This is a genomic window from Marisediminitalea aggregata (genome assembly GCF_900129565.1).
GTDB classification, from domain to species: Bacteria; Pseudomonadota; Gammaproteobacteria; order Enterobacterales; family Alteromonadaceae; genus Alteromonas; species Alteromonas aggregata.
This window is the reverse complement of record NZ_FQWD01000001.1, coordinates 1-115,343: the sequence shown is the minus strand read 5'-3', so window position 1 is coordinate 115,343 and position 115,343 is coordinate 1. Positions and strand designations below refer to the sequence as shown.

General features: G+C 48.7%; 104 protein-coding genes, 1 tRNA gene and 1 riboswitch (1 of these 106 running past the window's edge). Of the genes, 73 read left to right on the top strand and 32 right to left on the bottom strand.

Features of this window, described 5'->3' with window-relative positions:
- A protein-coding gene (gene rplI, locus BUB81_RS00515; protein WP_073316737.1) for a 50S ribosomal protein L9 crosses the window boundary here: on the top strand, positions 1-282 show its 3' portion. Its footprint begins 171 nt before the window's first position; only the last 282 of its 453 coding nucleotides appear in the window; its start codon lies beyond the left edge, outside the window; it ends in the stop codon at positions 280-282.
- 92 nt (positions 283-374) lie between these two features.
- Here rplI and BUB81_RS00510 read toward each other — a convergent pair whose 3' ends face one another.
- From BUB81_RS00510 to BUB81_RS00495, 4 genes are all read right to left on the bottom strand, one after another.
- On the bottom strand, positions 375-1,100 hold the full coding sequence (locus BUB81_RS00510; protein WP_073316735.1) for a 3TM-type holin: 726 nt from the start codon (positions 1,098-1,100) through the stop codon (positions 375-377).
- A gap of 10 nt (positions 1,101-1,110) precedes the next feature.
- On the bottom strand, positions 1,111-1,650 hold the full coding sequence (locus tag BUB81_RS00505; protein WP_073316733.1) for a glycoside hydrolase family 108 protein: 540 nt from the start codon (positions 1,648-1,650) through the stop codon (positions 1,111-1,113).
- Between the two features lie 72 nt (positions 1,651-1,722).
- Positions 1,723-2,202, bottom strand: coding sequence for a gamma-glutamylcyclotransferase family protein (locus BUB81_RS00500; protein ID WP_175555751.1), 480 nt, complete (start codon positions 2,200-2,202; stop codon positions 1,723-1,725).
- Positions 2,171-2,812 (bottom strand): MOSC domain-containing protein, encoded by a 642-nt coding sequence (locus BUB81_RS00495; protein ID WP_073316729.1) that lies wholly within the window; start codon positions 2,810-2,812, stop codon positions 2,171-2,173. Before BUB81_RS00495 ends, BUB81_RS00500 begins: the two co-directional genes overlap by 32 nt.
- Positions 2,813-2,958: 146 nt before the next feature.
- On the opposite strand from BUB81_RS00495, the gene BUB81_RS00490 reads away from it, so the two are divergent.
- From BUB81_RS00490 to BUB81_RS00480, 3 genes are read left to right on the top strand one after another with little or no spacing between them, the layout of a single operon-like run.
- Positions 2,959-3,534, top strand: a complete 576-nt coding sequence (locus tag BUB81_RS00490) for an RNA polymerase sigma factor (protein WP_073316726.1) — start codon at positions 2,959-2,961, stop codon at positions 3,532-3,534.
- Entirely contained in the window at positions 3,521-4,027 is a 507-nt protein-coding gene (locus BUB81_RS00485; RefSeq protein ID WP_073316724.1) for a hypothetical protein, read from the top strand. Before BUB81_RS00490 ends, BUB81_RS00485 begins: the two co-directional genes overlap by 14 nt.
- Before the next feature lie 15 nt (positions 4,028-4,042).
- Positions 4,043-5,017, top strand: a complete 975-nt coding sequence (locus tag BUB81_RS00480; protein ID WP_073316722.1) for a DUF4097 family beta strand repeat-containing protein — start codon at positions 4,043-4,045, stop codon at positions 5,015-5,017.
- 277 nt (positions 5,018-5,294) lie between these two features.
- Here BUB81_RS00480 and BUB81_RS00475 read toward each other — a convergent pair whose 3' ends face one another.
- The 3 genes from BUB81_RS00475 to BUB81_RS00460 all read right to left on the bottom strand — a co-directional run bounded on the left by BUB81_RS00475 (position 5,295) and on the right by BUB81_RS00460 (position 14,322).
- Positions 5,295-8,945, bottom strand: coding sequence for a VCBS domain-containing protein (locus tag BUB81_RS00475; RefSeq protein ID WP_073316720.1), 3,651 nt, complete (start codon positions 8,943-8,945; stop codon positions 5,295-5,297).
- Positions 8,946-9,129: 184 nt separating this feature from the next.
- The gene (locus BUB81_RS00470) at positions 9,130-12,162 is read right to left on the bottom strand and encodes a TonB-dependent receptor (RefSeq protein WP_073316718.1); all 3,033 of its coding nucleotides are present in this window, start codon (positions 12,160-12,162) and stop codon (positions 9,130-9,132) included.
- Between the two features lie 1,092 nt (positions 12,163-13,254).
- Entirely contained in the window at positions 13,255-14,322 is a 1,068-nt protein-coding gene (locus BUB81_RS00460; protein ID WP_245819089.1) for an NHL repeat-containing protein, read from the bottom strand.
- A gap of 34 nt (positions 14,323-14,356) precedes the next feature.
- Between BUB81_RS00460 and BUB81_RS22310 the strand changes: the two genes are divergently transcribed.
- The gene (locus BUB81_RS22310) at positions 14,357-14,497 is read left to right on the top strand and encodes a hypothetical protein (protein ID WP_245819088.1); all 141 of its coding nucleotides are present in this window, start codon (positions 14,357-14,359) and stop codon (positions 14,495-14,497) included.
- A 203-nt stretch (positions 14,498-14,700) separates the two neighbouring features.
- The gene (gene dnaB, locus BUB81_RS00455; RefSeq protein ID WP_073316713.1) at positions 14,701-16,089 is read left to right on the top strand and encodes a replicative DNA helicase; all 1,389 of its coding nucleotides are present in this window, start codon (positions 14,701-14,703) and stop codon (positions 16,087-16,089) included.
- A gap of 38 nt (positions 16,090-16,127) precedes the next feature.
- On the opposite strand, the gene BUB81_RS00450 is transcribed toward dnaB, so the two are convergent.
- The 6 genes from BUB81_RS00450 to BUB81_RS00425 form a co-directional block, all read right to left on the bottom strand.
- A complete protein-coding gene (locus BUB81_RS00450) occupies positions 16,128-17,147 on the bottom strand; it encodes an alpha/beta fold hydrolase (protein WP_073316711.1) in 1,020 nt (339 codons plus the stop codon).
- A gap of 161 nt (positions 17,148-17,308) precedes the next feature.
- The gene (locus BUB81_RS00445) at positions 17,309-18,520 is read right to left on the bottom strand and encodes an OmpA family protein (protein ID WP_073316709.1); all 1,212 of its coding nucleotides are present in this window, start codon (positions 18,518-18,520) and stop codon (positions 17,309-17,311) included.
- Positions 18,521-18,609: 89 nt separating this feature from the next.
- Positions 18,610-19,041, bottom strand: a complete 432-nt coding sequence (locus tag BUB81_RS00440; RefSeq protein WP_073316707.1) for a secondary thiamine-phosphate synthase enzyme YjbQ — start codon at positions 19,039-19,041, stop codon at positions 18,610-18,612.
- Positions 19,031-19,495: a chemotaxis protein CheX gene (locus BUB81_RS00435; RefSeq protein WP_073316705.1), complete on the bottom strand. Its 465-nt coding sequence runs from the start codon at positions 19,493-19,495 to the stop codon at positions 19,031-19,033. The genes BUB81_RS00440 and BUB81_RS00435 overlap by 11 nt, the downstream gene beginning before the upstream one ends.
- On the bottom strand, positions 19,485-19,958 hold the full coding sequence (locus BUB81_RS00430; RefSeq protein ID WP_073316703.1) for a transcriptional repressor: 474 nt from the start codon (positions 19,956-19,958) through the stop codon (positions 19,485-19,487). Before BUB81_RS00430 ends, BUB81_RS00435 begins: the two co-directional genes overlap by 11 nt.
- 71 nt (positions 19,959-20,029) lie before the next feature.
- Positions 20,030-20,494, bottom strand: coding sequence for an Rsd/AlgQ family anti-sigma factor (locus BUB81_RS00425; protein ID WP_073316701.1), 465 nt, complete (start codon positions 20,492-20,494; stop codon positions 20,030-20,032).
- A 218-nt stretch (positions 20,495-20,712) separates the two neighbouring features.
- Between BUB81_RS00425 and nudC the strand changes: the two genes are divergently transcribed.
- Entirely contained in the window at positions 20,713-21,543 is an 831-nt protein-coding gene (nudC, locus tag BUB81_RS00420) for an NAD(+) diphosphatase (protein ID WP_073316699.1), read from the top strand.
- A gap of 30 nt (positions 21,544-21,573) precedes the next feature.
- Here the strand turns inward: nudC and BUB81_RS00415 are convergent, their stop codons facing one another.
- Positions 21,574-22,038, bottom strand: a complete 465-nt coding sequence (locus tag BUB81_RS00415; RefSeq protein ID WP_073316697.1) for an Lrp/AsnC family transcriptional regulator — start codon at positions 22,036-22,038, stop codon at positions 21,574-21,576.
- A gap of 142 nt (positions 22,039-22,180) precedes the next feature.
- Here BUB81_RS00415 and BUB81_RS21810 point away from each other — a divergent pair, with 142 nt between their 5' ends.
- The 11 genes from BUB81_RS21810 (at position 22,181) to hemE (ending at position 32,831) form a co-directional block, all read left to right on the top strand.
- Positions 22,181-23,341: a PrnB family protein gene (locus tag BUB81_RS21810; protein WP_084526070.1), complete on the top strand. Its 1,161-nt coding sequence runs from the start codon at positions 22,181-22,183 to the stop codon at positions 23,339-23,341.
- Between the two features lie 3 nt (positions 23,342-23,344).
- Positions 23,345-24,457, top strand: coding sequence for an aminotransferase class V-fold PLP-dependent enzyme (locus tag BUB81_RS21805; protein ID WP_084526068.1), 1,113 nt, complete (start codon positions 23,345-23,347; stop codon positions 24,455-24,457).
- Positions 24,458-24,612: 155 nt separating this feature from the next.
- Positions 24,613-24,722: riboswitch (TPP riboswitch) on the top strand.
- Positions 24,723-24,784: 62 nt separating this feature from the next.
- Positions 24,785-25,606, top strand: coding sequence for a bifunctional hydroxymethylpyrimidine kinase/phosphomethylpyrimidine kinase (gene thiD, locus BUB81_RS00405; RefSeq protein ID WP_073316695.1), 822 nt, complete (start codon positions 24,785-24,787; stop codon positions 25,604-25,606).
- Positions 25,593-26,606: an FAD-dependent oxidoreductase gene (locus tag BUB81_RS00400; protein ID WP_217653435.1), complete on the top strand. Its 1,014-nt coding sequence runs from the start codon at positions 25,593-25,595 to the stop codon at positions 26,604-26,606. The genes thiD and BUB81_RS00400 overlap by 14 nt, the downstream gene beginning before the upstream one ends.
- 7 nt (positions 26,607-26,613) lie before the next feature.
- Entirely contained in the window at positions 26,614-26,814 is a 201-nt protein-coding gene (gene thiS, locus BUB81_RS00395; protein WP_073316693.1) for a sulfur carrier protein ThiS, read from the top strand.
- 4 nt (positions 26,815-26,818) lie between these two features.
- Complete coding sequence (locus BUB81_RS00390) at positions 26,819-27,595, top strand: thiazole synthase (protein WP_073316690.1); 777 nt, start codon at positions 26,819-26,821, stop codon at positions 27,593-27,595.
- Between the two features lie 3 nt (positions 27,596-27,598).
- Complete coding sequence (locus BUB81_RS00385; RefSeq protein ID WP_073316688.1) at positions 27,599-28,201, top strand: thiamine phosphate synthase; 603 nt, start codon at positions 27,599-27,601, stop codon at positions 28,199-28,201.
- Entirely contained in the window at positions 28,198-29,184 is a 987-nt protein-coding gene (locus BUB81_RS00380) for a HesA/MoeB/ThiF family protein (RefSeq protein WP_217653433.1), read from the top strand. The genes BUB81_RS00385 and BUB81_RS00380 overlap by 4 nt, the downstream gene beginning before the upstream one ends.
- 48 nt (positions 29,185-29,232) lie before the next feature.
- Entirely contained in the window at positions 29,233-29,934 is a 702-nt protein-coding gene (gene tenA, locus BUB81_RS00375; RefSeq protein ID WP_073316684.1) for a thiaminase II, read from the top strand.
- Positions 29,935-29,983: 49 nt separating this feature from the next.
- Positions 29,984-31,429, top strand: coding sequence for a sodium:solute symporter family transporter (locus BUB81_RS00370; RefSeq protein ID WP_073316682.1), 1,446 nt, complete (start codon positions 29,984-29,986; stop codon positions 31,427-31,429).
- Between the two features lie 310 nt (positions 31,430-31,739).
- Positions 31,740-32,831: a uroporphyrinogen decarboxylase gene (hemE, locus tag BUB81_RS00365; RefSeq protein WP_073316679.1), complete on the top strand. Its 1,092-nt coding sequence runs from the start codon at positions 31,740-31,742 to the stop codon at positions 32,829-32,831.
- Positions 32,832-32,882: 51 nt separating this feature from the next.
- On the opposite strand, the gene queG is transcribed toward hemE, so the two are convergent.
- Positions 32,883-34,028 carry a tRNA epoxyqueuosine(34) reductase QueG gene (queG, locus tag BUB81_RS00360; protein WP_073316677.1) on the bottom strand — a complete coding sequence of 382 codons (1,146 nt, stop codon included), beginning with the start codon at positions 34,026-34,028 and terminating at the stop codon, positions 32,883-32,885.
- Between the two features lie 6 nt (positions 34,029-34,034).
- Here queG and BUB81_RS00355 point away from each other — a divergent pair, with 6 nt between their 5' ends.
- The 12 genes from BUB81_RS00355 (at position 34,035) to BUB81_RS00300 (ending at position 47,550) form a co-directional block, all read left to right on the top strand.
- Complete coding sequence (locus BUB81_RS00355) at positions 34,035-35,534, top strand: bifunctional ADP-dependent NAD(P)H-hydrate dehydratase/NAD(P)H-hydrate epimerase (RefSeq protein ID WP_073316675.1); 1,500 nt, start codon at positions 34,035-34,037, stop codon at positions 35,532-35,534.
- A gap of 41 nt (positions 35,535-35,575) precedes the next feature.
- Entirely contained in the window at positions 35,576-36,058 is a 483-nt protein-coding gene (tsaE, locus tag BUB81_RS00350; RefSeq protein WP_073316673.1) for a tRNA (adenosine(37)-N6)-threonylcarbamoyltransferase complex ATPase subunit type 1 TsaE, read from the top strand.
- 82 nt (positions 36,059-36,140) lie between these two features.
- Positions 36,141-37,457: an N-acetylmuramoyl-L-alanine amidase gene (locus tag BUB81_RS00345; RefSeq protein ID WP_073316671.1), complete on the top strand. Its 1,317-nt coding sequence runs from the start codon at positions 36,141-36,143 to the stop codon at positions 37,455-37,457.
- 53 nt (positions 37,458-37,510) lie between these two features.
- The gene (mutL, locus tag BUB81_RS00340) at positions 37,511-39,340 is read left to right on the top strand and encodes a DNA mismatch repair endonuclease MutL (RefSeq protein WP_073316669.1); all 1,830 of its coding nucleotides are present in this window, start codon (positions 37,511-37,513) and stop codon (positions 39,338-39,340) included.
- Positions 39,341-39,344: 4 nt separating this feature from the next.
- Positions 39,345-40,271, top strand: a complete 927-nt coding sequence (gene miaA / locus BUB81_RS00335) for a tRNA (adenosine(37)-N6)-dimethylallyltransferase MiaA (protein WP_073316668.1) — start codon at positions 39,345-39,347, stop codon at positions 40,269-40,271.
- Positions 40,272-40,354: 83 nt separating this feature from the next.
- Complete coding sequence (gene hfq / locus BUB81_RS00330) at positions 40,355-40,603, top strand: RNA chaperone Hfq (RefSeq protein ID WP_073316666.1); 249 nt, start codon at positions 40,355-40,357, stop codon at positions 40,601-40,603.
- 17 nt (positions 40,604-40,620) lie between these two features.
- Positions 40,621-41,910: a ribosome rescue GTPase HflX gene (hflX, locus tag BUB81_RS00325; protein WP_073316664.1), complete on the top strand. Its 1,290-nt coding sequence runs from the start codon at positions 40,621-40,623 to the stop codon at positions 41,908-41,910.
- A 142-nt stretch (positions 41,911-42,052) separates the two neighbouring features.
- Entirely contained in the window at positions 42,053-43,222 is a 1,170-nt protein-coding gene (hflK, locus tag BUB81_RS00320) for an FtsH protease activity modulator HflK (protein ID WP_073316662.1), read from the top strand.
- Positions 43,223-43,228: 6 nt separating this feature from the next.
- Entirely contained in the window at positions 43,229-44,119 is an 891-nt protein-coding gene (gene hflC / locus BUB81_RS00315; protein ID WP_073316660.1) for a protease modulator HflC, read from the top strand.
- Positions 44,120-44,391: 272 nt separating this feature from the next.
- Positions 44,392-45,987, top strand: coding sequence for an AbgT family transporter (locus tag BUB81_RS00310; RefSeq protein WP_073316658.1), 1,596 nt, complete (start codon positions 44,392-44,394; stop codon positions 45,985-45,987).
- Positions 45,988-46,054: 67 nt separating this feature from the next.
- A complete protein-coding gene (gene hemH, locus BUB81_RS00305) occupies positions 46,055-47,134 on the top strand; it encodes a ferrochelatase (protein WP_073316656.1) in 1,080 nt (359 codons plus the stop codon).
- Positions 47,131-47,550: a DUF4112 domain-containing protein gene (locus BUB81_RS00300; RefSeq protein WP_073316655.1), complete on the top strand. Its 420-nt coding sequence runs from the start codon at positions 47,131-47,133 to the stop codon at positions 47,548-47,550. Before hemH ends, BUB81_RS00300 begins: the two co-directional genes overlap by 4 nt.
- Before the next feature lie 5 nt (positions 47,551-47,555).
- On the opposite strand, the gene BUB81_RS00295 is transcribed toward BUB81_RS00300, so the two are convergent.
- Positions 47,556-49,007 (bottom strand): GGDEF domain-containing protein, encoded by a 1,452-nt coding sequence (locus BUB81_RS00295; protein WP_073316653.1) that lies wholly within the window; start codon positions 49,005-49,007, stop codon positions 47,556-47,558.
- A 272-nt stretch (positions 49,008-49,279) separates the two neighbouring features.
- Between BUB81_RS00295 and ubiG the strand changes: the two genes are divergently transcribed.
- The 8 genes from ubiG to BUB81_RS00255 all read left to right on the top strand — a co-directional run bounded on the left by ubiG (position 49,280) and on the right by BUB81_RS00255 (position 56,279).
- A complete protein-coding gene (gene ubiG, locus BUB81_RS00290) occupies positions 49,280-50,050 on the top strand; it encodes a bifunctional 2-polyprenyl-6-hydroxyphenol methylase/3-demethylubiquinol 3-O-methyltransferase UbiG (protein WP_073316650.1) in 771 nt (256 codons plus the stop codon).
- A gap of 37 nt (positions 50,051-50,087) precedes the next feature.
- Positions 50,088-50,702, top strand: a complete 615-nt coding sequence (locus tag BUB81_RS00285) for a glutathione S-transferase family protein (protein WP_073316647.1) — start codon at positions 50,088-50,090, stop codon at positions 50,700-50,702.
- Positions 50,703-51,099: 397 nt separating this feature from the next.
- Positions 51,100-52,032, top strand: a complete 933-nt coding sequence (locus BUB81_RS00280) for a lipase family alpha/beta hydrolase (RefSeq protein WP_073316645.1) — start codon at positions 51,100-51,102, stop codon at positions 52,030-52,032.
- A gap of 1 nt (position 52,033) precedes the next feature.
- The gene (locus BUB81_RS00275) at positions 52,034-52,993 is read left to right on the top strand and encodes a lipase secretion chaperone (protein WP_073316644.1); all 960 of its coding nucleotides are present in this window, start codon (positions 52,034-52,036) and stop codon (positions 52,991-52,993) included.
- A 143-nt stretch (positions 52,994-53,136) separates the two neighbouring features.
- Positions 53,137-53,430, top strand: a complete 294-nt coding sequence (locus BUB81_RS00270) for a hypothetical protein (protein ID WP_139241460.1) — start codon at positions 53,137-53,139, stop codon at positions 53,428-53,430.
- Between the two features lie 264 nt (positions 53,431-53,694).
- Positions 53,695-54,723: a serine hydrolase domain-containing protein gene (locus tag BUB81_RS00265; protein WP_175555750.1), complete on the top strand. Its 1,029-nt coding sequence runs from the start codon at positions 53,695-53,697 to the stop codon at positions 54,721-54,723.
- Between the two features lie 169 nt (positions 54,724-54,892).
- On the top strand, positions 54,893-55,399 hold the full coding sequence (locus BUB81_RS00260; protein WP_073316641.1) for a cytochrome b/b6 domain-containing protein: 507 nt from the start codon (positions 54,893-54,895) through the stop codon (positions 55,397-55,399).
- Positions 55,400-55,526: 127 nt separating this feature from the next.
- A complete protein-coding gene (locus BUB81_RS00255) occupies positions 55,527-56,279 on the top strand; it encodes an SDR family oxidoreductase (protein ID WP_073316640.1) in 753 nt (250 codons plus the stop codon).
- Between the two features lie 121 nt (positions 56,280-56,400).
- On the opposite strand, the gene BUB81_RS00250 is transcribed toward BUB81_RS00255, so the two are convergent.
- The 4 genes from BUB81_RS00250 to BUB81_RS00235 form a co-directional block, all read right to left on the bottom strand.
- On the bottom strand, positions 56,401-58,821 hold the full coding sequence (locus BUB81_RS00250; RefSeq protein WP_073316639.1) for a hypothetical protein: 2,421 nt from the start codon (positions 58,819-58,821) through the stop codon (positions 56,401-56,403).
- A 183-nt stretch (positions 58,822-59,004) separates the two neighbouring features.
- Positions 59,005-60,582: a cisplatin damage response ATP-dependent DNA ligase gene (locus BUB81_RS00245; RefSeq protein ID WP_073316638.1), complete on the bottom strand. Its 1,578-nt coding sequence runs from the start codon at positions 60,580-60,582 to the stop codon at positions 59,005-59,007.
- A 2-nt stretch (positions 60,583-60,584) separates the two neighbouring features.
- Complete coding sequence (locus tag BUB81_RS00240) at positions 60,585-61,607, bottom strand: ligase-associated DNA damage response exonuclease (RefSeq protein ID WP_073316637.1); 1,023 nt, start codon at positions 61,605-61,607, stop codon at positions 60,585-60,587.
- Between the two features lie 86 nt (positions 61,608-61,693).
- A complete protein-coding gene (locus tag BUB81_RS00235; protein WP_139241459.1) occupies positions 61,694-61,912 on the bottom strand; it encodes a prefoldin domain-containing protein in 219 nt (72 codons plus the stop codon).
- Between the two features lie 12 nt (positions 61,913-61,924).
- Here BUB81_RS00235 and BUB81_RS21885 point away from each other — a divergent pair, with 12 nt between their 5' ends.
- The 4 genes from BUB81_RS21885 (at position 61,925) to pdeM (ending at position 66,433) form a co-directional block, all read left to right on the top strand.
- Positions 61,925-62,149 carry a hypothetical protein gene (locus BUB81_RS21885; protein ID WP_139241458.1) on the top strand — a complete coding sequence of 75 codons (225 nt, stop codon included), beginning with the start codon at positions 61,925-61,927 and terminating at the stop codon, positions 62,147-62,149.
- 68 nt (positions 62,150-62,217) lie between these two features.
- On the top strand, positions 62,218-63,120 hold the full coding sequence (locus BUB81_RS00230; RefSeq protein WP_084526066.1) for a glycosyltransferase: 903 nt from the start codon (positions 62,218-62,220) through the stop codon (positions 63,118-63,120).
- Between the two features lie 111 nt (positions 63,121-63,231).
- Complete coding sequence (locus tag BUB81_RS00225) at positions 63,232-65,688, top strand: ligase-associated DNA damage response DEXH box helicase (RefSeq protein ID WP_073316634.1); 2,457 nt, start codon at positions 63,232-63,234, stop codon at positions 65,686-65,688.
- Between the two features lie 16 nt (positions 65,689-65,704).
- Positions 65,705-66,433 (top strand): ligase-associated DNA damage response endonuclease PdeM, encoded by a 729-nt coding sequence (gene pdeM / locus BUB81_RS00220; RefSeq protein WP_084526064.1) that lies wholly within the window; start codon positions 65,705-65,707, stop codon positions 66,431-66,433.
- A gap of 3 nt (positions 66,434-66,436) precedes the next feature.
- Here pdeM and BUB81_RS00215 read toward each other — a convergent pair whose 3' ends face one another.
- Genes BUB81_RS00215 through folM form a run of 3 tightly spaced genes read right to left on the bottom strand, consistent with a single transcriptional unit; the run spans position 66,437 to position 69,143 of the window.
- On the bottom strand, positions 66,437-67,330 hold the full coding sequence (locus BUB81_RS00215; protein ID WP_073316633.1) for a carbon-nitrogen hydrolase: 894 nt from the start codon (positions 67,328-67,330) through the stop codon (positions 66,437-66,439).
- Positions 67,323-68,378: an agmatine deiminase family protein gene (locus tag BUB81_RS00210; protein ID WP_084526063.1), complete on the bottom strand. Its 1,056-nt coding sequence runs from the start codon at positions 68,376-68,378 to the stop codon at positions 67,323-67,325. The genes BUB81_RS00215 and BUB81_RS00210 overlap by 8 nt, the downstream gene beginning before the upstream one ends.
- A gap of 57 nt (positions 68,379-68,435) precedes the next feature.
- Positions 68,436-69,143, bottom strand: a complete 708-nt coding sequence (folM, locus tag BUB81_RS00205; RefSeq protein WP_073316629.1) for a dihydromonapterin reductase — start codon at positions 69,141-69,143, stop codon at positions 68,436-68,438.
- A 144-nt stretch (positions 69,144-69,287) separates the two neighbouring features.
- On the opposite strand from folM, the gene folE reads away from it, so the two are divergent.
- Positions 69,288-69,971 carry a GTP cyclohydrolase I FolE gene (folE, locus tag BUB81_RS00200; protein ID WP_073316627.1) on the top strand — a complete coding sequence of 228 codons (684 nt, stop codon included), beginning with the start codon at positions 69,288-69,290 and terminating at the stop codon, positions 69,969-69,971.
- Between the two features lie 71 nt (positions 69,972-70,042).
- Here the strand turns inward: folE and BUB81_RS00195 are convergent, their stop codons facing one another.
- Positions 70,043-70,237 carry a zinc ribbon domain-containing protein gene (locus BUB81_RS00195; RefSeq protein WP_073316625.1) on the bottom strand — a complete coding sequence of 65 codons (195 nt, stop codon included), beginning with the start codon at positions 70,235-70,237 and terminating at the stop codon, positions 70,043-70,045.
- 344 nt (positions 70,238-70,581) lie between these two features.
- Complete coding sequence (locus BUB81_RS00190; protein ID WP_073316623.1) at positions 70,582-72,534, bottom strand: alpha-amylase family glycosyl hydrolase; 1,953 nt, start codon at positions 72,532-72,534, stop codon at positions 70,582-70,584.
- A gap of 372 nt (positions 72,535-72,906) precedes the next feature.
- On the opposite strand from BUB81_RS00190, the gene BUB81_RS00185 reads away from it, so the two are divergent.
- Positions 72,907-74,127, top strand: coding sequence for an MFS transporter (locus BUB81_RS00185; protein ID WP_084526192.1), 1,221 nt, complete (start codon positions 72,907-72,909; stop codon positions 74,125-74,127).
- On the top strand, positions 74,114-74,995 hold the full coding sequence (locus BUB81_RS00180; RefSeq protein WP_073316619.1) for an ROK family protein: 882 nt from the start codon (positions 74,114-74,116) through the stop codon (positions 74,993-74,995). The genes BUB81_RS00185 and BUB81_RS00180 overlap by 14 nt, the downstream gene beginning before the upstream one ends.
- 3 nt (positions 74,996-74,998) lie before the next feature.
- On the opposite strand, the gene gloA2 is transcribed toward BUB81_RS00180, so the two are convergent.
- Positions 74,999-75,382 (bottom strand): SMU1112c/YaeR family gloxylase I-like metalloprotein, encoded by a 384-nt coding sequence (gene gloA2 / locus BUB81_RS00175; protein WP_073316617.1) that lies wholly within the window; start codon positions 75,380-75,382, stop codon positions 74,999-75,001.
- Positions 75,383-75,433: 51 nt separating this feature from the next.
- Entirely contained in the window at positions 75,434-76,375 is a 942-nt protein-coding gene (locus BUB81_RS00170) for an aldo/keto reductase (protein WP_073318545.1), read from the bottom strand.
- Positions 76,376-76,530: 155 nt separating this feature from the next.
- Here BUB81_RS00170 and BUB81_RS00165 point away from each other — a divergent pair, with 155 nt between their 5' ends.
- The 7 genes from BUB81_RS00165 (at position 76,531) to BUB81_RS00135 (ending at position 83,862) form a co-directional block, all read left to right on the top strand.
- Positions 76,531-77,046, top strand: a complete 516-nt coding sequence (locus tag BUB81_RS00165) for a lipocalin family protein (RefSeq protein WP_073316615.1) — start codon at positions 76,531-76,533, stop codon at positions 77,044-77,046.
- Between the two features lie 111 nt (positions 77,047-77,157).
- Positions 77,158-77,721: a PhnA domain-containing protein gene (locus BUB81_RS00160; RefSeq protein WP_073316602.1), complete on the top strand. Its 564-nt coding sequence runs from the start codon at positions 77,158-77,160 to the stop codon at positions 77,719-77,721.
- 182 nt (positions 77,722-77,903) lie between these two features.
- Positions 77,904-78,689, top strand: a complete 786-nt coding sequence (fdhD, locus tag BUB81_RS00155) for a formate dehydrogenase accessory sulfurtransferase FdhD (protein WP_073316600.1) — start codon at positions 77,904-77,906, stop codon at positions 78,687-78,689.
- Complete coding sequence (locus BUB81_RS00150; protein ID WP_073316598.1) at positions 78,679-80,943, top strand: FdhF/YdeP family oxidoreductase; 2,265 nt, start codon at positions 78,679-78,681, stop codon at positions 80,941-80,943. The genes fdhD and BUB81_RS00150 overlap by 11 nt, the downstream gene beginning before the upstream one ends.
- An 85-nt stretch (positions 80,944-81,028) precedes the next feature.
- Complete coding sequence (gene pyrC / locus BUB81_RS00145) at positions 81,029-82,060, top strand: dihydroorotase (RefSeq protein ID WP_073316596.1); 1,032 nt, start codon at positions 81,029-81,031, stop codon at positions 82,058-82,060.
- A gap of 6 nt (positions 82,061-82,066) precedes the next feature.
- On the top strand, positions 82,067-83,440 hold the full coding sequence (dbpA, locus tag BUB81_RS00140) for an ATP-dependent RNA helicase DbpA (RefSeq protein WP_073316594.1): 1,374 nt from the start codon (positions 82,067-82,069) through the stop codon (positions 83,438-83,440).
- A gap of 17 nt (positions 83,441-83,457) precedes the next feature.
- Positions 83,458-83,862, top strand: coding sequence for an ACT domain-containing protein (locus BUB81_RS00135; protein WP_073316592.1), 405 nt, complete (start codon positions 83,458-83,460; stop codon positions 83,860-83,862).
- Between the two features lie 8 nt (positions 83,863-83,870).
- Here the strand turns inward: BUB81_RS00135 and BUB81_RS00130 are convergent, their stop codons facing one another.
- On the bottom strand, positions 83,871-84,587 hold the full coding sequence (locus BUB81_RS00130) for a type 2 periplasmic-binding domain-containing protein (protein ID WP_073316590.1): 717 nt from the start codon (positions 84,585-84,587) through the stop codon (positions 83,871-83,873).
- A gap of 117 nt (positions 84,588-84,704) precedes the next feature.
- Positions 84,705-85,679, bottom strand: a complete 975-nt coding sequence (locus BUB81_RS00125) for an alpha/beta hydrolase family protein (protein WP_073316588.1) — start codon at positions 85,677-85,679, stop codon at positions 84,705-84,707.
- Positions 85,680-85,998: 319 nt separating this feature from the next.
- Here BUB81_RS00125 and BUB81_RS00120 point away from each other — a divergent pair, with 319 nt between their 5' ends.
- The 6 genes from BUB81_RS00120 to BUB81_RS00095 all read left to right on the top strand — a co-directional run bounded on the left by BUB81_RS00120 (position 85,999) and on the right by BUB81_RS00095 (position 92,047).
- Positions 85,999-87,582: a flavin monoamine oxidase family protein gene (locus BUB81_RS00120; RefSeq protein WP_217653432.1), complete on the top strand. Its 1,584-nt coding sequence runs from the start codon at positions 85,999-86,001 to the stop codon at positions 87,580-87,582.
- Between the two features lie 16 nt (positions 87,583-87,598).
- A complete protein-coding gene (locus tag BUB81_RS00115; RefSeq protein WP_073316584.1) occupies positions 87,599-87,997 on the top strand; it encodes a c-type cytochrome in 399 nt (132 codons plus the stop codon).
- Between the two features lie 16 nt (positions 87,998-88,013).
- Positions 88,014-88,538 (top strand): RidA family protein, encoded by a 525-nt coding sequence (locus BUB81_RS00110; RefSeq protein ID WP_139241457.1) that lies wholly within the window; start codon positions 88,014-88,016, stop codon positions 88,536-88,538.
- A 200-nt stretch (positions 88,539-88,738) separates the two neighbouring features.
- Entirely contained in the window at positions 88,739-89,428 is a 690-nt protein-coding gene (locus BUB81_RS00105) for an alpha/beta fold hydrolase (protein WP_073318539.1), read from the top strand.
- Between the two features lie 146 nt (positions 89,429-89,574).
- The gene (locus BUB81_RS00100; RefSeq protein ID WP_073316582.1) at positions 89,575-90,192 is read left to right on the top strand and encodes an RraA family protein; all 618 of its coding nucleotides are present in this window, start codon (positions 89,575-89,577) and stop codon (positions 90,190-90,192) included.
- Between the two features lie 13 nt (positions 90,193-90,205).
- The gene (locus BUB81_RS00095) at positions 90,206-92,047 is read left to right on the top strand and encodes an ABC transporter ATP-binding protein (RefSeq protein WP_073316580.1); all 1,842 of its coding nucleotides are present in this window, start codon (positions 90,206-90,208) and stop codon (positions 92,045-92,047) included.
- Between the two features lie 568 nt (positions 92,048-92,615).
- Here the strand turns inward: BUB81_RS00095 and BUB81_RS00090 are convergent.
- On the bottom strand, positions 92,616-93,206 hold the full coding sequence (locus tag BUB81_RS00090) for a C-type lectin domain-containing protein (protein ID WP_084526059.1): 591 nt from the start codon (positions 93,204-93,206) through the stop codon (positions 92,616-92,618).
- Between the two features lie 626 nt (positions 93,207-93,832).
- Between BUB81_RS00090 and BUB81_RS00085 the strand changes: the two genes are divergently transcribed.
- A complete protein-coding gene (locus tag BUB81_RS00085) occupies positions 93,833-94,177 on the top strand; it encodes a DUF805 domain-containing protein (protein ID WP_073316575.1) in 345 nt (114 codons plus the stop codon).
- Between the two features lie 290 nt (positions 94,178-94,467).
- Here the strand turns inward: BUB81_RS00085 and BUB81_RS00080 are convergent, their stop codons facing one another.
- Complete coding sequence (locus BUB81_RS00080; RefSeq protein ID WP_073316573.1) at positions 94,468-96,273, bottom strand: acyl-CoA dehydrogenase; 1,806 nt, start codon at positions 96,271-96,273, stop codon at positions 94,468-94,470.
- 178 nt (positions 96,274-96,451) lie between these two features.
- Positions 96,452-97,213, bottom strand: coding sequence for a DUF6174 domain-containing protein (locus BUB81_RS00075; protein WP_073316571.1), 762 nt, complete (start codon positions 97,211-97,213; stop codon positions 96,452-96,454).
- Positions 97,214-97,498: 285 nt separating this feature from the next.
- Here BUB81_RS00075 and BUB81_RS00070 point away from each other — a divergent pair, with 285 nt between their 5' ends.
- The 14 genes from BUB81_RS00070 to BUB81_RS00005 all read left to right on the top strand — a co-directional run.
- Positions 97,499-99,043 carry a hypothetical protein gene (locus tag BUB81_RS00070; RefSeq protein ID WP_139241456.1) on the top strand — a complete coding sequence of 515 codons (1,545 nt, stop codon included), beginning with the start codon at positions 97,499-97,501 and terminating at the stop codon, positions 99,041-99,043.
- Between the two features lie 192 nt (positions 99,044-99,235).
- Positions 99,236-99,312 (top strand) — tRNA-Trp (locus BUB81_RS00065).
- 53 nt (positions 99,313-99,365) lie between these two features.
- The gene (gene secE / locus BUB81_RS00060) at positions 99,366-99,743 is read left to right on the top strand and encodes a preprotein translocase subunit SecE (RefSeq protein WP_073316567.1); all 378 of its coding nucleotides are present in this window, start codon (positions 99,366-99,368) and stop codon (positions 99,741-99,743) included.
- 4 nt (positions 99,744-99,747) lie between these two features.
- Positions 99,748-100,296 carry a transcription termination/antitermination protein NusG gene (gene nusG / locus BUB81_RS00055; protein ID WP_073316565.1) on the top strand — a complete coding sequence of 183 codons (549 nt, stop codon included), beginning with the start codon at positions 99,748-99,750 and terminating at the stop codon, positions 100,294-100,296.
- A gap of 210 nt (positions 100,297-100,506) precedes the next feature.
- On the top strand, positions 100,507-100,935 hold the full coding sequence (rplK, locus tag BUB81_RS00050; RefSeq protein ID WP_073316563.1) for a 50S ribosomal protein L11: 429 nt from the start codon (positions 100,507-100,509) through the stop codon (positions 100,933-100,935).
- 4 nt (positions 100,936-100,939) lie between these two features.
- Positions 100,940-101,635: a 50S ribosomal protein L1 gene (gene rplA, locus BUB81_RS00045; RefSeq protein ID WP_073316561.1), complete on the top strand. Its 696-nt coding sequence runs from the start codon at positions 100,940-100,942 to the stop codon at positions 101,633-101,635.
- Positions 101,636-101,960: 325 nt separating this feature from the next.
- Complete coding sequence (rplJ, locus tag BUB81_RS00040; protein ID WP_073316559.1) at positions 101,961-102,479, top strand: 50S ribosomal protein L10; 519 nt, start codon at positions 101,961-101,963, stop codon at positions 102,477-102,479.
- A gap of 56 nt (positions 102,480-102,535) precedes the next feature.
- Positions 102,536-102,913 carry a 50S ribosomal protein L7/L12 gene (gene rplL, locus BUB81_RS00035; protein ID WP_073316557.1) on the top strand — a complete coding sequence of 126 codons (378 nt, stop codon included), beginning with the start codon at positions 102,536-102,538 and terminating at the stop codon, positions 102,911-102,913.
- Positions 102,914-103,197: 284 nt separating this feature from the next.
- A complete protein-coding gene (gene rpoB, locus BUB81_RS00030) occupies positions 103,198-107,226 on the top strand; it encodes a DNA-directed RNA polymerase subunit beta (RefSeq protein WP_073316555.1) in 4,029 nt (1,342 codons plus the stop codon).
- 76 nt (positions 107,227-107,302) lie between these two features.
- The gene (rpoC, locus tag BUB81_RS00025) at positions 107,303-111,484 is read left to right on the top strand and encodes a DNA-directed RNA polymerase subunit beta' (RefSeq protein WP_073316553.1); all 4,182 of its coding nucleotides are present in this window, start codon (positions 107,303-107,305) and stop codon (positions 111,482-111,484) included.
- 291 nt (positions 111,485-111,775) lie between these two features.
- Positions 111,776-112,150, top strand: a complete 375-nt coding sequence (gene rpsL, locus BUB81_RS00020; RefSeq protein ID WP_073316551.1) for a 30S ribosomal protein S12 — start codon at positions 111,776-111,778, stop codon at positions 112,148-112,150.
- A 74-nt stretch (positions 112,151-112,224) separates the two neighbouring features.
- Entirely contained in the window at positions 112,225-112,695 is a 471-nt protein-coding gene (gene rpsG, locus BUB81_RS00015) for a 30S ribosomal protein S7 (protein ID WP_073316548.1), read from the top strand.
- Between the two features lie 26 nt (positions 112,696-112,721).
- Positions 112,722-114,818, top strand: a complete 2,097-nt coding sequence (gene fusA, locus BUB81_RS00010; protein WP_073316546.1) for an elongation factor G — start codon at positions 112,722-112,724, stop codon at positions 114,816-114,818.
- Between the two features lie 61 nt (positions 114,819-114,879).
- The coding region (locus BUB81_RS00005) for a GTP-binding protein (RefSeq protein ID WP_139241455.1) at positions 114,880-115,343 on the top strand (464 nt) is incomplete at its 3' end.

Sequence of the window (115,343 nt, the reverse complement as noted above, 5' to 3'; positions counted from 1 at the left end):
ATTGCTGAGCAATTGGCTGCTGCCGAAGCACGTGCTGCTAAAATTGCTGAACTGGGCGAAGTTACTATTGCTGCACCAGCTGGTGAAGAAGGTAAACTGTTCGGTTCTGTTGGTACTCGTGACATCGCAGATGCAATTACTGCAGCTGGCGTAGAAGTAGCTAAAGCAGAAGTTAAACTGCCTACTGGTACTCTGCGTGAAACTGGTGAATACGACATCGACGTGCAATTGCACTCAGATGTAATGGCAACTGCTAAAGTTGTAATTATCGCTGAAGCATAATTGCTAAACGATTTGAAAAAACCGCGCTCAGGCGCGGTTTTTTTATGTCTGCAGTGCCAAGCACAGGGTTATTAGTACATAGCAATGTAAACCTAGCGCCGGCCTAGTTTTCGAGGACCGAACTTTCGGCGAGCTTTTAAGGTTTCCGGTGTTTCGTTTAGCATTTCAGCAACCTTGTTGCTAAGCGCTTCTTTGTTCGCTGCTTTTTGTCTGTCGTCGCCAGGATCGGTAACCGCATGCTGCAGCGCGGTCTCAACCACTGTGTTAATTTGTGCTGCGCGACTCTTGTCAAAGTCGCTATCCTTTGCCGCGCTGTCGCCTATTAACCGGTCAGGTTCATCATTGTCAATTTCCAGCTTTCTGAATTCAGCCTTGGTTTCAATCAGCGCTTTGACAGCTTGCGCCTGAGTTTCGCTAAACCGGAACTGCTGACTTTTTAACTGCATTCGGCCACCAAAATAAAAAGCAATAATGACACTGAGTAAGGTCCAGTAGCCGTCGGGTATGGCGCTGATGGCGAGGGTTATTTCAGCCAGGTGAGTAGGTGAAATATAAGCAACCACAAAAATAAACAGGATCAGCGATACGATCATAGGACGTATGAGTCGATTAAATCCGTCTGCCAGTGAATCGACCCAATTGCGATTTTCCAGTTTATTAAACTCAGCCTGATAAGCGCGTAACAACGCCATTTGTTCGTCGGCTGAACGCTGAGCGTCCTTTTCCTTATTCGTGGTAAATACACCCGCAACGGTTTCGACGCCTTTTGACACCGATGTGGCAATAGCTGAAACCGGGTCTTCCAATAACTTGCTCATGTTCGCCTCCTTATGCGATGGCCTGATAAGGCAGGAAACTTCTTGCCCGGGCCAGCCAACCCTTCAGAAATGCCTGTTGTGTGTCGTCGTTGGTAACAATTTCTACATAGAACATCTGACGTTCTTCTACCAGTGCAACCAGCATCCATTCATCCAGCGCTTCAAGGCAGGCAAATGCCTGCGCCTTGGTTTTAGGTCCCATTAAGCCATCAACCGATAACGGCCCAAAGCCGGCATCGTTACACACTTCCTGCAGGAACTTTATAGCGCGCCGGGGGCCGTGATTTACCGCGGAGTCAAACAAGAAGGGTTGTAAGGCGTCGGGGAGCTTGTCGATACGGGGTTTTCGGTAGTAGTTAAGCTCGTAGATATCACGGGCGGTTTCGATATCCATGGCTTTTACCATATCCGCGGTCACGACGACTTCCAGATAGCGAGACAAGGTTTTTTGAGTGATCCCAAAGTTGGTAGGGCCACCCCTGTCCGCCGGGTGATTCACATAGCCACCTTCTTTGGCGAGGATGGCATCAATCATTGTTTTTACGTCCATGCTGTATTGTCCTGTGTAATAATTGTTCAAATAATAGACAATAAAAGCGCGTGCGTGAAGCGATTTGCAACGTTAAATAGTGACCGGGCCCGGACTCATGGCAAGAGGATTCGAATTCGTCATAAGGGCTCTATCGGCAATGTTTAGTAATCGGGGAAGCGAATGGCGGGTTAAACCGGATGTTGTGAAAGGTTTGCCTTTTGCGCCTCGTCGGGTGTACGCAAAAACTGTCATTCGGGTATAACCTCGTTTTACCCGAACACACTCCCGGTGGTAGTAAGGCACGTCCTCCCAGTCATCACAAATGGCAAGTTGTGGCGCAGTAAGCCAGAGAATACTGCCTTTAACCCTCGCACTGGAGTGTGGGGTGATAAACCAATAGCCGTCATGGCTGAGTAGGCGTTGCCAGCCGACCAGTGTAGCGGGTCGGGGATGAATATGCTGGTCAAATAACGTTTTCTGTAACGCCGGTAACAGCAAGGTGCCGTAGCAAAACACGGGCACCTTACCGGAAGGGTGTTTATTTAGCGGCTTTTGCGGCAGCCTTTTCACATTTACCCCGCCATTCGTCATCTAATACCGGTATGTCGACAAGCTTTGCGGCGTGACTAAAATACTCAGGGTTATAAACAGTACGCATCAGTTCACCAACGCTAACGGTATTGTCAGCCCGTTCCAGTAACGATACTGCATCACCCACATTAATCACGCCGGTCTGTTTTACGCGGTAGTACCAGCCTGTTACGCCCTGATTTCCCGTAAAACGGTCCAGATTGGGTGTTTCAAAGCGATGATTAATTTTGTTGCATGGCGCTCGAGGCGCGCCTACCTCAACAATGACATTGCCAAAGGCGTACACATCACCAATAAACACATTTTCGTCAGTCATGCCGTCTACTGAGATATTTTCACCAATACTGCCGGGCAGCAGCTTGTCTGCCAGATCAGGGTACTGAGCTTTAATGGTGTCATAGCTTGCCACACTAAACTGATGCAGAACTTTTTCAGGGCCGCCATGTAAACGCAAATTGGCTTGTTGGTCTTCGTCGGTGCGATCAACATGCACAGTGAGTTTGTCCACCGGCTGTTTGCAAATCGCCGATAGTGCCTTTCGGGGGCCAAGTGGAGCAGGTTGCCCCGCATACAAAGCAGAAACAATCACAGCAGCATCCTTTTTTATAGATTAACGGTTATTATGGTAGCGGACTTTTTTATGAAAAAAAATGAAATGCGATTTAAACCTTCGCTAAAAACGTTGCGACTAATGCCCTGTAACAACAAGAAAATAACGAAAGAGAGCCCAATGACATGACAGTCGGCCAGGGAAATGTAGTGGATGCTACCGACGCATTTGCGCAACAACAATTACAGCAGCACTTGCAGGCAGCGATGCAAGGTGATGTGCAAGCTTACCAGCAGCTTTATCAAAAGTATGTGGGGCAAGTGTACGCGCTGAGTTTACGACTGACCGGTGATGCGGCGCTCGCTGAAGATGCTACCCAGGAAGTGTTTGTTCAGGTGTGGCAGAAGCTGGCTAACTTTTCGCAGAAAAGTCAGTTCTCAACCTGGCTGCACAGCGTAACAGCCAACGTAACGATATCGTATATGCGCAAACAGCGAGGCTGGTTTCAGCGTATGTTCGGGCTCGACAGTGCGAATGAGCAACAAATTACCGCGAGTGAGTCGTTAGACTTATCGCAACTCGACAAATGTATTTTGAAATTGCCCGAGCGGGCCCGACAGGTGTTTGTATTACATGCCATAGAGGGGTACCGGCACGAGGACATTGCCGACATGCTGAATATGGCATCAGGTACCAGTAAAGCGCAGTTTCATCGGGCAAGACAGTTATTACAGGAGTGGTTAGGTGATGACGACCAATAAATCACAAGACAGCTTACAGCAACAGCTAGCGTCGCTCCCCCAAGACGTACAGCCTGGTCGCGATTTGTGGCAGGGCATTGAACTGGCGATTACTCAGCAGCCTTCAGCCACGGACAAGGCTAAGCCTAAGTCCTGGGTATACGGCGCAGTAGCGGCAAGTATCTTAGTGCCGGCCGTAGCTGTGTGGATCAGTATTTCAAGTTTATCAGGTCCGGTAGAGCCTGGACTCGACAGCGCAGCGTTAATTGCGCAACTGAGTGAACAATACGAAAGCCAGAAATCGTCACTGTTGGTAACGTACCAGGACAAACCTGCGCTTACGGATAACTGGCAGAGCCAGCTAACGGAACTGGAAGACGCGGCTGCCGCAATAAAGTCGGCGCTTAAACACGACCCGAATAATGTAGCCTTGCTTCGCATGCTACAAACTGTATATCAACAACAAATTGACCTGATTGAGCGAGTGCACGCGCCCAAATGGCAACAAATTTAACTGTGAGGATAGATCATGAATATGACGTTTAATTCATCTTTGCTGCGCCGAGTTGGTGTAGGTGCAATCGTGCTGGCGGTATCAGGAATGGCCTGGGCACAGCAAAAAGTCGATCAGACGCTCGACACCAGCAGTTCGCCAACGGTGGAAATGGAGCACGTGTACGGTAAAGCCGAAATCAAAACCTGGGACAAGGATCAGGTAAGGGTAAGCGGTACCTTGGGCGAGTTAACTGAAGAATTTACCTTTGAAAAACGTGGTAATACCGTGGTCATCGATGTTGAGGTGAAGAACAATCATTATCGCTGGGAAGACAAAGACGACTCAAAAGACGACCTGGTAGTTTATGTACCGGTGAACAGCAAATTGTCTTATGAAACCGTGAATGCCAATGTAAAAGTAAGTGGGGTGAAAGGCGGTACGTCAGTGGAAGTTGTGAACGGCAACATTTTGCTGGAAGACCTTGCTCGCCGCGTGAACGTAGAGTCGGTTAATGGTGATATCGAGGTGATTAACGTATCGGGTAGCCTTGTGATTGAGTCGGTGAACGGCGATATGGAAGTGCAGCACGTTAGTGAAGACAGCCTGGAAGTAACCAGCGTGAACGGCGAGATTGACCTGCAAAGTAACAGCAGAGAGATCTCACTGGAAACAGTGAATGGCAACTCCAAGCTGATGCTGGGCAACGTCAGTGAACTGTCGATGGCGTCGGTAAACGGCAATGCAAAAGTTAATATGACGCTGGCCAAAGGGGGCGAAGTAGAAGTGGACTCGGTAGGCGGTCGTATCGAATTATCCTTCCAGTCTGATGTATCTGCCCGTTTTGAAGTAGAAGCGCATGCAGGTGGCAAGATCATTAATAACCTGAATGACACCGAAGTCAAAAAGTCAAAATATGGCCCGGGCCGTTGGATTGATTTCACCATGGGCAGCGGTGAAGGCAAAGTCAGAGTGTCTACCGTGAATGGCCGGATCACGCTGGACAAGTAATCGCGGATGTTTGTTTTGAACAGGGGGAGCAGTATGCTCCCTTTTTTAATGCGTGCAGGCTAAAAAGGCGTTCTGACATTATCTGTAAAAGGCATCAGTGAGCCGGTTAGTTCTGACTGAAGATAACTTACTATATACGTTAATAGACAGGCGAGGTCGAACTTAGCAATTGGTATGTCATTAGTGGGGAGCAGTTTTAGAAGATAAGACTCCCCTCGATAGAGGGGAGTATTAATTTGAGGAGGTTTCCCGCCTTACTTTCGTTGTTGGACGCTACTTATTCTACGCCTACCACAGCTTCAGAGGTAGAAGAGTTGTAGAGCGATGCTGCATTGTCGGTATCAAGAGAATCACCTTCAAGGTATGATTCAAAATCATCCATAAATACCTGCGTAGAACCATTGGTATCTGAGTAGATTGTGAAATTATCTACCGATACCACGCCTGTGTCTGGTCTTGTTCCACTGTTATCTCCAAAGCGAACGGCAATGTGTGTAACGCCACCTACGGAGTTATTATCTGGTGTGAATCCGTCGGTGGTCATTCTTACGCCATCAACTTCAACGGTAACCAGTGGGTTCACTTCCAGGTTACCTTCAGGGTATTCCCATGTCACAACCACATTCATAAACTGGTCGAGCACGACAGTGGCGGCAGACGTGTCTATATCACTTGGGCTGCGAAGGCCGAAGCTATCGTCTCTGATACGCAGGTCCAGAATAGCACCGTCGTTGTTTGTGGCTGAGTTAAACAGTGTGATAAACGCATCACCGTCACCCAGGTCATCGTCAAGACGTTTAATTGCTACTTCAAATCGACCTTGTGCTAACGGGCCTTCGTCACCCAGCGCATATCTTAGTTCACCCGTATCAGAAGCATCTGTATCGCGGATTTCAGCAAACTTGTTGCCCTCTGTGCCCGGGCCACCGACATCACCAATGGTTTCTACCGTTGCTTCTGAGGTGCTTGAGTTGTACACAGAGGCAGGGTTGTCTGTATCCAGTGAATCGCCATCAAGATAGGATTCGAAATCATCAGAGAAGACTTCAGTCGTACCATCGGTGTCAGAGTAAATAACAAGGTCATCAATGGTAAACGTGCCAGTGTCAGCTCTTACGCCACTGTTGTCACCAAATCTAAAGGCTACATGCGTAACGCCGCCCGTTGCGTTGTTATCTGGGGTGAAGCCTTCAGCAGTGAAACTAACACCATCAATTTCAACAGTAACCAGCGGGGTAGTTTCCAGATTACCTTCCGGGTATTCCCAGGTGATAACCACATCCATGAACTCACCCAAAATGACAGTTGCTGCAGAGGTATCTACATCACTTGGGCTGCGCACACCGAAGCTATCGTCTCTGATACGCAGGTCCAGAATAGCACCGTCGTTGTTTGTTGCTGAGTTAAACAGTGTGATAAAGGCATCGCCGTCACCGAAATCATCATCCAGGCGCATAACAGAAGCCGTTACTCTGCCAGCCGCAAGCGGACCATCATCGCCTAAGGCATAGCGCAATTCACCGGTGTCGCTTGCATCGGTGTCTCTAATCACCGCAACCTTATTAGCACCACCTGTGTCACCACCCACACCCGATATGGTAATTTCAACCTCAGCAGTGGTGCCATCAACAGAAGATATTGTGATGGTATCTGTTACGCGTTCACCACTAACCAGTGCTGCGATGGTGGGGTTGGCTGTATCTACAGTATATGTCCAAGAGCCGTCTTCCATGATGGTAAACATACCGTAAGTACTCACGGTGGAAGCCGGTACAATGAATGCTTCGCCAGCATCTGGGTCGAGCACACTGACCATGCCCGTGGCCGGGTCAACCGCATCGCTTGTTGTGGCGCCTTTTAAGTCAAAGAATACCGCTGGCGTTGGCTCTGCTTCGCCATCACCTACGTCAAATACCACAACTTCAGAGTAGATTGCCAGACTGTATTGACTGGTATCGCCGTCCAGGGTTTCACCGACCGCGTAATTTTCAAAGTTGTCTTCAAATACCGCAGTAGTACCGTCTGTATCTGAATATACCGCAATGTTGTCAACATAGAACGAGCCAAAAGGAATGGTTCTGTCGTTATCTCCAAATCTGAACTGAACAGTTTTTACGCCATCGGCGAACCATTGATCTAAATCTGTAAAGTCAGAATCAACAACGGCTGCTGTCGAGAACGAGCCGCCACCGATGACTTCACCGTTAATGCTCACGGTCAGCTGTTCGGCATTGTCCATGTTCCAGGTAATTTCTACGTCGTAGAACTGCTCTTCAACAAAGGGGGCGGTAACGATTGAACCCGGGTAGGCATCGCTATCCGTATTTCGTACTAAGAAGCGAGGCTCAATAGCTAAGCCTGAGCTATCGGTTTGATTGCCCTGAATGCGCAAGTCGATAAGAGACTCACTTGAACTGCCTGAGCTACCGTAGAGGGTAATATAAGCATCTTTAATGTTACCATCGCTGCCAAGGGCTTCTTCTTTTGAGAAAGAGGCCATTAACTTGCCTTGACGCAGGTTGTCTACGCTAAATCTGATTTCACCAGTGTCACTACCTGTATCTGAGATTTTTACTACTTGCGTCAATGCTGCCACGCGAATGGAAATCTCGGCTGTGGTGCCATCCACAGATTCAATAGTGACGTAATCGCGCACAGAGTTGCCGACTTCCAGGTTGGCCACGGTTTCATTTGCAAGGTCAACGGTATACGACCATTCCCCATTTTCAGCGATGCTGAATGAGCCATAATCAAGCGCTACATCAGTTTGAGCGACGATGGCATCTTCTAAGAAGTTAGGATCATCTACCGTCACAAAGCCAATGAGAGGAGCTGTTGCTGTATTTTCAACCGTACCTGCTAACGTTCCACCAATGATAGCGGCTACCGGCGTGTTGTTGTAACCAATGGCAGCGCCAACAAGGTCGAGAACTGAGGAATCTACATCACCTGCTACAGCCGATGTCGTTTGTAGGCTGATTTGCGCCATTTCGAGTGCATCAAGATTGTCTTGAGAGAATGCCCCATCAACCAAATCAGTAGCAAGTTCAGCCAGTAGTGCAGCCATATCGTTGTCTGGATCGTTGGCATCTAGAGTAGATAAGAGGGCAAGCACTGAACCGTATCTGTCGGCATTTTCAGCGCCTTCAGCCCCCAATGGTGTTACACCGATAGCGGTGGGTGTTACCTCGGAAGCGTCAAAACGAATACCGAAACGCAGGTGATAAGCCGCCGCTACATCAGCATACGTGTTTAAATCTGACGCTGCGCCTTGCACAGCTATTTCAGTTAACGGTGATACCACATAGGTAGGCGCTGGCGTATCTGCATCGCCTTCTACAACGTTCAGTACTGAACGCAATGCTGGAGCGTCTAGCGTGTTGCCCGTGGCTTCATCAAGGTAGGTTCCACCTGTACAAGATACCAGGCCTGTTCCTTCAAAATGCACGTCGGTGAATGTCACACTTCCGGTTTCGTCGGACGTTGCTGATGCCTGAGCTGGCGTTATAGCTACGCCAGTGTCGTCAACGGCAAAAATGTCACAACTAGCACCACTAACCGGACCTTTAACCACATTAGCTGTGACATTCAGCGTAGGATTAACCGTTGATGTTGATGCGCCAACCCCTTCGGTGAAACCTGCTTCATCTGTATAGTTGGCAGAGACAGAAATTACCGTACCTTCGTCAGCCTCTGTAATGGTGTAAGTTGGGCCGGTAGCGCCAGTAGACCAGGCGTATTTCAGTGTATCTTCGATAATGCCATCGGGATCGCTTGCCGTTGCAGTAAGCGTAACGCCAGCAATAAATTCGTCTCCCGATATGGTAATACTTCCTCGGCTATTTTTGTCTAATTCTGCATCATCACTGCCTGAACAGCCCGCTAAGGCAGTTGCGGCTATGACGGGTACAAATAACTTTTTAACCATGCTTTCTACTCCTGAAAGTTCCATTCCCAAGTGTTGTGCTACTTTTTTTGAGAGGGCAAATACGTACACCTGGCAAACTTGAGAGGACATGCCAAACGCGTTTTTGTGGCGTTGACATGTCCCTGATGTTTAAATTGTTTGTTTTAAATTTTGTCGAATTGTAAGAATCCGCTGCTACACATCATTAATATTTGAAGCTAATACCGGCGAACAATCGCGGGCCGTAATCGCTAACCTGACCCGTGTTGCCAAGTACATAGAAGTCATCTGAGCGAGGTTCGCTAAACAAGTTGATGGCTTCTACTTTCACGCGCAGGTTTTTGTTGATTTTGTAAGATGCGCGGGCTTCCCACACACCTACGTCGTTAACAAAACGAAGTCGTGTGCCATTGCTTGTATAAGGCTGGAAGTATTCGCTACGGTATTTGTAGATAAGTGCGGTGTCGAAATCACCAATCTGGTAGTAAACCTGGCCGCTAAATACGTGCTCAGAAAACCCAGGAACAGATCCAGGAGGAACAATGCCTTCTGTAAGTTGTGTAGTAACGCCGTCTAAGTCGGTCTCAAACGTACTACCGTAATTACTGTCTTCAAACTCGAAGTCAGTGTCTGCATAGTTATAGCCAAGTTTAACGCCGATACCACTTTCCCAACGGTAGGCAACAGAGATTTCAATACCTGTCAGACTGCTTGATTCGTCAGTGGTAACCGAGTTGGTGATGGGGAGTGCGATTGCTTCACCATTAACAATGAAATTTTCCAATTGTGTTTGCTGTTGGAAGCCACCATTAAACTGCTTGTGATACAAACCGAAAGCAAAGATTGAATCTTCATTTGGATACCATTCAATAGCTAAATCATAGTTCCAGGACATAAGCGGCTGAAGGTCTGGGTTGCCTGAGCCATTAACGCCTACCAGCAAGTCGCTGATAGTGGTTGGGTCGGCGCCCAGGTCTTCAATAAAGTCTCGGCTATAACCCATATCAGAGGGGTTAGCACGAGACATACCGCGATAAATGCCGGCTCTTAACAAAATATCATCGGTGTAGTCTACAACCAGATTGAAACTGGGTAAGACTTTGGTGTAATCACCGCCGCCTACAACGCGTTCAATGTTGTCCGGGCTTCTGGTGAGCTGGAATATACCGTTTTCATCAGCCGTAATTTCGACAGCCTGTCTAAAGCCGATAGACGTTACCTCTGTGTCTACTACGCGAACGCCGAAATTACCACGAATGAATTTACCGAACATTTCGGTGTCATAGCTTGCCATTAGGTAAGCTGCGGTGGTTTTTTCCGTTACGTCTATTGTGCCGGAATTTTCGTACACCACCTCTGGATAACCAAACTCGGCACCCTCAGATAACGCCACTGCCTGAGAGAAGCATACATTGTCATAGGTTGCCCACGAGGACCCTGTACCACTGCTAACAACGTTGCCTGAACTGTCCACATGCGTAATGAGATCACCGTCAGAGACATTTGATAAGAAGCTGGTTTCAGGGAAGTCTATTTGGCAACTTTCAAGCACATCAATGGCAGAGGTAACACTTTCATCTAAATTGTACTCGTTTCTTGAGCCGTTACCGTTACTTCCGCCAAATTGAACAAAGGAAAGTTCTGACCGTCTGAGGCCCCCTTGAATGCTACTAAAGGTGTCTCCGCCTAATAAGTATTCAAAGTCCAGTCTTGCGCCCATGATTTCGTTATCTCGCACATTTTCGCGATCTAATCGAGTACGCAAGCTATCAGTAAAGTTAGAAATATCCGTTACATCGAAATCAGTCACCGTCAGGTTAGGGATATATTCGCCCATATCCCAAGTGAAAAACGGGCGGCCACTGGTGCGACCCCGGTTAGAGATTTGTAACTCTTCTCTTTTAGTTTGTGAGTAGCTGAAATCGGCACTGACTGATAGCACATCGGAGACGAAGTGCTCGATATTCAAGCCATAGCCGCGATAATTCTCTTCACGAGAGAATTGCTCTCCGGCTGACTCGAAGCGCTCTTCACCTTCCCAGTGAAGAATTCCGCCGACTGAGTTTGTAATCAGGTTTTCACCGGTTACACCAGGGGTGACACGCTTTTGCAAAAAGAGTAAATCGTGACGGGCTTCCGACTGGACGCGATCAGAAATCTGGGCGTCAAAGTTGATATCCCAGCTATCTGAAGGTCTGAATTGCAAGCCGATGAATAGTGCATCCCGTTCGTCTGATGTTTCATTCTGACGGAAACTTCGGCTAGAACCTGTCCACGCGTAAGGTGTTCCTGCGTCCTGGGCTCGTCCGGTGTTTAGATCTATGCTATTTTGATAGCCCTGATTGTTGCTGCCGGCGACCTGATCTTCACAATCACCAGCTGAGCTACGGAAGAAACCTTCGTTGCTATTGGTTGGGTCATTCAAACAGGCCCACAAAGAGGAGCCCGTTGGGCTGGAACTGCGGTATTCAGCTTCCGGTTGACTAATATCCTGCCTTTGAATACCGATTGATAAACCAAGCTCCTGACCACTACTAAATTCGAATTGGTCAACGTAGCTTACGGTACCCCGATAACCTACTTTACTATGTAGTGAGTTATCGACATTAAACTCGTCCGGGTTGGCATTTAGCTTAAATTCAGTCTGAAAACGCTGCTTACCAAAATCCAGTGGCTTTAACGTTTCTAAGGTGATGACACCTGCTACACCACCTTCGATCATTGATGCATCTTGCGTTTTATAGATGCCGACCTTTTTCATTAACTCGGAAGGGAATTGAGAGAAGTTAACAGAGCGGTCACCACTACCGTTCGTTGCTTCCCGACCATTGATATGCGTTGCGCTAAGAAACGGACCTAAACCTCGAATTGTGATTTCAGTCGCACCGCCGTTTTCACGGTGAGAAGAAGCACCGGTGATAGATTCCAATGCTTCACCAATTGACAGCGCTGGAAGGTCGCCAATATCTTCTGCAGATAAACCATCAAGTACCGTTGTAGACTCACGTTTAATGGCAATTTGATCCTGAATCGTTTTTCGTGAGCCGACAACGTCAATAACCTCTACATTGTCTTCAGCATTGGTCTCCGTTTCAGCTTCTTGCGCCGTTGCTGTTAACGCGACTGAACTGGCTACCGAGGCGATAACCGCAGCTTTTACCAACTTGGTAACTGGTGAAAGCCTGAAGGTTTTTTCCTGATGGTTATCGTCCTTGTGTTTCCCTGATTTCACCGACATATGGAGTTCTCCGATGTTAATGTTTCGAGCAACTAAGAACCGTTGCTGTTATTTAATTGTTATTTAATTGTGTCATCAATATATTTGATTGTTACCAAATTGGCAACCAATTGGTCGGTTTTTATTACCAGATTATTTTACCAATGGCGTTTTGGGGAAGGGAGGTTGAGTTGGTCAGTGGTTGAAACATTGCATTGAATGGGTGGTGCTAGGTACACAGGACGTCGACTTTCGAATGCTGAAACTCATCTATCTAATTAAAATTTATCAAAATTTTTTAAGGTGGGATGATCGGTGCGGAAGGGGAGAATCGCTTAAATCTCTTAGAGTGAGTGCAAAGTTGACGCTCCGTATAGGCTTACAAAGCAGCATCCTAACACTTCCATCACTTACCCGTCCATGCCGCAGTATATGCATAAATTGGTATAATTTCAGAATCTAAACCCTGGTTATTCCGTCACGTTGTGTGTTTTCAAAAATTGCAGAGTGTGAAAAAAGACTACCTCGTACTCAATAATGTTAAATTGGTTAACCAATCTGAGCTTTTATAAGTTGATGTACAGTAGCTTTGAATTATAGCGTAATGTTTAAAGTACACACGAATAGGGTCCATATCGAGCCTTCCTTTCAGTCTGATGTGTCTACCGTGAATGGCTTGATCACGTTGAATAGGTAAATTTAGATAAGCGTTTTGAATAAGGGGAGCTCTCAGCTCCCCTTTTTTCGCCCGTCATCCCACTATCGCGTAGCGATATCAGCGATCTAGCTAAAAAGGCTGACTCACCATATTCAAACACCATTGACGCAACACGATGAAGTCGATAAAACTGTGAGGATAGGTGTATTGTTGAAAAAGGATTTTTTATGTTTTATTTAGAACTTATCAGCCTGGTTCTCTTCGTCGTGTTGATCACAATCGGCTACAGAAAGAATAGCCGTAACTTGATGTTAGCAGCGTCTTTGTGCTTGCTGTTGGGGTTAGCTGGCCCCGGATTTATAGAAGGATTTAAAGAAGGGTATAGCGCAACTAAAACATCTTCCTAACGAACACAGCCCCCTGACCCGGGGGCACTATTTCATGAACGCTATTACTTATTTCACTAAAACAAACTTCTGTACCCGTCGTCCGGTAGAAACTTCTGACGTGTACAAATTACCTTTGCTGTCAGCCACAACACTGTGCAACCAGGTAAATTGGCCAGCATAACGGCCGTTACGGCCAAAGCTGCCAAGGACTTCGTAGGTGTCGTGCCAGAGAACCCAGATACGGCCGTTCATCATGTCGGCAACATACAGGTATTTGTTGTCAGGCGAAAACGCCACGTCGGTAGCGGTGCCCAGGCCCATGGTTTCACCTGATATAACCAGGTCTCGAACGAAGGTCATGTTGCCTTCACTGTCGTCTTTAAAAATTTGCAGACGGTTGTTGCGGCGGTCGCACACATAAATACGCCCATCGGGTGACTTAGTCACGCAATGCACAATGTCGCCAAAGTTGCGGGCTGTTAAATTAATGCCATCAGCGCCTGCTGTGGCTTGTGATACGTCAAAGTCACCATCGCGGGTACCGCCGCCCGGCGCAGTGCCGTATGCGCCCCATAGTCTTGAGAATTCATTGCTGTTGGTATCGAAGCCAATGATACGTTTGTTGATGTAGCCATCGGCGATAATGACCTCGCCGGTATGCGTGTCGTGATGAATATCTGCCGGGTTACCCAGTGCCGATTCACTCATGTTGCCATCAGTGTTGTTGCGTTCACCAAACTGACGAATAAATTTACCGTCGGCAGTGTAGTTCAGTACCACGTGATCGCCTTTGCCGTTGCCGCCAACCCAGACTGTATTATTGTCATCCACATACAGGCCATGCACAGTTTGTGGCCACTGATTCACGCCATTTAGCTTAGGTGAAATTGACTCACCGCCCCAGCTGTTAAGCACTTTACCTTCGGGGGAAAGTTGTAATACATGAGGTGCCGCTTCGCAGCACAGTCCGGTTTTAGGGGATTGTTCCAAAGCCAGATCCAGGCCGCTTAATGAGTTTGGGCGATGCAACAGCCATACATTGTCCTGTTTATCTACCGCTAGCCCCGGAACCTGTCCAATCAGCCAGGTGTCGGGCAACGTCGGCCAGGCCGCATCTACTTTAAATGTAGGCATAGGGCGCGACGCCCCCGGTTCTGGATAACTCTCGATGTTTACCAGTGAGTCGGCAAAAGAACTGACTGCTGCGCTACTCGCAAAAATGCCGAAAACGCATTGTTTTATTGTGCGTTTTACCGATGTGCTAAACGTGTTGGATGTCGCTGGCATGGGGGCTCCGATAGGTGGTTAACAATTATCGTGGCAGTACGTTACGGCTAGGGATTCAGATTATCATGCTGGCAGTATTCTCGATATGTTCAAGTCTTTTAGAGACGGGTAACGTAAAGATACGGTCAACGGATTGTTCATCATGTAGTGCGCCATTGTGGTTTCTTCGAGGCATGAAATATCGCATAATACCGGTTTGGTTAATTACGCAGGTAGTCAGGTTACGTGAAAGCCGTTTCTTCCAGTTCCGACAAAAGTGTTGAGAAGCTCAAAATACCGCCGCACAGCATAGAGGCTGAACAAGCGGTATTGGGTAGTATGCTCATCGATCCGGAAACCTGGGATAAAGTTACCGAGCTGGTTACTGACACCGAGTTTTACAACCGTTCTCACCAAATCATCTTCAAAGCCATTCTGGATTTGCTGGCCAACAGTAATCCGGTTGATTTGATTACCGTTTCCGAAGTGCTGGAAAAAAATGACCAGCTAGAGGATGCCGGTGGCTTTGCTTATTTGGGGGAGCTTGCGCGTAATACGCCCAGCTCAGCTAACGTTACTGCTTATGCCAAAATTATCCGCGAGCGCGCCATTACCCGTGAGTTAATCGGGGTGGCGAATGAGATCGCCGAAGTGGGCTACAACCCGGAAGGTCGCGACAGTGCCGACATTCTGGATATGGCCGAAAGCAAGGTATTCGAAATTGCTGAGCGCCGGACCGGTGAATCGGAAGGGCCGCAGAGCATCGAGTCGGTGTTGGGAAAAACCATCGACCGATTGGAAACCCTGATTAAAACCGACAAAGAAGTGACCGGTGTTACAACAGGATTTCAGGATCTGGATAAAAAAACCAGTGGTCTGCAAGGGTCTGATCTCATCATTGTAGCGGCGCGTCCATCCATGGGTAAAACCACCTTTGCGATGAACCTGTGTGAAAACGCAATGCTGGCAGAAGACAAGCCGGTATTGGTATTCAGTTTGGAGATGCCTTCTGAACAGATCATGATGCGTATGCTGGCGTCGTTGAGCCGGGTAGACCAAACCAAGATCCGTACCGCGCAGTTAGACGATGAAGACTGGGCGCGTATCTCAAACACCATGGCAATGCTGAAAGAGAAAGACAATCTCTACGTGGATGACTCTTCCGGCCTGACGCCGATGGATGTGCGAAGCCGGGCGCGTAAACTGGCCCGTGAGCGCGGTGGCTTAAGTATGATCATGGTGGATTACCTTCAGCTAATGCGCGTACCGTCGCTGGCTGACAACCGGACATTGGAGATCGCCGAGATTTCGCGCTCATTGAAAGCGCTGGCGAAAGAACTCAATATTCCGGTAGTCGCACTGTCACAGCTAAACCGGAGTCTGGAACAACGTGCTGATAAACGCCCGGTTAACTCAGACTTGCGTGAATCCGGCTCTATCGAGCAGGATGCCGACTTGATCATGTTTATTTACCGTGATGAGGTGTATCACGAAAACAGTGAATACAAGGGCATCGCAGAAATTATTATCGGTAAGCAGCGTAACGGTCCAATCGGTACCTGTCGACTGACTTTCCAGGGCCAGTTCTCACGGTTCGACAACTATGCCGGCCCGGCGTTTGACGACGAATACTAATCTTAAAACACAACTATTTCAAACCACTGAAACAGGCACTATTCGGCCAGAAATTCCTGCAATGCATTGCTGAAAGTTTCTGCGTCACACCAGGGATCGGCATGTCCACAGCCCTTATCCAGTTCGAGTAGTGTGGCATCAGTCAGTCTGGCCAACGCTGTCGCTGGCCCCGGACTTACCACCCGGTCCCCCTTGCTGACAATAATCAATAGTTTTTCGTTGATGGCGTTTGCCGCTTTGACTAAATCATTGTCGAACTGCGCGGTAATATTATACGTAAGCATGGCCTGAGCCTGTCTGATTTTGTTCCAGGTTTGCCCGGCGGGTAGCTGGGCGCTTTTTGCGCGTTTGGCTATTTCGGCTTCAACGTCCAGGCCCTCAAACGTCTCTGTCAGACTAGTTGGTGTTTGTCCTAGCATTCGCATTGCGGCCATAACTTCAAGCGGAGTTTGGCACTGGCACTCCAGGTGCCAGGTCATCAGTTTTATTCTTGTGGACCAGTTTATTATGTCGAATGCGGCGAGCTTAGGAGAACCAATGATCGAAGCATATCGGGTAGCAAAACCTGGGTAATGAACAGCCCATTGAAGGGATTGCATAGCGCCCATAGACAGGCCAACAATGGCATGTAAATTTGTTATTCCCAGCTTTTCTGTTATCAAACGATGCTGCACAGTTACCATGTCTGTAATAGTAAAAGTCGGAAATTGCCCCAGTGGTTGTGACTGGCTATTCGAGGGAGAGACTGATACGCCATTGCCAATTGCATCAACAATTATAATAAAGAAATTCTCGGGATTGATGTATTGGCTTTCAGCAAGGTAAGCGTGCTCTTGTGACGATCCCCCATACCAGGTGGGAATTAATATGGCGTTGCTTTTGTTTTCATTGAGCTTGCCATAGGTGCGATAACCTATTTTGCAATCCTTTAAGCTTGCTCCGCTGCTTAGGCGACATGTACCAAAATCTGCAAAGCGTTGTTCGTCGCTTGCAAGTGCAGGAGGAATGAATTGAACGCACAACAGTAGTATTGAAAAAAGCCTGCCAGACAATGACATTGGGATGTCTCCACCGATATACTGAAGGATATAGTGAAGGATATTAGATGTATTTGGTATACAAGTCGGATAGTTTTTTAGTTGAAATGGTCTTTTACTGCGAAATAAAAAAACGCCCGCTATAAGCGGGCGTTTCTATGATTAACCAGTGTAGTCAGTGATTATTTCTTAGGTACAGAAATGGTTTCACTTACTTTCACTTCGATACGACGGTTAACGTGATGCGCTTCTTTGGTGTTTGCTGTATCCAGCAAACGCTCTTCACCGTAACCAACAGTCGTTAAACGTGACATATCGATACCGTATTCTTTAACCAGTACCGCTTTCAGTGCATTTGCACGACGCAGTGACAGGTCTTTGTTGTACGCAGCAGCTCCAGGTGCTGAAGAGTGGCCTTCGATAACCGCTTTTGTTTTACCGTAGCGGTTCAGGAACTCTGCCAGGTCAACGATTTGCGGGTCGCTGGTATCTTCAATTTTGGCACTGTTGTTTGCAAACAGAATGCGAACTTCAATCGACACATTTTCTTCAGTGAAGATGGTACAACCGTTAGGGTGTACTTCATCGCCAGCCGGTGTGTCAGGACACATGTCTTTGCTGTCTACAACGCCATCAGCGTCAGTATCTGGCTCAATTGCACAGCCTTTGCCGTCAACTGCGGTGCCGGCTGGTGTGTTAGGGCACTGATCTTTGCTGTTGATCACGCCGTCACCATCTTTGTCAGCGTCACAGCCCATTTCGTCTACTGGCGAGCCCATCGGCGTACCAGGACAACGGTCCAGGCGATCGATCACGCCGTCGTTATCAGCATCAGCCGGTGCTGCCATCGCCGGAGCTGGTGCAGTATAAGTAGACTGAGTAGATTCGCCGAATGTATAGGATACACCCAGTTTTGCGCTTACGTCATAAAGACTTTCACTCAGGTCACGGTAAGCGGCCAGTTCTGTGATGATGCTCCACTTATCAGATACCGCCCACTGTTTACCTAATCCGTAACCCAGTAATTGGTAGTCATCATCCAGTTCCTGGTGATACAAACCACCAAACGCATAGAACATGTCATCCAGGAAGAAATACATAGCGTCAACACCTATCATAGGTCCGCTTTCACCATTTCCACCGTTGGCGCCGTCAAGGTCCAGGTAAGAAGCAGAGATACGCGCAGCCCAGTTTTCGTCGAAACGGAAACCAGCTTCGGCACCAATGCCAAAACCATCATCAATTTGTGCAGCTGGCTGAGGCTTACCTGCGTCAGTGCTGTAATACGTGCCGTAACCGCCTACCCAGTTTTTTGGCTTAGACTCTTGTGCCAATACGGGTGAAGCCACCAAGCCTGCGGCAATCAGTGCGAGAGTGATTGAAGTTTTTTTCATTGTAGACTTCCTGTTTTGCAATAAAGTGTGTCCTAAGCTCTATGCGAAACTTGTGCCACATTAGAGCTCTCCATATTTCAACGTTGATTTTATTGCCCTTGCAGCGTGGCAATAATGGTGCGCGGGCCCGCGTGGTCGCGGTGTTCTCCAAGTGTAATACCTTGCCAGGTACCTAAGGCTAGTTTACCACGTTGTACAGGAATGGTTAACTGGCATCCAAGCAGACTGCTTTTGATATGCGCGGGCATATCATCCGGCCCTTCGTAGGTGTGTGTAAAGTACGGAGAGCTTTCTTTAACTGTATGATTAAAAAAGGATTCTAAATCCCTTCTTACAGATGGATCGGCATTCTCATTGATTGTTAAGCTGGCACTCGTGTGTTGCAGCATCAGGTGCAATAAGCCAACTTCAACATGCTTAATTTGCGGAAGTGCAGAGGTGATCTCATCAGTAATTAAATGAAAACCCCTTGAGTAGGGGCACAGAGTAATTTTTTCACAGTACCAGGAATTATTTATCAAAGCAGATTTCCAAATACGCTTTTCCAAGTTCGTGGTTAAAAGGCAGAATAATCTTCGGGCCATCAACCTGATGGCTGATAGAGTGTTGCTTTCCGGAGACAACCACGGGGGTTGCCATACCAAATTCAAATCCTTTCTCGGCTAAATCCCGTTTTGCGTTGCCACAAATCATATTGGTAACCTCGCCCACGAGATCAGCCACTTCTGCGTCAACTTCCTCCGGCGCCTCACCTACCATCTTTAACATGATGTCCAGAATCAGCTTTTCTTCGAAGGTAATTGACATTGAACCTTTTATATTGGGGCCGACCATGCCAATTAATCCAGACACATCGCCTGAGGCGACATCGGAATTTTTTCGCTTCGGCTTGCCCGGAGACAGCGTGGTTTGTGCCATCGTCTCAAGAACATTGAGTAACCCTGCAATGAACGGGTTAACAAACTCAGCATTCATGGTGTTCTTCTCCCATCTCCAATGACTCGCTTTCCTGGCAATCAGCGCAGAGTCCGTGAGCTTCAATTGTTTGTTTGGAAATCTTAAACCCGTGTTGTTTGGCCTGGTTGTCGAGTGTCTCTTTCAGACCTTCTGACTGTATCTCAGAGACGTCACCACAACTGTCGCAAATTAGAAACTGTACCGGGTGATGACAACCAAAATGATAGCAGGCAACAAACGCATTGGTAGACTCCAGTCGGTGAATCAGACCAAAGTCGAGTAAAAAATCCAGCGCGCGATACACGGTAGCGGGTTTCGCGCTTGATTCCGTCTCTTTCAGGCCGTCCAGCAGTTCATAAGCGCCGGTTGGGCCGTGCTTGTCGAGCATTAGCTCGTACACTTTTTCCCGCAATGGCGTAAATCTGGCGCCGCGTTGTTCACAGTATGCTCTGGCTTTATTAATAATTGTTGCGTTTTTCATGCGTTATTATGTTCTTACGTCAGTCTGTACCCGTTGTACTTTACAGATAATAAGCTATTGATTCTACGTTATTACTCGGTTACGGGTTGTTGAACCAGCCCATGCATATGCTGTATAAGCTCGTCTTCCAATTCGAATCGCTCTACCAGAGCCTCGCCAAGTTTGGCTATGGATTGCTCAAACTCCATGGCGTGGTCGGGATGAAAGTTGTCGGCATAACTATCGTTAAAATCCAATGCCTGGTCGGTCGTCGCTGCGATTAAAGGATACAAGCGTTGTTTGAGTTGTTGTCCGGTAGTGTCGTCGCCCACCAGCATCTCATAAACCTCAAAATGCCCGGCAGACAGGTAATCCATCAGCAAGGTACAAAACTCACTGACTTCGTTGGCATCGGGTAGCGACTCGCGACGTTGGTAGTTTACGCCTGCCAGTTCACAATATTGAATTAGCAATTGCTTACGGCCGAGCAGCCACCCATCAATGGTGTTGTTTGCGCCACCCCAGCGCTGCTTTGCGACTTCTACCTGATTTAACATCCAAAGACACCTTCGCTGCTATAACCACTTTATTTGAGTATAACACCGCCTCACAGACGTACAAATCACAGACACTAATATTTACGATTTCATGCGCTTTTCTTCTGTGAACGATGCGCTAACAGGCTGAATATGCCAGTAAAAAAGTTTTAGCCACTGCGTGTTACAGCGTGCTGGGTTATACTCTTGGCTGCAATGTTCATCACAGGAAAGTCAACGTGCTGGAATTAACTAAAAGCAGTGCTGCTCAGGCTGGGCTATGGCTTATTGTTAGCCGGGATCAAATCATCGTGCCAGCGGGCGAGGCCACAATGCCAAAGCTGGAATGGCAGTCGTTGCATTTTATTCATCATTACAAAGACCAGGTAAGACAACTAAACGCTGCTGATTTACCACTCGACGTGCCGTTGTATGTGGTTGATCTGGGCGCTGAGCAAATCACCGAGCCCGGATGGGACAGTGTGTCATTCAGACAATTACTGGTTAGTGAAGAACGGGTTGCCTATGAAGCACTGGCCAGAGCCTGGCAGTATGTGCATTTCATGCGTACGCACCGATTTTGCGGGCAGTGTGGTTCACCCACCCAAGCAATTGACTGGGAAATGGCGGTTCAATGCCGCCAATGTGGTCATCGCTGCTACCCCCGGGTGTCGCCTTGTACCATTGTTGCCATTTATCGCGGTGAAGAGATCCTGTTAGCCAGAAGTGTCAGACATCGCAACTCTGACATGTATTCCATTATCGCTGGATTTGTAGAAAGTGGCGAAAGCGTTGAGCAGGCTACACACCGTGAAATTCTGGAAGAGGTCGGTGTCAGGGTAAAAAATCTGGAATACTACGGCAGCCAGGCCTGGCCTTTCCCGCACTCGCTGATGATGGGCTATTTTGCAGAGTACGACAGCGGTGACATTGTGATTGATGAAAAAGAAATCGTCGAAGCCGATTGGTATCACATTGATAATCTGCCAACTACGCCGCCGACGTTGTCGATTGCCGGCAAAATGGTGAACACGCTGGTTGAACGTCTAAAAGCGCAGCGTTCTTCTTAATACAGGTATTATTGAGAGCCGAAGCGTCGGTTAAAGTGGTAACTGGCGTCGGCTTTTGACCTGATTCAACACAATGGTGGTGTCGACTTTGGCGACTGTTTCGATATCACCCAGTTTCTCTTTTATAAACCGGTCGTAGCTCGCGAGGTTGCGGGTAGCAACGCTCAGCATGTAGTCGTAGCTGCCGGTCACCACAAAACACTCTTGTACTTCGTTGAGTTGTTCAACGGCTCGCTCAAATTGTGCGGCGTTTTCTTTTGAGTTGCGCTGCAGTTGCACGAACACAAATGCGGATATCTCAATGCCAACCAAAGAGCGGTTTATTTCGGCCGTGTAGTGATCAATAACGCCTGCTTGCTCGAGCCTTTTGATACGGCGTAGGCAAGGCGTAGGTGAGAGATGAACCTTTTCTGCCAACTCGGCATTCGTCATACGGCCATCATCCTGTAGCGCCCGTAAAATCGCCAGATCCGTTTTGTCTAAATTTATTGGCATAAAATGCTATTAAACCTGAATTTGTTAAACTTAAAAACTCATATATCTGATAATCATAGAACCTTGTGACCTAAATGACTAGTGGGGCTGGGCTATACTTAGGCTTAGTATTCACTATGGAACAGTCAAAGAGGCCACAATAATGAGCACGCCACTGGTTAATGATTTTGATCATTGGATTCGAACCCGGTTTGTCGATATCAATACGGAGCTGGAGCATCGCTATTTTGCTCAGCAACGCAGAGAGGAAGTAAGCCATGTCGGTGATGATCTGAAAACCAGCCTGTTGGAAGAAAGCGGTGAGTTTATTCGCTTGTTATTGGGGGAAGGCAATACCGATGAAGGTTTTGACAGTGGGTTTGATTTGCTCGGTAATGTGGGATTTGTACTGGCAGCCTGCCGCAGGCACGAAATCGATGAGCATCATTCAACGCTGAAGAATGCCTCAGCCCTTGCCATGCAACTGGGCGCCTCGTTGGGCGTAGTGCCGCGATTTGCTTCCGCGCATTTGGAAACACACAATCGCGCAATTAATGGTAAATACAAAACATTTACGCACCTGGAAGATGAGAAGACGTTTCTCGATTACAACACGCGAGGAGTGTTCGGCTTTGTACGCGCATCGGAAGCCTTGTTGCATACGCTGCCTCTGGGCATATCTCATCCGGTTACGCTGGATCTACTCAATGTTGCACGCGTTGCTTTACAGCAGGTAGTGGAGAATAACACGGCGTTGTTTAACGAACTGGATGTCGACCGCTTTTTTTACAATGTACGACCTTACTATAAAACCCACAAAGTGGGCCGTCATGAGTATCGCGGTGCGAATGCCGGTGACTTTGCGGGTATCAACGTCATCGATTTGTTGCTCGGTTTGTGCCGGGGGGATGACCCTTACTATTCGCAATTGTTGGTGGATAAATTTTTGTTTATGCGTCCGGAAGAGCAATTGATTTTGCGAGACTGTATGCGCAGAACCAGTCTGATGGATGCGTTTTTAAACGCCACAGAAGAAGAGCGCAACGCCAGTTGGTTCAAACCGCACTTACAGGCTTTCCTGGCGGTGTGCGAGGCGCATGGCGAAACGGCCCGACAACATCACGAACAACTGATTTCCCGATTCATCGAAAGCCCGGCTGCAAAATACGAATTAACCAAACGCCAGGATATGACCGCCAGTGGACCGCCTTTGGAAATTTTGTTGGCTGCGCTTCAGAAACTACACGACTTACGCACGGCTGCGCCACGCGACGATATTCCTACGCGTTACAACGATGTTCAAACACTCAAAGGGTTCCTGTAACTTATGGATATTCAATCTTTATTTACGCAAAAAGACGGCATATATCTGCTGAATCATTCTGTTGGTTGCATGCCCGCCAGTACCCGTGAAGTCGCGGAGGCACAGTTTTTCGATGCCTGGGAAAACGGCACGCCAGATCCCTGGTCACAGTGGTTTCCGGTGTTTGAACAATTTCAGCAAAGCCTGGCCAGGCTGTTTAATTCGGATGCCTGTCAGTTTTGCCCGCAACAAAACGTGTCCAGTGGGCTAAGCAAGCTACTGAGTGCATTCCCGCCGGCCAGCCAGAACAACGGTCGTAACGTGATCCTGATTTCAGAGAATGACTTCCCGTCAATCGGCTTTGTTATGCAGCAGGCGAGCCATTATGGCTATGAAGTCCAGTTCATTAAAGACGATGAAGATGTACTCGATACCGCTACCTGGCAAACGCATCTGACTGAGCGGGTGTATGCAGTTCTGATCACCCACGGACACTACAACTCAGGGAAGCTTGTGCCGGTAAAAGACGTCATCAGTATCGCGCGTAAGCAGGGCGTAATGAGTATTGTTGATATTGCACAAACGGCGGGTGTTATTCCTATTGATTTCACGGACTGGCAGCCTGATGTTGTTGCCGGTTCGTGTGTGAAGTGGCTGTGTGGCGGCCCGGGAGCAGGCTTTCTTTGGGTAAATAAACAAGTACTGAATCAGCTTGAGCCCGTCGATATTGGCTGGTTCTCCCATAAGAATCCATTTGAGTTCAACATTCACAATTTTGAGTACGCAGACTCCGCGCTGCGTTTTTGGGGCGGAACACCGTCAGTGTTGCCGTATGCCATTGCGAAAAACAGCATTGACCAGATGTGCAATATTGGCGTAAAAAAGGTGCGTGAGCACAACGTCATGCTGGCCAGAAAAGTCATTGATGCCCTGCCAGCCTCGTGGCTGGTTTCGCCTGATGAGGATCAATATCGAACCGGTACTCTGGTTGTGAATCCGCCAAATCGCGAAGCAATAGAAGCCAGGCTCAATGCGTTAAATGTGCATTTTGATGTGCGCAAACGCGGTTTCCGGTTGTCTGCGCACATATACAATACGCCAGAGCAAATCGAACAGGTTATCAATGCGTTATTGTAACTGTCTGAAAAATTTGTCCAGGTTGAAGTACGCCAGCTAAAACGCCTTTCGAGCAAGCGGTGGGGCGGGTAGTGCCTCACCGTATCACCAGTAAAATTAATCTAAGCACCGAATACTGCTCTTGTAATCCCCAAAATAATCGATTATCTTTTTTGCACATTCCGTCGGGGTGCCTTTGCTACGGCTTTGGCTGAGAGATAGTGTCTATCAACCCGGTGAACCTGATCCGATTAGTATCGGCGTAGGGAACGGATAAGATCACACGTGTCTCCTTGCGTGCGATCCCGCATTCTTTTCCTATGTCGCTCAGTTTTTCTGGTGATATAGATGACAACACAATCAACACCTATCGCATTAACCATCGCAGGCTCCGACAGTGGCGGGGGCGCGGGTATCCAGGCCGATCTCAAAGCCTTTTCTGCCCACGGCGTTTACGGGGCCAGCGTAATTACCGCCGTTACGGCGCAAAACACGCAGCATGTCACTGCCGTTCACCCTATTCCCATTGATGTCGTTACCAAGCAAATCGACGCCGTGCTATCGGACATCGAGGTGGACGTTATAAAAATAGGCATGTTGTTTTCGTCCTCGCTCATTGAAGCCGTCGCCAATGCCATTCGTGACTTCAAGGGGCTGGTTGTACTGGACCCGGTGATGGTAGCCAAATCCGGCGACCGGTTATTACAGGAAGACGCGGTAAGCGCGTTAAAATCCGCACTGATCCCGCGCGTCGATTTACTGACTCCTAATTTACCCGAGGCCGCAGCCTTGCTGGGTGATTCTAGCACCGCCATGCCTGTTGTTTTACAGGCAAGCAATTTGTTGTCGCTGGGAGCTAAAAATGTGCTGATCAAAGGTGGTCATGGCACCGAAGACGTTTGTTCAGATTTATTGCTGCTGCAAGATGAGCAAGTCATAACGCTTGATACCCCCCGAATCGCGACCACCAATACGCACGGAACAGGTTGCACTTATTCGAGCAGCATCGCCGCTTGTCTGGCCAAAGGCATGTCTATGGCGCAAGCCGTGACAGCATCTAATGCCTACCTGCATGAGGCCATCATTCAGGCCGACACATTACAAATAGGGCAGGGACACGGCCCGGTACATCACTTTCACCACATGTGGGGTCAGCATGGCGAAGCCTGATATTTCCCGAGTCACCCTTGTCGGGGCTGGTGTGGCAGGCTTGACCATTGCGACGGAACTGGTAAGTCGCGGGATTATTCCTCAGATCATCGACCGTGCGCCCGAGCCGGGTCCACAGTCTTGCAGTTGGTGGGCAGGCGGAATGCTGGCGCCGTATTGTGAGTCAGAAAGCGCAGAAGAACCGGTTGTTCGGCTCGGCAGCAAAGCCGCCGACTGGTGGCAAAAGCACACGCAATTGGTACATCGCAAAGGTACGCTGGTACTGGCTATGCCGCGCGACCGGGCTGAATTACGCCGGTTTGCTCAGCTTACGTCTGCGTTTCAGCCAGTGAATGAAGCGCAAATCAATGCGCTGGAACCAGACCTGGAGAATCGCTTTACTCAGGGCCTGTACTATGCCGATGAAGCACATCTTGCCCCGAGACACGCTATTCAAACACTGCGTCAGCAACTCGCCGAAAAGGGCGTTCACTTTATGGTTGACGATGCGGATATAGCAGCGCTGGCCACCGAGGGCACAGTTATCGACTGCCGCGGCACCAAGGCGCGGCCAGATGTGCATGGTCTGCGCGGTGTAAAGGGCGAAATGCTGATCCTGAAATGCCCTGAATTACAGTTTCAGCGGCCTATTCGTCTGCTTCATCCGCGCATTCCCTTATACATTGTGCCCCGCGGCGATGGCGTTTTTATGCTGGGCGCAACACAAATTGAAAGCGAAGCCAGCTCGCACCCCACGGTGCGCTCGGTCATGGCGCTGCTGAATGCGGCCTACGCTATCAGCCCTTGTTTTGCAGAGGCCGACATTCTTGAAATCGGTGTCGATAGTCGTCCGGCCTTCAGCAACAACCTCCCTCAGATACATCGCTGTGGCAACGTCATTCGCGCAAATGGCCTGTACCGACACGGCTTTTTACTGGCCCCGGCTCTGGCAGAAATGGTGGCTAACTACCTGATACACAATGAAGAGCCCGAGTGGCTCACAATCAACCCTGAGAGTTAAGTACGTTATGAAAGATATTCTAGTCAACAGTACGCCGGTGCTGTGCCAGTCAGACAATCTTGCAGCATTGCTTATTGAACTGGGTTATGAAAATGCGGTTGTCGCTACCGCAGTAAATGGTGAATTTGTTGCCCAGCACAGTCGTGGTACGTCGTTGCTGAAAACCGGCGACAAAGTTGAAATTCTCGCCCCGATGCAAGGAGGATAACGCGATGACCAAAACCTTTTATGGCACGTCACTGTCGTCTCCGCTCATGCTGGGTACCGCTCAGTACCCGTCGCCGGCCATACTTGCGGATGCATTTGCCCGCAGCAAAGCCAGTGTTGCAACGGTATCACTGCGCAGGGAGGCAAGCACAAATAAAGCCGGACAGGACTTTTGGCAGCTTGTGCAGTCGCTGAATGTGAAAATCCTGCCCAATACCGCAGGGTGTCACAGTGTTAAGGAAGCAGTTACTACGGCGCATATGGCGCGGGAAGTCTTTAATACAAGCTGGATCAAGCTTGAAGTCATTGGTGAGGAAGATACGCTGCAGCCGGACATTTTTGGCCTGGTGGATGCCGCCCGTATTCTGATTGAGGACGGTTTTCAGGTGTTCCCCTACACCACCGAAGATCTGGTGGTCGCCGACAAACTGGTCAGCCTCGGATGTGAAGTGCTGATGCCCTGGGGGGCGCCCATTGGGTCTGGTATGGGACTCAACAATGTATTCGGCTTACGCGCCCTGCGTGCCCACTTCCCGGAAATTCCCCTTGTTATTGATGCGGGACTGGGTTTGCCAAGCCAGGCTGCTCAGGCTATGGAGCTTGGCATGGACGCCATCCTGCTGAATACCGCAGTCGCTAAAGCTGGCAACCCTGCGCAAATGGCTGAAGCGTTTGCAAAGGCCATTGACGCTGGTCAGTTAGCGGCGTCGGCCGTGCCCATGGAACCTCGTGATCTGGCATGTCCGTCTACGCCTTTGTTTGGTCAGGCAGAGCTGAGTTAATTCATGACAAAAACACTGAGTTCGTTTTACCCCATTTTTGATAGCGCAGACTGGATTGAACGGCTGGTGCCACTTGGCATTAAGCTGGTTCAACTGAGAATAAAAGATCTGCCCGAGGATGACATTGCGCAACATATTCGGCGATCCCAGGCGGTCTGCCGTCAGCACAATTGCACACTGATTATTAACGATTACTGGCAGTTGGCTATGTCGATGGGTTGTGAGTGGGTGCACCTGGGGCAGGAAGATCTGGATACGGCAGACATTGATGCGATTCGGGCAGCGGGATTACGCCTTGGCATCAGTACCCATGATCACCAGGAACTAAAACGCGCGCTGGCATTGTCGCCGGACTACGTTGCCCTAGGGCCGGTTTATCCCACTATTCTGAAAAAAATGAAGTGGCATGAGCAAGGCCTGGACCGGGTTGCCGAGTGGAAAGCCCTGGTCGGTGATGTGCCGCTGGTGGCGATTGGCGGTATGTCTGTAGACAGAGCGGCTTTGGCGTTTTCAGTCGGTGCCGATATCGTCGCGGCGGTCACTGACATTACCTTACACGCTGATCCTGCGTTACGCGTGAAACAATGGCTGGAGGCCTGTTCGTGAACCGCTATACACGACAAACCTGCTTACCTGAAATCGGGAATAGCGGCCAGCTGCGTCTGGAAAACGCCCACGTACTGATTGTTGGGGTGGGAGGATTGGGCTGCGCTGCCCTGCCTTATTTAGCGGGGGCCGGAGTCGGCAAAATGACCCTGATAGACCCGGATACCGTGTCAGAGTCAAATTTACACCGTCAGGTATTGTACAAGGAAGCTGATATTGGCAACCCGAAAGTCGCCTGTGCCCGGGACTGGATTTCTCAGCACAATGCTGCCCTTGAGGTGAAGACTCACTTTAGTGCTTTGAGTCCCGAAGACGCAGACAAGCTGTGTGATCAAGCTGACATCGTTCTGGATTGTGCCGATAGTTTTGCGGTGAGTTATACCTTGTCTGACGCCTGTATGCGCACACGAACGCCTTTGATATCCGCGTCTGTACTGGCGTTTGCAGGCTATGTGGGCGGCTTCTGCGGCACCAGGCCTTCCCTACGCGCAGTGTTCCCGGATCTGCCTGCTCAGGCACAAAGCTGTACATCTGCCGGTGTAATGGGACCGGTTGTTGGCGTACTGGGCTGCCTGCAAGCTCAATTTGCGCTGAATACCTTGCTGGCCATAGAGCCGAGTCCCGTTGGACAATTGCTATCGGTGGATTTGAAGAATCTGCAGCAAAGTGGTTTCCGGTTCGATTCCGCCAGTGAGCCACCAACGCAGGATGCACTGACCTTCATCAGCCCTCGGGATATAACACAAGAAGATTGGGTGGTGGATGTACGTGATGGCATGACTGAAACGTCGCGCCAATCTGACGCAATCGTACAGCACTTCTCACTGGATGATTTCAGAACCCGGCAATATAAGCCCGACGCGCACAAGCGCGCAGTCATTGTGTGTAGAACCGGTTTAACGGCGTGGCGTGCCGCCCGGTTATTACAAACCTACTGGCAAGGCGATATTCGCCTGATGGCGATGGGTAATACCCCTTTGTAACAACACGCTTTTTCTCTCTGTAAAAACGTAACAATAATGGAACTGACTATGACAACGTTACCTGAACTGCCGAACTACGGTCGCACTTTTTCACTCATGCGTGAGGGATGTATTGATGAATGGCAAGCCTACGTCGGCCACCCATTTGTACAGGGTTTACGCGATGGCTCTTTGCCGCAACCCGCCTTTTTGCATTACATGATTCAGGATTATGTTTATTTGGTGCATTACGCCCGTGCCTGGGCCCTGGGGGTCGTTAAAGCGGAGTCGCCCGAAGAAATGCGGTTATGCGCCGCGACCGTGGATTCGCTGATCAATCATGAATTTTCCCTGCATATCGAAACCTGCGCCGCACAGGGTATTGATGAGCAGACCGTCTTCAATGCCAAGGAAGATTTGGAGACGATTGCATATACACGTTATGTGCTGGACTCCGGGCTGCAGGGGGATTTCCTCGATTTGATTCTGGCACTTGCTCCCTGTGCTTTTGGTTATGGCGAAATTGGCCTGCTGCTGAAGGATGCAAACTATGTTGGACACCCCTATGAAAAATGGATCGCAACCTACAGCGGTGACAAGTTTCAGGACGTGTGCGTGAAAGTCGGGCATCTCGTTGATCTTGCAATTGAGCGACGGGTTGGCAACGAACCAACCAGCTCGCCGCGTTGGTCAGCCATGCAGGCCCGCTTTACCAAAGCGGTGGAACTGGAGTCGGCGTTTTGGGGAATGGGCTTAAAAGCCGTCAAATAGCTCTGCACTGGCTGTTGCCTGCGGACCGAAAGGACACAAGGATAGATATATGCTTGATAGCACGACTGTAATTTTATGGCTGGTTGTATTTGCCGGGCTCTATGCGGTACTGGGCCTGTACTACAACGGCAAACATCAGGGCACACTCGATGATTTTATTGTGGCCCGAAATAGTCAGGGGAGTCAGGCGACGTTTGCCACCTTACTGGCTACCACAATGGGCACCTGGATATTGTTTGGCCCCGCTGAATCGGCGGTTTGGGGGGGCGTTGGTGCGATAGCCGGCTATGCACTGGGTACATTAGCGCCGTCCTTTCTTATGGTTCCGCTGGGCGTGAGACTACGCCGGATCATGCCGAATGGCTATGCATTAACTGAGTTTGTGCGTGTGCGATACGGCAATGGTGTGTATGGATTTGTGTCGTTTATCATGCTGTTTTACATGTTTATTGGGCTGACCGCGGGCCTTACGGGTATTGCGCAGCTTGTCGCCCTGGTCGCACCTATACCGCTTTGGATCACGGCCAGTATTGTGATGGTTGCGACACTGGCGTATACCCTGGGCGGCGGCTTGAAGGTATCTATTTTTACTGACCGGATTCAGTTGTTGGTGATCTTGCCATTCATTGCGATTCTGCTTCTGTTCGGGTGGCAGTACACGGGAGGCATGAAACCGGTTTTCGATGGCTTGATGGAAAAAGCCCCACAACTACTAAATCCTTTCGACACCCAGGGGCTGGAAACCGGTATCACGTTTTTTCTGGCCGTCGGTTTAACGGGCTTGTTTTACCAGGGCACCTGGCAACGCATATTTGCTGCCAGGAACAGTCGGACCCTGCTCAAAGGTTTTGTGTTCAGCGGGCTGTTGAGCTTCCCGGTTATTGCGGCAATGGGGCTGTTCGGTCTGGCTTTTGTTGGGTTGAGTCTGCCCGGAGACGGGTCAACTGCACTGTTTACCATAGTGCTGAACGAAGCGCCGTACTGGCTGATAGTCGGCATAATCCTGTTCGGGCTGGCGCTAATCATGAGTAGTGCAGACTCTACAATTAGTGGTCTCAACAGCTTGTTTATTGTCGATCTCCGTCGCGTGTTTCCTCGCATGAATGCCAGCGAACTTAAAGTGATATGCCGCTATTTGCTGGTAATCCTGTCTATGATTGCGCTGTATGTGGCGTCACAAGGACTGAGTATTCTGTATTTATTTCTGCTGGCTGATCTATTGTGTTGTGCTGCTGCATTTCCGGTGTTTTTCGGCTTTTACAGTCAGCGGTATCAAAGTTATCAGGCCATTATTGGCATTCTGAGCGGCATCGTTGCCGGGTTATTTTTCTTCCCTCTGCCGGGCGAGGCCGCGCTACATTTATATGAAGCCTTCTTGCTTGCCACCTTTGTGCCGGTGGTCGTGTCACTGGTTTTATTGCTGCTACCGGTAAGTAAACGCTTCGAATTTTCCACAGTAGCGAAACAGACAGAGTTACTTTTTTCGGGTAAATAACAATGGGAAAGGCAGGCGGCGCTAGCTGGCGTTTATGAGTCTGGTTGCTGACATACTTTACGTTTGTGTCAGTGATCAGTCCCTGATTTCAGGCAATAAAAAACCTCGCCGAGGCGAGGTTAGGAATGGTTTAGCGAGGGCCCGTAAACGAGCTTCTTTAATTTGTGAACAGAATGTTAACTTTAAGTTTGACATAAATCAAGTTAATTCTTTCAATCACGTGCATCGATTTCATTTTTACCCATGAAAACGGAATTCTTGCTATACTCGCCGCCAATTTCAGTATCCATTTCAGTATTTGGGGATAAGCATGGCAGATTCGAGTGGCACAGTTGAACGCCCAGCCTTAAAAAACGACCGTTACCTTCGCGCATTGTTAAAGCAACCGGTAGATATGACACCGGTGTGGATGATGCGCCAGGCTGGTCGTTATTTACCAGAATATAAAGCTACACGGGCCGAAGCCGGTGACTTTATGTCGCTGTGCAAAAATGCTGAGCTTGCATGCGAGGTCACTCTGCAGCCGCTGCGTCGTTTTCCGCTGGACGCCGCCATACTGTTTTCAGATATTCTGACTATCCCTGATGCCATGGGCCTGGGTTTGTATTTTGAAACCGGCGAAGGTCCGCGCTTTAAAAATCCAATTGAAAGCAAGGCTGACGTCGACAAACTGGGTGTACCGGATCCAGAAGGCGAACTGCAATATGTCATGAACGCCGTGCGCACTATTCGTCGCGAATTAAAAGGTGACGTACCGTTGATTGGATTCTCAGGCAGTCCATGGACATTGGCGACATACATGGTAGAAGGCGGCTCAAGTAAAGCTTTCACCAAGATCAAGAAAATGGCGTTTAGCGATCCTCAGACCCTGCATGCATTACTTTCAGTACTGGCTGACTCTGTTACGTCTTACCTGAATGCGCAAATTGCAGCCGGTGCGCAGTCAGTGATGATTTTCGACACCTGGGGCGGCGTGTTGTCTCCTCGTGATTACAAAGAATTCTCATTGCAGTACATGCACAAGATTGTTGATGGCCTGACACGTGAAAGCGAAGGCCGCAAGATACCAGTTACGCTGTTTACTAAAAACGGTGGTATGTGGCTGGAAGCGATTGCTGCAACAGGCTGTGATGCGGTAGGCCTGGACTGGACCATTGATATTGCCGATGCAAAGGCACGTGTAGGCGACAAAGTCGCGCTGCAGGGCAACATGGACCCGTCAATGTTGTATGCGCAGCCGGCACGTATCGAGCAGGAAGTCGCTGATATTCTGGCTGGATTCGGAGAAGGCACAGGACACGTGTTTAACCTGGGCCACGGCATTCATCTGGATGTGCCACCTGAGCACGCCGGCGTGTTCGTTGAAGCGGTACACCGCCTGAGTAAGCCTTACCATAAGTAATTCTGCACCTGGTGTCTGAGGCGTAGCAACGTATCATACAAGGCTACGCCATCAGGCGTCGCGCGGTAATCCTTTCTCTATTGTTCTCACCAGCCGGGTTATCTGGCGTGGCCTGCTAAGCGCATCGCCGTTCTTCTGTTGCTGTCTTTCTAACGCCCATTCTAAATGGGGGCGCAATATCTCGCAGGCGTCAGGCAGTGCTTCAGTAAGCAAGTGAATATAGTGTTCGTCGTATGAGGCATTGCCAATTGCCACGCTTACATTACGACGCCATTTCGTATAACCAATCCGGCGGATCGGCGACCCTTCGGTATTGCGCAAAAACGTGGCTTCATCCCAACTGAACAGTGTTGCCAGGCTCTGGCCATGTAATACCTTCCGCGGGTGAAAGTCTGCTTCGTCGGTGAGAGGCGCGTACCGGTTCCACGGGCAGATAAGCTGGCAGTCATCACAGCCGTAAAGGCGGTTTCCCATGGGCTCGCGAAATACCTCAGGGATCACACCGTCATATTCAATGGTTAGGTAAGAAATGCAGCGCCGGGCATCTACAACATAGGGCGCAACAATGGCCTGAGTAGGACAAATAGTCATGCAGGCCGTGCAAGTGCCGCAATGTTCTTCGGAAGTAGGTTCATCGACCGGCAGCGGCAGGTTAATAAACAACTCGCCAAGAAAAAACCACGAACCGGCCTGTTTGTTCAGAGTAAGGCTGTGTTTACCCGTCCAGCCAATACCGGCTTTTTCGGCAATGGCATGTTCAAGCACCGGGGCTGAGTCTACAAAAGGGCGAAACTGGGTATCTGCCAGTTCGGCCTGAATTTTTTCCCCCAGTTTTTTTAATTTACTGCGCAGTACCTTATGGTAGTCACGGCCCAGTGCGTAGCGGGAGATATACCCGATATCCGGATTATTCAGGTGTTTGGCAAACGATGCGTCGGGAGGGAGGTAATCCATGCGTACCGAAATTACCCGCAATGTACCGGGCACCAGTTCAACGGGTCGCGCACGCTTCATGCCGTGATTGGCCATAAAGGCCATGTCGCCGTGATACTGGTTATCCAGCCATGATTGCAAGGCAGCCTCGTGCTGACTCAGATCAATATCGCTAATGCCAACCTGCTGAAAACCTAGCGCATTGGCCCAAGCCTTGATATCGTCTACCAACTTGTAAAGATCTATCGATTGTAACTCGGACATGTACACATGCTAGATACCCAACTCATCGACAGCTTACCATATAAACTCTATCGCGCCGACCAGGTACGCGAAAATGAACGTACCGCCGCAGAAAAAGCCGGCGTTGAAATGTTTACCTTAATGGAGCGCGCCGGTAAGGCCGTGTTCCACCAGTCACAATTACTGTTACCCAATACCGATGTGTATTTGGTTTTAGTCGGGCAGGGTAATAATGCGGGCGACGGCTACATTGCGGCAATCAATGCCAAAAAAGCGGGCAAGCAAGTGCTACTTTGCGCCATTGAACCTCATCGTATCCTCGAAGGGGATGCGGGTGTTGCGCAACAAAAATGGCTGGATGCCGGCGGGAAGATAGAGCCGTTTAACCCAGGGTATTTAGTAAAATGCGGTCTGGTCATCGATGCCTTACTGGGCACTGGGATTAACAGCTATATTCGCAATGAATTTGCTGACGTGATTGATGCGGTGAATAAATCCGGTAAACCTGTAGTTAGTATTGATGTGCCATCCGGGCTAGACGCCAATACCGGTCAGTCGTTAGGGCGCTGCGTTGAAGCCGATGTCACCGTGACATTTGTCGGTATTAAACCGGGTCTGACTACCGGGGCGGGCAAACAGTCCTGCGGTACCCTGGTATTCGACGATTTAGGTATCGGTAAGACGTTTGTTGAACTGGCGCGTTCGTGCGGTTCGTTGCTGAATATTGAGCAATTTAAGGGGCTGGCCCCACGTGATGTTCACAGCCATAAAGGCACTTATGGCCGGTTGTTGTGTATTGGCGGCAACCGCGGCACAGCTGGCGCAATTCGACTTGCCGGTGAGGCGGCGTTGCGATCAGGTGCCGGGCTGGTGAAAGTGTTTTGTCATGAAGGTTCAACGGTACAGGTGAGTGCCGGACGGCCAGAGCTTATGGTAACCTGTGATAACTTGCACGAAGCACTGGACTGGGCATCGTGTGTCGTTATTGGACCTGGCTTGGGGCAGGACGACTGGGCGCTGGCAGCATTCGAACTGGCTATGAAACACTGTCAGACTCACCCAAAACCCATGGTGATCGATGCAGACGCGCTAAATCTACTCAGCAAGCATGCACTGTCGTACTCCATTACTGATTGTATTCTTACCCCACATGCTGGCGAAGCCGCGAGACTACTGAATATGTCGGTAGATGAAGTCGAAGCGGATCGCTTTAACAGCGTGAAACAATGTGCTCAGCGATTCCATGCTACTTGTGTGTTAAAGGGCGCAGGTACCATTATTGATAATGAAACTAAAACCTGGGTGTGTCAGCACGGCAACCCTGGTATGGCCACGGCTGGCATGGGCGACGTATTAAGTGGTATTCTTGGCGCTTTGCTTGCGCAGGGGCTAAGTAAGGATATTGCCACCAAATACGGTGTATCTATCCATGCTAAAGCGGGTGATGAAGTGGCGCGTTTATACGGCGAGCGCGGCATGCTTGCCAGCGACCTGTTTGAATCTGTGCGAGCGCTAATCAATCAGTAACAGGCGTGCCTGCACGCCGCTTTGGGAAGCAAAAGTAAACCATGACCACGGCACACGGTGATTTTTATGCAGCAAGTGAAGACGATACGGCGAAACTTGCTGCTGATTTGGCTTCGGCCACAACGTCGCAGCTAGCGAAAGGCGTAATCATCTACCTTCAGGGCGATTTGGGGGCGGGTAAAACGACGTTTAGCCGCTATTTTATCCGCGCTTTTGGCCATTCAGGCAACGTTAAGAGTCCAACCTATACGCTGGTGGAGCCTTATGAGTTAGGCAAATTAACGCTGTATCATTTTGATTTGTACCGTTTAGGGGACCCGGAAGAACTTGAGTTTATGGGTATCCGGGACTACTTCGACACGAATCAAATCTGTTTGATCGAATGGCCGCAAAATGGGGGCCAATGCTTGGCACCGGCGGATTTAGTGATTAGTATAGAATCAAATGGTACGGGACGTCGTTTCAGTGTGAACGCGGAATCGCAGACGGGACAGGCGATTTTGCAGCAGTGTAAACGCATTTAACGGCTGGCCGGAATGCTGGCAAGACGGTGTACCCATTGGATTACACAGCCTGAATAACTACAATTGATGACCAGGGCTTGTCATGTTGCGCGGTAAATTAATATTACTACTAAGTTGGTGCTTACTAGCGTTTAACGCTTTAGCAAGCAACGACATCAAAGACGTTCGGGTATGGCCAACCAGCGCCAGCACGCGGGTGGTTTTTGATCTGAAAAACGCGCCCGAATTCACCTATTTTACGTTGAGTAATCCACATCGACTGGTTATCGACCTTGCTGATACCCGCAGTGACACCCCGCTTAAATTAGACAACACGGGCAGCTTACTGAACAAGGTTCGCTATTCAACGCCCAAAAATAAAGCTTCTACGCGCGTGGTGATTGAACTCGCCCGTAAAGCGGAAACGTCGCTGTTCGCGGTGCCTCCGGCCGACAACCTGGGGCACAGACTTGTGGTAGATTTACTCGACTCGGCCCCACAAAGCAGTGGTGTGGTGCTCGATATGAATCAATCCAGTCGTGACCGGGATATCATTGTTGCGATAGATGCCGGTCATGGTGGTAAAGACCCTGGTTCAATTGGGCCTGCCGGTACCTACGAAAAGAATATTACCCTTAGCATTGCCAAAATGCTGGAAGATCGCATTAACAAAGAAGCCGGTATGCGGGCAGTTATGACGCGTAATGGTGACTACTATATTTCACCCAACAAACGCCCGGAAGTGGCGCGTCAGCACAAAGCCGACTTACTGATTTCTATTCATGCCGATGCCTTCACGCAGCCTGAACCCAGAGGCGGTTCGGTGTGGGTGTTGTCTATGCGTCGCGCCGACAGTGAATTAGGTCGCTGGCTGGAAAAAACAGAGCGACATTCCGAATTGTTAGGTGGCGCAGCCGAGGTGATTTCAGACAACGCGTCCGAGCGCTATCTGGCGGAAACCATTCTGGGTTTGTCTATGGACCACTCCATGTCGACCAGCTATGACTTAAGCAAGAAGGTCATCAGTGAATTAAAAGGCGTAACCCGACTGCACAAACGATCGCCCCAGGCCGCCAGTCTGGCGGTATTAACCGCGCCGGATATCCCGTCGATTCTTGTTGAGGTCGGATTTATCTCAAATCCTCAGGAAGAGAAGAATCTCAACTGGTCTAAATACCGTCAGCAATTGGCTGATGCCATGTTTAGCGCCACAAAACGCTATTTTGAGCAAACCCCGCCCGATGGTACACTGTGGGCGTCTCGCAAAGCGGAAAATCGCACCCATAAAGTGCGCAGTGGCGAGTCTTTGTCGTTGTTAGCGCAGCGTTACAACGTGAAGGTAAGCAGTATCAAACGTGCCAATAACCTCACCAGCGACATGGTGCGAATCGGGCAGGTGCTTACCATTCCCAGTACCTGATTTACGCCGCACGCCGTTACACAAGTTTTCAAGCAAAATACACAGGAACGCCCTTGCCCATTCAGCTATTGCCACCTCGACTTGCCAACCAGATCGCTGCCGGAGAAGTTGTCGAGCGCCCGGCTTCCGTTGTGAAAGAACTGGTTGAGAACAGTTTGGACGCGGGGGCGAATCGCATTGAACTGGATATCGAAAAAGGCGGACACAAGCGCATTAAACTGCGGGACAACGGCAGTGGCATAGCAAAGCACGAGCTAGAACTTGCGCTGTCGCGACATGCCACCAGTAAAATATCTACACTGGACGATCTGGAACAAATACTTTCATTGGGTTTTCGCGGTGAGGCACTTGCCAGTATTTCTGCGGTAAGCCGTCTGACGTTGACGTCCAAACCAGCAGCCCAAGAGCAGGCCTGGCAAGCGTGTTGTGAAGGGCGTGATATGGCAGTGCAGGTCCAGCCTGCGGCCCACCCCGACGGCACAACCATTGACGTGATGGATATTTTTTATAATACGCCTGCCCGCCGTAAGTTTCTGCGCACTGAAAAAACCGAATATCAGCACATTGAAGAGGTGATCAAACGCATTGCCCTTAGCCGCCCGGACGTCACGTTTGTGTTGCGCCACAATGGCAAGGTCACCAAGCGTTTTGCCGGCTCAAACGATCTGGCGGTAAGAGTCGGGCAGGTATGCGGACAAAAGTTTGTGCAGCAAGCTATCCACACCCAGTGTGACTATGCGTCTATTAAGCTCGAAGCCTGGCTGGGCGACGCTCGCCAGCTTCGCAGCAGCAATGACTGCCAGTACAGTTTTGTCAATGGTCGCGGTATGCGCGATAAATTGATATTGCACGCGTTGCGTCAGGCGTATGATTCGGTGTTGGGAAGTGCTGAGCAACCCGCCTTTGTGGTTTACCTCACCATTGACCCACGTGAAGTCGACGTGAATGTGCATCCTGCCAAGCACGAGGTCCGCTTTCAGCAAGGCAGGCTGGTTCATGACTTTATTTGTAAGACCGTGTGTGATGCGCTGAGCGAAAGCAGTGATTTCGCAGTTGATCATGACATACAGCAAGATACCGGACACGATTATATTCGTCCGCTGTCACCCGTTGTACGGGAAAGCCATCAGGACAGCCAGTTTCAGCCAGCGTCACCGTCTCAATCACCAACCGGCTTCACGGGGCAAAGCGACCAACCCAATCAATCCGGGCCAACTTCGTCACACAGGGCGGGGGTAGCAGGCAGTGCCGGTAGCCGGGGCGTGTCAGGACGCCCATATTCAGCCGGTTCTCAGCAGGTAAGCACTGGCTATCAGCAGCATTATCAGCAGTTGATGACACCTACAGATGAGAGCGTTAACAGTGCTGTTCAGGCTGATGGCAAAGGTATAGCGTTTTTGCCGTTGGGTGAATCTGCCCGGCTTTATGCTGATTCAGATGCCGAACGGTGCTGGCTATTATCGGTAAACTCACTCTATCAGCCTTGGCTTGCAGCTATATTGGAAGGTCAACTGGTTGCTCAGCCTTTATTGATGCCAGTCAGTGTCAGTCAGGCTGTTAATGCAGCAGCGTCTGCCGTGTTTGAGGAGTTCGCTTTTGAATTGCACTGTAACGCTGGCAAAACCCGCCTGTTGAAAGTGCCAGCACCGCTGCGTCAATTACCCTGGGCAGCATTGTTTCCGCAGATTTGCGAAGCGCAGCCTGACAGTGTTGAGTCACTTACTATTGCGCTGGCGAATTCTCTGGCCGCGCAGGCATATCAACCCGATACATTATGGCGCTGGTTCGACCAACTGGCGATTTCTTCACAATCGGACATACTAAAGGCTTGTGGTGCGAAAAAATCGCAACAAGCGCTAATGCAGTGGATAGAAAAAGAATAACACGATGACGAGTCAAACTGGCCCGGTAGTGGCCATTATGGGACCGACGGCCTCAGGAAAGACGGGCCTTGCCCTGGAGTTAGCCAAACACATACCCGCAGAGATTATCAGCGTCGACTCGGCGCTGGTATACCGTCATATGGATATTGGTACGGCTAAGCCCACACCCGAAGAAATGGCCATTGCGCCACACTGGCTTGTCGACATTATTGAGCCCAATGAGGCCTACTCCGTTGCTGAATTTGTAAAGGATGCGACACGCCTGATTGGTGAAATTCATAGTAGAGGTAAACTGCCAATTCTGGCAGGTGGGACAATTATGTACTTTAATGCCTTGATAAATGGAATTTCGCCCCTACCTAAATCGGACACAAAGATTCGCGACGACATTGCCCGTGAAGCCGAGGAAAAAGGCTGGCAGGTCTTGCATGATGAATTAGCTGTGATCGACCCGGTGGCTGCTGCCCGTATTCACCCCAATGACCCGCAGAGACTGACCCGGGCGCTGGAAGTGTATCGCAGTAGTGGGCAGACATTGACGCACTGGCAGCAACAGGCAACTACACGTTGTCCGTATAACATAGAACAATTTGCCATTGCGCCGCAGGACCGTGCTGTGTTACATGATCGTATAGCCCAGCGATTCGACTTAATGTTGGAGCAAGGGCTGGTCGCTGAAGTCGAAAAATTATATCAACGCGGAGACTTAAATGAGGACATGCCATCGATTCGTTCGGTGGGATACAGGCAAGTGTGGCAATACCTTAACGGTGAGCTAAGCTATGCAGACATGCGCGATAGAGGTATTATTGCGACAAGACAGTTAGCTAAACGCCAGTTGACCTGGTTGCGTGGCTGGTCGGAGTTAACCTGGCTTGACACATTTGCTAAAGATAATTTGACTAAAATTACTGCAAAAGTCACACTTTGATTTAAGGAAGTGTGATATAAAGCAAAAGCGCTGGGGCAAATTGAAAAATTTGTCGGTTTAATAATAAAAACTAAGGATTTGAAATGGCTAAAGGGCAATCATTACAAGACCCATTTTTAAACGCATTACGCAAGGAGCGTATTCCCGTTTCCATTTATCTGGTTAACGGTATCAAACTCCAAGGGCAGGTAGAGTCATTTGACCAGTTTGTTATCCTGTTAAAAAACACTGTAAGCCAAATGGTCTATAAGCACGCTATTTCTACTGTTGTGCCTTCTCGTGCCATTACAATGCCAAGTGCTCAAGGGGACGCTGAGAACAAAAGTGAGTAATTGCAAAGGTAACACGCTTGTTTGACCGTTATGAAGCCGGTGAACAGGCTATACTTGTTCATGTCAATTTTGCCGACGAAGATAGTCGTGAAGACTTAGCTGAGCTGGAACTTCTCGTATCGTCGGCTGGTGTAAACCCGGTTGATGTTATTACCACTTCCCGCAGTTCTCCGCAGCCCAAGTACTTTGTTGGTACGGGTAAAGCAGAAGAGATCGCTGCTGCTGTAAAAGCGCACGAGGCGAATGTGGTTATTTTCAATCACGCTCTATCGCCTTCTCAAGAGCGTAACCTCGAGGCTGTTTGTAAGTGCCGGGTTATCGACCGCACAGGCCTCATTCTGGATATCTTTGCTCAGCGTGCGAGAACTCACGAAGGTAAACTTCAGGTGGAACTCGCGCAACTTCGTCACATTTCTACCCGATTGATCCGAGGCTGGACACACCTTGAGCGTCAAAAGGGCGGGATTGGTCTTCGCGGGCCAGGTGAGACGCAGTTAGAGACTGACCGACGATTACTTCGCGGGCGCATCAAAACTATTCTTCGGCGGCTTGAAAAAGTTGCTAAACAGCGCGAACAGGGACGTCGCTCCCGGAAACGCGCTGAAATTCCTACTTTGTCGCTGGTGGGTTATACCAACGCGGGTAAATCCACCCTGTTTAATCACATTACCGATGCGGACGTATACGCAGCTGACCAGTTGTTTGCCACACTGGACCCAACACTGCGCAAAGTCGAGCTGAAGGAATTAGGGCCGGTTATCCTGGCAGACACCGTAGGGTTTATCCGGCATTTGCCACACGATTTGGTTGCCGCATTTAAAGCGACATTGCAAGAAACTCAGGAAGCCGATTTGTTGCTGCATGTTGTGGATTATTCAGCCGCCAATTACCTCGAGACCATGGACGAAGTGAACGCGGTATTAGAGGAAATTGAGGCCGGCGATATTCCACAGTTGATTGTGTGTAATAAGATCGATCAACTGGAAGAAGTTGAACCCAAAATTGACCGCGACGAAAACGGCATGCCGATTCGCGTGTGGTTATCAGCTAAAACCGGTGTGGGGGTTGAACTCCTGTTAACTGCCCTCAATGAATGTTTAGCGCAGAGCATGGTGAGTTACACCCTGAAAATTCCACCTGCACAAAGCCGCCTGCGCGGTGTATTGTATGAGCTGGATTGTATTGCTGAGCAATCCTACGATTCACAGGGCGATTGGGTGGTAGATGTTCGTATGCCTGCAGCAGACTGGAACCGATTGGAAAAGCGGTTAGATAACAGTTTGTCACAGTTTGTAGTAAAGCATTAATGCAGCGTTAGGGCTTTAGCACCTATAATTGCGATGAAATGTACATAATCATGAATGACTTCGTGCAACGCCCGTAGGTTTTGCAATCTAAAACGAATAGAATTCAGTATTAAATAATAATTTTTTTTTACGGAGTATTAGCATGGCTTGGAATGAGCCGGGTGGTAATAAGAATAACGACCCGTGGAAGAATCGTGGCGGCCGTGATCAAGGGCCTCCCGATCTGGATGACGTGTTTAAAAATCTGTTTGGTAAGCTCGGTAAGATGGGCGGTGGCGACGGCGGCGGTTCCGGTAAGAAACTCGGCGGTGTTGGTGCAGCACTTATTGTTGGTTTGCTTATCGTGGTGTACGTGGTGAGTGGTTTCTACACCATTCGCGAAGCCCAGTTGGGTGTTGTACTTCGCTTCGGCCAATACCATTCTCAGGTTGAGCCAGGACTCCGTTGGAAACCGACCTTTATCGATACTGTGATCCCGGTAGACGTGCAATCTATCCGCTATCAGTCATCTTCAGGTTCTATGCTTACCGAAGATGAGAACGTGGTGAGTGTACAGATGGAAGTGCAGTACCGGGTCGTTGACCCGTACCGCTGGACATTTGCCGTAACCAGCCCGGAAATGAGCCTGAGTCAGGCTTTGGACAGTGCCATTCGTTATGTTGTAGGTCATTCAAGCATGGATGACGTGCTAACCGACGGTCGTGAAGTTACCCGTCAACGCGTATGGGAAGAGCTTGAAGGCATCCTGGCACCGTACAACATTGGTGTTGCTATTGTTGATATGAACTTCAAGGACGCACGTCCGCCAGAAGAAGTGAAAGACGCCTTTGATGACGCGATTGCCGCACAAGAAGATGAGCAGCGCTTCATTCGTGAAGCAGAAGCCTATGCCCGTGAAATGGAACCACGTGCACGTGGTCAGGTTAATCGTATGAACGAAGAAGCTCAGGCCTATAAAGAGCGTGTGATTCTGGAAGCGCAGGGTGAGGTTGCCCGCTTCAGTGAATTACTGCCTCAGTTTGAAAAAGCGCCTGAAGTTACCCGTCAGCGTATTTACCTTGAGACCATGGAGCAGGTGTTCTCTAACACCAGTAAGATCATGGTAGACAGTGGTGAAGGTGGTAACAACATCATGTATCTGCCGCTCGATAAGATTATGGACGGTCAGAACTCCAGCAGTACAACCATAAACCGTATGCGCAACACGCTGGAAGGCCTGCAGAACGTGAACAGTGGCAATACGAGCGGTACGCGCGTAACGCCAACAACGTCGTCTGGTTTACGCGGTGACAGCGTTCGTGGTGGGAGATAAGCACTGATGAAGAATTTATTTATTGCATTACTCATCACGCTGGTGGTGATGGGCTCAGGGTCACTTTTCGTAGTGAAAGAAGGCCAGCGCGCCATTGTTATTCAGTTCGGTAAAGTTCAGCGTGACAATACAACCGGTCAAACCAAAGTGTTTGAACCAGGTCTGCACTTCAAACTGCCGTTTATTGATACCGTGCGCTCGTTAGACGCGCGTATTCAAACACTGGATGATTCACCAGACCGTTTTGTAACGTCGGAGAAGAAAGACCTGATCGTGAATTCCTATGTGAAATGGCGCATCAAAGACTTCGCACGTTACTATCTGTCTACAAACGGCGGTAACAAGCTGCAAGCTGAAGCGCTGCTTAAGCAAAAGGTGAACAACGGCCTAAGAACAGAGTTTGGTAGCCGGACTATTTCGCAGATTGTTTCTGGTGAGCGCACCGAGTTAATGGAACGCGCCATGGAACAAGCCTCCACATCGTCTGACGAACTGGGCATTGAAATTGTTGACGTACGGGTGAAGCAAATCAACCTGCCAACTGAAGTCAGTAACTCTATTTTCCAGCGTATGCGTGCAGAGCGTGCTGGTGTGGCGCGTGAACACCGTTCACAAGGTCAGGAGCAGGCTGAGGTTATCAAGGCGAACATTGAAGCTAAAGTTACCGTAATGCTGGCTGATGCTGAACGTAACGCGCGTCAGTTACGCGGTGAAGGTGATGCGACCGCAGCGCAAATCTACGCTGAAGCCTATTCAAAGAATCCTGAGTTCTATGGCTTCCTGCGCAGCATGGACGCGTACCGCTCCAGCTTCAACAGCAAAGATGATGTGTTGGTAGTTGAGCCGGACAGTGACTTCTTCCGTTATATGAAGTCGCGCACTGGCGGCGGTAAATAAGCAGCCACAGCGCCAATAAATCAAGTTGAAAAAGCCGATGCATTGCATCGGCTTTTTTTGTTGGAAGCAGCAAAGCCCAGACGATATGCTTTACAACATCGAATAACACCATTTTTGCTCTTTAATAAATCGCGTACTGCCGCAAATACTGCTGGTTCTCTGCCCAAATGCTGCGAATTAAGGTAAACTTCGCCTTTAAAATAGCCTGACAAAGACAAATAAAGTCAGTGCATAAAAGCAACATCATAATAAAAAACGACAGAGGACTTGTTTTGAGTTTAGAAAACACAACTAAACCGACAGAATCGACGCCGTCTAAAGGGCTCTTCTCTCGGTTTCTTGCGACGGTAGAGTGGCTGGGAAACCTCCTGCCGCACCCCGTTACGCTATTTGCCCTTCTGGCAGTGGGTATCGTTATTCTGAGTGGCATACTCGGTTATTTTGAGGTATCCGTTATCGACCCGCGCCCAGAGGGCGCAAAAGGGCGTTCGCCAGATGGCACCATTGAAGTTATTTCACTGCTGAGCGCCGAAGGGCTCCAGCGCATCGTAACTGGCCTGGTGACTAACTTCACCGGCTTTGCGCCGCTTGGTACGGTATTGGTTGCGCTACTGGGTGTTTCAGTAGCTGAGCACTCAGGTTTACTGTCTACTGCAATGCGGGCACTGGTAATGAACGCGTCCAAGCGCATGGTAACCTTCGCGATTGTATTTGCCGGGATTATCTCGAATACCGCATCAGAGCTGGGCTATGTGGTCCTTATCCCACTTGCCGCGATGATTTTCCACGCTCTGGGGCGTCATCCACTGGCAGGTTTGGCCGCGGCGTTTGCCGGGGTATCTGCCGGATATAGCGCTAACTTGTTGCTGGGTACGGTTGACCCGTTACTCTCTGGTATTACCGAAGCGGCAGCACACATGATCGACCCCGACTATGTCGTCGGCCCGGAAGTGAATTGGTATTTCATGTTCATCAGCACGTTTTTGATTGCTGGTATGGGTACGCTGGTAACAGAGAAAATCGTTGAGCCTCGTTTAGGTAAATACGACGCGAATGAAGCATCGGTTAAGCTGGATGAACAAAAAATGGCAGCGCCGACTGCACAGGAAATTCGCGCGCTGAAATGGGCGGGTGTTGCATTTGTCGCGGTATGTGCAGTGTTAGCGCTAACTGTGGTGCCTGAAAACGGTATCCTGCGTCATCCGGAAACCGGCGCGGTGGCAGGCTCGCCGTTTCTTAAGGGCATAGTCGCATTTATTTTTATCAGCTTTGCCGTACCGGGGTTTGTTTACGGTCGTATCGCTGGCACGATGAAAAACGACAAAGACATTATCGATGCCATGTCCAAGAGCATGGGCTCAATGGGACTGTATATTACGCTGGTGTTTTTCGCTGCGCAGTTTGTGGCCTTCTTTAAATGGACCAATCTGGGCACGGTAATGGCGGTTGAAGGGGCAGCGCTGCTGCAGCAACTGGGTTTAGATGGCCCGGAAGTATTCTTCCTGTTCATTTTGATGTGCGGCATTGTTAACTTGTCACTGGGCAGTGCGTCGGCACAATGGGCTGTGACTGCCCCGGTGTTTGTGCCCATGCTGATGCTGGTGGGATTTGCGCCCGAAGTCATTCAGGCGGCGTACCGCATAGGTGATTCGGTTACCAATGTTATTTCGCCGATGATGAGCTATTTTGGCCTGATCATGGCTATGGCCGCGAAGTATAAGAAAGACGTGGGAATGGGTACGCTGATTGCCATGATGCTGCCCTACAGTATGGTATTTATTGTTGGCTGGACCCTGTTGTTTTACATCTGGGTATTTGTGTTGGGGATGCCGGTCGGACCGGGCGCCGCGACTTATTATCAGCCGTAGTAGTCTGTTTGGGTATACGCCACGTAGTATGCCCAAACAGTAAGTAATAACAGCGAGATAGTAATCAATGAAATTCACTGGAAATGCCGGGTTTACCCACGGTCAGTCAGACAAGATAGGCGTGCTAATTACCAATCTGGGAACGCCTCAAGCGCCAACAAAAGCGGCGCTGAAACCCTATCTGAAAGAGTTTTTGTCTGATCCCCGGGTGGTAGAAGTGCCGCGGTTGATTTGGTGGTTTATCCTCAACGGCGTTATTTTGAATATTCGCCCCAAACGCTCAGCTGAAGCCTATGCGTCAGTGTGGTCAGAACAAGGTTCGCCACTCATGGTTCACACTAAGGCTCAGGCCGAAGCGCTGGCTAAACGTTGTGCGACCGAGTTTGGTGACAACGTGGTGGTGGAATTTGCCATGCGCTATGGCGAACCGTCGGTAAGTGGCACCATCGACCGCATGCTCAGCCAGGGCGTACGCAAGTTACTGGTTCTTCCGCTTTACCCGCAGTACAGTGCATCTACGGTGGCATCAACCTTTGATGCTGTAGCCCATGATTTTGTAAAGCGTCGCTGGTTACCGGATTTTCGATTCGTGAGTCACTATCACGATCGACCCGATTATATTCAGGCCGTGGCTGATAAAATTCAGCAACACTGGCAGCATTACGGTCGGGCCGACAAGTTGATCCTGTCGTACCACGGGGTGCCAAAACGCTATCTGGACAGCGGTGATCCTTACCATTGTGAGTGCCATAAAACGTCACGCCTGATAGCCGAGGCGCTGGGTCTGGATAAATCAGAGTATATGACAACATTCCAGTCGCGCTTTGGCCGTGAAGAGTGGTTGAAACCTTACACCGACGAAACCTTAAAAGGGTTACCCGCTGAGGGCGTGAAGTCGGTACAAGTGGTATGTCCGGGCTTTTCTGCGGATTGCCTTGAAACCATTGAGGAGATTGGCGAGGAAAATCGTGACTACTTCATGGAAGCTGGCGGTGAGCGGTATGAATATATCCCGGCGTTGAACAGTGAACCGGAACACATCAATATGTTGTTCGGATTAATTAAGGAAAACCTGCATGGCTGGCAGGTGTCAGACAACAATGCCCAGCGTGAACAGCTGGCGAAGGAGATGGGAAGCAAACAATGAACAATAAAACGGGAGTCACAGCACCTACTGAGTTGCTGAAAGCACAAAAGCTGGCCAATCGGTTAGATACTGCCTTCAAGCTCCCGTTTATTCCGTTTCGCATCGGTCTAGATGCCATTATAGGCTTGATCCCGGGGCTGGGGGATGCGGTTATGCTTATCGCCGCGTTAAGAATTGTGTACCTCGGCAAGAAAATGGGGCTTCCACCGGGCCTGGTGAAAGTCATGTTGCGCAATGCGCTACTTGATTTTGGTTTGGGATTTATTCCCCTGGTCGGCGATATCGTAGACTTTTTCTATAAAGCGAATCAGGCCAATGTACGCGTTATGGAAAAATACTGGGTGAGTCAGAATAAAGACGCCATCGACGCCAACGCCAAATCCGCCTTGGAGGCCTGGTCGGCCAAACAGCAGTAACCAATTTAATTTTGCTGCTTGGCTGATCGAAAGAAATGGCGGCTCCGCTGCGCCTGTTTGGGCAAGGAGTAAACTGACTGGGGCGCTTCGAACCTGCCAGACACACAGTTTCTCCCCGCGCGTTTTGATTCGTACAAGGCTTCATCGGCCCGTTTAAGCGCTTTTTCTATTAACCCATTGACCACATTCGCACAGCCAATCGACACCGTTACCGACAACGACTCTTCCTCAAAAATGGGGATGCTAAGCGCCTCAATGGCATGTTGTAAGGTATTGGCGGCAATGATGACACCTTCGGGATCAGTGTGCGGTAGCAATATTGCAAACTCTTCCCCGCCGTAACGACACACTGAATCTGTGTCTCGCACCAGACGCCGTAGATTCCAGGCAATATGACGAATGACTTTGTCGCCAACGTCATGGCCGTAGCGGTCGTTCACCTGTTTAAAGTGATCTATGTCAACCAGCATTAACCCCACGCCACCGCCAACACGTCGTTGATGAGCCAATTGCTGGTCTATTACTTGTTTAAAGCCACGTCGATTCAATAACTGGGTGAGTTCGTCGTAAAGTGCCACGGCACGTAGTTTCTTTTCTAATTTGCGACGCGTGCGATCGGTTTGTTCATGCACACTGGCCCCTATCATAAGCACAACAAACAGAAACCAGCACACGGCAATGACATAGCTGCCAAAGAGACTGGACACCTGAGTGCTGGCAACTGAGCGAATAACCAGGTAGCCAGTGCCAAAGAAAAACATCCCGCCAACAATAAACTGCACCCGTGCGATCTGTCCGCCTAAATGTGGGGAAAGTACCGCGCGGACTGTGCCCCGATTCGCGGTGATTCCTAACACTGATGCAGCCAGAAAAAAGCTGAGTGTCACGGTAAATAAAGACATATCCTGATAAAAGGCCGGAATCTGGTATGCGTACCCGGTGAGCGCCATTGTTGAAATGCAAAGCGCCATTAACGCCAGAGCCTGGCAAACGGTGGAGTGTCGAGCTTTTCGGGCCCAGATGGCCATTAACAAGCAACTGATCACTAAGAAGGTGTTACCTGACAAGCGATTTGAAGGGTGAAGCTGGAAAATTTCAGCCAGATGGCGTGAAGAAAAAAAGGTATCTGACGACTGTATTGGAGAAGCCACATTTAACAGCAAAAGGCTCAGCATGGCCAAAGCAACGGCGACTTGCAGGCTAATTGAAACGACCTTTTTCCTGAATTGCAAAATCAAGGAAAAAGACAACGACAAAAACAATATAGCGGTAAAAGGATGGGTTGCAGGCCCACCCGCCACCGGACGGTAAAGATACTCTATGTCGAAAGCATGCCCTGCCAGTACACAGGCTGCCAGACCTATAACCAAATAAGCGAGCTGGGTGCCGGTTTTTTTTGCGACTACGATTAAGGAATGGTGCGGCGTTGTGTACAAAGCCGTAAATTGCAGGTTCATCGATACGCTCCTATCACGATTACTTAAAACGTAGTGTGAAAAATGCACAATTTCAACTTTAGTCTAAGTTTAAATGGTGCGGTAATGTGGGCTTTGATCAATTCCTGTGTGAGGGGGGTATTAAACTTAAACCTATTACCGTTATGAACAAACACAAATTGAAAAGCATAGTTTTCGTCAGTAAGTGGGTGGTCTCTTAAGTAAGTGTTCATGCAAGTGCGTTGGTTATACTATACTTCCCGCCCAGTGATGGCGTCTTTGGAATAGTCCAGATGTTAGACAAAAGTCAGTTAAGTCAACCTATTAACGATAATACCTCGGCACAGGAAATCGCCCGGTTTAATCAGATGGCCAGGGAGTGGTGGGACCCGAACGGTAAGTTCAAAACCGCGTTGGCGTTTAATACCACGCGCGCTGCTTATATGATTCAACATTTGGCTTATTGTCACAATCGCGACCCCAATTCGGAGCGTTGTTTACAGGGCCTGTCCGTCTTAGATGTCGGCTGTGGTGGTGGCTTGATAAGCGAAGCGCTGGCCAGAAAGGGCGCCGATGTAACGGGCATTGATGCCAGTGCAGTGAGTATTGAGGTAGCCAAAGCACACGCGGCTCAATCCGGATTGAATATTCGCTATTCGCACCATCTTGCCGAGCAGGAAGTACAGGCTGGCAACAAATACGATATCGTCATTAACGCTGAGGTCGTGGAACATGTTCCGGATCAGCCCGCACTTATTGGCCAATGCGCACAGCTTGTCAGTCCAAAAGGGACATTGGTGCTAGCGACGTTAAACCGTACCTGGCTGTCCTGGCTGATTGCTATTGTGGGCGCAGAGTATGTAATGCGTTATCTACCGGTGGGTACCCATGACTGGAAGCAATTTGTAAAACCGGTAGAGTTAGCCAGCTGGGTTAAGCCGGAAAAGTTTGAATCCGTCTATGAAACCGGCATGAAACTGAATCCGCTTTCAGGCCAGTGGCGGTTGTCTTCGTCTCTCAAGGTAAATTATATACAGCTTTATAAACGCCACTTCATCGACTAATCTGACTGTTCTGCAGGCGTTTAAAAAGGAACTGACGATGACTTACACTGTTTATGATGCTTCCCGGGCACCCAATCCGCGCCGGGTACGCATGTTTCTGGCGGAAAAAGGCGTTGATGTTAACTATGTTCAACTGGATATCCAGAAAGGAGAAAACCTGTCACCCGCCATGCTTGCCAAAAATCCGATGGGAAAGTTACCCATTCTGGAATTGGCTGATGGCACCTGTATTAGTGAAACCGACGCGATTTGTACCTACATAGAAGCCATGCATCCGGAACCGCCGTTACTTGGAACCACACCATTAGAAAAGGGCATCGTGGGCATGTGGCAGCGCCGGGTAGATCAGTGCCTGATGTTGCCCGTTACCCAGTGTTTTCAACATTCAACCGGTTATTTCAAAGACCGTATGACCCCTGTGCCTGCTTTTGGAGAACAAGCCGGTAAAGATGTTGTCGCATTTCTGGATATCCTCGACGCGCGTATGGGCGAGAGTGACTTCATTGCCGGTGATGCATTCACCGTTGCTGACATTATTGCGTTGTGCGCAATCGACTTTGCCCGCGTGGTGAAAATCAGACTGGCTGAGCATCAGGAAAACCTTAAACGTTGGCATCAACTCGTTAGCGCAAGAGCCAGCGCGTCGGCTTGAGTAAAACACGCAAAATTTTCTAATCTGGTTTCAAAACCCGGGTGTCCATTCCTTGTAAAGAGACATCATTTACACTGATGTCTCGACGTATTTACTATCTCAAATGTATTTCTACTATCCATGATACGCATTCATATTGTGAATGTGGGGGCTAGTGGACCTCTCCACCTTCAGGTTTAGTGATTAATGCGCTAATTTTTAAGGAAAATTGAATAAATACTACAAATCTTGCTGGTATCGTGTAGTAAGTCTGGCGTGTCCAAATAGTCATTTTTCACTTGAAAGTTGCGAAAATTAATGAAATGTTAACAAAATAATAACAATGGTTAGACCTCTGATGAGAGCCTAACGACAGAACATTAATGACAACTGAAAATACACAATACAGGACACACACATGAAAAAAGCACTCTATTTCGCTTGTTTGGCATGGTTGTTTAATGCTGCTGTACCTGCCTACGCGGCTCCTGATACCTCAACCAAATATCCGATTGTGCTTGTGCACGGTCTGTTTGGATTTGATGACGCCCTGGGCGTTGATTACTTTTACAAAGTACCCAACAAACTGACGCGCTACGGCGCGAAGGTATACACCGCTACCGTGTCACCTGCCAATTCCAGTGAAGTACGTGGCGAGCAGTTGTTAGCGTATGTACAGGAAGTATTAGCACATTCAGGCGCTGAAAAGGTTAACCTGATTGGTCACAGTCATGGTGGTCCAACTATTCGATACGTCGCCAGCGTTGCGCCCGAGTTGGTTGCATCAGCAACTTCAGTTGCGGGTGTGAATCAGGGCAGCAAGGTAGCAGATTTAGTGCGCAAAAGCCTGGATGAAGACTCACCACAAGAAGGCGTTGCCGGTACGGTAGTAAATGCCTTTGCGAATGTGATTGAACTTGTTTCAGGTTCAGATCCGCGTGAGTTGCCAACAGACAGCGTAGCGGCAATGGATTCGCTTACCACAGAAGGCGCAGCCAAATTTAATGCTCGTTATCCAGAGGGTATGCCAAGTGGTTACTGTACCAATGACGGCGATATGCTGGCTGAAAATGGTGTGTACTATTTTTCATGGAGTGGTGGCAAGACACTGACTAATCCGCTTGATGTTAGCGATCCGCTTATGGTGTTAACCGGCCTGGCATTTGACGAGCCCAACGACGGCCTGGTATCCAGCTGTAGCTCTCAGTTGGGGTATGTTATCAACGACCGCTATCGCATGAACCACCTGGATGAAGTCAATCAGGTTTTTGGTATTCATCACTGGTTTGAAACCGATCCGGTACAAGTATTTGTAAAACAGGCGCAGCGCCTGAAGTCACTGGGCCTGTAACGTGCGAAAAAGCGTAATACTGATTGCGCTTTTGGTGCTGGTGGTGGGGTTAAAACTCACCACCACGTCAAAGCAACAACAACCTGAAAGCGATGTTGAAAGGGCAATCACGTCAAACAAGATGGAATCGACCCCGGCGGTTGATTCAGATGACAGCACACAACCTTACCATTCAATTAACCCTGTTCCCTCAGAGATCCTGTTTACATTGCATGCGGGTTTAAAGGACGAGTTTGACGCCTTTATTTTTGAACGAGAAGGTCTCGGAACAGACGCTATTCTGGCTGAATACCGGGAAGCCAAAATTCAACAAGGTTACGACGGCGAACAGCTCGCTGCTTACATGGATTTGTTTACGCGGTACGTGGAATACAAAGTGGCTTTGCTGGCTCTCGAACCAGAAGATGCACTGGCTACACCGGACCTGGAAGCGATTACAGCAAGAATGGACGCGCTAACACAGATGCGCTACGACTTCTTTTCGGAACCGGAGTATGAATGTCTGTTCGCCGATGACGTCGCGTTTGATCTGGCTGCTTTTGAGCGCCTGAGAATATCTCAGGATCCTTATTATTCCGAAGCGCAAAAGGCGGCGCTTATTGAGCAGCAATTGGCTGCGCTACCCGAGTCTCAAAAGCAAGGTTTTACAGACTCTATGGAAGTAAAAGCATTGCGTGAACTAGCCATTCAATATGAAGGCGAAACTTTGTATAACGCCGCATCGGCAGAGTTCGGCGCCGAGGTGGCAGCTCGCCTGCAGGCAACAACGGAAAAACGTCAGGCCTGGCAGAAAAAGGTAAAGAGTTACAAGCAGTGGCACAATGCATTGCAACAAGACCAGCAAATGACTGATGCAGAGCAACAACAGGCTATTGAACAATACATGGCAACACATTTCAGCGACGCAGAGAAAAAGCGCTTGCGGGTTTTTCTGGAAAACCCCGAGTTACTTGGCATATAACAAGTAAGAATAAGGGGCTCTGTATTCCCAAACTTCCTAAGTGTGTACAAACGGGTAAAAAGTCCGGCGTATCAGCACTAAAATCCTGAATTAATACCATAAACTCACGGTGATACTATCTGGTACAACGTGGAGTGATGGTTTTGTTCAAATACACTGTTCTGACTGGCATTATTATTTTGCTGTTAGGTGGCTGTTCAACGAATTCTGCACCGCCTTATGAGCGAGGGAAAAGCCCCGAAAGCCGAACCGAATACAATGGAATAAAGGGTTTGGCACAAAAGCAAAAAGATCAGAACTACCTCATGTCTTTGGCGTTGCAGCGTCAATGTGATGCGGCTCGCATCGACCTGGCTGTCGCAAAATCCACGGGTGATGAATATGGCGAACAAGCCAGTCAGGCAATTATTCAAAAGACGTGTGTGACGAACCCCTAGGTGTAAATCACAATCAGATATTCAGCTTTGATAGCGAATGTGATTCACTGGAAATACTTGTTCAACTGCGCTAAATCATCTTTAAGGCCAGTGGAGTAGTAGAGTATTAAAGCCTCTTACTTAACACCTCCCTACTGGGTCAAAAGCAAAGATTTCAAGGAATGATTGATGTGTTATTCAACTCATTTAAAAAAACGTAAAAGACTGCGTCTTTTTACGATGTTCATAGCTTGCGTTTTCGTTTTGGGATGTTCAACGCCTAATATGACTGAGCAGGATAAACAGGTTGAAATAATCAATGAAGAAGTTGGTAAGCTCATTGCTAACACTAAGATTAGTGCAGTATCCGTAGCATTCGTAACAGAAGGCGTCGTGAGTACATATCATTACGGTGAATTTTCCGATGGCTCAAGTCCATCCGACAATATCCTTTACGACATAGGTTCTATTACCAAAACGCATGTCGGATTAATCTTAGCGCAAGCCGTATCTGATGGGCTCATAGAACTTGATGCGCCAATCTCTCGATACCTCGATAGGGTTAATAAAGAGGCATTACAATATCAAGGCGTAGAAATCACAGTCAGGCATTTAGCGACACATATCTCTGGACTACCAACAGATCTATCGTGTGATGGGGCTAACCTCTTACCAGATGAAAGGTTGACATGTTTTATTGCCCACGATGATGAAAACCTACTCAACATATTAAACGGATATACACTTCAAGAAAAACCAGGAAATAGATATCGTTATTCAAACGCAGGTGTTCGACTCATCGGTATCGCACTGGAAGAGCTATACAATGCGCCGATAGAGCAACTTCTCAAGCGCTATGTCTTTAAGTTTACAGGGCAAATCGAGACCTTCGCTCACTTTTCTGAGAGTGAACGTGCAAGGTGGATACGAGGGGTACATGAAAACGGCCTCCCGACACCTGACGCGTCTGACTACTTTAATGCGGCTGGAGGCCTAAAATCCACAGTGCCAGATATGGGCAGATACCTAAGTTATTATCTCAACAGCGACAATGAGATAGCTGAAAAGGCGCTAACTTTACTGGCTGGAGACGAAGACGGGTTAGGCAGAGCCTATATTTGGAATACGTTTAGATTAGATTCAGAGGGGCAATATTATCACGGTGGTGGAACTTTCGGCACGTCAGCCTGGATATCCATATATCCCAGAGAAAGACTAGGTATATTCCTCGTTACACCTTATGTATCTGACTCGGCACAAGAGCAGCTAAATATAACGGCCAATACAATCATCGAAAAATATCGTCAGAAGTGAACTAGTACAGCTTAATCAGTTGATGTTGCTCCAATGATATCCAACAAATTTTCGTTGCTCACTGTTTGTTCAAAGCGGCGGACTTTCACCTTATTTTCACCCGACTTGGTTTATTGTTGACTGCATACCATTTTTTAACTGAATGGCACTCGCCTCGAAATAACGCCCTATGCTAACTAAAAGCTATTTAACAGACCGCCTTATTCACTGGGTATCCGCTATTTTGCTGATATTTATGCTCATGAACCTTTCCACGCAACTTCATAATATAAATTGGGACATTAAAGGCCAGTTGCTGCATCGTCAGGATGCCGTCGAAGCGCATGCTGAGGTTGGTCTGTTACTTATCGCCCTCACTATCGCAAGGTTATTGTTTACCTGGTTAAATAAAGCCAAATTAAAACGAATGGCACCGCGATCAAAAAAGCATGCGCTAATGATCAAAGGTACACATACTGCTCTCTATGTCTGCCTGATTGGTCTGGCAATTACCGGACTAGCTATGATTAACCATTACGAAATCCCGTTAACGGTACTTGGCGTTGAACTGCCACCAGAAATAGTCGCCTTCTATGATTTTTTCCCCAAGGTTCACCAAATTCACATGTTGCTCAAACAGGCAATTTGGTGGCTACTGGGTATCCATATTGTCGGCGTCGTAATGGCCAGACGCTAAAAGCCGACTTTGCAGCAATAGATTCTATTACCCTCCTATAAGTGGTTTGGCTTTGCGCAATGTCGCGTGTTACGGTGGCTGTTTTCCAGGATTGTACATCCATGGTATCAGCTGCACAGGACGCATTATGAATAATAAAAAAGTTGCCATTATTACTGGGAGTGGTCGAGGTATTGGTGCGGCAACAGCAAAGCTGTTTGCCACGAACGGATATGCCGTATGCGTCAATTACAAGTTGAATGCTAGTGCTGCCAATGCGGTGGCAGAAGAGATCAAGGCTTCAGGTGGCACATGTATAGCGGTTCAGGCTGACGTTTCGCAAGAAGATGATGTTACCCGGTTGTTCGATACTGTTGACCATCAACTCGGTGTCGTTTCTGTTCTGGTGAACAATGCGGGCATACTAAGACAACAAATGCGCCTGGAGGACATGAGCGCAGACAGAATAAATGCCATCCTCATGAATAACGTTACCGGGTACTTTCTGTGTTGTCGTGAAGCCGTGAAGCGGATGTCCACGCGCCATGGCGGAGTAGGGGGCGTTATCGTCAACGTGTCGTCCGGCGCTGCTCGCACGGGCTCTCCCAATGAATACATTGATTACGCTGCATCAAAAGGTGCAATTGATACCTTAACTAAGGGGTTATCTGTTGAGGTAGCGGCAGAAAACATCAGAGTGAACTGCGTTCGGCCGGGGTTGATTCATACCGATATGCACGCAGACGGCGGCGAGCCAGAGCGCGTAGAAAGACTAAAAAGCAAAATCCCAATGCAGCGTGGTGGGCAGCCTATTGAAGTCGCCGAAGCAATATACTGGCTGGCCTCTGATCAATCTTCCTTTGCAACCGGTAACTTTTTGGATTTAACCGGGGGATTGTGAAGGCTGGTTTATCCCCATTCCAGAGTACAGTTATCTTTCTGAATCAATGACGGGTAAGTAATTTGGGTAAAGTAAATCCGGTTATTCATTTTTGCTCATAAGTAAGTGAGCATTAACCATTTCATTCGATAAGCCGCGCTTTTTGAACAATATTATGTGATACGGTTTGGAGTTCATCCGAGTCGCAGCCATACTTTTTAATAAAACGTTGTATTTGTTGAATCCCTCCGGCTCCATTTACCCAAGACGTATATCGTTGTTCACCCGAGTAACCGGTATTGGCCCAGTGTTTCGCAAAAAGACTGCCGTATTCTTTCTCAGTATAAACTGTAAATGTACCGATTGCGCGTTTCGACACAGTAATATCATCTTCATATTCAACATTAGTGAACGACAAATCTGTTTTCATCGGGTTTTTAATTGATGAGTAGCATAGTTCAGAATAGGCTTCAAAAAACGACACGTAGAATCGGCTAAAGAAACGATTGGTGGCATTGAGTTGGTACAGCTTCCCTTTATGGAAAAAGTGCATAAGTGACAGGTAGTCGTAGGAATAATCCAATTCTTCCCACGGCACTTGCACAACTCTCCATTTGTTCTGCCGGTCGGCAATGAGTTGTTTGCATGATGATAACGGGCAATAAGTGTTTTTGGGTTGCTCTGAAAATCTAACGTTAACCTTGCTAGCCCCAGGGCAGTAGTAGGCATATAGTTCACCCAGCGCACTGGCTATATTACGAAACTGAGATTCAGCAAATACATATTTAGGCTGGGCCTGCTGCGTGTATTGTTGCTCCATCGTTACCCCAATTATGGGTTCACTTTCGCACCATCCAGTGTGATTAACCTTGAAGCCACCGTACGAAGTGTTAAATCCTACGGGGAGTTGAGCGTCTTCATCCATTGCTTGAAATCGGTTTGTTAACTCTGGCTGTGCGTCTTTTGTATACGTACCGCCAATAACCGGAAGGGAAGATAAGGTAACTTTGCCCACTGAAACTGTATGATAAGGTACTCTGAGCCCAGGGTATTCTTTGTGTTTTACCAGTAACCGAATATTTGTTAACGACGTTTGCTTACACAACGTGTTGATTGCGCGATGCGCGTAATTGAGCAGTGTGACTATGTCAGGTAAATCTTCCACATTGTGAGTTTTGTAAAAGCGCCGTAAGGGCTTTTCAGGGATGTACTCTTCAGCATATTCATAATCATCGAGATTCTTGTAAAAACTCAAATACATTTGCGCTTCTGAGGTGCAATGCCCATTAAAATCAAGATCGACGGCAAGCGCTGTATTGGTAACCCTCAGAGAAAAGCGTTTGTTAACGGGAGATAGTCTGCGCCCGTTCTCTGGGGAGGTATTAGTAACAACAATCTTGTAGTGATCGCGTTTAAATACGCGTTTTTTGGGGCTGTCAGAACTGGACTCCCAAAGCGTTGTATTCCAGCTCTCTTGTGCCCAAAATTCCTCGTCGGTAAGTGTTTGAGGTGTGTTTTTTTGTTTGGCAGGGGGAGGAGACTCGGGCGCTTCTTCGTATTTCTCTTGATGAAATAAATCGGTATATTCAGCATCATTGTCTGCTAAGAATGGTTGTAATTTTGCGCCTCGAATGTGGGGAAATGTTGCACGAAACCAGCTGTTGTTTTTGAAGCTAACCTCTACGCCTAGTTGTTCTTCAGAGAGTGCATAGAATGATATTTTATCAAGAGATTCGATTAGGTCGCCGCATTTTGTATTCGAAGAAGACCAGTTGCCGTCGAAACGTAACAGGTTGCCATTATTGTGGATGGTTCCCCTTTGAATCGTAACAGCACACATTTCTCCCGATGATGAATCGAGTAACGAAATCAAGCCGCGGTATTGCCCTTCTGATGCCTGTATATTGCCTGCTGCTGCAAGTGAAATATGATTTATCGGTGGCTTTGTTTCATTGCTAATCACCGAGGGTTGCCCCCAAACCACGATTTTGGAAAAGCGACTAAATGCTGATTCTGGTAACACCTTCAGGTTAAAGTCGTGAGCAATGGCGCTGTGCACATGGCTGGAAATCACTTGTTTTGGAAAGAAACGCCCCTGATGTAACACTGCCTTGTAGTGGTTGTGGTTTGAAAACGCGATGTCGATTCCCAACAGATTTTTGTGCAAAGCGTGAAGTTGCACCTGCTCAATGGCAATCGTGTCTTTGCAGTACTGTTGCCAATCAGGTTTTTTAACCTCACCCTTTTTATCAAGGCTCATCGCTAGTGTGGCGTCAAAAAAGCGGGTGATGTCCTGACTGGCTGCCTGGGTTTGAGCAAGTTGATAACGGCAAGACACGTTGCGTTTGTCACGTAGAAGGTTTATGTGCATAACGAACGAGGAAGGGAAGTCTTCCGACCAGCTTTTTTTCCCAAAGCTCAGGCTGTTAATTACGATATGGCTGGCCGCTTGTGTTTCAATTACCCGTGAGGGTTTAGTAATAAAGCGACCATAATTAAATGCTTCAGCAAAACCACTACAGAGGCAAATAAATAGAACGAGTGCCAAAGGCCATGTCAACATTGTGAAGTATCCTTACTTTTTCACTCAAATATGCATCCTTATGTTGCTCAATAAATATACATTAATAAGTGTGGTAAGTATAAACAAAGGTGCTAGCAACAAATTTTGGCTTATTGAATCGCCGAAGCACTCTATGGCATCGCAAGGCGCCCAAACCGTATATGCGTATAAGCAAAACCAGCGTCACCGAATCAACCGTTTCACCGCATCCAGGGTATCAGCTTCGCTGGCAGGTTTATCCCAGCGAATACGGTGAACGCGGGGAAAGCGAAGGGCCACGCCGGATTTGTGGCGGGTTGATGGGTGCACTGCGTCGAAGGCCACTTCCAAAACCAGGGCTTTCTCGACTTCACGTACCGGCCCGAATCGCCCGGTTGCGTGTCGCCGTATCCAGTTGTCGAGCTTTTTCAATTCATCGTCTGTGAAGCCAGAATAGGCTTTGCCAATGGGCAGTAATTTGTCGCCTTCCCACACGCCAAACGTATAGTCGGAGTAAAAGCTTGAACGTTTGCCGTGACCGCGCTGGGCGTACATGATTACCGCATCGGCTAACAGTGCTTCGCGTTTCCATTTAAACCACTGGCCAACGGGTCTGCCCGCAGTGTAGGGGCTAGCCAGGCGCTTTAGCATTAAGCCTTCAACGGAAGGATCGTCTGCGGCTTGCCGATACGCTGCTTCGAGCTGCTCTGCATCGTGTATCGCCAACATCGGTGACAGCTGAAAAGCCGGTTGTTGATTGTTGGCTACCCATTTTTCCAGATACTCACGTCTCACATCGAGGGAATGTCGGGTAACGTCTGATTGCTGGTATTTCAAAATGTCGTAAAGCATGACGCCGGCTGGGTGGGATGCAAGCAATGCCTTGGTGGGTTTCTTGCGGTTGAGCCGCTGTTGCAACGCGTTAAAGCTATCGATATTACCGTCTTTCATGATCAGTAATTCACCGTCTACCACGCCATGAAAATGCAGTTGTTCCAACACATCGGGAAAGGCGTGACTGATATCATCGCCGGTGCGGCTGTATATGGCTTTTCCATTAGCATTGCACACTAACTGTACGCGAATACCGTCATATTTGTGCTCAATTTGCCATTCGTCAGGTTGGGCTTTAATTGCCTCTAGGTCGTCATCTTGTACCGGGTGTGACAGCATCACCGGGTGAAACGTCACTGCATTGGATATATCGGGTTTAGGTTGTTTGCCGTCCAGCCACGCAAACAATTCAGCGTAGGGAGGAGCAAGGGCGTGCCACAGTTGTTCGATCTCTTCGACCGGCACCTGGCCATAGGTCGCCAGGACTTTCTTCACACTGCGTGCCGACATACCGACGCGCAGTCCCCGTGTGCCTAATTTGAGAAGCGCCCATCGTTGCGGTGGCGTCATAATCGACAGGTAGTCGGCAAGTAGTGCACTGACTTTTTGTTTAGACACCTGTTGGAAGGCGGTTACCAGTTCGTTCAGCGTCGGCAACGTTGCAGGTTGCTCGGTAGCATCAGGCCATAGGTGCGCCACCGTTTCACTGACTTCGCCCACGTAGTCATAACTCATCGCGAACAGGTCCGGGTCAACCCGGCTCAGCATGAGTTGTTTTACAGTATGTCGTTTAAAAAACTCAAAGCGCAGCGTGCCGGCCAGTGCAGCAATGGCCCAGCCGCGATCCGGGTCGGGAGTATTCTTTAAGTATGCCAGTAGCAACCGCTGTTTCTCATTGCTGGCTGTGGTGTAGTAGAGGTTTTCGAGTAATTCACTGAATGCTTGCATGGCTAATCCTGCGTATCGGATTCGTAACCCACCATACTCAAAGCCTGAGCTGTTCGGCCTTGCTGTGTTAACGCATGTAACAGCGCATCTTCACGGCCATGAGTGATCCACACTTCATTCGGGTTAACCTCTTCAATTGTGTCGAGTAGTGCTTGCCAGTCACAGTGGTCCGACACAACCAACGGAAGCTCAACCTGCCTTTGTTTAGCTCTGGCGCGAATTTGCATCCAGCCTGACGCCATGGCTCGCCTCACATTAGGCAGGGTACGTGACCAGCGGTCACTCAATGCAGAAGGCGGTGCCAGCACAATATTGCCAGCCAGTGATTGCTTGTCGCTCACCTCTGCGACGTCAATTAACTCACCCAGCTCAATGCCCTGGCGTTCATATAAATCACACAGTTTACGCTGTGCGCCATGCAGGTAAATGGGCGAGGTATAGCCTATCGCTCGCAATGCCAGTATGACCCGTTGACATTTACCCAAGGCATACACACCCACAAGGTGACATCGTTCCGGAAAGACAGCCAATGAGTCCAGCAGTTTCGCCATTTCCTGCTCGATGGAAGGATGCTTAAACACCGGCAGAGCGAAGGTGGCTTCGGTGATAAATACATCACAAGGCACGGGTTTAAACGGGAGGCAGGTAGGATCTGATTGTCGCTTATAATCGCCGGATATCACCACCCGGGTGCCCCGATAGCAAAGCAGGATTTGCGCTGAGCCCAAAATGTGGCCTGCCGGATAAAACACACAGGTAACCGGGTCGTTCGGTGAACCCAGCGTAATTTGTTCGCGGTAGTTTACTGCTTGCGTCGACCCAGCCATGTCTTCACCATAGCGGGTTTGCATAATAGCCAGCGTACTTGCTGTGGCGGTTACCGATTGATGCCCGCCAATGGCATGGTCAGCGTGCGCGTGGGTAATTAATGCATGCTCTACGGGGTGAAGCGGGTCGATGTAACAGTCGGCAGGTTCACAATAGAGTCCTTGTGGTTGTTTGTGTAACCACTGTGAAGCGTCCAAAGTAAAATATCTCCCGGTCAGGCGTTAGCGTTTTGATGTCGTCTATAAACATTTATACGCCTGAGGTGATATTTGGATTGCCCCCGTTAGTAACCGCCTTTCACGATGTAATATTCGCCGTTGTAAGTCAGTGAAACGTGTAGCGCAGAGACTTCCTTAGCGGTCTTTCTGCCAATTTTTTTGTCAGCCTCCAGACAGCGATTCTTCAGGTAAGCCATGCCGTCAGCAAACGGTGCCTCAAACAACACATTTTGTGAAAACCGATAACACTTTTCGTTGTCGTCGTAATTCAGCAGCGATTTCATGGGGAAGTCACCATGAGTGCGCCCAATGGTTGGCAGACTGTCATTGTTGCAGCCAGCAAGTGTAAAAATAAATATGTAAAAAACAGCGGTGCGAAGCAGAGTCATGTGTTGGTTACTTTACTGATAAATACGGCCTGCCTGTATCATACCAAGCAATCAGCGATTTTGCGCGATTGCCGGAATTGCCGCGCTAACCACGCAGATAAATTTGCTTGCATAGTTTTAGAAGTGGTTTAGTATGAATTTTGTACAGCAGCATAGTACTAAAGTATTATCCTGATAATAACAATAAATAAGGATGTTTTATGACTACATCTACTAACCGACTTTGCGTGATCTCCGTTTCTGACTATGAAGCAGGGGAGCAAAAAACCTGGCAAGACGAACTGGCGCTGTTAGAGGCGTTATCAAACCAGGATATCGACGAAGACTTCGACGTGGTACTGGTTGAAAGCACGCAGGTGAAGGATCAGCCTGTGCCCGATCAGCTCTACCTGTATATTCCTCAGTTAAAAATCCTGTATTACGATTCCATACAGTCAGCGGTGTTGAAGGATTATGGTGTCAGTCAGTGTCCTCATGAATATATTGCTGTGCTCGAATCTGATTGTACGCCCACGCATAACTGGTTACGTGAGTTAATGACGGGGTTAACGTCTGGTGATTACGCGGCTGCCAGCGGTAGAACCTATTACGGTGAAGACAGCAGTTACCGCCGGGCTTGCAACTTATTGCACCGGGCGTGGGACGATCCCGGTCACTCAGGACAAACCGACAAAGTATCGAATAACGGGGCTATTTACCATCGAGAGATACTGCAGTCTTTTCCATACCCGCATGCAGCCACCCCGTTTTTATCGGCAGAGTTGCGTAACGATAGAATTAGAGAGGCGGGAAACGTATTTTACATGGCACGCGAAGGCGCAATGCAGCACGCCATTGGCGGTCTGACGTTTCTGTGGGATTTGCAGCGTAATAAAGGGCATCAGTGCATGTCGGTCAGCGCGCACAAGAGTCTGTCGTTGTTAATGAGAGAAAAGCTGAAACTGGATTGGTTCCACGCTAAACGCATCGGTAAACAATACCTTCGCTGGTATGACTGGCCGTTGTTTGTGTTCCTGTCATGTTATGAGGTCGTGCCGCATTTGGTGGGGGCGCGCTATGCCAGAGAAGAAGTCGAAGTCATTCCGGGTTCTTCGTATCGATAACTATTCTGAGAGTGAAATTGAAAAAAGCGCAACTTATCAATATGTTTGGTAATCTTTTCATGCGCTCCAAGCGTATACAAAATTCACTTAACTTCGCTTAACTTCAACGTCATGTCACTAACGCCTGAGTTCGAGCAGTGGTTCAGCCAACAAGGCTGGACCTTTCGAAGCTACCAATCTGAGATATTCGACAAGGCGTTGCTCCAACAGTCTGTGCTACTGATTGCGCCAACCGGTGCAGGTAAAACCCTGTCAGGGTTCTTACCCGTATTACATCAGTTGAGAAATGTAGACAGTGAGTATTTACATACGCTGTACATATCACCACTTAAAGCCCTGACACAAGATATTCATCGAAACCTGTTACGGCCTATCGAAGAGATGGACCTGCCAATCAAAGTGGAAACGCGCACCGGTGACACGCCGTCACACAAGCGGCAACGGCAACGCAAAAAGCCGCCGCATATACTGTTAACCACACCCGAATCACTGATGTTAATGCTGTCGTATGCCGATGCGCCGCAGATCTTTGGCAAACTAAAAACGGTGATCATTGACGAAGTACACAGCCTGACTGGCAACAAGCGCGGTGATTTTACGGCACTGGCGCTGGCCAGACTGGAAACACTGGCACCGGGCTTTTTGCGCATTGGTTTGTCTGCCACGGTGGCTGAACCCGCATTAATTGCCAGTTGGTTGGGGCCTACCGGTGACCCTGTCGATATTGTGAAAGTAGAAGAGCAGCAGCGGCCTGACATTCAGTTGCTGGAGTCTGAGCAACGCATGCCCTTCGGCGGTTTCATGGCCAAATACGCAGTAGGGGATATCTACAAGGCGATATGCGATGCACAGACCACCCTGGTGTTTGTGAATACCCGGGCACAGGCCGAGCTGTTGTTTCAGTTGTTGTGGTCTGAAAACAGTCAGGCATTGCCCATCGCGCTGTATCATGGTTCGTTAAGCAAAGAGCAGCGGCGCAAAACCGAAGTCATGATGGCCAGTGGCATGCTGCGCGCCATTGTCACGACCTCGGCACTCGAGTTAGGCATTGACTGGGGGAATGTTGACCGGGTTATTCAGGTGGGCGCGCCCAAGGGCGTAAGCCGCTTATTGCAGCGAATCGGGCGGGCAAACCACCGTTTTGAGGAGCCGAGCAAAGCATTACTGGTACCCGCCAATCGGTTTGAGGCACTGGAATGTCAGGCTGCCATGACCGCCATTGAAAAAGGCGAACGCGATGGTGACATGCTGCACACTGGTGCACTGGATATTTTGCCGCAGTTTATTCTGAATTGCCTTTGCTCGCAGCCTGCCACCAGAGAGGAAATTTACCAGCAGGTACTCAACGCGTTCCCCTATCAGAGTGTGTCGGACGATGAGTTTAATCAGCTATGGCAGTTTACCGTGGATGGTGGCTATGCATTGCAGGCATACGAACGCTATCAGCGTTTAGTTGAACTGGACGATGGGACATATAAGCCGGCGAATCAGCGGGTCATCCAGCGGCACCGGCAAAATATCGGTACCATCGTGGAAGCCGGTAAGTTAAAAGTCAAACGCATCCGGCGCGGTAATCAGGGCAAAATTATTGGTGAAGTCGAAGAGTATTTTGCCCAACAACTCACGCCCGGTGACACCTTTCTGTTTGCCGGAGAAATGCTGAAATTTGAAGCCATCCGCGACATGCAGGTGCATGCTAAACCGGCCAAAGGCAAAGACCCCAAAATCCCCAGTTATGTGGGTGGGCAGCTACCGCTCTCCACGCACCTTGCAGATGGTGTGAGGGCTCTCCTCAATACCCCCAAAGCGTGGCGAACCCTGCCCAAACAAGTAAGGGAGTGGCTGGACCTGCAACGTGCATTTTCTGTGATCCCCAGCCCACAAACTGTGTTGATTGAGCAATTTCCTTACCGGCAGGCGTTCAGTACTCTGTATTATACCTTCGAGGGGCGCAAAGCGAATCAGACGCTGGGGATGCTGTTAACCCGCCGTATGGAAAAGATGGGGCTGAAGCCCCTGAGTTTCAGTGTTACGGATTATGGACTATCTATTAGCGCACTCAATGCGGTGGAGTCATCCCATATTGAACGGTTGTTTCAGCCGGATGTACTGGGCGACGAACTGGAAGACTGGATGCTCAATGCGCCTATGCTAAAACGTTCTTTCCGGCAGGTTGCGATTGTGAGCGGGCTTACGGAGCAGCGCTATCACAGTACGCATAAAACCATGAAGCAGGTGACGTTTTCGACCGACCTGATTTACGATACCCTGCGGGAATATGAACCTGATCATATTTTGCTGAAAGTGGCCCGCGATGACGCTGAGCGCGAGTTGCTGGATCTACGCCGTTTGGCAGACATGCTAATTCGCTTTGTCGGCAAGACCGAGTTTGTTAATTTGCCCCGTGTGTCGCCCATGGCGATTCCTATTGTGCTCGACGTACGCAGCGAGCAAATAAAAGGGGCGGGTGAGCAGGCGCTGCTGGATCAGGCGGCATTGTATGCTGAGGCAGAGTCCATGCTTGATGAAGTCAGAGCATTACTGGCGAGCGGTCACAATACGCAATAAGCACAAAGGAAGTTGATTGATTAACCCTGATACTCTGGTCGGTCTGGTCAGACAAAAATACGCGGGAATGTTTCGATTTGCCGGTACAGTGTGGGTGCTGGATGGCAAAGGTGCGCTTTATTGCCCCGCCAACGACACCCTGCTGGTGGCAGATCTGCATTTTGAAAAAGGCAGCTACTTAAGTCAGTATGCCTCACCCGTCCCACGGTATGATTCCCGGGCTACCCTGGCTGCTCTATCCGCGTTAATCGACCGCTATCAACCAGCGTCGGTGGTGTGTCTTGGTGACAGTTTTCACGACCGCGGCGCATTTGCACGTATTACTTTTCAGGACAGCGAAGCATTGTTGGCGCTTACTCAACGCGTGTCTGACTGGGTGTGGGTGGTGGGTAATCATGACCCTGATATTCCCGACAGTGTGGCAGGTAAGGTCGTTGAACACTGGCAGGTATCAATTGCGGATAAGTCCCTCATTGGGTGCCATGAGCCCGATCCTGCACTGGAACATCATTGTCAGATAGTCGGACACTTTCATCCCAAAGGGCAGTTGGCTATGCAAAAAGGTGTAGTGAGAGGAAAGTGTTTGGTCGCTACGTCATCGCTTATGGTGATGCCTGCGCTAGGGCAGTTTACCGGCGGATTGTCGGTACAGGACCCGGTGATGGTGACATTGGCGCCCGTCGCTGAGCGCCAGTGTTGGATGCTTTATCGTGGTAGGGTTTACCAGCTACCTGCAGGTAGTTAGGTCCTAGTCGCGCCAGCGTTTGGTTAAGTCTTCGTAAGCGTCAATACGACGGTCACGGAAGTATGGCCAGATGCGTTTTACCTGCTCAGTGCGGGACATGTCCAAATCCACCAACAAGGTGGTTTCTTCATCCACGCCAGCCTGAGCCAGCAGCTCGCCCTGCGGACCGGCAATAAAGCTTTGGCCCCAGAATTTGATACCCGGGTCGCCTTTTACCGGTGAGGGTTCAAATCCAGCGCGATTGGCCACAATCACAGGGACTGAGTTAGCGACCGCGTGTGCACGTTGAATGGTGTGCCATGCACCGTGTTGACGCGCTCGCTCATCGTCGGTGTCGGTCATATCCCAGCCAATCGCGGTTGGGTAGAACAGCAAATCGGCACCTTTCATGGCCATGAGGCGAGCCGCTTCCGGATACCATTGGTCCCAGCATACTAAGACGCCCAGTTTACCTACGCTGGTTTGAATAGGCTCGAAGCCCATGTCGCCCGGCGTAAAATAGAATTTCTCGTAAAAACCCGGGTCATCCGGAATGTGCATTTTGCGGTATTTGCCTGCAATCTCTTTACTGCGATCAAACACCACGGCGGTGTTGTGATACAGGCCAGAACCTCGCTTTTCAAACAGTGAAGTCACCAGCACAATATTGTGTTTCTCTGCGAGTTCACCAAAGAAGTCGGTGGCCGGACCCGGAATAGGTTCAGCCAAATCAAACGCATTAGTGTCTTCTTCCTGGCAAAAATACAAGGTACTGTGCAGTTCCTGAAGCAGAATACATTCTGCGCCCTGGGCTGCCAGTTTCGCAATTTGCTCGGCGCTCTTGTTCCAGTTGGTGGCTTTGTTGTTGTCGGCAACCGTTTGTTGCACCAGGCCCACTTTTAAGATGCGCTCAGACATATCGCGACACTCCTTTACTCAGTTGTTGAACTACGTCAGGTTTGAATGTGTTACAGGGTACTTGCATGGAAATACAATGCAAGCTGCCATATTGTTGTACCAGCGTTGCACAGTTTATCGGCACAATGTTGTGATGCGGAAACGCGCGTTGCATAACCTCAACCGCTTCGGCATCTTCCGGTTGCTGATACACCGGCAGCAGCACAGTGCGGTTACAAATCAGGTAGTTTGCGTACGACGCAGGCAGTCGGTCACCGTCTTCGCTATACATGTCGGGCAATGGCAGTAAATACAGTTCACGACCGGGCAGTTTGGTTTTACATTCCTCTACCAGTGCGTGAAGGCCTGCATAATGACTGTCTTCCGGGCGGTTTTCTGCAGCCTGAATAACCAGGTTGCCTTCCGGCGTAAACCGTACCAGAGTATCAATGTGACCGTCGGTATCATCACCTTCAAGATGGCCATGCTCCAATACCGTGAACGCGGAATAGCCAAGCATCTGCGCAAAGGTTTGCTGATAGGCTTCCAGTGACATGTCGCCGTTGCGCTGCGGGTTAAACAAGCACGAGGCCGTAGAAAGCAAATGACCCGATGCATCAATTTCCAGCGCGCCGCCCTCAGCAACCACGTCACTGGTGCGAAGTGGCTGTTGGCATAGCGGAGCCAGATAAGTTTGATTCAGCTTGTTATCCTGGCTGGCGTTAAATTTGTTGCCCCAGCCGTTAAAGGTGAATTCCACCGGGAAGGGGGCGTCAAGCGGGCCACAGGTTAAGAATGAAAAGTCCCGGGCCCAGGTGTCATTGTACCGGGCGGCAACTAACAGAACGCGCGCGTCTTCAGGCAATGCCGCTTCGATATCAGGGATATCTTGTTCGCGACATAACAACACGACACCTGCGTCACTGGCATTGATAATGCGGATGATCGACAAATAGGTTTCGCGAACGGCACTGAGCCAGGGAGCCCAGTCGGTTTGCTCATTTGGCCAGGCAAGGACCACGGCTTCGCTGGCCTGCCATTCCGGTATAAAGGTGTTACTCACAATTATTCCTGTAATAAAGAAATATAACGTGTTGATTATACCGTGTCTTGTTATTCGAACCAGTTATTTAAGGTTGCGTCCACCGTTTAAATGCAGGGTTTGGCCGGTAACATAGTCGGCATCAAGCAGGTAGTTGACGGCTTTTACCGCTTCCTGGGCTCCGGGTACAATACCCAATAGGTTTTTAGTGAGTGCTTCGGCGCGGTATTCTTCACTGTCGTCGTCGTTAAACATCACCAGGGAAGGGGCAACGCTGTTTACCTTTACATGGGGCGCAAAAACACGTGCAAACGACAGCGTCAGGTTGTGCAGCGCGGCTTTACTGGCAGAGTACGCAATGTGATTCTGGCTGCCGGTTTCCTGCACGAAATCGGTCATGTGAATGATGTCCGTCAGGCCGTTGTTTTGAATCAATAAGTCCTTGAGCGCAAGGTTTAATTGATACGGCGCGCTGGTGTGCACCATCATCATATCCTGCATGAGTTCACCGGCATCGCGATCCGGGGTTTCTGGTGCCCAGTCAGATGCATTGTGGATAATTCCACGCAAACCACTGCAAATGCGTTTTATTTCGTCAATTGCTCGCGAAATGCCTGCCTGAGTGCTAAAATCCGCCTCCAACACGGTTGCACCAGCCTGTTTGAGCTGGTCTACGGCGGGTTTATACCGACGGTAGGTAATGATCACCGGTTGGTCCCTGGAGAGTAAATCTTGCGCAATGGCTAAGCCCAGGCGTTGACTGCCTCCGGTAATAAGAATAGGTAAAGACAAAAAATACCTCCGATTATTTTTGGTACTGAGTACGACTCTACCGTGTTTGCAGATCGTTTTAATGACAATTTTTCATGTCATTGTAATCCCGATTGCTTGTCTGTGTCGTATAAGGTGTGTAAGTCGTCATTACGGAATGGTTGAATGTTAGCAAAAGAAGCGGTAATTGTACGCGACGCTGTAAAGCTGGGTATATCGAAAGAAGCGTTGATGGTTCACGAGGCACTGGTTGCCCGGGGACTTGAAACACCTATGCTTGAAACAGGGTTGAGCGACGAAGCCAAGCGCCAACGCATTGAAGGTGCGATGCGCGAAATTATGGAAACCCTGGGCCTGGATTTATCTGACGATAGTTTGTCGGAGACGCCACTGCGCATTGCGAAAATGTACGTGGACGAAATATTTTCAGGTTTGGATTACCGTAAGTTTCCAAAAATTACCCAAATTGAAAACAAAATGCAGCTGGGTCAGCCAGTGCATGTGTCCGACGTAAGCTTAACCAGCACGTGTGAACACCATTTCGTTACTATCGACGGTACGGCATCGGTTGCTTATATCCCGAAAGACACCGTTATCGGTTTGTCTAAGATTAATCGTTTAGTGGGCTTTTTTGCGCAGCGCCCCCAGGTACAAGAACGTCTAACCCAACAGGTTCTGGTTGCGCTGCAAACTCTTACTGGTACAGAAGATGTGGCAGTGGCTATTAATGCCACACACTACTGTGTGAAAGCGCGTGGTATTCGCGACAGCTTGTCATATACCAAAACATCAGCGCTGGGCGGAAAGTTCCTTGCTGATGTCGAGTTGAGAAGAGAGTTTTTCTCTTAACGTACTGAAAGAGATAATAACAAAGGCCAGCTACAAGCTGGCCTTTTTAGTTTTTCAGAGTTTGAGGATAATCAGGCTTCTGACACAATCAGGTTGATTTGATCGTTCACGCCGTTAGCAGGGATAATTTCCAGCATTTGATGACACTGCTGGCAGGGCTCCCGTTGTTCCTTGTACATATCTTTTAACGTGTCGACTGAAATTGCGTTAACGTGGCCACATAGTGGACACCTAAACTCCAGCAACGTATTACTATAAATTCCCATGCGCTTCGTTCCTTTTCTGCATTAGCAGATTTAATCCTTGTCCAGCGATTCCAATACACTTCATAACAAACACTGGTCTGCTGTTCGCTCGTGCTGCTCATCTACCTTGCAGATAAATCTATCCAAAGGGTAAGTGATACGGATATGAGACTTCTCTCACTAACACGTCGGTTTATTTTTTTGCAGAAAGGACATGACTCTACAAGTATAGCAGTGGCAGGAAAAAGCGAGGGAATATTGACTATTTTAACGACAAATAGCGTAAATAGGAGGCAGGATACCGACAGCGGCACGGAAGTCGCTCTACGCGCCGCTGTCGAGTTTCAATTGTGAAACTTTCGGTGTTATTGCACAACCAACCAGCGCTGTTGATAAGGCGCCAGCACCACAGGTAGATCGTTGGTTACCGTTTGCTCAGACAGCAGATCTTTTGCCGGCGTACCATTAAATACGTCGAGTATCGACGCGTTTACTGATTGCGCGTGTTCACTAAAGTTAACAATAACCAGTAACTTGTCTCCATTCTCCGCTGCTCGACAATACGCAAAACAATGTTGGTTGTCGGTGTGCAGAATATGGGTTCTTGCTGCGCCAAGAACTGGAAGTGATTTGCGTAAATGAATCAACTTCTGCAAGCCTGCAAAAATCAGCTTTTGAACAGTCCGTGTCTGTGAGTCTGCATCGGTTACCGGTAAATCTACGCCTTCTAAATCATCGTCGGTAACCGCGATGCGGTTTACCCAGCGATCGTCATGGGCTTTTGCCGGATCATCGCGATACGAGTAGTCGTTCAACATGCCTAGCTCGTCACCCGAATACAGCAGTGGGATGCCGCCAATGCTCATGATGATACCGTGAACCAGCATAATGCGCTGAATGGCAGTGTCGATCGCGTGTTGGTCGTTACGTGTCAGTGCGCCCTCCAACCCACAAAGTGATGCCAGGGACCCACATACCCGGCAGTCGCCATTAGATGGATTTTCGGCGAAGGGCACACCGTCAGCGTAAGAACCGTCAAATCGGCCGGTAAAAAATTGATTCAGGAAATAGCGATGGTCGTAGGGGTTGATACCCAACTGATGCGCAATAGCATCATCAAAGGTCCAGCCGATGTCATCGTGACAACGCACATAGTTAACCCAGGTGCAGTCGTCAGGAATGCTAAAACTCTTCTGCATAGAGGCAGTGAGCAAACGGGTCTTACGGGTAGCCAGAGAGTTCCAGATCAGAGCCATCAGCAACGGATTGTAAGACAGCTGACATTCGTTCTTGTGGATGTACTTGACCACTTCATCCGGGTGAACAATGGCTTCGGATTTAAACACAACCGCAGGAGCGACAATTTGCAGACAGCAATTGAATGCCTGAATCAGCCTGTGTGCATTGGGTTGGTTCTCACAATTGGTTCCCATGTCTTTCCAGATAAAGGCCAATGCGTCGAGGCGTAACGCTGCGCTGCCAATATTGGCAAGAAACAACATTTCATCAGTGATAGCGTTGAATACGGCAGGGTTCGAGTAATTGAGATCCCACTGGAAACTGTTGAACGTTGTCCACACCCATTTCTGCATGGTGTCATTCCAGGTAAAACTACCGCGACGCACTTGCGGGAAAATTTCTCGCAGTGTGTGTTCGTATTGATCCGGCACCGTTCGGTCGTCAAACAGGTAATAATAATCCTGATACGTTTTGTCGCCGGCTAATGCGGCTTCTGCCCAGCGGTGCTCGTCGGACGTATGGTTAAATACAAAATCCAATACCAGGTTTATACCGGCTTCGCGCAAGGCTTTAGACAATGATTCGAGGTCTTCCATTGAACCCAGTAATGGGTTTACCTTGCGGTAATCTGAAACCGCATAGCCGCCGTCACTGTCGCCTTTGGGGGCATCGTACAACGGCATCAGGTGAAGATAGGTCAGCCCTAGCTTTTTGAAATATGGGATTTTGGCTTTGAGATCATTCAGCGTCGGGCCCAGTAAATCCACATAGCAAGCCATACCGATTTGATTTTCGTTTTTGTACCAGGCTTGTTGTTCTTCAACGCGCGCTTTGTCGAGGCGTTTGAGATCGGTTGAGCGCTGTTTCAGGCCTTTGGCTAAGGTGAGAACCAACTGTTCAAGGTGGTAATAGCAGTCGTACTGATGCCCATAAACATCAACATACCGCGAGAATAGCGCTTCAAAATGCTCTTCAAGACGTGCAGTGAATAGTTTGCCATCGCGTTGAGACAAAAAGGAAAGATCGAGTCCTGCCAGAATGCGTTGAAGGCATTGTTCACTCGAAGCCGCGTAATTCATTGGATTCTCCACAAAGCGTCACCCTGCCAACACATCGGGTGGCTAGAGTTTACAAAAGTTTCACAAACTGGTTTACAGCATTTATCAGTTTTGCTACGTTTAATCTTAAACGATTAAGATAAATTTTCAAGAATTTTACATAGAATAATTGTTGTAATGCCAAGGTTTGCTGAGGATGCGACTGAATTTAAACATGATTTCTTAAATAAAGTTAATTGATTAAGTGAAATCTTAATGTTGCCGGTTTGTAAATTGTAAAATGGTTTAAACTTTAGTGCAGGCGGCCATGTTTGGTTTGCTGTAGACGTAGAGACAAAAAGTATGACTGATTCAAACTCCAATAGCCGCTATATTCGCTGGCTTACTTATCTGATGTTTATGATGTTTGCCATGACATCAGACTCTGTTGGCGAAATCATTAAAGAAGTGAAAGTGGCTTTTTCAGTCACCAACGCACAGGCCAGTTTAATGCACTCCTTGCCTATGCTGGGCATTGCGTTGTCCGGGTTGTTTCTGGGCTTTTTAGCCGACAAGTTTGGCAGAAAGAACACGATCATTCTTGGACTGGCCGTATTTGGTGTGGCGTGTTACAGCTTCATGGTGGCTAACGATTTTGTGTTGATAGTGAGTCTTATGACATTGTCGGGCATTGCAGTTGGTATTTTCAAAACCGGCGCGCTGGCGCTGATTGGTGATATTTCATCGTCTACCAAACAGCATACGGCCACAATGAACGGGGCGGAAGCCTTCTTCGGTGTCGGTGCCATTATTGGCCCGCTGATTGTCGCCTACCTTATTCACACCGGTGTAGCCTGGCAATGGCTGTATGTGATTGCTGGTGGCGTGTGTACTTTGCTCATTACCATTGCGTTGTTTGTTAAGTATCCGTCTTATAAACAGTCCCATGCCGATGAAGCCGAAAAAGTTTCGCTGATGCAGAGCTTAAAACTGCTTAAAAACCCCTATGCGCTGGGCTTCTCATTAGGCGCGTTCCTGTACGTTGCAGCTGAAAGTGCTATTTATGTTTGGATGCCTAGCTACCTGGTGTGTGATGCTACCAGTGTCAAAGCAACGTACGATTGTTATGCCGAGGGCAGTGCACAAATGCTGGCAATTTACTCGGTAACGGCTTTCTTTGTCTTGCGTGCACTTGGCCGGTTTGTTGGCATTTGGATGATGAGCCACTTCAACTGGGCGTTGGTACTGATGTTGTTCAGTGGCGCGATTGTAGTGTGTTTTGCCGGCGGGTTAATGGGCGGCAAGCAAGTCGCATTATATCTGTTCCCGCTAACGGGCATATTCATGTCAGTGATCTATCCCACGTTTAACTCAAAGGGGATAAGCTGTTTCCCAAAACACCAGCACGGCAGTGTGGCAGGGGTAATTTTATTCTTCACGGCAGCCGGTGCGGCAGCAGGTCCCTTCATCATGGGGCTGGTAAGTGATGCAAACGGCGGCGACGCCAAATATGGGTTTATGGTTGCAACAGTGTTTGCAGCGATTCTATTTGTAGGCTTGTTACTGAATTTTATCTTTAACCCTACACAACAACGACTAGAAGAGATTGAGGCAAGCGAATATGGCGCTAACTGATCCGTACTACGCCGTCATTGAAGCGGGTGGAACCAAATTTAACTGTGCGATCGTTACGCCAGACAAAGAGATCGTCGCGGAAATTCGCATTCCAACGACCACGCCGGAGGAAACGCTGTCTGCGACGGTAGCGTTTTTTACAGCACAACGCGCGGCTGGGTATCCCTTTAGCAAAATGGGGATTGCCAGCTTTGGACCACTGGATTTAGATCCTGCTTCGCCGACCTACGGTTACATAACGAAAACCCCTAAGCCGCATTGGAGCAATACCGATTTGGCGAATGCGCTGGCAAGCGCGTTAGACTGCGAAGTCGTTATTGATACCGACGTTAACGGCGCGGCATTAGGCGAGTATCGCTGGGGCGCAGCGCAAGGAGCTGGCGTGGCCGTTTACGTTACTGTAGGAACAGGGGTCGGCGGAGGGATCGTTGTTAACGGTAAACCGCTGCACGGTTTGGTTCACCCTGAAATTGGACACATGTTGGTTCAACCACCTGCAGGGATCACCGGCACCTGCCCGTTCCACACGAATTGCGTGGAAGGCCTGGCATCGGGTACCGCACTTGGCAAGATTTGGGCGCAACCATCAGATACGTTTGACGATGACCACCCAGCCTGGGACGGACTGGCGGAAGTGCTCGGCAATATGTGTCACAACCTGATGGTTGTGCTGAGCGCAGAAAAAATTATTTTAGGCGGTGGGGTGATGCAGAAACCGGGTATCGTCGACAAAATTGTGGCGGCAACCGAGAAGACACTGAACGATTATGTGGTGTTCCCGGAGGGCAAATCATTACAGGATGTGATTTGTACACCAGGGCTTGGCACGCGGTCCGGTATGCTTGGCGCCCTGGCGCTACTCGACTAAGCCCTACCGTTCATATAATTCCAACGGTAAATCGTCGGGATCAGAGAAAAACGTAAATCGCCGACCCGTATAAGGGTCGGTTCTCACTGGTTCACATTCCACTTCATGACTGGCCAAATGGGCAATCACCGCATCTAAATCGGCCACACGGAATGCCAGGTGTCGCAACCCTTGTGCTTCGGGCCTGCTAGGTCTGGCCGGTGCGCCGGGGAAAGAAAACAGTTCTATTTGCGTACCGTCCGGCAGACCCAAATCGCATTTGTACGAATCGCGCGCCTCCCGATAATTTTCATCAATAACCGAAAAGCCCAGCACGTCAGTGTAAAACCGTTTGGACGTCGGGTAATCGCTGCAAATAATCGCTACGTGATGTATGCCTGATAACATCCTGGCTCCTGGTTAAATTCCACTGTACGGATAAGTATTGGCAAAGGGCGCTTACGGCACCTCATGTCCGCTGGCGCTTTCCAGCAGGGCATACCAATGCTCGCGAGACAACTGAGTGTGCATTGCTTGCGCGCAGGCGGCAATACGTGCCGGATTAGTCGTCCCAATTACAGGCTGAATAGCGCTGGGATGGCGCATTAACCAGCCCAGTACGATTGCCTCCGGGCTAACACCGTATTCCGCCGCCAGCTTACTGACCAGTGCTGAGGTTGCGCAGTCTGGCTCGCCGCGTCCGGAATATTTACCTTGAGCCAAAGGCGCCCAGGCCTGCAGCTGAACCTTATTGCGCTGACAGTATTCCAGCGTTCCCGCGGTATAGCCCGAGTTGCGATTAAGCGCACTGTTGGCCATCATGCCATCTTCAACCCAGTCACGGTAAGCTAGGCTCATTTCCAGTTGGTTGGCAATAATCGGGAAGGTCACAACAGCCTGAAGCGCTTCAATTTGGTACCAATGCATGTTCGATACACCAAGGTAACGAAACTTGCCGGCTTTATGCAATGCAGTCAGACATTCACCCAGCGCTGGCAGATCCGCCAATGGGTCGGGACGATGTAACAGCAGAATATCGATATATTCCTGGTTCAGCCGCTGTAGAATGCCGTCGACAGACTGGGTGATGTAGGCAGGTGAGAAGTCATAGCGTTTGGGGCCTGTTTCGTCTTCGAAGCGGATGCCGCACTTGGACTGGATGATCATATTGTTGCGCCAGTCCGGGTTCTGCTTTAACACGTCGGCAAACACTTTTTCTGCTTTGCCCAGCGTGTAAATATCGGCATGGTCAAACACAGTAATACCCGCGTTCAATGCCGCTTCAATTGCATTGTTTGCTTGTTTAACATGTTCACTGGAATAAGATGACGCGGCCCATTCACCACCGAGTCCCATGCAACCAAACACCACCGATGAGGCGTGCTCAAAATAGTTTTTCATCATGCTGTTATTCTTCTGTTACCGAATGATAATACTGTACGTGACGCCATGTGCGCTGGCGAATGAATACGTATGCTAACAGGTAAGTCTGGTGATACAAATTAAACTAAATTTCGTAAAGCAATGAGACACAACAAAAAAACACAAGGTGAAACATGAAGCGCGTAGCAATACTGTTATTTTTATTGGGTTTAGCCGGATGTACCAGCGTACCGGAAGGCGTTACGCCTGTGACCGGGTTTGAGTCGGAGCGGTACTTGGGGAGCTGGTATGAAATCGCCAGATTCGATCACAGTTTTGAAGAAGGACTAAGCCGCGTTACCGCGACCTACAGCAAGCGTGAAGACGGTGGGATTCGGGTGCTCAACAAAGGGTACGATGCTGCAACCGGTGAGTGGGATGAAGCTGAGGGAAAAGCCTATTTTGTTAGTGACGAGACAACCGGGCACTTGAAAGTCTCTTTCTTCGGGCCATTTTACGCCAGCTATGTCATCGCCGAACTGGATAAAGACAACTACCAGTACTCGCTGGTTACCGGTCCAGATCGCTCGTACTTGTGGATACTGGCCCGGCAACCGACCTTGTCACAAGACGTACTGGACGAACTGTTGAGCAAAGCAAAATCACTGGGGTACGCAACAGATGAATTTATTTGGGTAGAGCACAAGTAGTATTCACTGTTGGCATAGTTAAAAGTAAATGTCTGCATAGTTTATGGTAAACCGTGAAGGCGTGCTATACTCGCGGTTTTCCAAATTCAGCTCGACGAACAGGCAGTAACCATGGCAAACCAGCAAGCGGTATTTACCCGCGCAAACAATGTATGTGAATTATGTGGCAGCGAACAGGGCCTGACCTTGTACATGGTGCCTGAGTCTCCAAATGATTCTGACAACTGTGCCATTGCCGCCTGCGCAACCTGCACCGGGCAATTAAATGGCGACACCGATGTAGATGTGAACCACTGGCGCTGTCTTAACGAAGCGGTATGGTCACCGGTCCCTGCAGCGCAAGTGGTAGCCTGGCGTATGCTCAAGCAGTTGGAAAGCGAAACCTGGGTGCAGGATTTACTGGAAATGGTTTACCTGGATGAAGATACGCAGGAGTGGGCAAAAGCAGGGTTGCCTGAAGATCGCGAACCCACTTTGGACAGCAATGGTGAAGCATTACAAGCCGGTGATAACGTGCATTTGATCAAAGATCTGAACGTAAAAGGTGCAAACTTCACTGCCAAGCGCGGCACACCTGTGCGCAATATCCGTCTTACTCAAAATCCGCTGCACATCGAAGGTAAAGTCAACGGACAAACTATTGTGATCATTGCCGCTTATACCAAGAAAGGGTAAGCGAGCCACTGACGATATTGTCCGGCCATAGTGTTGTGTCCGGACAATGCTTCTTTCGATGTCGGGCAGACATCGCATGTATATCTAACGCTAAAAACCGAACAGTTAAAGTATCTCAACAGCGCTTTGAAATAACCTGTGGTAACCTTGAATCATGTCATGTTTAGCTTAGTGATTCCTCCATGCCTGTAATGGGTAACAAGGTTAATCTGCCTGCGCAGCATCCTCCTCGTCATTACGACGACCTGGCTGAAGAAGTGCCGCTTGCTATTGCGGTAAATGGCATGGCGCTGTCGGTGATGATGGTGTCGCCATTTGATTTTGACGACTTTATTACCGGCCATTTCCTCACCGAAGGGATTGTAAAGTCGGTAGTAGAAATCAAAGATATTCACATCGAACCCATGCCGCCGGGATTTGAAGCCCGGATAACCGTTACTGGCCGTCGCGAGCACGAGGTAAGGCAGCGACGCTATAGTTTGGTGAGTGCCGGGTGTGGACTGTGCAATAAAACCGCCATGGATCAGGCGTTCCCGCCGACTACAACGCAGGCCGATAAACGCCCACTGGCTGAATGTGATGTCAGTCAATTGCGTTCACTCTTTGAAGCAAACCAGACGTACAACCAAAAAGCCGGCGCTATGCATGCCGCCATGTTTGTGTGCGCAGCATCGAATACCGTACTGTGCAGTGAAGACATAGGTCGCCACAACGCACTCGATAAAGTGATTGGTAAAGCCTTACGTGCCGGTCTCCAACCCGAAAAAGGCTTTCTGGCAGTGACGAGCCGTTGCGGTGTGGAGTTGGTGCAAAAAGCCTCAGCCTGTGGTTTTACCACACTGTACTGTTTGTCTTCTCCAACGACTATGGCCGTGAATTTAGCCCATCAAACCAGGCTGAATCTGGTGTATGTGCCGCGAAATAACCAACCCATTATGTATGATGCAAAGGAAAATTATGCCGAATAAATCGTCTAAAGCCGGGGGCATGGCGTCCGTTAAATCTACGGTGAATCAGCTGATTAAAAGTAAGCAGGTACGCCGAAACATGCTGAATTTGTATCATGCTAACAAACATGAAGGGTTTGATTGCCCCGGGTGTGCCTGGGGGGATGACAAGAGCGGCGCGTTTCGCTTTTGTGAAAACGGTGCTAAAGCTATTGCCTGGGAATCGACTTCTGAAAAAGTGGATGCTGCGTTTTTTGCGCAACACACCGTTAGCGAACTACGCAAGCAAAGCGATCACTGGCTGGAAAGCCAGGGCAGATTAGTGGAGCCGCTTCGCTACAACGCGCAGACCGACAAGTATGAACCGGTGAGTTGGGAGCAGGCATTCACGCACATTGCTAATGGTATTAATGCCCTGCAATCCCCAAATGAGCTTGAACTCTATACGTCTGGAAGAGCCAGCAACGAAGCGTCATTTTTATATCAGGTATTTGGTCGGGCGTTGGGTACCAACAATTTCCCGGATTGTTCCAACATGTGTCATGAAGCCAGTGGTATTGCGCTCAAGCGCGCAATCGGTGTGGGCAAAGGCACGGTAACGCTTAAGGACTTTGATGCGGCTGATACCATTTTTGTGTTTGGTCAGAACCCGGGCACTAATCACCCACGCATGCTAAATGCGCTGCGCAGTGCGGCAAAGCGCGGCGCGACGATTGTGTCGTTCAACAACCTGAAAGAGGTTGGGTTGCAGCGCTTCGCCAGTCCGCAAAAGCCAGCAGAATTATTGGGCCTGCAAGCCGTTGATATCAGCGCACGGTATTACACGCCAAAACTTGGAGGTGATTTTGCTGTGGCTCGGGGCATGGCCAAGGTCTTTATTGAAGAGCTGGCGGAACAGCTGAACCAGGATTTTATTAACACGCACACCCATGGCATCGACGCTTACATCGAGCAAGTAAAAGCCACCCAATGGCAGGACATTGAAACGCGCAGTGGATTAACCCGCGCTGATATTACCGAAGCCGCCAACTTGTTCGTGCGCAGTCAGAAAGCGATCACCTGTTGGGCAATGGGGATCACTCAGCATCTACATTCGGTGGATACCATTCATGAGCTCACGTCGTTGCATCTGCTAACCGGCGCAATTGGTGTACCCGGCTCGGGTATGTGCCCGGTAAGGGGCCATAGTAACGTGCAAGGCAACCGAACCATGGGCATTCTGGAAGCGCCAACGCAGGCGTTTAATCAGGCAATGCAAGCCGTGTTTGACTTCGCACCACCGGAGAAACCCGGACACAGAGTCTACGACGCAATTAAAGCTCTGCATGCCGGTCAAAGTAAAATGCTGATTTGTTTGGGCGGTAATATTGCGGCCGCGTCGGCTGATACTGCTTATACTGAGCAAGCACTCAGGCGCACAGCCCTCATGGTGAATATCGCCACCAAGCTCAACCGCACGCATTTAGCCGTAGGGCAAGACGCCTTGATATTGCCTTGCTTAGGACGAACCGAAGCTGACACCACTGGCGGAAAGAATCAGGCGATTACGGTTGAAGACACCTTTAGCATGGTGCATGCGTCCAGTGGTAATACACCGCCAGCCAGTGACTTATTGAAATCCGAAACTGAAATCATTGCGCGTATAGCGCAGTACACGCTGAAAGAGCGTATTGCGTTGGACTGGGAATCACTCATTGCGGATTACAGCAACATACGGGAGCTCATTGCCAAAGTGATCCCCGGGTTCGATAATTTTAATGCGCAAATACAGCAGCCAGGTGGTTTTCACTTGTATAACAGCGCGGCAAATTTGCAGTGGAATACGGCCTCGGGGAAAGCCGAATTTAACGCAGTGGCGTTACCTGAGGCGTTATTTCCCGATAGCGTGCAGTCCAAAATCGCGCAGCAAGACTCGCCCGTGTTCACGTTGCAAACTCTGCGCTCCCACGATCAGTACAACACCACCGTGTATGGCATGAACGACCGCTACCGTGGGGTATTTGGTGAGCGCCAACTGGTATTTATGCATGCCGAAGATATGCGCCTGCTCGGCCTGACCGATAACTCGCTGGTGGATATCAGTACTATCTGGGATGACGATACAGAACGTAAAGTGACTCAATTTCGCGCGATGAGCTATGACATTCCACAAGGGAACGTAGCGTGTTATTACCCGGAAACGAACCCGCTTATTCCGTTTGAAAGTGTCGGGTTGGCGTCGGCAACGCCTACATCTAAGTCGGTGCCGGTAGTGATAAGCCATTCCGAGTCATAAGTTGTCTGAATAAAAAGCAAAAGCGGCGGGTTTCTTGCTATAATGCGCGCGTTTCTTGAATTAACCTGTATTTGAGGCCGGTGCAATGCAATCAATTACCCTTCGTCAGCCAGATGACTGGCATCTTCATTTTCGCGATAACGACATGCTGGCTGAAACTGTGCCAGCCACGGCGCGCTGTTTTGCCCGTGCGATTGTGATGCCCAACCTGGTTCCGCCGGTAACCAATGCCGAACTGGCCATGGCGTACAAAGCGCGTATCGAGGCGGCACGTCCTGCTGGTAGTCAGTTCGAACCCTTGATGACCTTGTATCTGACCAACCAAACCACACCGGCTGACATCACGGCTGCTAAAGCGGCGGGTGTTGTTGCGTGTAAGCTTTACCCGGCAGGCGCAACCACCAACTCAGATGCCGCCGTAAAAGGCATCAATGCTTTGTATCCGGTGTTCGAACAAATGGAAAAAGACGGCGTATTGCTGTTAATCCATGGTGAAGTGACCGAGTCTCACGTGGATATTTTCGACCGCGAAAAAGTGTTTATCGACCAGTATATGGCGAAGATTGTAAAAGACTTCCCGGGTCTGAAAGTGGTATTCGAGCATATCACGACTGCCGATGCCGCGGATTTTGTTCTGGCCAACGGCGATAACATTGCCGCTACCATCACGCCTCAGCATCTATTATTAAACCGCAATGACTTGCTGGTCGGTGGCGTGCGTCCACACAACTACTGCTTACCGGTATTAAAACGCAATACGCATCAGCAGCGTCTGCGCGAAGTGGTTGCTGAAGGTTCTGCGAAGTTCTTCCTGGGTACTGACTCCGCGCCTCACGCCAAACACCGCAAAGAAAACGCCTGTGGTTGCGCCGGCTGTTACAGCGCATGGAGTGCCATTGAACTGTACGCGGAAGTCTTTGAACAATTAGACGCGCTGGATAAATTTGAAGCGTTTGCCAGCGAGAATGGTCCGGACTTTTATGGTTTACCGCGCAATACCGGCACGATCACACTGGTAAAAGAAAGCTGGCAGGTACCTGAGATGGTAACGTTGGCTGATGGTACTGAAATGGTGCCGTTTTTTGCGGGCCAAACACTGAACTGGAAACTGGCGTAACGATTTATGAGTGAGTTGTTTTCTGCCTTCGGGTTACGCCCGGAGCTTTTGCAGGCTATAGATAAAGCGGGTTTCAGTGCGCCTCGGCCTATTCAGCAAGCCGCGTTGCCTGCCATCATCGAAGGCAAGGATGTGCTGGCTCAGGCGCAAACAGGATCAGGTAAAACCCTGGCGTTTGCGGCAGGCAGCCTGCAAACCCTGGATGTTAGCCTGAATGCGCTGCAAACGCTGGTGCTCTGCCCAACTCGCGAGTTGGCCGAGCAGGTGGCTGAGCAGTATCGGTTACTTGCCAAAGACCTGCCAAATGTTAAGGTATTAACCCTTTGTGGTGGTCAGCCCATGGGGCCGCAAATCAACTCACTCAAGCACGGTTGCCACATTATTGTGGGTACACCGGGTCGTGTGATGGACCACGTGCAAAAACGCCGTATTTCTCTGGATGAACTGCGTGTACGCGTATTCGATGAAGCCGACCGCATGCTGGACATGGGCTTTACCGATGACCTGGCTGTTATCTTCAGTGGCTTGCGCGCGCCGGTGCAAACCCTGATGTTCTCGGCTACGTTTACCGATGCTACTACGCATCTCGCTAAGCAATATTTGTCGTCGCCGGAAACCATTACCGTTGACTCTGCCGCCCGTGCAAAAGTCTCGCAGCTAGTTTATGAAGTGGAAGACAAACATCGCTTTAATGCACTGAAGGCGTTATTGACCACGGAGCAACCCAAGAGCGCGATTGTGTTCTGCCGCACACGTAAAACAACGCAAGACGTGGCTGATATGCTGGCACAGGAAGGGTTCGTGGCCGCTGCTATTCAGGGCGATATGGAACAAAGTGATCGCAACAGGGTACTTATGCAGTTTGCCAGCGATTGCCTGAATATTCTGGTGGCCACGGATGTTGCAGCACGAGGTTTGGATATCTCGGCGGTGGATTGCGTTGTGAACTATGACGTCAGCGAAAACCCCGATGCGCATATTCACCGAATTGGTCGTACAGGCCGCGCAGAGCAGCCCGGCATGGCATATACCTTGATGAGTGCGAACGAAGCGTCGCTACTTGCGGCTATTGAAATCCACACTGGTGAAGATTTGAAACGCAAGGGCGCACAAAGCTTGCGCTTTCACGCCAATCGTATTATTGAACCTGAATTCAAATGCCTGAGTTTAGGTGCCGGAAAAAAAGCCAAGCTACGGCCGGGTGATATTTTGGGCGCTCTCACTCAGGATGCGGGTATTCCCGGTGACGATATCGGCAAAATCAAAGTGCAGGCCAATGAGAGTTTTGTTGCGATTAAAACGCGTAGTGTAAAGCGTGCGTTGGGCTTGTTTCGCGAAGGTAAAATCAAAGGTAAACGCGTACGGGCCTTTAAGCTATAGGCCATCGGGAGAGTAACATGGGCGGCGAAACAGATTTAAATACCTTACTCAAAGGCTTGTCGCCTGAGCTGCTCCCAGATCACTATGTGTTTGTCACACTTCCCGACTTTAGCGCTGAGCAGTTCAATTCGCTCGCTCCTTTGGGCTTGTTTCAGGAAGTTGAAGACACGACGTTGATCCTCAATGAGCAGACTGCCCGTGATGCTGGTTTTGAATTTGAAGGCGTATTTCGCTGCATTACCTGTAAAGTACATTCCAGCCTGGAAGCTGTGGGCATGACTGCGGCCATGAGCGCGGCATTAACCGCTCAGGGTGTTAGCGCAAATGTGGTCGCGGCGTATTATCACGACCACATTTTTGTGCCTGCTGCCGATGCCGATAAAGCCATGGCGGCCCTGTCTTCATTCGCGGAAAAAGTATAATTTATCTGCTAATAGCCGGTATTTCTGAGTAGTTCTGCCAGATCTTCAAAATGGGGACATTGCTTATTCAAATGCGCGCCCACCATGGTTTCGAAGTACACCAGTTTCGAACGCTCCAAAACGGGCTGGTCTTGCATTCTACTCAACGCACTTATTACACCGTCGTCGTCGGCCAAAATAGAGTCAACACGCCCAAAGGTTAACAGGTCTAGTCCTTGGGCGATGGATTCGACCATTAACAGTTCTGCACCGACATCTAGCAAAGGCTGGTGGAATGGCCCGAGCTCTTTTACTCTTAGTACGGCAATACGCTCATTGGCAAGTTGATGAAGCGATGAAACACGCTCCGACGAACTTGCGGCCCGATAAAACGCTAATTCCACACGTTGTTCAGATAGTGGAATAAACGTAACACTGTCGTCCATGCCTTTAGGCGGGTAAAAACTGACACACCACGGGGAGGAACGCAGTACCTGCCCCGCTCTAGCTGGCGGAACAAAAACAGGCTTGATAGTGAACCTATGCCCAACGGCTTTGGAAAATAAGCGAAAATTGATTCCGCGATCAGTTGCATTCGAAGTAGTGAACGGCGGGTACTCAACAGCCAGAACTGATAGCGAAGGCTTTTTTGTCTCTGCATTACAAGCAAAGGCTATTAACAAGGTGGTAGAAAAAGCTACAAAGTGAAAAGCTGTCGCCCAGCGTCGGTAATACCCATTCAACATAATGTAACCTGATAAATATTGAGTGCGAATTGCGGAATCTAATTTAAGTGTACGCTAGGAATAGTGAATTTCCACCGCCGAGATGATTTTGGCGGTGGTCTCAGGAAGTGGCTGATTTTACAGGTATTGATTCAACCAGTCTTTAATCTCAGCATATGCCGCTGTACGGTGATGCGTAAGACCGTGATTGTCGCCTTCATAGGTGACCAACTTATTTGTATGGTTAGCTACATTGAGTGCACTGGCAAGCAGTCTCGACTGTTCAACGTTTACTCTGGTGTCGGCTGTGCCGTGAAGCATTAAAATTGGCGCAGGGGGTAATTGGTCTACCCAGTTGATCACTGAGCGCTCACTAAGTAACTGTTCTTTTTGACTCGCATAGTCAGGCATGCGAGCAGCGTAAACCTTTTCCATTTCCGGGCGCCAGGCGATTGCTTGTTTCAGATCCGCATTGCCAGCTACGGATACAATTGCTTTTACATCGGTGAGTTGTTTAGCCGCCAGGTAGCTTTGCATTACACCGCGACTCCAGCCTACCAGCGCAATACGTGAGGTATCTGCATGAGGTAGTGATTTCGCTATATCAATGAGTGCCAGAACATCATTCACGTCAGCGCCGCCGAACTCATCCTTGCCGTTATTTTCAACTCGACGACTGGCTCCACGATACTGACTGCCCAGTACAATGTACCCTTCGCTGGCGATCTCTGCGGGTAAATCCATTTTTGCTCCGAACACCACATAACCGAAACGAGCGTTGCCACCACGATTAAATATCACCACGGGCAGTGGCTTTTCAGGTGACTTTGGCGCCAGATAAAAACCTTCAACGTTGAATTCGTCAGACTGGTAAGTAAAGTCGGTACAGTCTAAATCTGCTTTGCGCTGATTGAATTTCTCTGCCGGGAAAAATCGCTGGAACGCTTTTTCGTTAAATCCGGGCTTATTCTTTTTCAGTACGCTCGCCCATCTTTCATAGGACTCAAAAGGGCCCCTAAAGCAGCTTTTAGGTTCCAGCATTTGTGTTTCTGCATATGTATTGGCACCTGTGAGCAGTGAAAAGCTAATGAGTAAAAGGCCTAATCGGTTCATAAATAACGTCCTGTCATTATCAAAAGGAGGTGAAACCAGCTCATAAAGAAAGAGCTTGGCTTGATCGTCAGTCATGTTGACTGACCAAAGGTGATATAGAGGTGAAATAGAGCGAAAAGTTGCATTTTATTAGTGCGTTTTGTGCACAACAGGTGCGCAAAAGATGAACAGAATATTTAAACTCACCTGAACAAACCACCATAATTTGGTGTTGTCGTATATATTATACACTTTGCCGTAGTTGAGGACGCACTGGCACCCCTGCTGCATAAATGGGCCACCCAACCATATTCACATCTAAATAAAAGGGGGGCTTTTCTTGAATCACTCATCTATGAGCCGGCGAGCTTTACTAGGCTGGATTGGTAAAACGGCTGGCGCGGGCGCCTTGTACCAGGCGATGACATCGCTTGGCTTCGCGGCGGAATCTACACATCCCGGGACACTAAATCTTGGTAGTACGCCCAAGGGCGCATCTGTGCTGATCCTGGGGGCTGGACTGGCGGGCATGACGGCAGCGTATGAATTGCGCAAAGCCGGGTACAAGGTCACTATGCTGGAGTTTAATCAGCGCGCAGGTGGGCGCTGCTGGACACTCCGGGGCGGCGACACCTACACCGAACTGGGCGGCGCAACACAGCAGTGTCAGTTTGCAGAAGGGAACTACATTAACCCGGGCCCCTGGCGTGTGCCGTACCATCATCATCACGTGATGTCGTACATTAACGAATTCAACATCCCTATTGAGCCGTTTATTCAGGTTAACTACAACGCACTGGTTCATTCAACTCATGCCTTTGGCGGCAAGCCTCAGCGCTACCGGGAAGTGCAGGCCGACTACCAGGGATATGCCGCTGAACTGCTTGCCAAAGTCTCAAATCAAGGTGGTTTAGATAAAGCTCTCTCTGTGGAAGACAGAGAAAAGCTGTTCGAGTCAATGCGACACTGGGGCGCATTAAATGAAAGCGCGGAATATAAAAAGTCCTACGAGGTAAGTTTACGGCGCGGTTTTGCCATTCCTCCTGGCGGCGGATTGTCGCCTAAGCCGCAAGCTAGCGTGCTAATGGACAGAAGTGAACTGCTTCAATCTGAGTTATGGAAATACATTGTCAACGGTCAGGATATCGAGTTCCAAAGCAGTATTTTTCAGCCTGTTGGCGGCATGGACAATATTGCAAAGGCGTTCGAAAAGCGCGTGGGTGACACCATTCACTATGGCGCAAAGGTCACCAGAATTAACCAAAGCGACCAAGGCGTAAGCGTTGAGTATGAACAGCAAGGCGTGGCGAAAACCGCTCAGGCCGACTGGTGTGTGTGTACCATACCGCTTTCTATTCTTAGTCAAATTCCAGTCAAAGCCAGCAGTGCTATGCAATCGGCTATTCGCGCAGTGCCGTATGCGGCATCAGTGAAGGTAGGTCTGGAATTCAAACGTCGGTTCTGGGAGCAGGATGACGCCATTTACGGTGGTGTGAGCTACACCAACTTACCTATTACCAATATCAGTTACCCAAGCACCAAATTCTGCGACAAAGGCAAGGGCGTGTTGCTTGGGGCCTATGTATGGGGTGCGAACGCCTTTGAATTTACTTCTTTGACTCCTGAAGAGCGGGTAAAGAAAGCGGTGGAGTACGGCAAAAAGATACATCCGCAATATGCCGACGAATTCGACAACGGCATTTCTGTTGGCTGGCACCGGGTGCCATGGACCCAAGGGTGTTATGGCATGTGGACGGAAGCATCACGTGAAGAACACTATGAAAACCTGTGCCAGATAGATGGCCGTTTAGTGCTCGCCGGTGAACACGCTTCAAACCTGCCTGCGTGGCAGGAAGGCGCTATTTCGTCGGCCCATGATGCCATTAAACGATTACACCAAAAAGTGGTTAGTACAACCACTTAGTGTTGGAGAACAGTATATGAAAAACGTAATAAAGTACTTTTTAATGGCAAACATGCTGAGTGTAAGTACTTACACCAATGCAACGGATGACGCCGGCTTTTCCGAAGGCGCTAACTTCGAGGAAGTCACCGGAGAGGCGCTTTACCATGCTATTTGTCAGGGCTGCCATATGCCAATGGCTCAGGGTGCCAAAGGAGCTGGCGCGTATCCAGCGTTAGCGCAAAACCCCAAGTTAGCCGCCGCGCCTTATGTGATTTATATGGTCAGTAACGGCATGGGTGGCATGCCGCCATTAAAGCAATACCTGTCTGACGAACAAATCGCCGAAGTGGTGAATTACACCCGCAGTCACTTTGGTAACCACTTTACCGACGCCGTCAGTGCCGACGACGTTAAAACCATTGCTCAACGATAAATTACAGGAACACAAAATGAAAAAATTAATGTTTGCCCCACTTTTACTCAGCGCTGTGTTTGCGACAGCTGGATGCAACGATGCTGATGCTAAACCTGAAGCAAAGGAATCGGTGATCCGCCACGGCCTGATTGGCTCGGATTTCCCCATTCTTCGTGCGTCTGAAGTACCCGCCACCAGCACTATTGTTTTTCTGAGTGGCGCGGTGCCCGGTGTGAGTAACCCGGATGCGCCCAAAGGCAGCATGGAAGCCTACGGCGATACGGAAACTCAAACAGTCAGCGTGCTGAACCGGATTGATGAGAACCTGAAAAGCCTGGGATTAACTATGGGGGATGTGATCAAGATGCAGGCGTTTTTGGTTGGCGACCCTGCGATGGATGGAAAAATGGATTTCGCCGGTTTTATGCGTGGTTACACACAGTTTTTTGGCACTGAAGCACAGCCAAATTTGCCTTCTCGTTCTGCCTTACAAATTGCGGGACTAGCGAATCCAAATTACTTGGTTGAGATCGAGGTAACAGCGGTACGCCCTGAATAAAACTTTTCAGTCATATTTGGCCAGGCAGGGCGTGCCGTAGCGCTCTGCTTTGTTTTAATTTCCCTTACTCTAACTGCCCATTATCTATCTACACGTTTCTGCCTGACTATAGTTCACAGCACTAAAGTGCTATGTGAATGTCCAGCCACCTGTACTTTAATCCCCATGCGGTTAACAAAAAATTAACAACGGTGGAAACAATGAAAATAGTAAAATTCGCCGGCCTGCTTTTTTTGGCCTCAATCACTTTTGGCGCTATGGCATGTAAAGATGCCGTCGTACTAGTGCACGGAAATACAGCCTCCCCAACCAGTTGGGATAACACTTACAACTTGTTGCTGAGCAACGGCTACAGCAGTAGTGAAATTTTCCGGCCAGACTGGGGCTCAAAGTCCTGTGCCGGGTGTAACAACCATTATGGCAGTGAAGAAACCCCTGTTCGCAATGCCATTGAAGATGCGTTGGCAGCCTCCTGTACCGGTAACATCGATGTAATAGGCCATTCTATGGGCGTAACGCTGGCTGCGCAGCAAATCTCTAAACTGGCAGTGTCGTCATACGTAGATACGTTTGTCGGGATTGCCGGCGCGCTGCGTGGGTTATGGTCATGCGGCGTTTATCCCTACAATGTCTGGAGTTCTACCTGCGGTTACTACGGGTTGTCGGTCCAAAGCCCGTTCTTAGATAGCTTGTATGGAGAACCTCTCGGCGACAAGGTGTATTCCATAAAGAGCAATATCGATCAAATTGTTTGCGCGACGGGTGTGTGTTCTGTAGGTGGGGTGCACAGCAGCCGAATCTGGAATGAAGATGCGAGCTATACCTATACATTAGGGCACTTTGGCCTGCAAACCGATACGGCGTCTTTGCAGGTGAATTTGATTCAGTAACATTTGTTCTCAGCGAGGTGGCCTGCCTCGCTGAATTTATCCTCACTGTCGCATTGTTTATACCGAACATTGCCAAAGCCTACTTCACAGTATTTGCTTAGTTGCTAAGATGGACCTGAATCCAATTCCACATTTCAGGAGTCACCATGAGCATTAATTTTAATGAAGTGTCGGTGTGCGAGTACGCCGATGCACTGCCGCGTGAACAGTTTATGGACTATGCAATACATTCACTGTGGACACCGTCACCTAAAATTTCCGGACCTGCATTTACGGTTAAGTGCCAACCGGGAGACCATTTAATGCTGCATGCTGCCATATACCGGGCAAATCCCGGTGATGTGATTGTAGTGGAAGCCGATGACCAGTTCGCGGTAGCAGGTGGGAATGTCTGTGCAATCGCGAAAAAGCGGGGTATTGCAGGCTTTGTGGTAGATGGCGTGATCCGCGATGTCGGTGAAGTTGAAGAAATGGGGTTTGCGGTTTATGCCCGTGGTGTTATTCCCAAGCCTGGTGCTAAAAAGTGCGTTGACCCGTTAAATCAACCTGTCCAGTGTGGTGGTGTTACTGTGCATCCCGGTGATATCATAGTGGCCGATCAAGAAGGCATTGCTGTTATCCCACAAGCGTCGGCTGCTGAGGCATTTGAAATTGCCAAACAGCGCGCCGAAAAAGACGGTGGAATGACGTTGGATGAGTGGCAAGCCAAACACCATGAAAATGTCGAAGGCATCCTGGCGAAACTGGGGTACCAAGACGCCTGATGTTGAGTAATACATGTTTTCATTTTTTGAGAAACTGACAAACCCGTTCCCTGCTTCACACCCTACCCAGCCACCAAAAAATATGGTGGCTTTTTGTAAACACTACACCCAGGGCATGTGGCCCGTGCTGCTGACCGTGTCGGCACTCAGCGCAATTGTCGCCATGCTGGAGGTGGCCTTGTTCGGGTTTATGGGGCAGTTAGTAGACTGGTTTACCGAACAGGACCGCAGCACGTTTATCGAAAATGAAGGCAATCGCCTGATCATGATGGGATTGGTTGTGGTTGTGCTGATCCCCGGTTTTATTCTGCTTCGCTCGTTGTTTTCCCGCCAGTCATTACTCGGCAATTACCCCATGCGCATACGCTGGCAGGCACACCGCTACTTGCTTAGCCAAAGCCTGACGTTCTTCCAGAACGAGTTTGCAGGTCGTGTCGCGACCAAGGTCATGCAAACCGCATTGTCGGTGCGTGAAACGGTAATGAAGCTGTTGGATTTGATGGTCTACATTGGGGTGTATTTCATCTCAATGGTGGTGCTTATCTTTACCGCTGACTGGCGACTCGCACTGCCGCTGCTTATCTGGCTTGGCGTTTATAGTGTGATTTTGCGCGTGCTGGTGCCCAAGTTAAAGCAGGTTTCCCAGCATCAGGCCGATGCCCGCTCACTGATGACCGGCCGCATTGTTGATAGCTACACCAATATCACCACGGTTAAACTGTTCTCCCACAGTCAGCGGGAAGCGGATTACGCTAAAGACAGCATGGACAAATTCCTGCAAACCGTTTACCCGCAAATGCGCCTGGTAACGGTGCTGGAATTCTGTGTTGAGCTAAGCAATGCACTGCTGATTTTCAGTGTGGGGGCACTGTCGGTGTATTTATGGCTACAACAGCTTGTTACGCCGGGTGAAATTGCGCTGGCGGTGAGCCTGTGTTTACGGTTAAACGGTATGTCTCACTGGGTGATGTGGGAAGTGGCCTCACTGTTTGAAAACCTCGGTACTGTACAGGATGGTATTAACACCCTGGCGCAGCCTATTGCCGTGGAAGACAAACAGAAAGCGCAACCGCTTGCCGTAAACGGCGGACAAATTGAATTCAAGCAAGTGAACTTTGCATACCCTGGTCATAACAATCATCCTGTGCCGGTATTCGAAAACCTCGACTTGACCATAAAGTCTGGCGAAAAGGTGGGCTTGGTAGGACGCTCTGGTGCAGGTAAGTCTACGTTAGTGAATCTGTTGCTGCGATTTTACGATACCACTGGCGGTAAAATACTTATCGACGGGCAGGATATTAGTGACGTTGAGCAGGAATCGCTGCGTGCACAAATCAGTATGGTAACGCAGGATACATCGTTAATGCACCGTTCTGTACGAGACAATATCGTGTATGGCCGCAGCGACGCTGATGAGGAAGCAATGATAGCTGCCGCAACGCAAGCGGAAGCATTTGAGTTCATTCAGCAGTTGTCTGATAAAAACGGCAGAACCGGTTTTGACGCGCAAGTCGGGGAACGCGGCGTTAAATTATCTGGCGGACAGCGTCAGCGTATTGCCATTGCCCGGGTTCTGCTGAAAGATGCACCGGTATTGATTCTGGATGAAGCTACCTCAGCGCTGGATTCAGAGGTCGAGTCGGCAATACAAGAATGCCTGAACAAAGTGATGGAAAATAAAACGGTATTGGCCATTGCGCATCGCCTTTCAACCATAGCTCAAATGGACCGCTTATTAGTGTTGGATAACGGTAAAATCGTGGAGCAAGGCACCCACCAGGAATTGCTCGACAAAGGCGGCATCTACGCCAAACTATGGGCACACCAGACAGGCGGATTCCTCGGTCTCGAATAAGACAGATTGAGGGCTAATTCAAGCCCTTAGAAATCCCCTGTCCCGGGCTAGAGCCTGGTCCTAGCCGAAATGGCTGGCTAGCTCAAACAGTTCAACTCCGTCTTCCCGGCCTTGCGCCGGGATCTTTTGAACAGGCTGATTACCTGAAGCTGTTCAACGCTGTTTTCCAACCTTCACTTAGTTAATCCGTTTGAGTTGGAAAGGTCCCCGCCGTCGCGGGGATGACGAGGGGGCGGAGTTAAGAAGGTGTGGTGCGGAAATGAAGTCAATATTGTGTAGGATACTTCCATAGCGTCTTCCCGGCCTTGTGCCGGGATCTTTTGAACAGGTTGACTACTTCAAACAGTCCTGCGCTGTCTTCTAAAATTCACTTAGTTAATTCGTTTGAGTTGGTAAGGTCCCCGCCTTCGCGCCGGGATCTTTTGAACAAGCTGATAACCTCAAACAGTCCAACGCTGTCTTCCCGGCAACGAAATATCACTATATTTTCAGCTTGGTTTTATTGTTAACAAGCATATACCAGCCGAAAATGGATAAATCATTCGAGAATGTAGCATCTGGTAATTGTTTAGCTAGGTAAGTTTGGGTAATAGCGAGGTTGTTTTCGTGCAGCCAATAGTAAAGTTACCAGGATAATAAATAGTGAGGCGGATGGTGCATCTACAGTGTTAATTTCTACAATACCTGCAAATTCGTTGCTTCCGCTCGCATCGTTCCATGTGCCTGCAGTGGAATGCCACATATGTGCATAGTTTTCTACCCCAAGGCTGTTTGGTTCGCCCGGAGCCCAGTTTGAAAAATTCAAAGGAGCGCCGCTAGACCACGCCCAATGACCTTCTGAAATCTCATCAGTGAGTCCAATCCAAATTTCGCCAAAGTTATGAAAACTAGAGCCGGACAACCCCCACATACCCCACAAAAAATCTTGCTCCTGCTGGGAATTGATTGTCGCTAAGTTGCCACCCAGTGCAATGCCCAAACTTTCTGAATCTTGCCATGTCCCTCTGGATAACAAGTGATAGGTACTATTTTCCCATGTCACGCTATCAACTATTGTTACAGACATCGCTTTATTAGGAAGCGCAATTACGCATGTAAGTATTAATACATTTAGAAATAGACTAAGCCGCATCTTTGTATCCTCAGTTTGTGTACTCATTCGGAAATCAATTAACGCGCATATACTTCTTTTAGAAGTGCTGCATATGACAACCGTAATATGTCACTAAACACGGTAATAAAACCTGTAAGAAAGCTGAAAATAACCTGAAATTTTGATTGATTACGAAGATTTATAGAAGCGAGGAAATCATTGGGTTGGCTATGAAGTTATTGATTTTAAGATCTATGTTGTCGCTTTGTAAAACCAGGAAGTACATGCCTTAGCAACCTATATTACTTACTATTCTTAAATCATTAATTAATGGCTGAGGTGATGGGAGGTGATTAATTAAACAAATTAAGTTTCCATCGAAGCACTGATTACCTCTTCGCTTTTTCGGGGGGGACGAATAGGTGATGTAGGGATCTGGGAAAAAGGTTGGCGCTGGATACAAAACCTTTTATTTCGCAGCGACCTGCACAGCTGTAGTGAAATTACCAAATTACTGATATTTAATAAAAAGCTATGTATTTTATGCCTTGGTTAAGATACGCTGAGCTCTGTATATAAACACTTGTTGTATACCTTCCGAGGAGTATTGAGTGATAACCATTATTCGGTGAGTCAACGTCACTATTCCAATTAAAAAAACATGACTTAGATTGAACAAGGAAATGTTGTATATGAACTACTTCACTCAGGCATTAAAGCAATTTGCAGATTTTAATGGCAGAGCCCGTCGCAAAGAGTATTGGATGTTTTATCTTTTCTATGTGATTTTTTATATAGGTTTGTCGATTGTGGACATGGTGCTCGGCACTTTTATCCTGACACTTATCTTTGCCATTGCACTGCTCATCCCAAGTATTAGTATTGCCGCGCGACGCTTACATGACACCGGTCGCACTGGATGGTGGCAGTTAATCCTATTTGTTCCATTAATTGGCGTCATTGTAATGCTTATCTTCCTTATCCAGGATAGTCATGATGACAATCAGTATGGTCCCAATCCTAAGGCCGCTGCATAGTCTACATGGCTTCTCCGTGAAGGTTCCCGCCTTCGCGGGGATGACGAGGTAGTGAAGCGGGGATGACGAGATTGTAGTGCTGGATTACGAAGAGGTGGTGCTAGATTACGAAGAGGTGGTGTGGGGATTTCGGTACTATTGCGTACGAGCTCTCCCCGCGTCTTACCGGCCTCGTGCCGGGATCTTTTGAACAGGCAGACTACCTCAAGCAGTCCAGTGCCGTCTTCCCGGCTTCGCGCCGGGATCTGAGAAACAACCAGTTACTCTTGAATTACAGTCACAAGTTCCGCTTACAACCAGTCAGGATCCAACTCGAAGCAGCTTTCGTCCATCGATTGCAGTAAATTACACGTAGCGTCGATTTGTGGTAACTCGTAGCGGTAGAAATATCTGCATGCAGAGAGTTTACCTTTTAAAAATAAGCGGCGTTCGTGCCCTGTAGATTCCTGATTTCCTGATAAAGCGACGTGAGCTTGTCGTAACCAAAGCCAGGCAACAACAACATGGCCAAAGGCGTGTAGATAAAGTGTCGCGTTTGTCAGGGCAAGGTTTGCTTGCGAGTCTCGCATGGCTGCTACAAGGGTTTGAGTTGTTGTATCCAACAAAGCTTTGGATTTACCAAGTGCGTCTGCGAACTCGGCTAGTTGGGGAATGGATTTGCATGCTGCAACGGTATTTTGTATTTCATCACTTAACAGTTTGTAGGGAAGGCCATTCTGCATGCTGACCTTTCTTCCCAATAAGTCCAGGGCCTGAATGCCTTCTGTACCCTCATGAATTGGGTTAAGCCGATTGTCGCGATAAAAGCGCTCTACCGGATATTCGCGAGTATAACCATACCCGCCATGAACTTGTATGGCGATGGCGTTGGCTTCCAGGCAATATTTGGACGGCCATGATTTGAGGATGGGCGTCAGGATATCTAACAAGCTGCCTGCGCGTTTAGCTTCCACAGGGTCTGAGCCGTGTGCATGCGTGTCCGCAAGTGTTGCCCCATAAAGTGACAAACAAAGACTACCTTCGACGTAACTTTTTGCAGCCAATAACATGCGCTTGATATCTGAATGAGCGGTAATAGGGAGCTGGGCAGTAGTGGGGTCTTTCTCGTGAGGATGACGACCTTGTGGGCGGTTTCGCGCATAGTCCAGAGCATGAAGGTAAGACGTGTAACCTTGTGACACAGCCCCTACGCCAACCCCAATTCTGGCTTCGTTCATCATTTGGAACATGTAAAGCAAACCGCGATTGGGTTCGCCGACAAGGTAGCCTACCGCACCTTCTTTTTCTCCAAAATTGAGCATGGTTGACGTGGTTCCGCGCCACCCCATTTTATGAATAAGACCAGCCAGATTTACGTCATTACGTTCACCTAAGGAACCGTCTTCGTTAACCAGGATCTTAGGCACAATAAACAAAGAAAGCCCTTTTACGCCTTCTGGTGCGCCCTGAATACGAGCTAATACCAAGTGAATAATGTTTTCAGATAACTCGTGATCACCGCCAGAAATAAAAATTTTGTTGCCTGAAAGCCGGTAGGTACCGTCATCGGCAGGAAGCGCAGTGGTTTTAATATCAGATAACGACGAACCAGCCTGGGGTTCAGTCAGTGCCATCGTGCCCATGAAACGGCCTTCAAGCATTGGTGCCAAATACCGTTGTTTTTGTTGCTCTGAACCGAAGTTTCGAATGACGTTAGCATTGGCGTTGGTCAGTGACGGATAAGAGAGGATGGGCATATTTGCTGCACCGAATATGGCTTTGCAGGCCACTGATACGGTAAAAGGAAGTTGCATGCCGCCTAATTCATAGTCATGCGTTGCTGAGCCAAATCCAGCTTCGTAATATTGCTCTAGTGCTGCCGATACTTCGGGAATGATATCAACTTTGCCATCAATAAATTGTGGCTCATGTTCATCCAGTTTTGCAGCACAAGGTGCAAACCAGTCTCTGGCGATAGAGTAGGCCGTTTCAATGGTTGCGTCGAAAGTTTCGCGGCTGTGATCATTAAAACGCGAATAGGCAGTTAACTTCTCTACGTCCAGTATGTCATATAACAAAAAGTTCAGATCCTGGAAGTTCATTAATGTATTGCTCATACCAACCCTCGCGAATAATAGTCATTGACGCTAAATGAAATAGTCTAATTTGCGAAATATATAACCGCTATGCGGAATTGGTCAAGAGCCAGACCTATTTATTTAAGGTTAATACTGGCCAGGGGATGTGTTACGAGAAGAGGGTGAGAGCACAAAAGACGTGCTCTCAAATAGAAGTTCATTGTGGAGAAAGTTCGACGTCAAGCTGTCTGGGTAATACGTGGCATAGATCCTGTCCAATACCAAAATCTTCAATTTGATAGGCTTGATAACCCGATTTTTCGAAGGTTAATGTATAAAACCCTGGCCGCTCATGCAGCATAGAGATGAGTGCAGAGTCATCGCAATTAACATCTGTGTTATCTACGGACTCAGAGAAATCACCCTCAGTCGCAGTAACAGTCACTCCGCATGCGGCAGCAGTTTGGGTTGATGAGTCAACAATGGAAATATTGAGTCCGCTAAGTACTTCAGTGGTACAGGCTAGGTCTTCACTATTAACGACATTACTTACGTAAAGGGTGTATTCGTCATCGGCAATCCGCTTGCTAATATCGACCTTAATTTTGGTTGGATATCCAAGATCAGGATCGTACTCAACGGTAACAGATTTAGCGCGGCTTTCTTCAAGTGCAATTCGTTCGAACAAACCTGCAATACTTTCTGTGCTAACCTGATCCAACGGCAAGGCAACGTGACTTTCAATAATCGTTTGAGAAACAACCTGGCCTGCATTGACAACCACTAAGCGCGGAAGGGTGTCCTCAAGCATGCAGTTACAGGACTTACTGTACTCAAACTGGTAAGTGTCAATATTCGAGTTTTCCCATTTCGCTCGGTTTTTATTTAGATTTTCGAGTACATTGTTTGAATCGAGTTCACAAGCGGTAAGCAAGTTGGAGGCAGCCACTACCGCGGCCAGGCGAACGAAACTATTCATAACTTTCCTTAGTTTATTAAACATCAATGTTAACCACCATTGTAAATTACATATGGGTCTGTTTCATTGCAATGTAAAAAAACGGTGTACGAAGAATAAGATGAGCACTCCACAATAGTACGAATATTCAAGAATATTTATACAGACCGTTACCAAACCCAAAGCAACAATAATGTGTCTGAAAATTGCTGGTGATTGAGCCATGTATCATTTGATGCCGGGTGACCAATACAATTCCTTTTTTATTGAATATCAATACGCTTTGATGGAAACTGGAATGGTAGATTGGTCAGTACAGTTGCCCGTCAATTGTTGAAGGAAAAATTAAATAAAGGACTAACAGTGATGTTAAAAAAGCTAAGTTGTTTTGTTGTTACAGCATTTATGTTGGGCGCCTGTGGGGGCGGTTCAGATTCACCTACAAATAATACAGGCGGTGGTTCTGGTGGAGGTGGAAACGCAACAACCTATCAGTTGAGCTTAACGAGCGTAGGGGTTAATCAGTGTAACGAAGAATCGCCCCTTACTACTTCCAGAGTGGTTATTCACAATGCGGATTTTACGGAACGTACAGTATTAAATCCTAACTCTAACGGCCAGTTTTCCTACTCGACTTCAGACAGTCACGTGTCTTTTTCTCTTGTCAGTTATCGTGAAATTGAACCCGGTATTTTTCAAACAAATATTCAAACGACCATCTCAGCGCCAACGACAGATTTAGGTGTATTTTATACAAATCACGAAGTCGACGTTGACTGTGGTTGTTATGATGACCTAGTCACTGTTGTTGTACCGGATCTCGTTGGGGAAATTGAAGAAACAACAGTATACCTGGGCGGTAGTCAGACTGTTTCGGATGTTAGCCAACGAACGACAGATGGAGTTCAGGTGCCTCTGGAAATTTGTAGAAATAATGGAGAGAGCATTATAACAGGAAATGTAAGTATAGTTCCTCAGATGCTTAGTCGCGGAATTATGCCTCAACAATTTGTATCGGGCATGACGGTTGAAGCTAGTCTGGATACAACGGCAATTTCTGTTAATTCTCAGTCGGCCAACTCAATCTACAAATATACCTACTCATATATCGATGGTATCGCGCGTTATTCCTCAACAGATTCAACTTATGACGACGATTATTTATATTTGGTGAATGAGCCTACCATTGATGCCCATGAAATAAACGTAACTACCTCAGACACATTTTACCATCCTGAATTTGATTTCGGATTTTATATAATTGCCCGGACTGATATGCATAATGATATAGCCAGCCAGTATGAAATGCCTTTAGCCGATGTGAATGTTGAAAAAATAGTCGACGTCGTTTTAGCCGAAGATAGCCAGTACGACGTGAGTGGCGAAATGCCATCGGCAGACTTGTTTAGAGTGAGTACTGCTTTGCAGACTGAAACTATGCAAGAAAGTTTAGTCTGGGGGATTAGCATGCCAGTAGTGGGTGAGTTCCCAAATATAGATAACTGGGACCCTCTTGAATATCTGGATACTTCGTCAGCGCTATTAGGAGAGCCCGATTCACTCAATCTTGATGTCATATTGGTTGGCTACGAAAATGCACAAACATACGATGACTTTTTGATAAATCAACGTGATTTTGAATCGGGTATATTTGATGTACGTTTTAACCAATATGAACTTGCAGTTATAGTGTTGGAAACCGGTGATACATCACAGTTTGAAGCACCATTGGTCTCACAGCGCGTAACCAACCTGGTAAGACACAATCCTAATCGCAAGAGCGCTGATGAGTTGGCAAGTAGTAATAAGGCCAAAGCAAAATTGAAGCAACAATTAAAAAGTAGATATTAAAATAAGTATCATATGTGACCAGGGGTTGTGGGGCAGAGCATTGTCGGACTAGACGGTAAATGACAAACCTCTTGTATCTGAAAGCTTGTTGGGTATAATACGCGTCCCTCCTTTGCGAAGCCGCACTTTTAATCAAAAAGACGTCACAACTTCACAAGGGTAGTGTAAGTAAAATCAGCCAAAAGCTGTTTTAGGGGTGTAGTTCGAATTGGTAGAACAGCGGTCTCCAAAACCGATGGTTGGGGGTTCGAGTCCCTCCACCCCTGCCAGATAATGTTTTAGTGCAGGTGCACTGCAAAAGCCGTATTGCTAGGGTCGTGAAATGAGCGAAAAAACGGAAAATCCATCCAACTCAATGGACATGCTGAAGTGGTTGATTGTATTTGCCTTACTGGCGGGTGTGATCACTGCAAATTATGTTTATGGTGAAGTGTCAATCTTATATCGTGCCATTGGTGCGGTAGTAGGCGTTGCGGTTGCGGGCTTTATTGCTGCTACAACGGTAAAAGGCGATACGTTTTTGACGTTTGCCAAAGAGTCCCGTTTAGAAGTACGTAAAGTGGTATGGCCTACCCGTCAGGAGCTGAACCAGACTACATTAATCGTACTGGCAGCGACGGCGGTTGCAGCATTACTGCTTTGGGGTATCGATGGTATCCTGGTATGGCTTGTTTCATTAGTGACCGGTATCGGAGCATAAGCGAATGACTGAAGAAAAAGCAAAAAAACGTTGGTACGTTGTTCAGGCATACTCGCAATACGAATCACGTGTTAAGAAAACGCTGCTTGAATACATCAAGATGCATGAAATGGAAGATTACTTTGGTCAGGTTTTGGTACCTACAGAAGAAGTTATCGAAATGCGTGCAGGTCAAAAACGTAAGTCTGAGCGTAAATTCTATCCAGGTTATGTGCTGGTAGAAATGGAAATGAACGAAGACTCATGGCACTTAGTGAAAAGTGTACCGCGGGTACTTGGTTTTATTGGTGGCACATCTGACCGCCCAATGCCGATTTCACAGCGCGAAGCAGATGCCATCCTCAACCGTCTTGAAGAGTCTGTTGATAAGCCGAAGCCAAAAACATTGTTCGAGCCTGGCGAAGTGGTACGTGTTACCGATGGACCGTTTGCAGACTTCAATGGTGTGGTTGAAGAAGTTGATTATGAGAAGAGCCGCGTGAAAGTATCGGTGCTCATCTTCGGTCGCTCTACACCGGTTGATCTGGAATTCAGTCAGGTCGAAAAAGGCTAACAGCCTAATCAAATACAAAGAAGTGGCTTGCAGTATCTGCAAGCCACTTTTTGTTTTTTTAGGGTATAACCCAAAAAACATGAATATAAGGTTGCGTCAGGCTATTTGTTAGCCTATAATTCGCGCCCCTTTTATTGGAACCGGGGAGCCGATTGAGCAAGTAAACTCGATACTTGCGAGGCGTTAGACCCATTAACGAGAGCATTTAAAATGGCTAAAAAAGTAACTGGCTTAATTAAGCTACAGGTTGCAGCTGGTGCTGCTAACCCGTCTCCACCAGTTGGTCCTGCACTGGGTCAGCATGGTGTGAACATCATGGAATTCTGTAAGGCTTTCAACGCGAAAACAGAAAGTCTTGAAAAAGGCGCTCCAGTACCAGTAGAAATTACTGTTTACGAAGATCGCTCTTTTACATTCGAAACTAAAACGCCTCCTGCGTCTTACCTGCTGAAAAAAGCGGCTGGCATCAAGAGCGGTTCAGGTCGTCCAAACACTGAGAAAGTAGGTACTGTTACCCGTGCTCAATTGGAAGAAATTGCCAAGACTAAAGAGCCGGACTTAACTGCTGCTGATCTGGACGCGGCTGTTCGTACAATTGCGGGTTCTGCTCGTTCTATGGGCTTGAAGGTAGAGGGTTAATCGAATGGCTAAATTAACTAAACGCGCACGCTTAATCCGTGAAAAAGTAGACGTAGCTAAAGAGTACGATATCGCAGAAGCGGTTGCTCTGTTAAAAGAACTGGCTACGGCTAAATTCCCTGAAAGTGTTGATGTTGCTATCAACCTGGGCATCGATGCGAAGAAATCTGACCAAAACGTTCGTGGTGCAACTGTACTGCCTAACGGTACTGGTAAAGAAGTTCGCGTTGCTGTGTTTACTCAGGGCGCAAACGCTGAAGCTGCTAAAGAAGCTGGTGCTGACATCGTAGGTATGGAAGACCTTGCTGAGCAGGTTAAGAAAGGCGAAATGAACTTTGACGTAGTAGTTGCCAGCCCGGACGCAATGCGCGTTGTTGGTCAGTTAGGTCAAATCTTAGGTCCACGTGGCCTGATGCCTAACCCTAAGACTGGTACTGTAACGCCAGACGTTGCTACTGCAGTTAAAAATGCTAAAGCTGGTCAGGTTCGCTACCGTAACGATAAGAACGGTATCATCCACGCTAGCATTGGTAAGATCGCGTTTGAAGCTGATCAAATCAAAGAAAACTTGGAAGCATTGCTTGAAGCCCTGAAGAAAGCTAAGCCTTCTTCTGCAAAAGGTACTTACATCAAGAAAGTAAGCCTGAGCACAACTATGGGCGCTGGCGTATCTGTAGACAAAGCGTCTGTAGGTCAGTAATGCTTTGCGTTAGCTTAGGCTAACGCTTCTCTTAAAGGTTATGGGTTGGAGCTGTTGAATATCGCCAAAAGCGAATATCAGTAGCTCCCGTCCAAGACCGCAGGTGTAGTACAGCAAAAGAGGTAAGAGAACTTTTGCATTCAATGTACTACTTAATCACGACAGCCTGCGCAGACGGTGGTTTCGACTCAGACTCTCTGGGATAACGAACACCGTAGAGCGGTGTCATTCACGGGCAACTTAACAGTTATCCGGCAATGGCATCAATCTGTGAACCCTGATTAGTCCAAGTAATTGGTTAATCAGATTTAAAGAGGTGAACTCAGTGGCACTAGGTTTAGCAGCAAAAAAAGAGATCGTAGCAGAAGTTTCTGAAGTTGCGTCTCGCGCTCTATCCGTAGCCGTTGCTGAATACCGTGGGATGGAAGTTGCAGAACTTACAGCTCTGCGCGTACAAGCCCGTGAGCAAGGCGTATACCTTAAGGTAGTACGTAATACTCTGGCTAAGCGTGCATTGTCTGAAAGTAAATTTGCAGACTTGGAAAGCGCCTTAACTGGCCCGCTTATCTACGGCTTCTCTATCGATGCACCAGGTGGTGCAGCACGTCTTTTCAAAGACTTCGGTAAGAAGAACGATAAGCTGAAAGTTACTGCTCTTTCAATTGGTAGTGGCTTACTTGGTCCAGAAAAACTGGATGCAGTGGCGTCTCTGCCTACCCGCGACGAAGCGCTTGCGAAACTACTTGCAACCTTCAAAGCACCAGTTGGGAAATTCGTTCAAACTATCAACGAAGTTCCTGGCAAGTTTGTGCGTGTATTGGCGGCGGTCAAAGACACCAAGTAATTGGCGTTTTTGGCATATTGATTTTTTTAACATTTTAATCCCAGGAGTTTAGAGAAATGGCTCTGACTAAAGAAGATATCTTAAACGCGATCGCTGAAATGCCAGTAATGGAACTGGTTGAACTGATCGAAGCTGCCGAAGAAAAATTCGGTGTTTCTGCTGCTGCTGCTGTTGCAGTTGCTGGCCCAGCTGCTGGCGGCGAAGCTGCTGCTGCTGAAGAGAAAACTGAATTTGACGTTGTAATGACTTCATTCGGTGGCAACAAGGTTGCAGTTATCAAGGCAGTTCGCGGCGCGACTGGTCTTGGCCTGAAAGAAGCTAAAGAAGTAGTTGAATCTGCTCCTAAAGCTATCAAAGAAGGCGTGAGCAAAGATGAAGCTGAAGCACTTAAGAAAGAGCTTGAAGAAGCTGGTGCAGAAGTTGAAATCAAGTAATTTGCATTAGCAAATTACTAGCCAGAAATGGCCTAGGCTGGTGGTTTTTTAGACCACCAGCCTTTTTGCGCTGTAGGGTGTATGGTTTATTACCCTTGACCATATACATCATGCGCCACCACTTGGAATAAAAAAATTAGCAACAAACCAACCAGTTAACTAACCATTTGGTTAATTTTTGGTGTATGCTGTTCGATTGTTCCCTGTGAAAGGGTACTGGAAGTTTGTTGTCGACGTGTATTACGGCAACAGGTTGGGTCTAAAATCAGCAGGCTGAGGAACCCATGGTTTACTCTTATAGCGAAAAGAAACGTATCCGTAAGGATTTTGGCAAACGCCCACAGGTATTGGAAATTCCATACCTTCTTTCAATCCAGCTAGATTCTTTCAAGAAATTTATTGATATCGATCCCGATGGTCAATATGGTTTGGAAGCAGCATTCCGTTCTGTTTTTCCAATCAAAAGTTACTCTGGCAATTCAGAATTACAATATGTGAGTTATCGTTTAGGCGAACCGGTATTCGATGTTAAAGAATGTCAAATTCGCGGCGTAACTTATTCAGCTCCTCTAAGAGTGAAACTTCGTCTCGTATTATTCGATAAAGAAGCGGCACCCGGTACCGTAAAAGATATTAAAGAACAAGAAGTGTACATGGGTGAGATCCCGTTAATGACTGAGAACGGTACGTTCGTCATTAATGGTACCGAGCGTGTTATCGTTTCTCAGCTGCATCGTTCTCCTGGTGTGTTCTTTGATCACGACAAAGGTAAAACGCACTCGTCAGGTAAGGTGTTATACAACGCACGTGTAATCCCATACCGTGGTTCATGGCTGGACTTCGAGTTTGACCCGAAAGATAACCTGTTCGTACGTATTGACCGTCGCCGTAAGTTGCCTGCAACGATTATCTTACGTGCACTGGAAATGGGTACGGAAGAGATCCTGGACACCTTCTTCGAAAAGATTCAGGTTCGCATTGCTGACGACAAGCTGATGATGGAAATCGTCGCTGATCGTCTGCGCGGTGAGACTGCCCAGTTTGACATCCTGGACGCTGATGGCAACGTACTGGTAGAAACCGGGCGTCGTATTTCTGCGCGTCATACACGTGCTTTGGAAAAAGCCGGTGTAACTGAACTGGAAGTACCTGTTGAGTATTTGGTTGGTCGTGTTTACGGCGAAACTTATATTAACGAAGAAACCGGTGAAGTACTGGTCAATGCCAACGATGAACTGACCATGGAAAACATGGCAGCGTTGAGTCAGGCTGGCATTAAAGAATTTACTACGCTGTATATTAACGAACTGGACCACGGTTCGTATATTTCCGATACCCTTCGTATCGACAGCTCAACTAACCGCCTAGAAGCGTTAGTTGAAATCTATCGCATGATGCGTCCTGGTGAGCCACCAACGAAAGACGCGGCAGAAACCTTGTTCGACAACCTGTTCTTCTCTGAAGAACGCTACGACTTGTCTTCTGTTGGTCGTATGAAGTTCAACCGCCGTTTGGGCCGTAATGAACTGACTGGTCCTGGCACACTGGACAAAGACGACATCGTTGCTGTGATGAAGCAACTGATCGAAATCCGTGATGGTAAAGATGAAGTGGACGATATCGACCACTTGGGTAACCGTCGTATTCGTTCTGTTGGTGAAATGGCGGAAAACCAGTTCCGAGTTGGCCTGGTTCGTGTTGAACGTGCCGTTAAAGAACGTTTGTCTTTGGGTGACCTGGACAACGTAATGCCACAGGATCTGATCAACGCTAAGCCTATTTCAGCTGCAGTTAAAGAATTCTTTGGTTCTTCTCAGTTGTCACAGTTTATGGACCAAAACAACCCGCTGTCAGAAGTAACGCACAAGCGTCGTATTTCTGCATTAGGCCCGGGTGGTCTGACACGTGAACGTGCAGGCTTTGAGGTTCGAGACGTTCACCCGACTCACTACGGTCGTCTGTGTCCAATCGAAACCCCTGAAGGTCCAAACATCGGTCTGATCAACTCATTGGCGAGCTTTGCGCGTACCAATGACTTTGGTTTCCTTGAAACGCCTTTCCGTCGCATCGTAGACGGTGTGGTTACCGATGAAATTGATTATTTATCTGCTATCGAAGAAGGTCAGTTTGCGATCGCTCAGGCGAACATTGCACTGACTGAAGAAGGTGCGCTGGTAGACGAACTGATTCCGTGTCGTCACCGCGGTGAAACCACGCTGATGCCTAAAGAAGACATCAAGTACATGGACGTTTCACCACAGCAAATCGTGTCGATTGCAGCAAGCATTATCCCGTTCCTGGAGCACGATGATGCTAACCGTGCCTTAATGGGTGCGAACATGCAACGTCAGGCAGTACCTACTCTGCGAGCTGATAAGCCGCTGGTTGGTACTGGTATGGAACGCACAATCGCTGTTGACTCCGGTGTAACCGTTGTTGCTAAGCGTGGTGGTGTGGTTGATTACGTTGATGCAAGCCGTATCGTTATCAAGGTTGACGAAGACGAAATGTTAGCCGGCGAAGCGGGTATCGACATTTACAACCTGACTAAGTACACCCGTTCTAACCAGAACACGTGTATCAATCAGCGTCCAACCTGTAGTGTTGGCGATCCGATTGTTGCAGGTGATGTACTGGCAGATGGCCCGTCTACCGACTTAGGTGATCTGGCGCTTGGTCAGAACATGCGTATCGCGTTCATGCCTTGGAATGGTTACAACTTCGAAGACTCGATTCTGATTTCAGAGCGTGTTGCGCAAGAAGACCGTTTCACCACTATCCACATCCAGGAATTAAGCTGTATCGCTCGTGATACCAAGCTTGGGCCAGAAGAGATTTCTGCTGATATTCCTAACGTGGGTGAATCTGCACTGAGCAAGCTGGATGAATCTGGCGTTGTTTACATCGGTGCGGAAGTGAAAGGCGGAGACATTCTGGTAGGTAAAGTAACGCCTAAGGGCGAAACGCAACTTACGCCAGAAGAAAAACTACTGCGCGCTATTTTCGGTGAAAAAGCGTCTGACGTTAAAGATACCTCTTTGCGTGTACCAAACTCAGTACACGGTACGGTAATTGACGTTCAGGTCTTTACCCGTGATGGCGTTGAAAAAGACAAGCGTGCGCTTGAAATTGAAGACATGCAGTTACGTCAGGTTAAGAAAGACCTGGGTGATGAGTTCTCAATTCTTGCTGACGGTATCTTTGCTCGTGCGCAGAACCTGCTGTTAAAAGCGGGCGTTGACCAGGCTAAACTGGACAGCGTGCCACGTGAGAAGTGGTTCGATATTCCACTGAAAGATGAAGATGCACAGAACGATTTGGATCAAATCGGTCAGCAGCACGACGAAATCAAAGCTGATTTCGACAAGAAATTTGAAGCCAAGCGTCGCAAGATCACACAAGGTGATGATCTGGCACCAGGCGTACTGAAAATCGTTAAAGTTTACCTGGCTGTTAAGCGTCACATCCAGCCTGGTGACAAGATGGCCGGTCGTCACGGTAACAAGGGTGTTATCTCTACAGTAATTCCTGTAGAAGATATGCCTTACGATGAAAACGGCACGCCGGTAGACATCGTACTGAACCCGCTGGGTGTACCATCGCGTATGAACATCGGTCAGATCCTTGAAACTCACTTGGGTATGGCGGCACACGGTTTAGGCGTGAAGATTGATCGCATGCTGAAAGAGCAGGAAGAAATGGCCAAGCTGCGCAGCTTCCTGCAAGAAGTTTACTCGCTGGGTGACCAACCAGAGCAAGTCGACATCAGCACGTTCAGCGACGACGAAGTACTGCGTCTGGCTAACAACCTGCGTAAAGGTGTTCCAATTGCTACACCAGTATTCGACGGTGCGCGTGAATCAGAAATCAAGGACATGCTGAAGCTGGCGGATATTCCGGAAAGCGGTCAGATTACCTTGTTCGACGGTCGTACAGGTCGCGAGTTTGAGCGTCCGGTTACGGTTGGTTACATGTACATGCTGAAACTGAACCACTTGGTTGACGACAAGATGCACGCGCGTTCAACCGGTTCTTACAGCTTGGTTACACAGCAGCCTCTGGGTGGTAAAGCACAGTTCGGTGGTCAGCGCTTCGGTGAGATGGAAGTGTGGGCACTGGAAGCATATGGTGCAGCTTATACCCTGCAGGAAATGCTTACTGTTAAGTCGGATGACGTTAACGGTCGTACCAAAATGTACAAGAACATCGTTGATGGCGATCACAGAATGGAACCAGGTATGCCTGAATCCTTCAACGTATTGCTTAAAGAAATCCGCTCACTCGGTATCAATATCGAGTTGGAAGAGAAATAAGCAGGCATTCGCCATAATTGATTGAGTTGGCCCGGTTCGCCGGGCCATAGAGACTGACTCCGCCGGGAGAGTATTTGTGAAAGACTTATTAAAGTTTCTAAAACAGCAAAACAAGACCGAAGAATTCGATAATATTCGCATCGGTCTTGCTTCACCAGACATGATCCGTTCATGGTCTTATGGTGAAGTTAAAAAGCCAGAAACCATCAACTACCGTACGTTCAAACCTGAGCGTGACGGTCTGTTCTGTGCGCGTATCTTTGGTCCTGTGAAGGACTATGAGTGCTTGTGTGGTAAGTACAAGCGTCTTAAGCACCGCGGTGTAATCTGTGAAAAATGTGGCGTTGAAGTAACGCTGACCAAAGTACGTCGTGAGCGTATGGGTCACATCGAACTGGCAAGTCCGGTTGCGCACATTTGGTTCCTGAAATCACTGCCGTCTCGTATCGGTCTGATGCTTGATATGACACTGCGTGACATCGAGCGCGTGCTGTACTTCGAATCATTTGTAGTAACAGAGCCTGGTATGACAACGCTTGAGCGCAGCCAACTGCTGAGCGAAGAAGAATACCTGGACGCACTGGAAGAACACGGTGATGAGTTTGAAGCGAAAATGGGTGCAGAAGCCGTATTCGACCTGTTGAAAGTACTTGACGTTGATGCAGATGTTGCAGCTATGCGTGAAGAGTTGCCTTCAATTAACTCTGAAACCAAGCGTAAGAAAATCACCAAGCGTCTGAAGTTGCTTGAATCATTCCAACAGTCTGGCAACAAGCCAGAATGGATGATCATGACAGTACTGCCAGTTCTGCCACCGGACCTGCGTCCTCTGGTACCTCTGGACGGTGGCCGTTTTGCGACGTCTGACCTGAACGACTTATACCGTCGTGTTATCAACCGTAACAACCGTCTGAAGCGTCTTCTTGACCTGGCGGCACCTGACATCATCGTACGTAACGAAAAGCGTATGCTGCAGGAAGCGGTAGATGCATTGCTTGATAACGGTCGTCGTGGCCGCGCTATCACAGGCTCTAACAAGCGTCCTCTGAAATCACTTGCCGATATGATCAAAGGTAAGCAAGGTCGTTTCCGTCAGAACCTGCTGGGTAAGCGTGTTGACTACTCTGGTCGTTCTGTAATCACCGTTGGTCCTACACTGCGTCTGCACCAGTGCGGTCTGCCTAAGAAAATGGCCCTTGAGCTATTCAAGCCGTTCATTTATGGCAAATTAGAAGGCCGTGGTCTGGCAACGACTATCAAAGCTGCTAAGAAGCTGGTAGAACGTGAAGCGCCGGAAGTATGGGACGTGCTTGACGAAGTAATCCGTGAGCACCCTGTGTTACTTAACCGTGCACCAACACTGCACAGATTGGGTATCCAGGCATTTGAACCTACCCTGATCGAAGGTAAAGCGATCCAACTGCACCCTTTAGTGTGTGCGGCATACAACGCTGACTTCGACGGTGACCAAATGGCGGTTCACGTACCGTTGACTATCGAAGCACAGCTTGAAGCCCGTGCGCTAATGATGTCAACGAACAACATCCTGTCTCCAGCAAACGGTGAGCCAATCATCGTACCTTCACAGGACGTTGTATTGGGTCTGTATTACCTGACTCGTGACAAAGTAAACGGCTTAGGTGAAGGCATGGTATTTACCAGCCCGCACGAAGCTGAGAAAGCGTACCGCACTGGTAACGCAGAACTGCACTCACGCGTTAAAGTTCGTATCACTGAATACGACGTAGCAGAAGACGGTACGAAAACTGAAAAAGTAACGCTGACAGATACCACTGTTGGTCGTGCTATCTTCTCGTTAATCCTGCCAAAAGGTATGCCTTTTGAGCTGATTAACCAGGCAATGGGTAAGAAGCAAATCTCTGGTCTGCTTAATGCCTGTTACCGTCGTCTGGGTCTGAAAGATACCGTTATTGCGGCTGACCAAATCATGTATACCGGTTTCCACTACGCGATGATCGCGGGTGCGTCTGTTGGTATCGACGACATGGTTATTCCTGACGCGAAGAAAGACATCATTGAAGCTGCAGAAGCCGAAGTAATCGAAATCCAGGAACAGTTCCAGAGTGGTTTGGTTACAGCGGGTGAGCGCTACAACAAAGTTATCGATATCTGGTCAAACGCGAACGAAAAAGTTGCGAAGGCCATGATGGACAACCTGAAAACTGACGTTGTTATCAACGCCAAAGGCGAAGAAGAAGAGCAGACCTCATTTAACTCAGTGTTTATGATGGCCGACTCCGGTGCTCGTGGTAGTGCCGCACAGATTCGTCAGTTAGCGGGTATGCGTGGTCTGATGGCTAAGCCGGATGGCTCAATCATCGAAACGCCAATCACGGCTAACTTCCGAGAAGGTCTGAACGTACTACAGTACTTCATCTCAACGCACGGTGCGCGTAAAGGTCTTGCCGATACCGCACTTAAGACAGCGAACTCCGGTTACCTGACTCGTCGTCTGGTTGACGTTGCCCAGGATTTGGTGATCACAAACTCTGATTGTGGCACGTTCGAAGGGGTTCTGATGACGCCTCTGATCGAAGGTGGTGACGTTGTTGAGCCGCTGCGTGAACGTGTACTGGGTCGAGTTGTAGCAGAAGATGTTTACAAGCCAGGTACCGAAGAAGTATTGGTTGAGCGTAACACCCTGTTAGACGAAGCACTGGTAGACATGCTTGAAGCCAACTCGGTAGACCAGGTTCAGGTTCGTTCTGTAATTACCTGTGACAACGACTACGGTGTGTGTGCTGCCTGTTACGGCCGTGACCTTGCACGTGGTCATATCGTAGGTAAAGGTGAATCTGTTGGTGTTATCGCTGCTCAGTCAATCGGTGAGCCGGGTACACAGCTTACCATGCGTACGTTCCACATCGGTGGTGCTGCATCACGAGCGTCTGCAGAGAACAGCGTACAGGTTAAGACAGCAGGTAGCCTGAAGCTACATAATGCTAAGTACGTACGTAACACAGACGGTAAAGTGGTTATTGTTTCACGTTCAACCGAACTGACAATGATCGACGACCAGGGTCGTGAGAAAGAACGCTATAAAGTGCCTTACGGTGCGGTACTGTCTGTAGATGACGGTGCAAGTGTTGCTGCTGGCGACGTGGTTGCTAACTGGGATCCGCATAGTCACCCAATCATCGTTGAGCGTGATGCAAAGATTTCATTTGCAGACATCGACGATTCGAACACCGAAATGCAGCAGGATGAGCTGACCGGTCTGACCCGTATCGTGGTTAAAGATCTGTCTAAGGTTAACGCGAAAGAGCCTAAGCTGATTCTGGAAAGTGAAGAAACAGGTCTGCAAGAAATCCGCTTACCTAGCTTTACGACCATCGAAGCCTCAGAAGGCAAGATGGCCAGCGCCGGTGACGTATTGGCCCGTATTCCTCAGGAAAGCTCGAAGACACGTGACATCACGGGTGGTCTGCCTCGCGTAGCTGACTTGTTCGAAGCTCGTAAGCCTAAAGAGCCTGCGATTCTTGCTGAAGTGTCAGGTACCATTGGTTTCGGTAAAGAAACTAAAGGTAAGAAGCGTCTGGTTATTACACCGAAAGACGGCGATCCATACGAAGAGATGATTCCGAAGTGGCGTCAGCTTAACGTGTTCGAAGGTGAGACCGTAGAAAAAGGTGAAGTTATCGCTGACGGCCCTGAGTCTCCACACGACATCCTGCGTTTGCGTGGTGTGAGTGCGGTGTCTAACTACATCGTGAACGAAGTTCAGGAAGTATACCGTCTGCAAGGTGTAAAAATTAACGATAAGCACATCGAAGTGGTCATCCGCCAGATGTTGCGTAAGTGTTTGATTACTGCACCGGGCGACACGCAATTCCTGGAAGGCGAACAGGTTGAAGTGGCAGCAGTGAAAATTGCTAACCGCGAAATGGAACGTCAGGGCAAACTGCCTGCGCTTTATGAAATCCAGTTACTGGGTATCACCAAAGCGTCACTGTCTACAGAGTCATTTATCTCTGCAGCCTCGTTCCAGGAAACAACCCGCGTACTGACAGAAGCAGCGGTACAAGGTAAAGAAGACGACTTACGTGGTCTGAAAGAGAACGTTATCGTTGGTCGACTGATTCCGGCTGGTACCGGTTTCGCATATCACGAAAAACGCGCTCAACGCCGTCAACAGGCAATGGCAGAATTGTCAGTGTCTGCGGCTGAAGCAGAACAAGCGCTTACTGAAGCATTAAACGCGGAAGTATCGTCTGGTGAGTCTGCCTCAGAAGAGTAAGCACATTCCGGTGATTGCACAGTTAATCACCGGAAAGTCCTGCTGACAGAGGTAAATTGCAGTTAAATCTGTGGTTAACCTTTGTACAGCTTGACAGCTTAGGCTTTGATCATTAATATTCCGCGACCCAAATAGGCAGTAGGCTAAAAGCCAACCTATAAAAGGTCGCGGTTTTTATTTTTAAAGCCGCAACAGATTGCGACGAGCACGTAATCTGAGACGCACAAGCGTCAACATAATCCGACCCGGTATGATTCCGGGTTTTTGTAGTTTTTAATCAGGAGCTTGTTAATGGCAACAGTTAACCAGTTAGTGCGCAAGCCTCGCAGAAAGCCCGTTGAAAAAAGCAACGTTGCTGCCCTGCAAGCTTGTCCACAAAGACGTGGTGTATGTACTCGTGTATATACTACTACGCCTAAGAAACCAAACTCAGCACTGCGTAAAGTATGTCGTGTACGTTTGACCAACGGTTTTGAAGTTTCTTCATACATCGGTGGTGAAGGTCACAACCTGCAAGAGCACAGCGTTGTTCTTATTCGTGGTGGTCGTGTTAAAGACCTTCCAGGTGTTCGTTATCACACTGTTCGCGGTACGTTGGACTGTGCAGGTGTAAGTTCACGTAAACAAGCGCGTTCTAAGTACGGCGCGAAGCGGCCTAAGTCTTAACGGTTCTCCGTTAGTAAGGCCAAACTTAAATTTTAGAGTTTTGGGTTATCCCTGAATTCCACGGAGAATAGAAGATGCCAAGAAGAAGAGTCGTAGGTCAACGTAAAATCCTACCTGATCCTAAGTTCGGATCACAGTTGCTTGCAAAATTCATGAATGTCGTAATGCTCGACGGCAAGAAATCTGTAGCAGAAAAAATTGTTTACGGTGCGCTTGATATTGTTGCTGAAAAAACCGGCAAAGACCACCTGGACGTATTCGAAGAAGCTCTGGACAACATTCGTCCTACTGTAGAGGTTAAGTCACGCCGCGTTGGTGGTTCAACTTACCAGGTTCCAGTAGAAGTTCGTCCGGTTCGTCGTAATGCACTGGGTATGCGCTGGCTGGTAGAAGCGGCACGTAAACGTGGCGAGAAGTCAATGGCTCAACGCCTTGCTGCTGAAATGATGGATGCATCAGACAACAAAGGTTCTGCGGTTAAGAAACGTGAAGACGTTCACCGTATGGCCGAAGCGAACAAAGCGTTCGCACATTACCGTTGGTAATCAACGTTATAAACTGAGAGAGACGTATGCCTCGTAAGACCCCAATTGAACGTTATCGTAATATTGGAATAGTTGCGCACGTAGACGCGGGTAAAACCACGACTACGGAGCGTGTACTTTTTTATACCGGTTTATCACATAAAATTGGCGAAGTGCACGACGGTGCTGCGACCATGGACTGGATGGAACAGGAGCAGGAGCGGGGAATTACTATTACCTCTGCTGCGACTACGTGTTTCTGGTCTGGTATGCAACAACAGTTCGAGCAACATCGCGTCAACATTATCGATACTCCCGGACACGTAGACTTTACCATCGAAGTGGAGCGTTCATTGCGCGTACTCGACGGTGCAGTGGTCGTTTTTTGTGGGTCTTCGGGCGTTGAGCCTCAATCAGAAACCGTCTGGCGACAGGCGAATAAATATCACGTTCCTCGCATGGTTTTCGTCAATAAGATGGACCGTGCAGGAGCGGATTTTGAACGGGTTATTGGTCAAATCCGTAAGCGTTTGGGTGCTAATTGTGTTCCGATTCAGCTTAACATTGGCGCAGAAGACGAATTCCGCGGCGTCATCGACCTGGTAAAGATGAAATCTATCAACTGGAACGCCGATGATCAGGGTATGACATTTACCTATGAAGACATCCCGGCGGAGCTGGCAGATAAAGCTGAGCACTATCGCACCGAAATGGTCGAAGCGGCCGCTGAAGCCAATGAAGAGTTGATGGAAAAGTATTTGGAAAACGGCGAGCTGAGTGAAGATGAGATTCACGAAGGTCTGCGTATTCGTACACTCAATAACGAGATTGTGTTGGCCACCTGTGGTAGCGCATTTAAAAACAAAGGTGTACAAGCCGTCCTGGACGCCGTTATTCGTTATTTGCCTGCACCCGTCGATGTACCAGCTATTAACGGTATATTACCGGATGAAACGGAAGGCGAGCGTCATGCTGACGACAACGAACCGTTTTCTGCATTGGCATTTAAGATAGCGACTGACCCGTTTGTGGGGACGCTAACGTTCTTCCGTTGCTACTCCGGTGTCGTTAATACCGGCGATACCGTATTTAATCCGGTGAAGAGCAAGCGGGAACGTTTTGGCCGTATCGTACAGATGCACGCTAAAGATCGTGAAGAGATTAAAGAAGTTCGTGCAGGGGACATCGCCGCTGCTATCGGACTGAAAGATGTTACCACCGGTGACACCTTGTGTGATCCGAACAACGTGATCACATTGGAACGTATGGAATTCCCTGACCCGGTTATTTCGATTGCCGTTGAGCCAAAATCAACCGCCGATCAGGAAAAAATGGGTATTGCGCTGGGTAAACTGGCTGCAGAAGACCCCTCGTTCCGCGTTAAAACAGATGATGAAACCGGCCAGACAATTATTTCTGGCATGGGTGAGTTACACCTCGATATTATCGTGGATCGCATGAAACGCGAATTTAAAGTTGAGTGTAACGTAGGTAAGCCTCAGGTTGCCTATCGCGAAACACTCCGCAAATCTGTGGAAGTGGAAGGCAAGTTTGTCCGTCAGTCGGGCGGTCGCGGCCAGTTTGGTCACGTCTGGCTGCGTATTGAGCCGCAGGAAGAAGGCAAGGGTTACACGTTCGTTAACGAAATCGTTGGCGGTGTAGTACCTAAGGAATTCATTCCAGCGGTAGACAAAGGTATTCAGGAGCAAATGCAAAATGGTGTGTTGGCTGGGTATCCGGTACTCGATGTAAAGGTTACTTTATTCGACGGTTCTTACCATGATGTTGACTCTTCTGAAATGGCGTTTAAGATCGCCGGTTCAATGGGCTTTAAAAAAGGTGCCGCCGAAGCGAATCCTGTCTTGCTTGAGCCCACTATGAAAGTTGAAGTAACCACTCCGGAAGACTGGATGGGTGACGTTGTTGGCGACCTAAACCGTCGTCGCGGTATGATCGAAGGTATGGAAGATGGCGTGGGCGGCATAAAAATTGTTCGTGCAAAGGTGCCACTTTCTGAAATGTTCGGTTATGCTACTGACCTGCGTTCTGCTACGCAGGGGCGCGCCTCCTATTCAATGGAGTTCTTCAACTATGCCGAAGCCCCGAATAACGTGGCGAAAGCAATCATTGAGGCACGAAACTAAATTTTGAAGGTTCGGTCCGGTCTGCTATTGGGTCGGACTTTTAACTTAGGAAACGAGAAAAATGGCAAAAGAAAAGTTTGAACGTACGAAACCCCACGTAAACGTGGGTACAATCGGCCACGTTGACCACGGTAAAACCACTCTGACTGCAGCAATCACTACTGTTCTTGCAAAGACTTACGGTGGTTCTGCTCAAGCGTTCGATCAAATCGATAACGCGCCAGAAGAAAAAGCACGTGGTATCACCATCTCTACTTCACACGTAGAGTATGACACTCCTACTCGTCACTACGCACACGTAGACTGTCCTGGACACGCTGACTATGTTAAAAACATGATCACTGGTGCTGCTCAGATGGATGGCGCGATCCTGGTAGTAGCTGCGACTGACGGCCCAATGCCTCAGACTCGTGAGCACATCCTGTTAGGTCGTCAGGTAGGTGTACCTTACATCATCGTATTCATGAACAAATGTGACATGGTTGACGATGAAGAGCTGCTTGAGCTGGTAGAAATGGAAGTTCG

Coding starts and splice junctions, on each gene's coding strand:
- BUB81_RS00485 (WP_073316724.1), top strand. CDS start 3,521: ATGACGACCAATAAATCACAAGACAGCTTACAGCAACAGCTAGCGTCG.
- BUB81_RS00185 (WP_084526192.1), top strand. CDS start 72,907: ATGTTTATGATGTTTGCCATGACATCAGACTCTGTTGGCGAAATCATT.
- BUB81_RS00460 (WP_245819089.1), bottom strand. CDS start 14,322: ATGCCTACATTTAAAGTAGATGCGGCCTGGCCGACGTTGCCCGACACC.
- BUB81_RS00090 (WP_084526059.1), bottom strand. CDS start 93,206: ATGAGTACACAAACTGAGGATACAAAGATGCGGCTTAGTCTATTTCTA.
- BUB81_RS00295 (WP_073316653.1), bottom strand. CDS start 49,007: ATGAACCTGCAATTTACGGCTTTGTACACAACGCCGCACCATTCCTTA.
- BUB81_RS00180 (WP_073316619.1), top strand. CDS start 74,114: ATGGCGCTAACTGATCCGTACTACGCCGTCATTGAAGCGGGTGGAACC.
- BUB81_RS00480 (WP_073316722.1), top strand. CDS start 4,043: ATGAATATGACGTTTAATTCATCTTTGCTGCGCCGAGTTGGTGTAGGT.
- BUB81_RS00505 (WP_073316733.1), bottom strand. CDS start 1,650: ATGGACGTAAAAACAATGATTGATGCCATCCTCGCCAAAGAAGGTGGC.
- queG (WP_073316677.1), bottom strand. CDS start 34,028: ATGTCCGAGTTACAATCGATAGATCTTTACAAGTTGGTAGACGATATC.
- BUB81_RS00265 (WP_175555750.1), top strand. CDS start 53,695: ATGACTGAGCAGGATAAACAGGTTGAAATAATCAATGAAGAAGTTGGT.
- rpsL (WP_073316551.1), top strand. CDS start 111,776: ATGGCAACAGTTAACCAGTTAGTGCGCAAGCCTCGCAGAAAGCCCGTT.
- thiD (WP_073316695.1), top strand. CDS start 24,785: ATGACAACACAATCAACACCTATCGCATTAACCATCGCAGGCTCCGAC.
- secE (WP_073316567.1), top strand. CDS start 99,366: ATGAGCGAAAAAACGGAAAATCCATCCAACTCAATGGACATGCTGAAG.
- fdhD (WP_073316600.1), top strand. CDS start 77,904: ATGCCTGTAATGGGTAACAAGGTTAATCTGCCTGCGCAGCATCCTCCT.
- BUB81_RS00490 (WP_073316726.1), top strand. CDS start 2,959: ATGACAGTCGGCCAGGGAAATGTAGTGGATGCTACCGACGCATTTGCG.
- BUB81_RS00150 (WP_073316598.1), top strand. CDS start 78,679: ATGCCGAATAAATCGTCTAAAGCCGGGGGCATGGCGTCCGTTAAATCT.
- BUB81_RS21810 (WP_084526070.1), top strand. CDS start 22,181: ATGAGCACGCCACTGGTTAATGATTTTGATCATTGGATTCGAACCCGG.
- BUB81_RS00300 (WP_073316655.1), top strand. CDS start 47,131: ATGAACAATAAAACGGGAGTCACAGCACCTACTGAGTTGCTGAAAGCA.
- BUB81_RS00255 (WP_073316640.1), top strand. CDS start 55,527: ATGAATAATAAAAAAGTTGCCATTATTACTGGGAGTGGTCGAGGTATT.
- BUB81_RS00475 (WP_073316720.1), bottom strand. CDS start 8,945: ATGGTTAAAAAGTTATTTGTACCCGTCATAGCCGCAACTGCCTTAGCG.
- BUB81_RS00285 (WP_073316647.1), top strand. CDS start 50,088: ATGACTTACACTGTTTATGATGCTTCCCGGGCACCCAATCCGCGCCGG.
- hemE (WP_073316679.1), top strand. CDS start 31,740: ATGGCAGATTCGAGTGGCACAGTTGAACGCCCAGCCTTAAAAAACGAC.
- BUB81_RS00445 (WP_073316709.1), bottom strand. CDS start 18,520: ATGAAAAAAACTTCAATCACTCTCGCACTGATTGCCGCAGGCTTGGTG.
- BUB81_RS00100 (WP_073316582.1), top strand. CDS start 89,575: ATGAGCATTAATTTTAATGAAGTGTCGGTGTGCGAGTACGCCGATGCA.
- BUB81_RS00160 (WP_073316602.1), top strand. CDS start 77,158: ATGGCAAACCAGCAAGCGGTATTTACCCGCGCAAACAATGTATGTGAA.
- hflC (WP_073316660.1), top strand. CDS start 43,229: ATGAAGAATTTATTTATTGCATTACTCATCACGCTGGTGGTGATGGGC.
- BUB81_RS00355 (WP_073316675.1), top strand. CDS start 34,035: ATGCTAGATACCCAACTCATCGACAGCTTACCATATAAACTCTATCGC.
- BUB81_RS00260 (WP_073316641.1), top strand. CDS start 54,893: ATGCTAACTAAAAGCTATTTAACAGACCGCCTTATTCACTGGGTATCC.
- fusA (WP_073316546.1), top strand. CDS start 112,722: ATGCCTCGTAAGACCCCAATTGAACGTTATCGTAATATTGGAATAGTT.
- BUB81_RS00510 (WP_073316735.1), bottom strand. CDS start 1,100: ATGAGCAAGTTATTGGAAGACCCGGTTTCAGCTATTGCCACATCGGTG.
- BUB81_RS00470 (WP_073316718.1), bottom strand. CDS start 12,162: ATGTCGGTGAAATCAGGGAAACACAAGGACGATAACCATCAGGAAAAA.
- BUB81_RS00345 (WP_073316671.1), top strand. CDS start 36,141: ATGTTGCGCGGTAAATTAATATTACTACTAAGTTGGTGCTTACTAGCG.
- BUB81_RS00450 (WP_073316711.1), bottom strand. CDS start 17,147: ATGTCATTGTCTGGCAGGCTTTTTTCAATACTACTGTTGTGCGTTCAA.
- BUB81_RS00105 (WP_073318539.1), top strand. CDS start 88,739: ATGAAAATAGTAAAATTCGCCGGCCTGCTTTTTTTGGCCTCAATCACT.
- BUB81_RS00390 (WP_073316690.1), top strand. CDS start 26,819: ATGACCAAAACCTTTTATGGCACGTCACTGTCGTCTCCGCTCATGCTG.
- BUB81_RS00110 (WP_139241457.1), top strand. CDS start 88,014: ATGAAAAAATTAATGTTTGCCCCACTTTTACTCAGCGCTGTGTTTGCG.
- rplK (WP_073316563.1), top strand. CDS start 100,507: ATGGCTAAAAAAGTAACTGGCTTAATTAAGCTACAGGTTGCAGCTGGT.
- rpsG (WP_073316548.1), top strand. CDS start 112,225: ATGCCAAGAAGAAGAGTCGTAGGTCAACGTAAAATCCTACCTGATCCT.
- BUB81_RS21805 (WP_084526068.1), top strand. CDS start 23,345: ATGGATATTCAATCTTTATTTACGCAAAAAGACGGCATATATCTGCTG.
- tsaE (WP_073316673.1), top strand. CDS start 35,576: ATGACCACGGCACACGGTGATTTTTATGCAGCAAGTGAAGACGATACG.
- BUB81_RS00415 (WP_073316697.1), bottom strand. CDS start 22,038: ATGCCAATAAATTTAGACAAAACGGATCTGGCGATTTTACGGGCGCTA.
- pyrC (WP_073316596.1), top strand. CDS start 81,029: ATGCAATCAATTACCCTTCGTCAGCCAGATGACTGGCATCTTCATTTT.
- hflK (WP_073316662.1), top strand. CDS start 42,053: ATGGCTTGGAATGAGCCGGGTGGTAATAAGAATAACGACCCGTGGAAG.
- BUB81_RS00435 (WP_073316705.1), bottom strand. CDS start 19,495: ATGAATGCTGAGTTTGTTAACCCGTTCATTGCAGGGTTACTCAATGTT.
- BUB81_RS00130 (WP_073316590.1), bottom strand. CDS start 84,587: ATGTTGAATGGGTATTACCGACGCTGGGCGACAGCTTTTCACTTTGTA.
- rpoB (WP_073316555.1), top strand. CDS start 103,198: ATGGTTTACTCTTATAGCGAAAAGAAACGTATCCGTAAGGATTTTGGC.
- BUB81_RS00170 (WP_073318545.1), bottom strand. CDS start 76,375: ATGAAAAACTATTTTGAGCACGCCTCATCGGTGGTGTTTGGTTGCATG.
- folE (WP_073316627.1), top strand. CDS start 69,288: ATGTTAGCAAAAGAAGCGGTAATTGTACGCGACGCTGTAAAGCTGGGT.
- BUB81_RS00385 (WP_073316688.1), top strand. CDS start 27,599: ATGACAAAAACACTGAGTTCGTTTTACCCCATTTTTGATAGCGCAGAC.
- BUB81_RS00245 (WP_073316638.1), bottom strand. CDS start 60,582: ATGCAAGCATTCAGTGAATTACTCGAAAACCTCTACTACACCACAGCC.
- rplL (WP_073316557.1), top strand. CDS start 102,536: ATGGCTCTGACTAAAGAAGATATCTTAAACGCGATCGCTGAAATGCCA.
- dbpA (WP_073316594.1), top strand. CDS start 82,067: ATGAGTGAGTTGTTTTCTGCCTTCGGGTTACGCCCGGAGCTTTTGCAG.
- BUB81_RS00135 (WP_073316592.1), top strand. CDS start 83,458: ATGGGCGGCGAAACAGATTTAAATACCTTACTCAAAGGCTTGTCGCCT.
- BUB81_RS00235 (WP_139241459.1), bottom strand. CDS start 61,912: ATGAAATCGCTGCTGAATTACGACGACAACGAAAAGTGTTATCGGTTT.
- gloA2 (WP_073316617.1), bottom strand. CDS start 75,382: ATGTTATCAGGCATACATCACGTAGCGATTATTTGCAGCGATTACCCG.
- tenA (WP_073316684.1), top strand. CDS start 29,233: ATGACAACGTTACCTGAACTGCCGAACTACGGTCGCACTTTTTCACTC.
- BUB81_RS00125 (WP_073316588.1), bottom strand. CDS start 85,679: ATGAACCGATTAGGCCTTTTACTCATTAGCTTTTCACTGCTCACAGGT.
- BUB81_RS00280 (WP_073316645.1), top strand. CDS start 51,100: ATGAAAAAAGCACTCTATTTCGCTTGTTTGGCATGGTTGTTTAATGCT.
- BUB81_RS00190 (WP_073316623.1), bottom strand. CDS start 72,534: ATGAATTACGCGGCTTCGAGTGAACAATGCCTTCAACGCATTCTGGCA.
- BUB81_RS00230 (WP_084526066.1), top strand. CDS start 62,218: ATGACTACATCTACTAACCGACTTTGCGTGATCTCCGTTTCTGACTAT.
- BUB81_RS00250 (WP_073316639.1), bottom strand. CDS start 58,821: ATGTTGACATGGCCTTTGGCACTCGTTCTATTTATTTGCCTCTGTAGT.
- BUB81_RS00085 (WP_073316575.1), top strand. CDS start 93,833: ATGAACTACTTCACTCAGGCATTAAAGCAATTTGCAGATTTTAATGGC.
- BUB81_RS00165 (WP_073316615.1), top strand. CDS start 76,531: ATGAAGCGCGTAGCAATACTGTTATTTTTATTGGGTTTAGCCGGATGT.
- BUB81_RS00080 (WP_073316573.1), bottom strand. CDS start 96,273: ATGAGCAATACATTAATGAACTTCCAGGATCTGAACTTTTTGTTATAT.
- BUB81_RS00095 (WP_073316580.1), top strand. CDS start 90,206: ATGTTTTCATTTTTTGAGAAACTGACAAACCCGTTCCCTGCTTCACAC.
- BUB81_RS22310 (WP_245819088.1), top strand. CDS start 14,357: ATGTTTACCAGTGAGTCGGCAAAAGAACTGACTGCTGCGCTACTCGCA.
- BUB81_RS00075 (WP_073316571.1), bottom strand. CDS start 97,213: ATGAATAGTTTCGTTCGCCTGGCCGCGGTAGTGGCTGCCTCCAACTTG.
- BUB81_RS21885 (WP_139241458.1), top strand. CDS start 61,925: ATGAGTGCGCCCAATGGTTGGCAGACTGTCATTGTTGCAGCCAGCAAG.
- miaA (WP_073316668.1), top strand. CDS start 39,345: ATGACGAGTCAAACTGGCCCGGTAGTGGCCATTATGGGACCGACGGCC.
- hemH (WP_073316656.1), top strand. CDS start 46,055: ATGAAATTCACTGGAAATGCCGGGTTTACCCACGGTCAGTCAGACAAG.
- BUB81_RS00370 (WP_073316682.1), top strand. CDS start 29,984: ATGCTTGATAGCACGACTGTAATTTTATGGCTGGTTGTATTTGCCGGG.
- BUB81_RS00195 (WP_073316625.1), bottom strand. CDS start 70,237: ATGGGAATTTATAGTAATACGTTGCTGGAGTTTAGGTGTCCACTATGT.
- BUB81_RS00425 (WP_073316701.1), bottom strand. CDS start 20,494: ATGTTAAATCAGGTAGAAGTCGCAAAGCAGCGCTGGGGTGGCGCAAAC.
- ubiG (WP_073316650.1), top strand. CDS start 49,280: ATGTTAGACAAAAGTCAGTTAAGTCAACCTATTAACGATAATACCTCG.
- BUB81_RS00400 (WP_217653435.1), top strand. CDS start 25,593: ATGGCGAAGCCTGATATTTCCCGAGTCACCCTTGTCGGGGCTGGTGTG.
- BUB81_RS00430 (WP_073316703.1), bottom strand. CDS start 19,958: ATGAAAAACGCAACAATTATTAATAAAGCCAGAGCATACTGTGAACAA.
- nusG (WP_073316565.1), top strand. CDS start 99,748: ATGACTGAAGAAAAAGCAAAAAAACGTTGGTACGTTGTTCAGGCATAC.
- hfq (WP_073316666.1), top strand. CDS start 40,355: ATGGCTAAAGGGCAATCATTACAAGACCCATTTTTAAACGCATTACGC.
- BUB81_RS00215 (WP_073316633.1), bottom strand. CDS start 67,330: ATGTCTGAGCGCATCTTAAAAGTGGGCCTGGTGCAACAAACGGTTGCC.
- BUB81_RS00225 (WP_073316634.1), top strand. CDS start 63,232: ATGTCACTAACGCCTGAGTTCGAGCAGTGGTTCAGCCAACAAGGCTGG.
- thiS (WP_073316693.1), top strand. CDS start 26,614: ATGAAAGATATTCTAGTCAACAGTACGCCGGTGCTGTGCCAGTCAGAC.
- BUB81_RS00115 (WP_073316584.1), top strand. CDS start 87,599: ATGAAAAACGTAATAAAGTACTTTTTAATGGCAAACATGCTGAGTGTA.
- rplA (WP_073316561.1), top strand. CDS start 100,940: ATGGCTAAATTAACTAAACGCGCACGCTTAATCCGTGAAAAAGTAGAC.